This is a genomic window from Pseudomonas sp. CFBP 13719 (assembly GCF_014842095.1).
Lineage (GTDB): Bacteria > Pseudomonadota > Gammaproteobacteria > Pseudomonadales > Pseudomonadaceae > Aquipseudomonas.
Window position 1 is genome coordinate 1 of the sequence record NZ_JACYVB010000003.1, and the last position, 115,343, is coordinate 115,343.

Below are 115,343 nucleotides of genomic sequence, written 5' to 3' on the forward strand. Positions count from 1 at the left end.
TTCTTCGTAGGAGCGGTCCGTGGCCGCGAAGGGCGCGCTGCGGTGCATCAGGCACTCAGCAATGTCATTCAAACGGCCTTGGGGCAGGGCGGCTGAGGCGGTTGCCCCAGTGGCATAGCCACTGCGCATACACCAGGGCCATCGGGATCCAGATCAGGAACCAGTGTTCCTTGGGGCGCGACATGAAGGCGCTGCCTTCGGTCAGTCCCGAGGCAAACCCGAACACCAGCCAGGTTGCAGCCAACACCACCTGCGGTTCCCGCCGATTCATCCAGCAGAAGCGCATGGCCAGACCATACAGCACCATCCACAGACTCAACCCTGCCACGCCGCCGATGTACAGCACGCCCAGTTCGATATTGTGCGGGTCGGCCAAGGTGTACGGCAGACCTGGGATGACGATGGTCATTTCCGAATCATATCCGCGCCCCAACCACGGGTTCTCGCCGATCTGACGCAACGATTCCATCCAGATTTCCGGCCGGTACGACGCCCCGCGCGAGGTCAGGACGTCGGGCATCACTACGTACAGCGCTGCGATCCCCAGCAGTGCAATGGCAATCGCCAGCCCGCCGCGTTTCTTGTTTCCCGCCGCCATCAGCCACAGCAATGCCGCCGCCATGCCGATGATCGGCGTCCGCGAACCCGTGGCTATCAAGGTCACGCCCAGCACCGCCAGGCACCCCAGCGCCAACGGATTCCACGGATTGCGTCCGATGTACCAGGTGGCCAGCCAGACACTGGCAAAAGCGCCGAACACATGGGCGCTGAGCAGAGGGTTGTAGAGCGCACCATACCCATCCAGACGGCTGCCCAGAGACGCGCCCTGCACCCCGTAGAAGTAGATCAACGACAAACCCGCCGCAGCCGTCGCAATCAACGCCGCAGCGCGAGTGAGTTGCGCCAGCCGTGCCGGCACTTTCAATGCGATCAGGCCGGCCGAGAGCAGCACCATGGCGATGTAGAGCGGCCGCTTGAACAGCGAGCCGAAGTCTTCGCCGTCTGCGGCCCAACTGACACTGATCAGGATGTAGGCGCTGAACGCCACGAAGGCAAGGAACATCGGGTTGCGCACCAGCGCCTTGAACGGACCTGGCTGCAACGCCAGGGCGAGCAGAGTGGGCACCGCCAGGAAGATGTAGAACAGCTTGTGATACAGAGAACGATCCCACGCCCAGAACATGCCGGTCATGATGACCAGCCAGCCGATGGGGAGCACATAGGCGTTCAGCACGTGCACCGTACGCTCGCGCACGGAAATACTCTGGGATTGCATGAGAGGTTGTCTGTCCATAGGCCTTGGCAGTGAAGTGTTGGGGGCGGGTGGATTGTACGTGGATGTGACTTTGCATCAACACAGAAGGTCCGAACGCCGAAAAATCCTGCGGCTTGGTGCAGCTCACACACGTCCTTACACATGCCGTCGACTCTCCGAACGCCCGCACAGGCCTGCGCAAGGTCGGCGCGACACGTAGTGCAACAGGGTGACACTGGAACATATTCCAGGCCGGTCTAGGGTTGGCAGGCGGCTCGGGAATGCCGCACTTCCCTTTCAAGTCATGGAGCAAAAGCAATGCGCAAGATCCTCTTTCCTGCACTGGCGCTGGCATTCTTCGCCAGCACCGCGGTGCCCATACTGAGCCCGCCGGCCATGGCGGCGCCTGCCGCGTCGTCATCGGTCGTCCATCCAGGGCTGCCGGGCAGGGTCAACCTCAATACGGCCGACGCCGAAACGCTCAAGAGGGAACTCTCCGGAGTAGGCCTGACCAAGGCGACTGCCATCGTCAAGCACCGACAGACCTACGGGCCATTCGACTCGGTCGAAGAGCTGCTGGAGGTCACGGGTATCGGCAAGGCCTTGCTGGATCGCAACCGCGACAAGCTTGTGGTCAATTGACGATGCGCCGCGCAGGGTTCAGTTGGAACTGACCAGACGCAGTTTGAACCGGTCGGGAATCACCGCCTCGACGATGTCGGCAGCCCGCTGGGTGCCGCCCATCAGGTGAATGGCATCGGCCAGATTCTCCAGGTCGGGCCATTGGTTCTCCAGCAAATGACGCATGTGTTCCGCCAACGCCCGGCTGCTGCTGTGCCGGCTGGCGTGCACGCCGGAACCGCTGTAGGCCACCCGCGCCGCAACGCCTGGCTGGTCGGCGGCGATGGGCAAGGCCAGTATCGGCGTTTCTGCCACGACGGCCTCGAGCACGATGTCGAGGTCGCCGTGGGTCACCAGCACGTCGGCGTACTGCAACAACATGGGCTGGTCCGCGAAATCCGTGACCCAAGTCGCGCCGTGCCGGAGCAGCTGGTCGCTTTGCCGATGGGTCAGCCCGCCGCAATGCATTACCAGCAACTGGGCATCGATTGATTTGCACGCCTGGGCAATGCGTTTGAACAGGCTCATCCGGTTCCCATGCAGTCGGCCGAGAGTCGCGAAAACGAAAGGTCGAGTGTTGTCCAGCGTGTAGGGCAGGTGGTTTGTCTCATCCGAGACCCGGCGCAAGGGGCCGACCTCGTGGAACCAGGGTGGCAGGTTGGGCCGCGGAAAATCGAACTCCAGCACGGTCTGGCTGATTTGTGCCAGAGGCGACAGGCACTGGTGCAGGCCCTCGCGCACGCTCAGCCCGAGTGCCACGGACTGGCGGGCGATGGCTCTGCGCAATGGCTTCATGACCCAGTCATGCCGACGCTCGGCGCGCGCATACCGCTCGACAGCGTCTTCGCCGCGCTCGTACGGGTAGGGCAACACGGCCAGGGGTACGGTTACGTCCTCGCGGTTGACCGGCAGTGCGCAGGCAACGGACACGAACGGCAGGCCAAGCGATTCTGCCACCAGCCCGCCCGCCGCCTCCATCTGGTCGCAGAGCACTGCGTCGATGCGTTCTTCGCGCAGGGCGTCGGGCAACTCTTCACAAAGCATCTGTGTGACTTGCGCCATATCGGCATAGGTACGTCGCTGGCCAAGTAAAGTGTCGAAATTGGCCGCCAGTGAAAGGCTTTTTGCCAGGCTTCCGGCAGGGAAGCGTTCCTGGCCGACAATGCGGAATTTGACTCGGTTGGAATGCAACAGATGACGCGCGTCGGGTTGGTGGAAGAACGTCACGCTGTGCCCGCGCTCGATCAACTCGATTGCCAGGTTTTCAAGCGGTTGGAAGTGGCTTGGCAGGGGGGGAGCAATAATGGCAAAGCGGATCATTGTCGACTCCCGCGCGGTCAGCTGCACACAATGCGTCAAGTCCTCTCTCTACGGCAAGCAGGGCCTGCTGTACGCTGATGCAGCTACCGTGAATCAGGGGAGGATTTGAAGCTATGAGCGCAGGTCCCTACAGCTCGTTCCGTATTGACTGTGGAAATGTATCTCGACAAGGCGCTCGCCGTCGGAAAAGAGCTTGGTATACTTTCAGTAATAAAGAAATAAAACATTGAAAAACATCGGCTTGCAGTCAAACTCAAATGTAGTTTGTGATTTATCGTCAAATGCTCGACGTTTTCCGTTCCGAACTCCCGTTTGGGAGAGTAAGCTTGCCGGCGGGCCACCCCCTGGGGGTGATAATCATTGGAAGCCGCGGGTTGGATTGCACCCGCTGTAGTGGCTTGGCGAGGCGGGTAAGGGATCGTCCTGCGCCGACGCCTGGGAAGTGGATGATGGCTGACAAGAGATTGCGGATTCTGATTGCCGACGAGTTGGATCAGCAGGCGGTGCAGATCGAACGAACGCTCAATAACCTGGGCTACTTCAGGGTAGTGCCGGTGGGTTCGCTCGACGAATTGCTGACCATGGTGCAAAGCGCTTACGAGCCCTTCGATCTGTTGATTGCCAACACTGACATGGCTGTGCGCTCGGGTGTCGATCTGCCTCGGTTCTGCAAGAACAGTGAGCACGTCCGCCATGCATTGCTGTATGAAAGCCAGAAGCGCGTCGAAACCGAACTGGCCGACCCGGGTGGTGAACGTTTGAGCACCAGCGTAACGCAGTTGCCAGACCGCGACGCCCTGCAGACCTTCATGGCCATCGTCGAGTCGCCCAAGGCACCGCCGGAACACCGTGTGCGTGTGATCGGCGATGGTCTGCGCGCACGCAAGTCGCTCAGCTCGCCGCCTCTGTAGGAGCGGTCGTCGGCCGCGAATCGGGCATTGCGGTGTATCAGACCATCGGCGGCGTTCTTTTCGCGGCCGCTGACCGCTCCTACGGGATACGTGATTGTCAGCAGATGCCTTGTAGGAGCGGTCTTTGGCCGCGAACCGGGCATTGCGGTGTATCAGGCCATCGGCGGCGTTCCTTTCACGGTCGCTGACCGCTCCTACGGGATAGGCACCTCATAGCGCCTGCCACGCCTGACGGTTTTTGCTATCCTGCGCGCCTTTGACAGGCGCGAGGATACGCGCCGTCGGCCACCAGCGGACTTGCCCATGCCTGCCGATAGCTCTGCCCAGCCATTGCTGCTCAACCGCAGCGACCACAAGACCCTCGGTCTGGCGGCCCTTGGCGGCGCGCTGGAAATCTACGATTTCATCATCTTCGTATTTTTCGCCCTGACCCTCAGCCAGCTGTTCTTCCCGCCGCAGATGCCCGAGTGGCTGCGCCTGCTGCAGAGCTTCGGCATCTTCGTGACCGGTTATCTGGCCCGCCCGCTGGGCGGCATCCTGATGGCGCATTTCGCCGATCGGTTGGGACGCAAGCGAGTGTTCAGCCTGAGCATTCTGATGATGGCGGTGCCCTGCCTGTTGATCGGCATGATGCCCACCTATGCGCAGATCGGTTACTTCGCGCCGCTGCTGCTTTTGGCCCTGCGCATTCTGCAAGGCGCTGCCGTGGGCGGCGAGGTGCCCAGTGCCTGGGTGTTCGTGGCCGAGCACGTGCCGCTGAGAAGACGCGGCTATGCCTTGGGCTTTCTCCAGGCGGGGCTGACCTTTGGCTATCTGCTCGGCGCATTGACCGCTACCGTGTTGGCACGGGTATACACACCGCAGGAAATTCTCGACTGGGCATGGCGTTTGCCGTTCCTGTTGGGCGGCGTATTCGGCGTGGTGGGTGTGTGGCTGCGCCGACTGCTCAGCGAGACACCGGTGTTTCTGGCCATGCGTGCGCGCAGTGAGCAAGTCAGCGAATTCTCCTTGCGCACCGTGCTGCGCGAACACCGCGCCTCGCTGATCCCGGCGGTGCTACTGACGTGTGTGCTGACCTCGGCCGTGGTGGTGCTGGTAGTGATTACGCCCACAGTGATGCAGCAGCGCTTTGGTCTGGATGCGCGGCATACCTTCGCGCTGAGCAGCCTGGGTATCGTATTTCTCAACGTTGGCTGCGTGTTGGCTGGCCTGCTGGTCGATCGTATCGGCGCCTGGCGTGCGCTGGTCCTTTACAGTGTGCTGCTGCCATTGGGCATCACTGCGCTTTATGCCAGCCTGGTTGCCGGGGTCGGCAGTCTGGCCGTGGCCTACGCACTGGCCGGTCTGGGGTGTGGGGTAGTCGGGGTAGTGCCGTCGCTGATGGTCGGCCTGTTCCCGGCCAAGGTGCGTGTATCGGGCATTTCGTTTACCTACAACATTGCGTATGCGCTGTGGGCAAGTACCACGCCGCTGCTGCTGATCGCCCTGATGCCTTGGAGCCCATGGGTGTGCGTGGGCTATTGCGTGGTGATGGGTGCGGTCGGTGTCGGTACCGCCTGGCTCTTCGGCAGACGCCGACCTCTTCAGGCCTACGCCTGACCCCAAACGAACCGGCCACCAGGCCGGTTTTTTTATGCCTAGATCCCGGTTCCCATGTGGGAGCGGGCTCTGCCCGCGAATGAGGCGCTGCGGTTTGACTGATACACCGCGGGGCATCCTTCGCGGGCAGAGCCCGCTCGCACAGGAATGATGTGGCTTATTCCCTATATATGGGATCGACAATTATATATTGAGATTTCCATTCAAATAGATTTATAGTCGGCCATCACACACCGCCACTCACTACCAAAAACAAACAAGGTGAAGCGATGCAGCCGCAACTCGTTGCACTCGATTGGGGAACCAGTTCCCTACGAGCCTATCTGCTCGGCCATGATGGCCACGTACTCGACCAGCGCTCGCTGGATCGCGGCATCATGCAGTTGTCCAACACCCCTCGTACCATTTCAGGCGAATCGACCAGTGATGGCTTCGAGCTGACCTTCGACGAAGCCTGCGGCGACTGGCTCGACGCTTTTCCTGACGTTGCCGTGATCGCCTGCGGCATGGTCGGCAGCGCCCAGGGTTGGCACGAAGTGCCGTATTGCCAGAGCCCGGCGCAGGCCGCCGATGTGGCCGCCGGGATGGCTCGCGTACGTACCCTCAGGGGTATCGATGTGCACCTGGTGCCCGGCGTTCTGCAACGTTCGGCGCTGCCCAACGTCATGCGCGGCGAGGAAACCCAGATTTTCGGTCTGCTGCAGTCGCTGCCTGCGGCCGAGCGCGACCAGACGTTGCTGGTCGGCCTGCCCGGCAGCCATTCGAAGTGGGCGAGGGTGGTCGAGCAGCGCATCGAGCATTTCGACACCTTCATGACCGGCGAATTGTTCGCCGCAGCCAGTGCCCACACCATTCTCGGTCGCACGCAGAAGCGCAGCGCGTCGTTCGACAGCGCCGCGTTCGAGCGCGGTGTAGCGGTGGCGACGTCGCGCGAGGGCAGCATCGGCGTGCTCTCGACGATGTTCAGTGCGCGCAGCCTGGGCCTCACCGGCCAGTTGGCGAGCAGCGAGCAGGCTGACTATCTGTCCGGCCTGATGATTGGCCATGAACTGCGCGCGCTGGCTGAAATGCTGCGCCAGCGCAGCGGGCAGGAGTCGCTGCCGGCCGTGGTCCTGATCGGCAGCAGTGCGTTGTGCCAGCGCTATCGGCAAGCGTTGGCCCTGTGTGGCTTCAACAGCGTCAGCCTGGCCGAACAGGCCACCGAACGCGGTCTCTGGAGCCTGGCGCTGGCCGCCGGGCTCGTCGTTCAACAGCTCCAAGAGGTTTGACATGCTCAAGCAAGCAATGGCCCAGAACGGGCTGATCGCCATTTTGCGCGGCCTGCGCCCCGAAGAGTCGGTGGCCATCGGCGAGGTGCTGTACAGCGCCGGGTTTCGCATCATCGAGGTACCGCTCAACTCTCCGCAGCCTTTCGACAGCATTCGGCTGTTGCGCAACAGTTTGCCTGCCGATTGCCTGATCGGAGCCGGAACGGTGCTGTCGGCCGAACACGTGCAACAGGTCAAGGCGGCGGGAGGGCAGTTGATCGTCATGCCGCACAGCGATCCTGCAGTGCTCAAGGCCGCCAAGGAGGCCGGCATGTTCCTCGCGCCGGGGGTGATGACGCCGACCGAAGCCTTCGCCGCGCTGGCCGCCGGTGCCGACGTGTTGAAACTGTTCCCGGCCGAGTCGCTGACGCCGGCCGTGGTCAAGGCGCTGTTGGCGGTGCTGCCCAAAGGGACGGCGTTAGTGCCGGTGGGTGGCATCAGCCCGGACAACATGCAGCCGTTTCTAGATGCCGGCGTGGCCGGGTTTGGCCTGGGCTCGGGCCTGTTCAAGCCAGGCATGACGGTGCAGCAGGTGGCCGAAAACGCCAAGGCGTACGCCCAGGCCTGGCAATCATTGAAAGGCTGACACGTTGTATGCCCTGTAGGAGCGGTCATCGGCCGCGAAGAGGGCGCCGCGCAGTGACTGGTGCACCGCGTCGCCCGGTTCGCGGCCACGGACCGCTCCTACAGAGATCGCATTCCCCGGTGGGAGCGGTCATCGGCCGCGAAGAGGGCGCCGCGCAGTGACTGATGCACCGCGTCGCCTAGTTCGCGGCCACGGACCGCTCCTACAGAGATCGCATTCCCCGGTGGGAGCGGTCATCGGCCGCGAAGAGGGCGCCGCGCAGTGACTGGTGCACCGCGTCGCCCGGTTCGCGGCCACGGACCGCTCCTACAGAGATCCATACGGGCGGTAACGGCAAAATTTCCAGACGCTCAAGCGTCCATCGAACAAGAGAGACAACAGATGAAAATTACCAAACTCACCACGTTCATCGTTCCACCGCGCTGGTGCTTCCTCAAGGTCGAAACCGACGAGGGTGTGGTCGGCTGGGGCGAGCCGGTGGTCGAAGGTCGCGCACACACCGTGGCGGCCGCCGTCGACGAATTGTCCGACTACCTGATCGGCAAGGACCCACGCAATATCGAAGACATCTGGACCGTGCTGTACCGCGGCGGCTTCTACCGTGGCGGCGCCATCCACATGAGCGCCTTGGCCGGTATCGATCAGGCGTTGTGGGATATCAAGGGCAAGGCGCTGGGCGTATCGGTCAGCGACCTGCTCGGCGGCCAGGTGCGCGATCGCATTCGGGTGTACTCGTGGATCGGTGGCGACCGGCCGGCCGACACGGCGCGGGCGGCAAGTGAAGCCGTCGCGCGCGGTTTCACCGCGGTGAAGATGAACGGCACCGAAGAGCTGCAGTTTCTCGACACGTTCGACAAGGTCGATCGCGCCCTGGCCAGCGTTGCAGCGGTGCGTGATGCGGTAGGGCCGAACGTGGGCATCGGCGTCGACTTCCATGGCCGGGTGCACAAGCCCATGGCCAAGGTGCTGATGAAGGAGCTGGACCAGTTCAAGCTGATGTTCATCGAAGAGCCGGTGTTGAGCGAGAACTACGAGGCGCTCAAGGAGTTGGCGCCGTTGACCAGCACGCCGATCGCGCTCGGTGAGCGTTTGTACTCGCGTTGGGACTTCAAGCGGATTCTCAGTGAAGGCTATGTGGACATCATCCAGCCCGATGCCTCGCATGCCGGCGGGATCACCGAGACCCGCAAGATCGCCAACATGGCCGAGGCCTACGATGTAGCGCTGGCCTTGCATTGCCCGCTTGGGCCGATTGCACTGGCGGCGTGCCTGCAGCTGGATGCGGTCTGCTACAACGCCTTCATCCAGGAGCAGAGCCTGGGCATCCACTACAACGAAAGCAATGATCTGCTCGACTATGTCACCCACCCTGAGGTGTTCGACTACGACAATGGTTTCGTCAAGATCCCCAATGGTCCGGGCCTTGGCATCGAGATCAACGAGGAGTACGTGCGCGAGCGCGCCGAGATCGGCCATCGCTGGCGCAATCCGATCTGGCGCCACGCCGACGGCAGCTTCGCCGAGTGGTGATGCGTGCAAGGAGCGTGCGGTGCGCCTGATGTACCGCACGGCACCCTTCGCGGCCACGGACCGCTCCCACCGGGATTTCAGCCCCCCGTGGGAGCGGTCATCGGCCGCGAAAAGGCCAAACCGGTGCCCCTGACTCACTGACCTGCCCCTTGGCTCAGCTACAAATACAATAAAAGGTATGACTCATGCACACGCAAACCGCATCCACCGCTGCGGCGCTGGCGACGCCCAGCCGCAAGCGTTTCTTCATCATGGTCCTGCTGTTCATCACCGTGGTGATCAACTACCTGGACCGCAGCAACCTGTCCATCGCCGCGCCGGCGCTGACCAGCGACTTGGGCATCGACCCGGTCCACGTCGGCCTGATCTTTTCCGCATTCGGCTGGACCTACGCGGCCATGCAGATTCCCGGCGGCTGGCTGGTCGACCGAGTCCCGCCACGTATCCTCTACAGCGTGGCCCTGGCGTTGTGGTCCATTGCCACCGTCATGCTCGGCTTTGCCGGCAGCTTCATCGCCCTGTTCGTGCTGCGCATGGCCGTGGGCGCGCTGGAGGCGCCGGCGTACCCGATCAACAGCCGCGTGGTCACCACCTGGTTCCCCGAACGCGAACGCGCCACCGCCATTGGCTTTTACACCTCGGGCCAGTTCGTCGGTCTGGCCTTCCTGACCCCCGTACTGGCCTGGCTGCAACACGAATTCGGCTGGCACATGGTGTTCGTCAGCACCGGTCTGGTGGGCATTGTCTGGGCGGTGATCTGGTACGCGGTGTATCGCGAACCGCGTGATTTCAAGGGCGCCAACGCGGCCGAAATCCAGCTCATCAGCGACGGCGGCGGCTTGGTCGACATGCAGAAGTCGGCGCGCCAGGCCAAGGCCGGTTTCAGCTGGACCGACCTGGGCATCGTGCTCAGCAAGCGCAAGCTGTGGGGTATCTATCTGGGCCAGTATTGCCTGAACTCGACCTTGTGGTTCTTCCTGACCTGGTTTCCAACCTACCTGGTCAAATACCGCGGCATGGACTTCATCAAATCGGGCATGCTCGCCTCGCTGCCGTTCCTGGCTGCCTTCGTTGGCGTGCTGTGCTCGGGGTTCTTTTCCGATTGGCTGATCCGTCGCGGCGCCAGCATCGGCATGGCGCGCAAGCTGCCGATCATTGGTGGCCTGTTGATCTCGACTTGCATCATTGGCGCCAACTACGTCGATTCCACCCCGCTGGTGATCGCTTGCCTGGCGCTGGCCTTCTTCGGCAACGGCCTGGCGTCGATCACCTGGTCGCTGGTCTCGACCCTGGCACCTGCGCGCCTGCTCGGGCTGACCGGTGGGGTATTCAACTTCATCGGCAACCTGTCGGCGATCACCACGCCGATCGCCATCGGTTTCCTGGCGACCGGCGATTCGTTCGCACCCGCGATCACCTACATTGCGGTCACGGCGCTGGTCGGGGCACTGTCCTACATCCTGCTGGTGGGCAAGGTCGAGCGGATCGAGCTTTGACCCCGTTGCGAGCAGGCGAACATAATGCGCCTGCTTTTACCTGACACGAAGGTTGACCATGCAGGACGACATGCCCCCCGCCGCACCGACCGGTACTCAGACCCTGCTCCGCGGGCTGGCAGTGATTCAGGCCGTGGCCGACGGTGCTCGTGATCTGAAAGAGATCGCTCGACGCATCGGCACTACCCGCAGCACCACGCATCGGCTGGCCAGCTGCCTGGTGGACGAGCGCTACTTGCGGGTGCTGCCTCAGGTGGGGTACCTGCTCGGACCGCGGCTGATAGAGCTGGGCTTCCAGGCACGGGACGAGGTGCCGCTGGTGATGTTGGCCACACCTTGGCTGGATGAACTGTCGGCGCTGACCGGCGATACCATTCACCTGGCGATTCGCGACGGCGACGAGGTGCTGTACCTGCACAAGACGCCGGGCCGCAATGGCCCGGAGATGCGGTCGCGGGTGGGGCATCGCATGCCGCTGGCGCGCACTGGCATCGGCAAGGCCTTGATGCTCGATGCCGAAGCGGCCGAATGGCAGAGGTTGTTCGAACGCGGTGAGGCCGTTGCGGCGGCATCTGCGCTTTGGCCCGACCACCCGCAACTTACCTGGCCGCAGTTCCAGGCCCGTATGCAGACCTATGTGACGGGCCGCTATGCGTTCGACCTTGAAGACAACGAACCGTCGATCCGCTGCGTGGCTGCACCCATCCGCGACGCCAGCGGACAAATCGTCGCCGCGATCAGTGTGGCCAGCACGCTGCCGTACATGCCTCTGGAGAAGATGGAATCCCTGGTTCCTGTGGTCCAGAAAGCCGCCCACGCCATCTCCGCTGAACTCGGCGCTAGGGTGTAACTCTAGACATCACAGCGCTCTTTGCGCGGCCACGGACCGCTCCTACGAGGGTTTTGAGGGTGCCGTAGGAGCGGTCATCGGCCGCGAAGGGGGCGCCGCGGTGTGTCTGAGAGACCGTAGCGCCTTTTCGCGGCCACGGACCGCTCCTACGCAGGGTTCGAGTCCGCCGTAGGAGCGGTCATCGGCCGCGAAGGGGGCGCCGCGGTGTGTCTGAGAGACCGTAGCGCTCAGTTCGCGGCCACGGACCGCTCCTACGGGTGTGGGGTTGAGCTGGATGCCTGGTACCCCTGCAACCAGATCGCATCCCATAACGGGTAATCCCCGACCCTCTTTACCAATCCTGCGCGCAGTGGGTTGGCCACAATGTATCTGGCACTGGCGAGTAAATCTTCCTCCTTGCGTAGCGCTCGGTCGTGGAAGCCTGCCTGCCACAGTTGACCTGTTCTTGCGCACCGTTCATTGATTGCCTTGCTCGAGCGCGATTTGACTTGCCGCATCAGGCTTTCCAGCGATGCGTCCTCAAGTTGCATCAGCCAATGGAGATGATCAGGCATGACAACCCACGCCAATGATTGTGCTTGGTTCCAGCGTTGAGCATTCATCATCTCCGCAACTACGCACCGGCCCAGTTCGAAATTCCTGAACAGGGGCGTTCTATGTTTAACAACGGCAGTCAAAAGATAGATGCCGCCGCGCTGAGAAAAGCGGCCCGTGCGTAACCTGCAATTTTTGTAGAGTGGCATGAGAGCCTCCATCCATGGCGGAGGTTTGAATGTAGCGGGCAGTGACCAGGTGGGTGGGGCGGATTGATAACTGTGTGTGTCCGTCTCAGAGATCGAAATGACCGGTGAGTGCCAGGTTTGCACAGTGCCAGAAGCTTGTAGGAGCGGCGTGTGGCCGCGAATGAGATGCTGCGGGGGATCAGGGGTATTGCGTCGTTTTTTTCGCGGCCACGGACCGCTCCTACGGGGCGGATTATTACGGGATGTCTTTGGCTCGTCATCGGCCGCAAAGGGGGCGACGCGTTGTATCTGCGAGACTGCAGCGCTGTGTTCGCGGCCACGGACCGCTCCTACGAGGGTTTTGAGGGCGCCTTAGGAGCGGTCATCGGCCGCGAAGGGGCCTTGCGGTGTTTCTGATGTACGGGGGGCGGGCTTCGCGGGCAGAGCCTGCTCCCACAAAACAGCCCTACAAAAAAGGGCCCTTGGAAGGGCCCCTAGCACCTGCAGATAGATCAGTTCAGGCCGAGTTTGCCGCGCAGGGTGGAGAGGTCTTCGGCGAGGGTGTTGACCGGGCCGATCAGTGCCTTGCGGTCGTTTTCCTTGACCTTGTCGTAAGTCTGGAAACCACCGTCCTGAGTGCGGTACTTGGCCAGGATCTTGTCGACGGTGGCGAAGTTCTTGTCTACCTTGGCTGCGAACGCCTTGTCCTGGCCTTCGATCTGCGGACGGAACAGGTCGACGATCTTCTTCGCGCCGTCGATGTTGCCCTGGAAGTCGTACAGGTCGGTATGGCTGTAACGGTCTTCCTCACCGGACACCTTGGTCGCGGCCACCTCTTCTAGCAGCGCGGCGGCGCCGCCGACCACTTTCTCCGGCGGAAAGGTTAGCTCGGCGATACGGTTCTGCAGGTCCTTCACATCCTTGAGCAGGCCGTCGGCCAATGCATCCAGACCCTTGGTGGTATTTTCCGAGTACAGGCTGTATTCCAGGCGATGGAATCCAGTGAAATCTTCCGCTTTCACACCGGCTTCATGGTCATCGACACGCGAATCGATCGACGCATCCAGGTCGCTGAACAGCTCGGCGATCGGCTCGATGGCCTCGTAGTGCACACGAGTCGGCGCGTACAGCTTCTTGGCAGTGGCCAGGTCGCCTTTCTTGATTGCGTCGGTAAATTTGGCGGTTTCCACGGCCAGTTGGTCGACCTTCTCGGTCACGTAGATCTTGTAGTCCGACACCGGACCCACCAGGTCCAACGGCGACTGGGTCGCGGCGAAGGCCGACAGCGGCGCGTTCAACAGGCCTAGGGTCAGCAGCAGAGCGAGTGGCGTCTTGGTCATGAGTGGTTCCCCGGTTGTATCAAGTGGTCATGCGTTGGTCGTGGTGGTTTGCGTTGCGTCGAGCAGGCTGCGGCCGATGAAATCCTGGGCGTTGGTCACCCCTGGCAGGGTGAAGAAATAGCCCCCGCCCACCGGCTTGAGGTATTCCTCTAGCGGTTCGCCGTTGAGGCGCGTCTGCACGGTGATGAAGCCTTTTTCAAGGTCCGCCTGGTAACAGATGAACAGCAGGCCCATGTCCAGCTGGCCGTTCTTGTTCACCCCGTTCGAATAGTTGAATGGCCGACGCAGGATGAGGTTCTGCTGCGACTCGGCGGTGCGCGGATTGGCCAGGCGAATGTGCGCGTCCAGCTTGGTCAGTTTGCCTTCGGGATCTTTGCCGTAGTCCGGCACATCGCTTTCAAGTTGGCCGTCCATAGGCGCCCCGGTGGTTTTCACCCGTCCGAAGATGTTTTCCTGTTCTTGCAGCGGGGTGCGGTCCCAGCGTTCGACGAAGTTGCGGATGATGCGCACCGCCTGGTAGCTGCCATGGGTAGCCCAGGCTGGCTCGTCGCTGCCAGGTTGTACCCAAACCAGTGCATCCATCAGCCGGGTGTCGTTGGAATCCGGATTGGCCGAGCCGTCACGAAAGCCAAGGAAGTTGCGCGCGCTCTGTTCAGGTTCGCCAGGTTTGGCGGGCGCCTGCGGCGGCACCGTGCCTTCCTGCTTCCAGCGCACGAACAGCAGGTCCGGCAGGTTCTTGACGATGTCGCGCAGGGCGTGGATGTTGCTGTCCGGCGTGTTGGCGCAGAACTGCAGGGTCAGGTCGCCGTGGCATTGATCCGCCTCCAGCGCATCGTTGGGAAAACCGACCATCCGCGACAGGCGCTTGGGCTTGGCATCGGCAAGGCCAAAGCGCTCGTCAAACAAGGACTCGCCCACCGCCACGGTGATGGTCAGGTTGTCCGGCACCACCACGGGGCCAAGAATGCCTGAATCCACTGGAGGCAACTTGGGGTCGACCTGGGCTACGGGGCCGCCGGTCATCAGAAAGCGGATGCGCTCGTCCAGGGTGCGGAACAGACGCTCCAGGTCTTCGCGGTCACTGGCCAGTACATCGAAGGCCACCATCATGCCCGCAGCCGGACGCGGCGTGACGATACCGGCCTGGTGCACGCCCTGGTAGTCATGGCGGTCCTGGGTCTTTTCGCTTTTTGGTGCTTCGGTGACCTTGGCAGCAGGGGCCGCCATCACCGGGCAGCTCAGGCCGGCGCCGGCCAATGCCGCACCGGCGGCGCCCAGGCCCAGCAGCACGCGACGACGCTGGGCGTCGATGGTCGGATTCGGTTTGTCGGCGTTGCTCATGATCGTTGACCTCGTATCTTCTTCATTCACCTGAACCCTGTAGCAGCGGCGCAAGCCGCGTCGACGGTATCGGTGGTGTATCAGGTCGACCGCAGCGGAGCCGGACGCGTCTCGAGCCGCTGCTACAGGGGGCGACGCCGCGTCCGGGGTTAGCGCAGGGTGGAGAGGCCCAGGGCTGGGTCGATGCCGTCCAGGGCATCGGCCAGGGCCTTGGCCTGGGTGGCTATCTGCTCGCGCTGCTCGGTGCTGACCGTCTCGTAGCTCTGATAGCCGTCGCCGCTGCGCAGACTCGCCAACTGCATGGCCAACTCATCCGCCGCGTCATCGATGCGCGGCAGCAACTCGGCCGCGGACTTGATCAACAGTGGACGCAGCAGGTCGACCACCTTGCGCGCACCCTCCAGATTGGCAGCGAAGCCGTTGAGATCCGTGTGGCTGTAGCGCTCTTCCTCACCGTTGGTACGAATGTCCGCCAGCGCGTGCAGGTTGCGCGCAACGATGCCCACCAGTTGTTCGGGAGGCAATGGCTGCGCCAGCAGCTGGCGCCTCAATTCGGCGACATCGGTTGCCAGTTTCTGCGCCACCGGCACCAAACCGTTCACACTGTTCTGCTGGAACAGGCCGTACTCCAAGCGGTGGAAGCCACTGAAGGCCGTGTCCTGTTCGCGCTTCTCGTAGTAGTCGGCGCGAGCATTGATGGCATTGTCCAGTTCGGCCAGGCGTTGCGCGGCAGGCGCGATACGTTGATAGGCGGCTCGTGCCGGGGCGTACAAGCTGCGTGCCTGCGCCAGATCACCGGCGACAATGGCCTGGTTCAAGGCGTCCACGGCGCGGATCAGGCCACTGCCCTGGGTCGCCAGATACACCCGGTATTCCGAAAGAGGGCCGACGAAGGCCACCATCGAGGGCCGCGCCTTGGCTGCAGCGTCGGACTCGGCAGTGGGGGTGACCTTCAAGGTGCCGCGCGGGTTGCTGAGCAGGCCGCAAGTGATCTGATAGTCCCCGGGCTGCAGATTGGCGTTGATCACCTGGCTCAAGCCGGGCGCGATGTTCTCGCGCTCTTCGACCACCAGCACGCCATCGAGGATTTCCCATTCCACCGCGCGTTCGGAGCGATTGACGATGCGAAAGCTGTTGCGCCCGGCAGCCACGGTGAGCGCTGCCGGCTCGCAATTGTGCGGATGGATGTTCACCACGATTTCGTTCTGCGCACTGGCCTGACGTTTGCTCGAAGCGACTTGCGATGCGTAATAGAACAGGCCGCCAGCGGCGATCATCACCACCACCGAGGCGGCGAGCGCCAGACGCATCAGGCGCGGCGGCGCGCCATTGACTGGGTTGGACATGGAAGCCTTACTGATGAGTGGCAGGGGAGGAGTTGACCGGCCTCGGCGCGGCATGGGGCATGAAGAACGCCACCAATGCCACCACCAGGTAGATCAGGTAGGCGCCCAGGGTGCTGACCGTCGGTGCGTCCTGATAGCCGAACATGCCGGCCAGTACCGATCCGATCGGACCGTCCATGGGCAGTGTGGCGCTGATGTCGAAAACCACCGTCTGCAAACGGTTCCAGACACCGGCCTCGTGCAGGGCCATCACCGAGTTGGCGAGAATGCCTGCCGCTACCACCAGAATGAGCAATCCGGTCCAGCGAAAGAACAGCGACAGGTTCAGGCGCATGCTGCCCGAATAGATCGCGAAGCCGATGGCCACCGCCAGCAGCAGGCCGAGCAGGGCGCCGATGGGCGCACCGGGGCCTTCGCTCTGCTGGAACACGGCGAGCAGGAAAAACACCGTTTCCAGACCTTCACGGGCAACAGCGAAGAACACCATGGCGATCAGTGCGGCGACCTGGTGGCGCGAGCCGGTGAGGGCTTGATCCAGGGCCGCCTGCAGCGAGTGCTTCACGGAGCGCGCAACCTTGCGCATCCAGAACACCATGGAGGTGAGGATGACCACGGCCACCAGCCCGATCAGCGCTTCGAACAATTCCTGCTGTTTCTGCGGAAATTCCGCGCTCATCAACTCAAGGCCGCCGCCCACCAGCAGGGCCAAGGCCGCTGCCAGGAACACGCCGATCCAGACCGCTGGCATCCATTGACCACGACCAGTCTGTTTCAGGTAGCTGGCAATGATGCCAACGATGAGCGCGGCTTCAATCCCTTCGCGCAGCATGATCAAGAATGGAACCAGCACTTCGCACCGTTCAACGAGTAAATAGGATGCTAACTTGTAACATAATGATACTCATTATTAAACAGAGCGCTTGATCTTTGCGCCTAATGGAACCTGAAAATATCTTCAGGAAGATGACGACGTGAACACCTCCTGCCCCAGGCGGAAAACCAGCAGCGTGACTGAATCGGCATTGGCCATGATCAGCTTCGAGCGCACGTCGGGGTCGGTCCGGAAGGACACGCGGGCGTCGGCCAGGTTGGTCTTGCCCGTCAGTCGCAGAATCGTTTTGTGCTGACGTCCGTCGCTGGGGCGAAAATCGCGTCGACCATTGGAACCCATGCGAGTGAACAGCTTGGCAACCGGCGTACTCAATGACAGCGCATCCTGGCGGATCTTGAGCAGGCTGCGCGCATACACCTGCGACTGCCCATGCGTGCCGCCAAGGTCATCAAAATGCTGGTGCAGCGGCTGGAAGGTGTCGAGGTAAGCCAGGTCCACGGTCCTGAGCACCTGATGGCTGAGTTCGTGCAGCAGCGATGCGGCCTGATGGTGCGCATAGAGCTGCGCTGGAGTGCGTTCTCGACGGGAATACATCAGGGTCTCGATCGGCAGGTCGAAAAATTTCTCGGTCAGGAATATGCGTTTTCGCGGATCGCCTTCCCAGACGAAAGCGTGGTTGCCCTGATGGCCCACCTCGTTGAGCCCGTCCCAATAGCGCGGGGATGAGTGTGGATCCAGGGCATCGCTGGTCAGTGCGTCCAGCAACTGCACACAGCCACTGCGCAGGCGTTGCAGCATGGCCGGCGTGACGTCCACCTCGAACACGTCGGTCAGAATGTCCAGGGTCTGCGCCGGCAGGGGTATGTAGGGATATTTCTGGTTGAGATTTTTCAGCGCAATGCGCAAGCACTCGATTGCATGGGCATGGGCGCGTACGATCATCTGGTGATGACGAGGGTAGAGCTGGCGGATCTGCTCGCTGCCCTCCGCCAGAGTGATGTATACGTCGGGTATGTTGATGTCGGTGATCCAGGTGTCGTAGCTGTCCATCAAGGAATACCCGGCGCCCATTCGCGCAATCTCGAGATCGGCGTGCCACTTCTGCTGGTCATCCAGGGTGATGGTTGGCCCTTCACGGCCTTTGCTGACGATGTACCAACCTTGCTCGGCGCGCTTGACCTCCATGACCCTGCCATCGACGATGGCATAGCGATGCAGGGTGTCGGCGCTTTCATACATGTTGAGCAGGGCGTCATGCTTGAGCCTGTTCAACGCCACGTCGGTGACTTCCAGGGTGGCCAGTTCAGCACTTAGGCCGCGGTAGGACCGGTCCCCCACCAGCGCCCTGGGTACGTTGTCGGTGCTTTCGGCATCCTCGATTTCGCGCTTGAAATGCTCGGCGCTGCGGCGCGCACCGACGATGGAAGCCAGGGCGGCGACGAAGTCGGCCAGCGCCTCGCCCCAGTTTCTGCGACCGATCGCCTTGACCGAGTCGTTGAGCAACTGCTGAGATTGGTAAAGCGCCACCAGGGACCCGACGGCGCTGGGCAGGATCATCGCGCCTTGCTCGATTCCCAGCTTGACGATGTGACAGAACGCATTCCAGCTCGCTTCTCCCGAAGACATGGTCTGCTGGCGAGCCAGCAGTTGGATGAGCTGGAGATTGTCTTCGAACAGGTAGTACAAGGCGTTGCCTTGCTCTGGCTGATCGAGCAGGGTAATGGTCGGCGGTTTGCCCAGTCTCTGGCCGTCGTTGACTTCGGTGGTCCACGGGATATGAGGCTCGCTGAAGCCGGAATGCTCATAGCGTGAATGCACCTCTTCAGGCAGCCGGCTGAGGATCTGCGCCTGAAGCGTGGCGTTGGTCTTGACCTGCTCGAGCAACTGGGCCCGCGAAGCGTACTCGCGCAGAGTATCCGACTCGCCATAGCAGGTGTAGAGCACCACCGGACCGCTGTCGGGTTGCACCGGAGCGATCAAGTACATGCCACAGGCGATATCGGCTGGCATGCCCACGTCCGGGATCAACCCCAGCGGGCCAAGGGTGATCCTCTGGCCATTCAAAGGCTCGCGGGCCACGCCATCTGGCATCTCCACCACCTGGGCGATCATGTCGGTTGCCGCCGGGCTGATCTTGCCCTGCATTTCTCGTTCCATTGCGTTGCGCAGCATCTGCGCCGGCAGGGCCTTGGCGAACAGAAGACGGCGCAAGGCATAGTCACCGGAAGTCGTGGAAAGCCTGGCAGCCAGCAGCTTGCGGTATTCGCCGCCAACATCTGCGTCATCGACCACTTTGCGGACCTGGTGCGTGGTCGGCACATCCATGATCAGCGAGGGTGGGTCCAGGCTGATGTGCATTTCGCTGGACAAAGATCCGGAGAATTGGGTTATCGCCCACTCGGTCAGGGTTTTGGTGCGACTGTCCAGCGTACCTGTGCCCATCATGCCGCCACTGCTGATACCGCCGCCGCTGGTATCGGTCAGCTTGATCACTACCCGGTCCGGATTGTGCGGCCCTGCTGGCCAGAGCTTGGCCATGGACGTGCGCAAACGCGCGCGCGAGAAATCGCCGATGAATGGAATCTGCGCCAGGTAGCTGCTTTTCGTGTTGGCAGTGGCCAGGCAGCGTCCGAGGATGGCGGTGTAGCGGGAGAGCTGAACCGCGCTGGCGCGCTTGATCCAGGGCGGCAGCAGCTCGGCGAGCTGCACGTTGGCTGCATCGACGGCCAATCGGTCCAGACCGATGGTGAGCATGTCTTCACCCCGGCTGTAGTCGGCGTTGCGCTGAAACAGCTTGGCCGAGAAACCGCATTCGATGGCCAGCGCCATGTCGACGCCGATAGCGGTGAGCTGGCGATGACACTCGATCGCATCGAGCTCGGTGATGAAGTCGCCGGCAACCGCGCGGGTTTCCACTTGCACGCCTGACACCGTAGCGGCCTGAAAGTGTTCCAGCAATCTCGTCATCACGGCGGGGTCCAGGCCCCTGAGCCAGGGTGCGCGGGCATCGGGGTGGTTGATGGCGGCAGCGATGGTTTTTTTCATCTGCTGCAATGAGTCGAAGGCATACAGCCCATGGTGGCCGGACCACATCAGCACCGGGCCGCTCGGTTCGGAGTGGCGATGCAGCACGAACATGTCGATCAGCGGGACGGTGTTCGTTTCCGAAGGCGTTTTCAAATAGATGGCATGCACGTCGGTGTCGGTGGCATTGCGCAGGCGGGCCGTAGGGTAATCGACCACCGTGGCAAGCAGCTCCAGCAGCGCCTTGTCGATGGTGCCTTCGCGACGGGCGATGGCCAGGTTGGTACGCAGGCCGATTTCCCGCAGGGCCCGCCGCTGGCCTGGCAAGTCATAGGCACCCAGATAGGGCGGTTGCGCTGCCGACATCCGTCGGCGGACCAGGCGGCGGTAGGTTTGTGTCAGCGCCGGGCTGCAGGCCCGCACGAGCTGCTCTATCTGTTCGACGTCTGGCCAACTGACTTCCACGCCGGCCTGGTCCAGCACCCGATCTGCCGAGGTCAGCGAGGTCAAGATGGCGCCGCTGGTCCGCTCCAGAAAGTAGTCGGTCAGACCAACCGCGGCCAACTCCGGTGCGCCGGCAATGTGCAGGTGCAGCTCCTTGGCCGACAACGGCGACTGCATGGCCAGCAGGCCAGGTGCAAGCAGGACACGCACGCCGTCTTTGACGGCCAGGCTGCGTTGCACGATTGATCGTTGTCGAGTGCGCAGGGTTTCGATCTGCAGCAGCCAGTTGCTCTCACCCTGATCCTTGGCCTGTTCCACGGCCTGCACGACGGAGCCTTCGATTGGGTGGTCGGCATCGAGCCAGTGCAGACGAGGATGGACCAGATTGCGCAGATCCAGCGCCTGAGCGACGGCCAGAAGAGGCGAGGGGCGCAGCTCGGCCTTGTTGCCGAGCACTTCCGACACGCGACGGCGTTGCAGGTCGATCAGCCCATCTGCCAAGGCATCGAAGCCTGGCCCGGTCACGGCCAGGCGCTCGGGTACAGGCAGGATTGTCGTGTTGAACAGCCTTTGATCGCGCTCGACGACCCTCAGGCTGTCGCCTGCCTGGGAGGCCAGGCCCTGCAGATAGCTGTTCAACGCTTCCAGGTCGGCACAATGCGTCAGCCCCTGATCCGTGCTGAACAGGTGATACCCGAGGCTGCGCCGGTCGGCGTCGCTGATGATCAACAGACCGGGCCAGGCCACGGGCTTGTCGCCCGGTGCTCCGGGGGTATTGAACTGCAGGGTTTCCAGGCGCAGGCCGGCAGGCGGCTGCAGGGTCGCCACCGACTTGAGCAGCCCCAGTTGAGCAGTGCTGACGCGCAAATGGCTTTGTGCTTCGAGCACGGCGCTGAGGTAGGCCGTTTGCAGGCTGTCGCTCAGTCCATCTCGCAGGCTCACACGCTCGTTCGTGGGCGTGGCTTTCCAGAAATCGGCCAACGCGGCGGCATAGTGTGTAGGCAGTTGTGTCGTGGTCTCTTTCAGGGTCGTGCCGTAGCACCGCGCATCGGCCTCGCTCAATGTCTGCCCGTAGACGCCCAGGAATCGATGCTCACAATCGGGTTGCGGCAAGTCGGCCAGCACGTCCACAGCGGCATCGAGCAGGCGCTGCACATTGGTCACCGCCTGGGTCTGCCGGTCGATGCGGTGCACCTTGTGAGTGCGCGGGACGATAGGATCGCTGGCGGGCATCGCGGTACGCAGCGCTGCGGTCAGGCGTTGGTCGAGGATGTCGATCAGCCGCGGCAGTTGCTGCCAGGTGCGGTCAATCGCTTTGAGGCGCCGTGCCTGCGCCAGGATGATCGATTTCATCCAGCGCTTGAAGGGCGCCTGCGTCAGCGACAGCCATTTAGGCTCGCGCGTCTTGTCCCAGCGCCTGCTGACCTCGAGTTGCGAGCGGGCGACGAGTGCTGCGCGCAAGGCGGTGCCACTGTCGAACGGGAGGATGCCGGTCTGTGGCGAGTAATAGTACGCTGCCGGTTTGTCCGCATCGGCATGGGTGATGCGCAGCCCGCAAAAGACCCCAGGGTCGGCGTTGTCCAGCAGGCAGACCTGCATGTCGTCCGGGATGCTCGGTTGATCCGGCAGGCGACGCAGCCAGTCGTATTCGACGACGCTGATTTGCTCCGTGTCCAGGGCCTGAGTAAGTTGGCGAGACATGCACTGGGCAAGTTGACGCGAATGAAACCAGGGGAGGGTGTTGGCCATGATGCGCTCCATCGACGGTTCAGGCGGCGGGTGCCGGCCTGGGAGCGGTCAAGGCTAGAGCGATGCGATGGCGCGACAGCTGTACATATGTGACGGGGAGCGGGGTGAAAGACTCGGCGAACATGCCCCGAGTCGTGGTCGGGGCATGTCGTCGGTGCTGCGAGGCGGTGGTCAGACCGGAAACAGTTCACTCAGCTTCATGGCCAGCATCATGTCGCCTTCGGCGCGCAGCTTGCCGCCCATGAATGCCTGCATGCCGTCGGTTTCGCCGCTGACGATGCCTTTCAGGGTTTCGCTGTCCATGACCAGGGTCACGTTGGCGTCCGGGTTTTCGCCTTCCTGCAACTCGCAGGTGCCGTCCTTCACGAGCAGCGCGTACTGCTTGTCTTCGTCGGTGATGTTGAAACCGAATACCAGGTCCAGGCCTTTGGCGGCTTCCGGATTGAACTTGGCTTTCATGGCGTGTACGGCGTCAGCTACGGAGGTCATGGTGCGGTCCTTTTGTTGGAGGTATGCAACGATCGCGAGGGCTTGGGCGGCCTGACTCGATAGGGCAGGGAAAGTCCTGCGAGGTTAGGGGGGGTATCAACGCCTGTCAACGAATAATCATACGTGCGTTTGAATGGCTCGTTTGATGGCGATCGTTTCACGGCTGGCCCAAGGCTTTGCCCCCCGGTATGCTGGGCTCATTCCATCGCCCGCCTGGCTTGGCGGGCGTCATGCATGTAAGGAGTCACCGTGGAGTTTTTCGCCGATTACGCCGGATTTCTGATCCGCACCGTCACCGTGGTCGCTGCCATCCTGGTGGTGTTGGCCGCCATCGCGTCGCTGCGCGCCAAGGGTCGGCGCAAGCCGGCCGGCCAGTTGCAGGTCAGCAAGCTCAATGACTTCTACAAGGGCCTGCGCGAGCGGCTCGAGGGTGGGCTGTACGACAAGGACAAGCTCAAGGCCTTGCGCAAGGAACAGGCGAAAAACGAGAAGAAAGCCAAGAAGAAAAAGCCTGACAGCAAGCATCGGGTCTTCGTCCTCGACTTCGACGGCGACATCAAGGCTTCCGCCACCGAGAACCTGCGTCATGAAATCACCGCACTGCTGACCTTGGCCACCCCCAACGACGAAGTCGTGCTGCGCCTTGAAAGTGGCGGTGGCATGGTCCACAGCTATGGTCTGGCTTCCTCGCAACTGGCACGTATCCGCCAGGCCGGCGTGCCGTTGACCGTGTGCATCGACAAGGTAGCCGCCAGCGGCGGCTACATGATGGCCTGCATTGGCGAGAAGATCATCAGTGCGCCGTTCGCCATCCTTGGCTCCATCGGCGTGGTCGCGCAGTTGCCCAACGTCAACAAGCTGCTGAAGAAGCACGACATCGATTTCGAGGTGCTCACCGCCGGCGAATACAAGCGCACGCTGACCGTGTTCGGCGAAAACACCGAGAAGGGTCGGGAGAAGTTCCAGGAAGACCTCGACGTCACCCACAAGCTGTTCAAGAGTTTCGTCGCCCATTACCGCCCGCAGCTGTCGATCGACGATGTGGCCACTGGCGAGGTCTGGCTGGGCGTGGCGGCGCTCGACAAGCAGCTGGTCGACGAACTCAAGACCAGCGACGAGTACCTGGCCGAACGGGCTCGGCAGGCCGAGGTGTTCCACCTTCATTACGCCAAGGCCAAGAGCCTGCAAGAGCGTGTAGGCCTGGCGGCCAGCGGTTCGATCGAGCACCTGGCCGGCAAGGCCTGGGAGAAGCTCAGCCAGCAGCGTTTCTGGTAACGTCCAGCGTTATGTAGCACCGGGCGCTTCGGGCGCCTTGCTCCACTGGGCAATCTGCGGCATGTCGCCGTGGATTGCCTGGATTGGAGCGTACTTTTGGTTACCCCAGCACTCTTCCCACATGTCAGCGACACCCCCGCCCATTTCGCCGTCATCGCCAGCCATGTCCCCGACTGGTTGCAGGCGGCCGATCCCCCGGCTATCCGTGCCTACCAAGAGGCCTTGCGCCGCAGCCGCGCCAGCCAGGCGACGGCGCAGTACCTGGCCAGTGACTTTGTCGCCCCGGCCGATTTTGCCCGCTCCCGTCTGCAACAGGCATTCGACGCCGCGTTCGGTTCTGCGCAGGGTATTGATGTCACACGCGCCGAATGGGTCGAGTTCGACCGCGGCTCGGCCATCCTGGGCCGACCGCTCAACGTGCGTAGGCGCACCTTGCTGGAGGCCGCCATGGCCAATTTCAGCGAAGAGGAAGCGACCCCGGGCCACTTCACCAGCGACACGCTGCTCCTGCAGCCCGACGCCTTGCAGTTGAAGGTGAACGAGCAGGGACTGCGCTGGGGCTACAGCTGGCACTATCAGGTCAAGGATACAATCGCGGTGCAACCCCACCAATTCGCCAAGCTGTGCCGCGAACTTGATCTGGGCCAGGCTTACCAGCAACGCTTCAATGAAGTGTTCAGGCCCACGGCGATCCGCAGCCAGTGGGTCAAGGGTGCATTTCGCAGCAATATCCGCAGCGAGCTGGCCGTGCAGGCGCAACAGGCGTTGTTGCAAGGTCGTCTCGATGCACAGGCCTGCAAAGTGGTGCAGCAACTGATTGCGGACACGCCTGGCGTGGTGAAATGGGCTGGTCAGCCAGTGATGCTGTGCGATCTGCGGGGGCTGGTCACCTGGGTGCACGGCGGCACGGCGCTGCACGGGTTGATGTCTATCCAGACCAGCACCCAGTCAAGCGCGCCTTGTATCGTCTACATGCCCGGCGCTGCCGACGGTGCACTCAAACAGTATGAAAGCTTCGATGCGTTCAGCTCCGAATTGCGCCTGCGGTTGCGTGACGGTGAGTTCCAGAGCTATTTCGCCTCATTCGTGGCCGAGCCCGAGCGGCGTGAGTTCTTCCTGCGGCTGAACAACACCTTGCGTCCGCAACGGCTGAGTTGGGGCGTTGCCCAAGGGCCAGTGGACGATCCGGATGCCGATATCGGTTTACGCAGAACGGTCAACGCCGGGCCTCTGGTACCGATGCTGAACGAGGCGATGCTGGCCATACGCGAGGCGGCGGCTCGCTACTCAATAGTTCCGACTGCCGATATCGACACGGCCGAGCGGCAGGCGCGGTGGATGCACTACCTGCAGCAAGGGGTGACGCTACTCAACGTTGCGGCATTGTCCGTACCGGCTCTGGGCGTGCTGATGGCGGCCGCAGGCACCGTTCAGTTGCTCGGTGAGCTGTTCGTCGGTATGGACGACTGGACGCACGGGCAAACCGAAGAAGCGGCAGCGCACTTCTTCGATGTGGCCGCCAACCTCGCTTTGGTCGGGGCGACGGCTGCGGCCGGCGTAGCGTTGGCGCGCAGTCCGTTCGTGGCCGGCATGCTGCCGGTCGTCGATCGGGCCGGACGTACCTGCTTGTGGCCAACGACCCTGGAAGCCTTCGCGGCCCGCGAACCGTTGCCGGAGACGGTCGTGCCGAATGCGCAATGGCAATATGCGCATGGCGGCAGTAATTATATCAAGCATGAGGGGTTGTTCTACCGACAGAGCTACGACGTCAAGACCGCCTCTTGGTACATCGAACACCCTGCAGCCGACGTCGATTATCGGCTGGCCCTGACTCACAACGGCGAGGGCGCCTGGCGCGCCGACCACGAAGACCCGGGGCGGTGGACGGCCATCCAGGCGTTGCGCCGGTTCGGACCCGCGCTCGAGGGGCTCGACGATGCCGCGCTGCAACGGGTCCGTCAGGTCAGCGGGATCAGCGGGCGCCAGTTGCGCCAGCTGCATCGCTCCGGGGGCAAATTACCGGCGCTGATCAGGGCGTGCGTCGATGACCTGCGCGCCGAACAAACAGTGCTGGCGCTGCCGGCGAACGAGCGTGTGGCTGCGCTGGCAGGTCTGCGCAAGGTTGCGCCGGTACTGGCTGCCGATCACCCGGCGGCGCCGTTGCTCAGGGACTTTCCCGGCCTGCCGCAGGTGGTCGCCGAGGAACTCGCCGCTAGCGCCAATGACCGCGAGCGAACGCAGCTCGTTAGCGCGTCCCAGGTCCCGCTGCGCTTGGCCAGCCAGGCACGCTCGAGCCTGTGGGAGGTGCAGCTCAATCGCGCGATCCTCGGCTTGACCGGCGCGGGCAATGGACAAACCGCGACACTGCGAAAAGGCCTGATGGCGGGCATGACCGAGCAGCAGCAGCGAACCCTCTTGCCTCACAAGCTCTTGGCCATGGCAGTCAGGGATCGACCACGGGCCGCTCGGCTCATTGGCCAGCGCCGCCCCAGAGCCTTCCTGGCGCCCGAGCGCATGGCAGGAGACCGCTGGGGATATCGTCTGAGCGGCCGCGGCGGTCGTGGCGACGAGGGCCGGAATGAAATGGCGCAACCCACGCAGCCCCTCAGCGCTGTGCGGCAACAGGCACGCGTCGACGAAGGACGACGACTGGATGCCTTGCTTGGCCGCTGGGCACAGGAAACCACCACCACACCCGGTGCCGACGGGCAAGCCATTGCGGTCGCCAGCGCAGATCGCGAACTGGCGCGCCAGCGCATCATGGCCGCCTGGCGGGGCGAGGCACCCCTGGCGCAGGACGACGCCGGAGAACTGTCTCAGGTGCTCGACCTCTCGGAGTTGCGCATCGGCGCACTGCCCGTGCTGGAGGGAGACTTTTCCCGGGTTCGCTATCTGTCGTTGGAGCAATGTGGGCTGACGGAGTTGACGCCTGGGTTTCTGGAAATGTTTCCCCATCTGGAGCATCTGGAATTACAGAGCAATTACCTGACCCGCATCCCGCCGGGTATCACGGCGTTGAGCGAACTGCAGATGATCGCGCTCGACGATAACCGTCTGCAGGCCTCGCCGACGATGTTCGATGAGGTGGCGTCGTTGCCCAGCCTGCAAGCACTGGTGCTGCGTGACAACCCGATGCAGCTGCCCGAGCCCGCGGTGCAGCGCCTGGCCAACCTGTCCTCGCTGCGTTACCTGGCCCTGGACAACACGGATGGCCAGGCCATGGCCGAGCACTTGCCCATCCTGGCCAGGCTGCCGAACCTGGAAAGCCTCTGGCTGGGGCGCAATGGCATGACCTTGACCCCTCAAGCCATGCAGGCCCTGGGCAGCCTGCGCAGCCTGGACTATCTTAACTTGTCGGGCAACCCGCTGGGTCCGCACCTGGACCTGAGCCTGCTGGAGGACATTGGCGCCTTGGGCCTGCGCGACTGTCAGTTGCAGCAGTGGCCCAGTGGCTTGACGGCCTTGATGGATCGTCAGCCGATGCGCCTGCGCTGGGTCGAGTTGGACGACAACCCTATCGTCGAAATACCACCGCTGCATGCGCTGGCTTTTTTTCGCGGCGAACCTCGAGTGCCTCGCCCCTTGAGTCTGTCTTTCACACACTTGAACGCCGTTGCAGTCAGCCGCTTGCAGGCCGTAGGCGTGGTGTTCGACTACCTGCAGATTCTCACCCAATCGGCCGACGTCGAAGCTGCCGCACGGCTTGCCGGCCTGCGCGCGATGCCGGGCAGCGAGCGCTTCGTGCAGATTCTGGGCAGGCTCAGCGATACGGCGGACTACCGCACGGTCCCGGTCAGTCTGGCCGAACGTGCCTGGAGGGTCATCGACGCGGCAGCGGCGTCACCCTCCCTGCGCGAGCAACTGTTCGCCATCGCCCAGCGCCCGGAAACCTGCGGCGATCAGGTGATGGCCCTGTTTGCCGACCTGGAACGGCAACAGATGTATCACCAAGCCGCCGACCCCGCCCTCGACGGCCCGCAGCGCAGTGGCCAATTGCTCGGATTGTCACGCAGCCTGTACCGCCTGGACCGCGTCGACAGCCTGGCGCTGGCCGATGTGCGGGCCCGTGCTGCTGCGCGCGATATCGACGTGGACGAAATGGAAGAGGTTGAGGTGTTGCTGGCCTACCGGATTGGCCTGAGCGCACGGCTGGGTTTGTTGAACCAGCCCCATGGCCTGCTGTTCGGGGCTATCGAGCCGGTGACGCCGGCGCAGCTCGACACGGTGGCCAGCCAGGTGCTGCAGCAGGAAAGCGATGCAACGCTGCTGGAGTGGCACATGAGCCAGGAGTACTGGCTCGATTACCTGCGCCGTGAACACCGGGTTCGGCTCGACGCCGCACGCGCACCCTGGCTCGCGCGGAAAGCGCAGCTGCAGGCGCGCGACTACGACAGCACCTATGACGAAACGCTGGTCAGCCTGCAGGTCGAGCTTCAAGCCGCCGAAATGACGGTTCTGCGTGCCCTGACCCAGGAGGCCATGGCGCAGTAGACACCCCGGGGCGACTGCGGTGCATGATTACCGCAGCCGCCTTGGGCATTGCTGGTTTTCTGGACGTTTCATGAAGCCAGGAAATCCAAGCATGTCTACCACCGATACTGCATTGCCGGGGCGCCACGATGCGTTCATTCGCGAGCGCATCCCTGCGTGGGTCACGGCCATCGGCACGACGCAACTGAATCAGTTGCAGCGAACGCTGGTGTCCGAACAATTCACCGTCGACGGCCCACAGCCCTGGTTCACCGCCGCGTCCAGCGAGCTTCGCGAGGCCTTGCTGTCGGCACAGGCCCTGCGCCAGCGCTGTCGTACCGATCTGGGCCAGGCGCTGGCCGGGTTCAAGAGTGTGATCGCTTTCGCCGAACCGATCCTGGCCGAAGCCATTCGGATGCGTTTCGGTACCCCGTTGAATGTCCATGCCACCGATTTCGTTCGTATCCAGACGCGCGAGCACTTGCTGGGTCTGGAAAACGATTACGTGCCGCAGCCTGAACAGCTGCTGATGGCCGCCCTGGGCAATTTCGTCGCCGATCCGGATTTTCATCCGCGCACAGTATTGGCGCCGTCAGGCAGCGTCAAAAAGACCGGACCGTTCCCGCGAGGACCTTTCACCAGCCGCTTCGAGTACCGCATCGACAACCCGTTGCCGATCGAAGCTGGCCGGTTCGCAAGCCTGGTCCGCCAGCTGGATCTGGGTCGTCTTTACCAAACACACCTGAGCGAGGTATTCGAGACCACGGCCACCCGGGCTGCGGTGGCAAGCGCGGTGGACGCTGCTCGCAGGGCCCAGCTGCGTGTGCTGGCCCATGTCGCACGGATGAAGCAGCAGATCGACGAGCAGGGCTTCAGGGTGGTCGAAGGCGTGCTCGCAGGGCGCGCCGAGCGCTGGGCTGGGGGCCTGGTGCAGTGCTCGCGGCTGACCCTGCTTGGCTCGGCTCTGCACGATGTGGTCGTAATCGGCCCGGCACGCGGTACGGGACAGGCCACGGCGGCCTCGCCGTGTCTGGTCTGGCTGCCCGGCGATCCGCACGCACCGCTCAAGCAGTACGCTTCATCGGCCGAGTTCGTCCAGGCGCTGGCCGCGGACTTGATCAAGCCCGACTATGCCCGCAGCTTCCTGGCGCGCATCGCCCAGAGTGAGCGCGCCGAGTTCCAGGCGCGCCTGGAGCGACGGCTGTGGCGCAGCGAGAACGTCGACCGCGGGCGCAAGATAGCCGTGGTCAATGGCCGCCCCAATCTGGACATCGTCGAGGTCCTGGTGAAGGGCGAGCTGTTCGCCCACCTGCACGATCGCCACGTGGACTGGCTCAAGGCCGAAGCGAAGGGGCTGGCGGTACCCACCGATCGGATCGACGCCGATCAACGTCAGGCGCGCTGGAGCGAATGGCTGGAGGAGGGCGTTTCGCTGATGAATCTGGCAGCGCTGTTCGTTCCGGCACTTGGCGAGGTGATGGCGCCCGTCATTGCCCAGCAGTTGATCAGCGAGGTCTATCACGGTGTCGAGGCATGGGAAGATGGCCGCACCCATGAAGCCTTCGAACACTTCAAGGGCATCGTCGGCAACCTGGCGTTGGCCGTGGTTGCCCACGGCGTTGCCGCCGATTTCGGCACGACCTACCGCAGTGACGGGGTGGTCGAAGAGATGCAGCCGGTGAGGTTGCCCGACAGCAGCCAACGTCTGCTGCACCCGGATCTGCAGGGCTACCGGGCAGCGGACCTGCCCCCTGCTGTCGAGGCTGATGGCAACGGCGTCTACCGGTACCTGGGCAAGACGTTCATCAAGCTCGACGATCACATTCATGAGGTGCAACTGAACGCCGAACAGACCGAGGGCCATCTGCTTCACCCCAGCTCATCCACCGCCTATCGCCCAAGCGTTCGGCACAATGGCGCCGGCGCGTGGCAGCACGAGTTCGAGCAGCCGTTGCAATGGCAAGGCGCCAGATTGATGCGGCGGTTCGGCGCCATGACCGAGCGGCTCAGCGACCAGGACTTGCTGACCCTGGCGGAGATTCATGCGGTGCCCGAGGATCGATTGCGACGCCTGCACGTCGAGCAGCAACCCATGCCAGCAGCCCTGCACGAGGGTGTCGTTCGTTACCGCGCCCATCAGGACGTTGCGTCTCGCGTACCCCAGCAGGGTGCACAGGGGGCTGCAGATGAAGAAGATGCGCGCCTGTGGGCCTCTTTGGTCGAGCGCCAGCAACCCGCTGCCAGCGACGAGGCTCGGGTCCTGTGTCGTGATTTTCCAGCACTGCCAGTGCGAATCGCCAATGAAATCGGCGCACAGGTGAGTGACGCCGAGCGCTCCCGCATACTCGACGCGCAACGCTTACCTCTGCGTGTGGCCGAGCAGGCCCGCGCCCGGTTGGCACAGTGGCGTGCGAGTCAGGCCTGTAGCGCGCTCTTTCTCGAAACCGGCGGCTCTGCGGACCGCGACACGCTGGTGCTTGGCCTGTTGCCCAGCCTGCCGGGATGGACAGGCAGGGTACGCATCGAACTGCGCAGCGGTGGCGTGGCCGGAGGAGTGACGGCGGCGGCGGGCGCTGAACTTGACAGCGAACTCAAATACATTGTTGCCCGCGACGGGCGTTACCGGGCCTTCGATGCGCACGACCAGGAGCTTGGCGGCTGGATGGATCTGTACAGCGCCATCTGCCGCGCATTGCCGGATACCGAACGCGCGGCACTGGATCTCACTACCAGCGCCGGTGAGGCCCTGCAGCAGCGAATGATCGGCCTGGTCAAGGCTGATCGCCCGCGCGTGTCGCGACTGCTGAAGCAGCGCCAGGTGCAGCCATGGTTCAAGTCGCCGCAACGCCACGCTGCGGGCATCGGCTACGCGCTCAGCGGGCGGGGCCAGCCAAGCTTCTGGCAGAACCGGCGGTTGCGCAACCTCTACCCAAGTTTGTCGAAGACGAGTCTGCAGCTGTTGCGGGACTCCCTGGTACGGCCTGACGAATCGTTTGAAATTGCACTCCAGCGCCTGGAGCAGGAACTGCAGGTATTGCAGCGCGAACTCAAGGCCTGGCGGCGCCGCGAGCCTGCGCAGGTGCGCCGGGAACAAGTGGCTCGGGATATCATCAGTGCCTGGCGACGCGAGACCACCACGCTGGATCTCAGCGGGCAGCCGGTGGGCGAGTTGCCTTTGATTGTCGCCGACTTCAGCCATGTGCGGCACCTGCGCATGGGCTTGATGGGGTTGCAAAGCGATCCGTCCTTCTTCCTGTCGGTCTTTCCCAATCTCCTGAGCCTGGATCTGACCAACAACTGGCTGACCAGCATTCCCACGCAGGTGCGCGCGTTGACCAAGCTCATGACGCTGGAACTCGACGAGAACCGCCTGTCTCTCGCGCCCGACATGTTCGATGCATTGATCAGCCACCCGACCCAGACGGCACTGCGCTACCTGGGCCTGAAGCGCAGTTTCGTGACCCGAGTGGTCGCGGGGGAGGCAGTGGATAACGTGCTGCCTGCCGCGGCGATGCAAACGCTCGCTCGAATCCCTCACTTGCGAGCCTTGGATCTGGCGAGCAACGCGCTGACCCTGGACGACGCTGCCTGCGTGGCGTTGGGGCAATTGCGCGAACTGGAAACCTTGCGCCTGCAGCGCAATCACATTCACCTGACCGAGGCAGGACGCAGCGCGCTGGCAGGCCTGACCCGCCTGCAGACCCTTGATTTGAACGGCAACCCGCTGGGACTACCGCCGGTGGTCGAAGGGATGCTGTCGCTGCGCAATCTGGGTTTGAGCGGGACCGGTATCGATACCTGGCCGCCGGGCCTGACGCAGGTCTTCAATCGTCTACCCCAGGTGATCAGGATCGCCAACCTCAGCAGCAACGAGATCGTTCGCGTGCCCGTTCTGGAGCACAGCGCCATGGCGCAGATCAATCTGAACCTGCTCAACCCGGGTCGTCCGGTGCTCAACCTGGACAACAATCCATTGTCGGAGCGCAGTCGCCAGCGGCTACGTCGAGCGGGGCTGTTTCCGCGTCGGCGTTGGACCGGCGGGGCGGGCGCGCCGGCTCCGGCTGTGGCCGATCAGCGCTGGCTCGAAGGCTGTGATCCAGCGCTTGCGGCGCGCATTGCGGACGACCGCCGCAGTGAGGGGGCGGCTGCTTTCTATCGAATCATGGATCAGGTCACCCGCACGGCGGGATATACCCGCCATGCCCGGCTGTACAAACGACGCATGTGGGCGATCATGGAGGCGCTGGTCCCGCCGACAGTGCTGGCCGAAGGCGACGGGCTGGGCGTGGTGGACCTGCGCCAGCAGCTCTTCGATCAGGCAACCTTGATCGAGAACACCTGCGGCGATGGTATCAGTGTGGTGGTAGACGACTTCGAAACCCGAGTATTGGCATGGCAGGCTGCATCCACCGCCATCGACGGTGGGCCGGCGATGCTCAAGCCGTTGTCGAGGTTGAGTCGCCAGCTGTACAAGACTGCGCTGGTGGATGAATACGCCGTGCGCATCACCCAGGCGCGTCTGGATCGGCGCGAGGCGCTACTGGCCGGCAATCCTGCCCCTTCCCTGTTGCCGTACGACCAGCTCGGCGACCCGGTGTTGCGCGCCATCGCGCCGGACGAGGTAGAGATTCGCCTGCGATTGCGTGAGTTGTTGCAAAAACGTCTGGGCCTGCGGCAGCAACCCGAGACACTGTACACCGAGCAGATCGGCTCAGCCGCCGTGGAGCATGTCGCCCGCGCCGTGCTGGAACGCGCCACGGACGCCGGGCTGACCCATTGGCTGGTGGATCAGCCGTTCTGGCAGTTGTACCTGCACAAAGTGTACTCGGCGCGCCTGAACACGCTTTCGGAGTTTTGGGCCGAGGTTATCAATCACTTCGAGGAAGCCCTGGATACGCACGGCGAATTCACCGACGAGGCGGCGCGGCTGACGCGTGTATTGCAGGAGCTGAAGACGTTGGCGCCCGATGTGGTGTGGCAGACCGAGCAGGGCAGTGCTGCGAAGGTGGTGCTGACCGAAAAGGCCACGCTTGACCTCTACGCAGTCATCGATCAGGCCCGTCGAAAGGCGTTGGACGTGCTCTACCGAGAGCTGACCGAGGCAGTGCTGGTCGGTTCGTAGGCGGCAGCACGCCGCGTAATGCCGAGGTGCAACCGCCGCATGGGAACAGGCGCGGCGGTTACAGCCTGCAACGGCGACTCAGCGGCGACGGAACAGTGGCAGCGGTTCGTCGGTGGCGGCCTGGTAGCTCACGGAAAAGTCCTTGAGACTTTCCAGAGCTTCGTAGGGATCCTTGTCGGCGCGCAGCGCGAAGGCATCGAATCCGCAACGGTGCAGGTAGAACAGCTGGTCGCGCAGCACGTCGCCGATGGCGCGCAGCTCGCCTTTGAAGCCATAGCGGTCACGCAGCAGGCGGGCATTGGAGTAATTGCGCCCATCGGTGAAGGCCGGGAAGTTCAGGGCGATGACCTGGAACTCGTTGGCCACCTCACCGATTTCCTCGGCTTCTTCGTCGCTGTCCAGCCATACGCCCAGGCCGCCGTCACGGGCCTTGAGCGCCGAACCGTGCTCGCGCCACAGGGCGAGGGGCACGATCAGATCGTCGCAGTTGCTGATGCCGTCGAATGAGGTGTCCTTGGGCAGCAGGTGCCAGGTTTCGTCGACGACTTCGTTGTTCTTAATGATTCGCTGCATAGACGCGCTCCTTGAAAGGGTCGATGCCGATTCGCTGATAGGTATCGATGAAACGCTCGTCTTCGGTGCGTTTTTCCACGTACACGTCGATCAGCTTGGAAATGACATCCGGCATGGCGTCCTGGGCGAACGACGGGCCAAGGATCTTGCCCAGGCTGGCGTCGCGGCTGGCGCTGCCACCCAGGGACACCTGGTAGAACTCCTCGCCTTTCTTGTCCACGCCGAGGATTCCGATGTGGCCGACGTGGTGGTGACCGCAGGCGTTCATGCAACCGGAGATATTGAGGTCGAGCTCACCGATGTCGAACAGGTAGTCCAGGTCGTCGAAACGGCGCTGGATGGATTCGGCGATCGGGATCGACTTGGCATTGGCCAGTGAGCAGAAATCACCGCCTGGGCAGCAGATGATGTCGGTCAGCAAGCCGATGTTCGGCGTGGCGAAACCGCCTTCGCGCAGCTCGTTCCAGAGGCTGAACAGCTGCGCCTGTTCGACGTCGGCCAGAATGATGTTCTGCTCGTGAGAGGTGCGCAACTGGCCGAAACTGTACTTGTCGGCCAGATCGGCGACGGCGTCCAGCTGCTTGTCGGTCAGATCGCCTGGGGCCACTCCGGTGGGCTTGAGCGACAGGGTCACGGCCACGTAGCCCGGCTTCTTGTGGGCCAGGGTATTGCGCGAGCGCCAGCGGGCGAAACCCGGATGCTGGGTGTCCAGCTGGGCCAGGTTGGCGGCGAAGTCGGGCAGGGCCTTGTACTCAGGGTCGACGAAGTGCTTGGCCACGCGGTGCAGTTCGGCCTCGGTCAGCGTGGTGCTGCCGCCGCGCAAGTGCTGCATCTCGGCGTCGACTTTCTGTGCGAAGACTTCCGGCGTCAGGGCCTTGACCAGAATCTTGATGCGGGCCTTGTACTTGTTGTCGCGACGGCCATAGCGGTTGTACACGCGCAGGATGGCATCGAGGTAGCTGAGCAGGTCCTGCCAGGGCAGGAACTCGTTGATGAACGCGCCTACGACCGGGGTGCGGCCCAGGCCGCCACCGACCAGTACGCGGAAGCCCAGTTCGCCGGCGTCGTTGTGCACCGGCTCCAGGCCAATGTCGTGCACTTCGATGGCTGCGCGGTCGGTGCTGGCACCATTGACGGCAATCTTGAACTTGCGCGGCAGGTAGGCAAATTCGGGGTGGAACGTGGTCCACTGGCGGACGATCTCGCACCACGGACGCGGGTCGATCACTTCATCGGCGGCGACGCCGGCGAATTGGTCGGTGGTGACGTTGCGCAGGCAGTTGCCGCTGGTCTGGATCGCGTGCATCTGCACGGTGGCCAGCTCGGCCAGAATATCGGGAATGTCTTCCACGGCCGGCCAGTTGAACTGCACGTTCTGTCGCGTGCTGATGTGCGCGTAGCCTTTGTCGAAGTCGCGAGCGATCTTGGCCATCATGCGCGTCTGTCGCGATGTCAGCTGGCCATAGGGCACGGCGACGCGCAGCATCGGGGCAAAACGCTGGATGTAGAGGCCGTTCTGCAGGCGGAGCGGGCGAAATTCTTCTTCGCTCAGTTCGCCAGCCAGGTAGCGGCGGGTCTGATCTCGGAACTGCTTGACGCGGTCCTCGATGATCCGTTGATCGTACTCGTCATAAACGTACATGGTGATCCTGTTCTCAGGCTGTCTTGTCGCATCATCAGAAAAGCACGCGCACGGTCGCGGGCTCTCGACAGAGCCGACGGAAGATAACAGTTTGTAAATAGACGTAAAAGTGATGTTTGAGTATATGCACAGAACCAGAATGCATATGCCCAAGGTACCTGTCACCCCGTAGGAGCGGTCATCGGCCGCGAAGGGCGCACCGCGGAGTGCCTGCGGGACCGCAGTGACCTTTTCGCGGGCAGAGCCCGCTCCCACAGGTATCGCAATCACCCCGTAGAAGCGGTCATCGGCCGCGAAGGGCGCATCGCAGAGTGCCTGCGGGACCGCAGTGAGCTTTTCGCGGGCAGAGCCCGCTCCCACAGGTATCGCAATCACCCCGTAGGAGCGGTCATCGGCCGCGAAGGGCGCACCGCGGAGTGCCTGCGGGACCGCAGTGACCTTTTCGCGGCCACTGACCGCTCCTACGGGTATCGCAATCACCCTTGTCGCGAAGGCCGCAATGCGGATCCAGGTGGATCAAAGGGCCTTGCTGACGTGAATGTCGCTGATATTCGCCGCATCTTCGCCATGCAAGGCAGCGAGCGCAGCATGTGCTTCTTCCAGCGAGCCGGTGGCCAGGTGGGCGAAGTCCCAACGGCGCTGGCCGTCGAGGTTGTAGCGGATCACATACTTGATCATGGGCGCGCCTGCATCAGGTGAATTTCGAAGCCGTGCGGCGCACGATCTTGATCTTGTGGGTGAAACTGCTCTTGCGTGCCACGCTGGACAGCTTGGTGCCCGCAGTGTCGATGGTGATGTTCCAGAAACCGGTGCTCGGTGCGCTGATCTTGGCCGGGAAGGTATCGAACGCGCCGCCGTGGTAGGTATGTCGACCACCGTTCTTGAAGCTGCGGAAATTGGCATCGCTCATCAGGCGGATGTTGCAGAGCTGGGAGCACTCGATGACGACCAGGTCATCTTCATTGAGGTGCTCGCGCTGGTGAACGAATTTCATGGGCTCTCCACTGTTGCAGGTGCGCGAATTACAGATGCGCGCAAAAGCGCAACGATATCATGCGCGTCGCGAGACGGATAAATTCTACCGATGCATGGAGCAAATTCATGACCTTGCGGTCACAGGGTATTTAATGACGGAGATGCATCATGAAGTGGGCCTGGTTGACGGCAGTGGTATTGCTCGGTGGTTGTGCCACCGTGACGGACATCGAGAAAAGCCCCGAGACCATGAGCGTGATTTCCGGCAAGACCCCCAAGGAGTATTCAACCTGCGTGGTCGCCCAACTGAGCGACAGCCGTGGGCCGTCGCTGATCGAGCAGAAGCATGACGGCTATCGGATCATCGTTCCGCAGAAACTCTCCAAGGATCCAGCCGCCGTGCTGATCGTCGACGATCGTTCCGGCGGCAGCAGCATCAAGGTGCACGAACGTCTGTCGAACGTACCGCTGCGCCCGGCCGATGTGCGTCAGGCGGCCGAGAAATGCATTTCCGGCTGAGCCGTTTCTACTTGCACACCACCACAAGGCTGCGGGTCTGGTAATTGCCAAGGTCGGCATCCGCCAGCCCGACCTCGCCGGTGCGCCGCGGTACACCCTGCGTCGCGACCGTCTGATAGCCGGCAGGGCACTCCAGGCGGGCTTGTTCGTCGCACTTGTCCCAGGACATGGCTTGGCCCGAGCAATCGATGTTCAGGCCCTGTTGGCCGTTCTTGAGAATGGTGGGCGAGGTGCTGGCGCATGCCGAAACGGCAAGCACGGCAAGGGAGGCCAGGGTAGTGCGCAGGAGGGTGCTCATCGGGCGGGATTCTTCAGGTAGACAAGGGGGCCGCTATGCGGTGGCGCAATGCTATACACTGGCAGGCGGCAAGGGTAGTTGTGCAAGGAAATTTTCCGTTGCTCGACCGGTGTAGCAATATTTACCTTGCAGTGGAACTATCTGCATCAGGATTTCTCTATCAACCAATCGGTTGGCCAGCGGCAGGCATTGTTAGGTAGTCGACGCCTGAACCCGACTGTGCCGTAACTCGTCAGCATTGCTCTTCTGTAAGGACTCACATGATCAAGAAATGCTTGTTTCCAGCGGCCGGCTACGGTACTCGCTTCCTGCCAGCGACCAAAGCAATGCCCAAGGAAATGCTGCCGATCGTCAACAAGCCACTGATCCAGTACGGCGTTGAAGAGGCCCTGGAAGCTGGCCTGAGCCAGATTTCCATCGTGACCGGTCGCGGCAAGCGCGCGATCGAAGACCACTTCGACATCAGCTACGAGCTGGAAACCCAGATCAAGGGCACCGAGAAGGAAAAGTACCTGGTCGGCATTCGCAAGCTGATCGACCAGTGCACCTTCTCCTACACCCGTCAGGTGCAGATGAAAGGCCTGGGCCACGCCATCCTCAGCGGTCGCCCGCTGATCGGCGACGAGGCGTTCGCCGTGGTGCTGGCGGACGACATGTGCGTGAATCTGGACGGCGACGGTGTGCTGCAGCAGATGGTCAAGCTGTACAACCAGTTCCGCTGCTCGATCGTCGCCATCCAGGAAGTCGATCCCCAGGAAACCCACAAGTACGGTGTGATCGCCGGCGACATGATCCGTGAAGATATCTTTCGCGTGACCAGCATGGTTGAAAAGCCACAGCCTGAAGATGCGCCGTCGAACCTGGCCATCATCGGCCGCTACATCCTGACCCCGGACATCTTCGACCTCATCGAACAGACCGAGCCAGGCAAGAGTGGCGAGATCCAGATCACCGATGCCCTGATGAAGCAGGCCCAGAACGGTTGCGTGCTGGCCTACAAGTTCAAAGGCGAGCGTTTCGACTGCGGCGGCGCCGAAGGCTACATCGACGCCACCAACTTCTGCTTCGAAAACTTCTACAAGACCGGCAAAGCGTTCATCTGACGCCCAATCGGTTAGCATGATCGACGCCGCTGCCCTCTGGACAGCGGCGTTCTTGTTTATGGCTACGGCCCGCGTGCGGGCCGTGCAGGTGCCAGGAGAGCAACATGAGCTATGACTTCGATTTATTCGTGATTGGCGCCGGTTCCGGCGGCGTGCGTGCGGCGCGTTTCGCCGCAGGGCTCGGCGCGAAAGTGGCAGTGGCTGAAAGCCGCTACCTAGGCGGCACCTGCGTCAATGTTGGCTGCGTACCCAAGAAGTTGCTGGTCTATGGCGCCCACTTCGCCGACGACTTCGAGCATGCCAGCGGCTTTGGCTGGAGCCTGGAGAAACCTTCGTTCGATTGGCCGACGCTGATTGCCAACAAGAACAAGGAGATCGAACGGCTCAACGGAATCTATCGCAACCTGCTGGTGAACAGCGGTGTGAAGCTGCTGGAAGGCCACGCACGCCTGCTGGATGGGCACACGGTCGAAGTGGATGGCCAGCGTTTCAGCGCCGAGCACATTCTGATAGCCACCGGTGGCTGGCCGCAGATTCCCGATGTGCCGGGTCGTGAGCATGCCATCACCTCGAACGAAGCGTTTTTCCTCGAGCAATTGCCCAAGCGGGTCATCGTAGTCGGCGGCGGCTACATTGCCGTCGAGTTCGCCGGGATCTTCAATGGCCTGGGCAGCGAAACCACCTTGCTCTATCGCGGCGAGATGTTCCTGCGTGGCTTCGACGGTGCGGTGCGCAAGCACTTGAGCGAAGAGCTGACCAAGCGGGGCATGAACCTGCAATTCAATTCCGATATTGCCCGCATCGACAAGCTTGACGACGGCAGCCTCAAGGTGACCCTCAAGGACGGCCGCGAGCTGGCGGCGGACTGCGTGTTCTACGCTACCGGGCGCCGGCCGATGCTGGATAACCTGGGGCTGGAAAATACCGGCGTGCAGCTGGACGACAAGGGTTTCATCCAGGTCGACGAGCAGTTCCAGACCACCGAGCCGTCGATTCTTGCGCTGGGCGACGTGATTGGCCGGGTGCAGCTGACCCCGGTGGCGCTTGCCGAAGGCATGGCCGTGGCACGTCGCCTGTTCAAGCCCGAGCAGTATCGCCCGGTGGACTACAAGCATATTCCGACGGCGGTGTTCAGCCTGCCGAACATCGGCACCGTGGGCCTGACCGAAGAAGAGGCGCGGGACCAAGGGCATTCGGTACAGATTTTCGAGAGCCGTTTCCGCCCCATGCAGTTCAGCCTGACCCACAGCCAGGAGCGCACCCTGATGAAGCTGGTGGTCGATGCAGATACCGACAAGGTGCTGGGTTGCCACATGGTTGGCCCCGATGCGGGCGAGATCGTTCAGGGCCTGGCAATTGCGCTCAAGGCAGGTGCGACCAAGCAGGTGTTCGACGAAACCATCGGCGTGCATCCTACCGCTGCCGAAGAGTTCGTGACCATGCGTACCCCGGTCGACGCCTGAGCCTGCGGCCTGCCGGTCAGTCAGGCAGGCCTACCACGGCAGCGTATTCCTGCAGCGCGGCGTCATGGCTGATACCCAGTTTTTCCATGGCGCAGCGTTTCTGCCGGCTTATGGTTTTTTCGCTGCGCTGCAAACGCGCAGCCACGTCGCGTCCGCTCATGCCTCCCACCAGCAACTTCAGCACTTCCAGCTCACGCGTCGACAGCCGTTCGTGGGCGCCTCGGTGTTCCACCTCATGCTCCGCCAGGCGCCGGGTGAAGCGTGCGCTGAGGTAGTGGTTGCCGCGCATCAGGCTGTAGGCAGCGGTGCTCAGATGGCTCAGGCACTCCTGCTTGTCGTACAGACCCCGCGCGCCGCTATCGAGAATGGCGCGCAGCACCATGGGATTGTCCAACGTGGTCAGCACCAACACCGGCAGGCGTGGGTAGCGAAGACGCACCTGGCGCAGCAGGGCCAGGCCGTCGCCACCCTCGAGTTGGGGCATGCGGTAATCGGTAATCAACAGATCGCACGCCTGTTGCTGCAGTGATTCAAGCACTCGGTTGGCGTTTTCGGCCTCGCCGACCACGCTGAAGCGCGCACGCGGTGCGCGCTCGAGGGCAATGCGCAGCCCGAGTCGAACGGCCGAGTGGTCGTCGGCCACGATGGTTTTTATAGTCACCTGGTTGGTCTCATCTGCGGAAGCGGGCCTCATGCTATCCGGCGGTCCCAGGCGTGGCTGTAGGTAGGTCGTGGGCACGACTGTGCGAAAAGTCGACAAAAATCGGTGTCATTGCCCTGTGTTCATATTTCTTCTTTATTATGGGTAGCTTCGATAGGCAAAACCAATCGACAGCATCCAGTTTGCCAATGAGCTATCAATCGCACATCTGGTTAGGATGCTGCCTATCGAATTCAAACACGATTTCAACCCCCTGAAGGAGAGTCACCGATGCCGATCATCAACAGCCAAGTCAAGCCGTTCAACGCTACCGCTTACCACAATGGCGCTTTCGTGCCGGTCAGCGACGCCGATCTGAAAGGCAAGTGGTCTGTCGTATTCTTCTACCCGGCCGACTTCACTTTCGTCTGCCCAACCGAACTGGGCGACCTGGCCGACAACTACGAAGCCTTCAAGCAACTGGGCGTGGAAATCTATGGCGTGTCGACCGACACCCACTTCACCCACAAAGCCTGGCACGACACTTCCGACACCATCGGCAAGATCCAGTACCCGTTGATCGGTGACCCGACTCACACCATCTCGAAGAATTTCGACGTGCTGATCGAGGCCGACGGCATCGCTGACCGTGGCACTTTCGTGATCAACCCGGAAGGCCAGATCAAGATCGTCGAACTGAACGACGGCGGTGTAGGCCGCGATGCATCCGAGCTGCTGCGCAAGGTTAAAGCGGCTCAGTATGTCGCTGCCCACCCAGGCGAAGTCTGCCCAGCCAAGTGGAAAGAAGGCGAAGCCACCCTGGCTCCATCGCTGGACCTGGTCGGCAAGATCTAAGCAGCCTCCCAAGCTGTTTCCCGCGGGCCGCTGCTCGTGGGATTGCATCACCCCCGTAGGGGCGATCATCGGCCGCGAAAATCCGCCGCGTTTTGCCTGTCGGAACGCAACGCCAGATTCGCGGCCACCGACTGCTCCTACGGTTGTTGCCTTCTCTAAAAGCATCATCGCTCACTCGGGGTCGATTACCCCGGCGGGCAACTGTCGTCTTCGAAACACTCAAAACGGAAATCGCCCTCATGTTGGACGCCAATCTTAAAGCCCAGTTGAAAGCCTATCTGGAACGGGTCACCCAACCGATCGAGATCGTCGCGTCCCTTGATGACGGCGCGAAATCCGAGGAATTGCTTGGCCTGCTGCGCGACATCGACGCGCTGTCGGACAAGATCACGCTGCTCGACAACGGCAGCGATGCACGTCGACCCTCGTTTTCCATCAATCGTCCTGGAGCGGACATCGGCCTGCGTTTTGCCGGTATCCCCATGGGTCACGAATTCACCTCGCTGGTACTGGCGCTGCTGCAGGTTGGCGGCCACCCCTCCAAGGCCAGTGCCGAGGTCATCGAACAGATCGCTGCGTTGAAAGGCGAGTTTCTGTTCGAAAGCTATTTTTCCCTGTCATGCCAGAACTGCCCGGACGTGGTCCAGGCGCTGAACCTGATGGCGGTGCTCAACCCCAATATTCGTCACGTCGCCATTGACGGCGCGCTGTTCCAGGCTGAAGTGGAAGAGCGGCAGGTCATGGCCGTGCCGAGCGTCTACCTCAACGGCAAGAACTTCGGTCAGGGCCGCATGGGCCTGGAAGAAATCCTGGCGAAAATCGACACCAGCGCCAGTGATCGCCAGGCTGAAAAGCTCAACGCCAAGCAGGCTTTCGACATGCTGGTCATCGGCGGCGGACCTGCCGGTGCGGCAGCTGCCATCTACGCTGCCCGCAAAGGCATCCGTACCGGTGTTGCCGCCGAGCGCTTCGGCGGCCAGGTGCTGGACACTATGGCCATCGAGAACTTCATTTCCGTGCAGGAAACCGAAGGTCCCAAGTTGGCCGTGGCGCTGGAAGAGCACGTCAAGCAGTACGAAGTGGACGTCATGAACCTGCAGCGCGCCGAGAAACTGGTTCCTGGCAAGGACGGTGCGCCGCACGAAGTGATATTTGCCAGCGGTGCGTCCCTCAAGGCCAAGACGCTGATTCTGGCGACGGGTGCGCGCTGGCGTGAAATGAACGTGCCGGGTGAGCAGGAGTACCGCAACCGCGGCGTGGCCTACTGCCCGCACTGCGACGGCCCGTTGTTCAAAGGCAAGCGCGTGGCGGTGATCGGTGGTGGTAACTCTGGGGTGGAAGCCGCCATCGATCTGGCCGGTATCGTCGCCCACGTGACGCTGATCGAGTTCGATACTCAACTGCGCGCCGACGCCGTGCTGCAGCGCAAGCTGCACAGCCTGCCCAACGTCAAGGTGATCACCAGCGCTCTGACCACCGAAGTGACCGGCGACGGCCAGCGCGTCAACGGCCTGCGCTACAAGGATCGCCAGAGCAGCGAGCATCACGAAATCGCTCTGGAAGGCATCTTCGTGCAGATCGGTCTGCTGCCCAACACCGATTGGCTCAAAGGCACCATCGAGCTGTCGAACCGTGGCGAGATCATGGTCGATGCACGCGGCGAGACCGATCTGCCAGGCATCTTTGCCGCCGGTGACGTGACCACAGTGCCGTTCAAGCAGATCGTGATCGCGGTCGGTGAGGGTGCCAAGGCTTCGCTGGCAGCCTTCGATCACTTGATCCGCACTTCTGCTCCGGCTTGATGCGATGACCGACGCGGCTTGCGCCGCTGCTACAGGAGGGCGCTTGACTGACGCGGCTTGCGCCGCTGCTACAGGATGGCGCTTGACTGACGCGGCTTGCGCCGCTGCTACAGGATGGCGCTTGACTGACGCGGCTTGCGCCGCTGCTACAGGATAGCGCTTGACTGACGCGGCTTGCGCCGCTGCTACAGGATAGCGCTTGACTGACGCGGCTTGCGCCGCTGCTACAGGTATTCCCCTGTAGCAGCGGCGCAAGCCGCGTCGCTTTTGACAATATCAAACCCTCTGCTTGTACTTCCGCTGCGCGCCCAATCTTCCAGACAAACTTCAAGTAACTAAAGAAGTTGCCGTCGGCACTGTTGCGTCATTTACGTCTCTGCGAAGTTGCACTATCGTGTGCAAGCAAACGAGGCATCTGCAAGAGAGCCCGGCTCGAAAAAGGGCAGGGCGCCATCAGGTTCTGTCCGGAGTAGAGACATTGTCAAGACTCGCTGAATACCGTGCCGCCGAAAAGGCATTGCAAGAACAACTCGCCCAGCTCGAAACAATGAAGAACGACGCGGGGTTGAAGAAGGAAATCGAGTTCGAAAAAAAGCTCCTGGGTTTGATGAAAACCTATGAAAAGGGCCTGCGCGACATCGTCGCCATTCTCGATCCACACACCGCTTCCGCCAGGGCGCCAGCCCCCGCCAGGCCCAAGCAGCAACGGCGGGCACGGGTAGTCAAGGTGTACGAGAACCCGCACACCGGCGAGCGCATCGAAACCAAGGGTGGCAATCACCACGGGCTCAAAGCCTGGAAACAGGAACACGGCGCCAGCACCGTAGACGGCTGGTTGCTTCGCTGACTGAATTCGATGAAAAACGCTGAGTGAGCGCTCAGATTTTCACATCCTTTTCACAGCCACTGTTCCATTATGAAATCCGCTGATGGAACAGCGCCCCAAATGCCCGCTTCGGCGGGCTTCTTATTGCCTGAATTTCAAGATTATCTTCCGCGTTACACTCTCCGCGTCTCATTGTCGCGCATTCAACGCGTCGTCGCGTTTGGCATCCTCCATTGCGTTCCGTATCATGACTCGCAGTTACTGCCCATTCATTCAAGGGAGCTTTCATGAGCCTCGATCATTTGAACAGTGTGCCCGGTGTTACCGCGCAACCTGAAGCCGCCACATCCCGGTTCGTTTTCAACCACACTATGTTGCGAGTCAAGAACATCGAGCGGTCGCTGGATTTCTATACCCGTGTATTGGGTTTCAGCCTGGTGGAGAAGCGCGATTTCGCCGAGGCGCAATTCAGTTTGTATTTCCTGGCGCTGGTAGACAAGTCGACGATTCCTGCGGACGACAAAGCGCGCACCACCTGGATGAAGTCGATGCCCGGGGTTCTCGAGTTGACCCATAACCATGGCACCGAGAACGATGCCGACTTCGCTTACCACGATGGCAACAGCGACCCACGTGGCTTCGGTCACATCTGTGTGTCGGTGCCGGATATCCACGCGGCCTGCGAGCGTTTCGAAACGCTGGGCGTGGACTTCCAGAAGCGTTTGACCGATGGTCGCATGAAGAGCATCGCTTTCATCAAGGACCCTGACGGTTACTGGGTCGAAATCATCCAGCCGGACCTCTAACCTTCCGCCCCGCACACCGCGGTGCTTTCTTCGCGGCCGCTGACCGCTCCTACGGGGTGATCCCATTCCCTGTGGGAGCGGTCTGTGGCCGCGAAGGGGCGATGCGGTCCGGCAGTTAGACCGCGGTGCTTTCTTCGCGGCCACAGACCGCTCCTACAGAGAGGGTGTGGCACCGGGGCTAAGCAGGGATGTGCTGGCGGTAACGCTGGTAGGCATTCTGATAGGCCGAGACGTTGGCGGGTATGGGCTGGGTGTGACTGGTTTCATCCAGGCGCACGCAGCGTTTGCACAACGCGGCCAGGCCCTGTGGATCCTGGCTGGCGCACCACGCCGCCTGGATCGCCGCGCCTAATGCCGCGGCTTCCGGCTGCTCGGTGCAGACCACCGGTGCGTCCATGATGTCCGCTACTATCTGTCGCCACACCGCGCTCTTCGAGCCGCCCCCGATCAGACGTATCACGTGGGTTTGCAGGCCGCCTGCGCGCAGCAGGTCCAGGCCATAGCGCAGGCCGAAGGTGGTGCCTTCCACCACCGCGCGGCACAGGTTTGCCGCGCTCAGATTGTCACTGGTGAGCCCCAGCACCGAGCCGGTGGCGTGCGGCAGCGCGGGTACCCGTTCGCCATTGAGGAACGGCAACATCACGATTCCCCCGGCGCCAATCGGTGCCTGTGCCATGGCCTTGTTGAATCCGCCGATGTCCAGTTGCAGCAGATCGCGCACCGCAGTGGTGACGTTGGTCAGGTTCATGGTACAGATCAGCGGCAACCACCCTCCCGACGACGAACAGAACGTCGCCACCGCCGGTTCGTCCAGCACGGTCGGCTGATCGCTGCAGGCGTACACCGTGCCGGAAGACCCCAGGCTCATGGTGATGACCCCAGGGTGGGTGTTATCGGTGCCGATGGCGCCCATCATATTGTCGCCGCCACCGCTGGCCACCACGGCCAGCGGGTTGATGCCCAGCCGCGCGGCAATGCCCGGACGAATCGTGCCCACCGGCTGGTGCGACTCGATCAGCGGCGGCACTGCCGCTTCCAGCCGCCCGCTTGGGTCGATCTGGCGCAGCAGGGCAAGGTCCCACTGACGCTCGCGCACGTTGAAGTAACCGGTGCCGGAAGCGTCACCGTATTCGGCGCGCGCCAGCCCGGTCAGCCAGAAGTTCAGGTAGTCGTGGGGCAACAGCACGTGGGCGATGCGCTCGAATATCTGCGGGTGATGCTCGCGGGTCCAGAGCAGCTTCGACACGGTGTACCCCGGGGCAATGACCAGCCCCAGGCGTTCGAGCGAACTTTGTTCACCCCCCAGCTCGGCCAGCAGGCGCTCGTTCTGCGGCGTGCTTTCAGTGTCGCACCATAGCTTGGCCGGGCGTAACGGTTGCCCGTCTGCGTCCAGCAGCACCAGTCCATGCTGCTGGCCGGACACGCCGACGCCCAGAATCTGCTGGCCATCGATGCCGGCCTGGGCCAGCGCCTGCGCGGTGGCCTGTTCGAACGCCGTGAGCCAGTCACTGGTGTCCTGCTCGCGACGGCCGTTTTCGCCGCTGATCATGTGGTGCGCGGCCGAGCCCTGGCCCAGTACCTGACCGCTGTCAGCGTCAAGGATCAGCGCCTTGGTCCCTTGCGTGCCGCAGTCGATCCCGAGGAACATGGCAGGTTACTCCTTGTCGTCCAGCAGCTGTTCGAGTGTGGCATGCACACCCTGGGTACGCAGGCTGGCGAGTTGCTGTTCGAAGGCTGCAACGAACTCGACCGAGCGTGGGATCTGCGTGCCGAAGATTTCCTCGACCCCCAGCAGCCGTTGCGTGAGCAACGCCTCGTCGGCAACCAGCCTCTGGCAGAACTCAGCGCGTGGATCTGGAATGGTGTAGTGCGTGCCGTTCTCGTCGACGCCGCCCAGGTACAGCGCCCAGGCCGCCACTACCAGCGCCGCGCGCCGGGTGTCTTGCTGATCGAGGATGAGTCGGTTGATGGTCGGCACGGTGAACTTGGGAAACTTCGAGGAACCGTCCGAACAGACCCGTTCCAACTGGTCGGCGATGGCCTGGTTGGAAAAACGCTCGATCAGCGTGTCCTTGTAGCCTTCCAGGTCGATGCCTGGCACGGAAGCCAGTTGTGGCGTAACGTCCTGGTCCATGTAGGCGCGGATATAGCGCACGAATAGCGGATCGTTCATGGTCTCGTGAACGAAGCGGTAACCCTTCAAGAAGCCCAGGTAGGTCAAGGCCAGGTGGCTGCCGTTGAGCAGTTTGATCTTCATTTCTTCATAGGGCGTGACATCGTCGGTGAACTGCACGCCGACTTTTTCCCAGGCGGGTCGGCCCGCGCCGAACTTGTCCTCTACCACCCATTGCACGAACGGTTCGCAGACCACCGGCCAGCTGTCCTCGACGCCATGCCGGTCGCGCAGCTGAGCGCGATGGGCTGCGCTGGTCATCGGCGTGATGCGGTCGACCATGGCGTTGGGAAACTGCACATGGCCAGCGATCCAGTCGTGCAGCGCCGGGTCCCGCAGGGCGGCGAACGCCAGCAGCGCCTTGCGCGCAACTGCGCCGTTGTGGGGCAGGTTGTCGCACGACATTACGGTGAACGCTTCGATGCCGGCGTCGCGTCGTTGCTGCAACGCTGCACAGAGAAAACCGAATACCGTGGTGGGCGCCAGCGGGTGAGCCAGGTCGTGCCGAATTTGCGGCAAGTGGGCCATGAATTCGCCGTTGCTGTCGTCGATGCAATAACCCCCTTCGGTGATGGTCAGCGAAACGATGCGCACCGAGGGCTCGGCCAGCTTGCCAATCAAGGTTTCGGCGCCATCTTCGGCCAGGAGCATGTCGGTGATCGCGCCGATCACCCGCACTTCGGTGTCCGGCGTGTCGCCCAGTTCCATCAGGGTGTAGTAGAAATCCTGCTCGGCCAGGGCGTCGCGGACCTTGCGGTCTTCGCTGCGCAGGCCGGCGCCGCAGATGGCCCACTGCCGGGCGTCACCCTGGTTCATCAGGGCATCGGTGTAGAACGCCTGGTGCGCGCGGTGGAACCCACCGACACCGATGTGGACGATGCCATGCGCAAGCGTCGTCGGATCGTAGGCGGGCAACTGGATGTGCTCGGCGAGCTGGTGCAGATTCTGTCGATTGAGTTTCATCATCGGTCCTGTATCAGGCAGCGGCCTGCAGCGGCTTGGCCACGGCAATACCCTGGGCATCGAAAAGGTGGCAATACTCGGCGTTCAGCAGCAGGTTCAGGCGTTCGCCGTACTGGCTGCGCAGATCGCCGCGGATTCGCAGGGTCAGCGGTTCCTGCGAGTCGGTAACGACGTGGCAGAAGGTATCGCTGCCCAGGCGCTCACTGACATCGGCGGTCACCGCCAGTTGGCATTGTCCCGGCTGCGCCAGGTCGAGGTGCTCGGGGCGGATGCCCAGGGTCACCGCATCGCCGACGTTCAGCGTCTGGCTGACGCGGGGCAGGTAGATCCGGGTACCGGCGTCGAGGGCAACTTCGCAGCCCTGACCATCGACACGGCTGAGCGTGCCTTTGAGGAAACCCATCTTCGGCGTCCCGAGAAAACCGGCGACGAACAGGTTGGCCGGATGGTGGTACAGCTCCAGGGGCGCCCCCACCTGTTCGACGCGGCCGCCGTTGAGCACCACGACCTTGTCAGCCAGGGTCATGGCTTCGACCTGATCGTGGGTGACATAGATCATGGTGGCCTGCAGCTCCTTGTGCAGGCGCGACAGCTCCAGGCGAGTCTGCACCCGCAGGGCAGCGTCGAGGTTGGACAGCGGCTCGTCGAACAGGAAGATCTTGGGGTGACGGACGATGGCGCGCCCGATCGCCACGCGCTGACGCTGGCCGCCCGACAATTGCTTGGGCTTGCGGTCGAGCAGGGCGCCCAGTTCGAGAATGCGCGCCGCTTCCGCTACCTTGCTCTCGACTTCGGCCTTGGGCTTGCCGGCCAGGTCGAGTGCGAACGACAAGTTCTTGCGCACCGTCATGTGCGGGTACAGGGCATAGGTCTGGAACACCATGGCCAGGTCGCGCTTGGCCGGGGTCACTTCGGTAATGTCGCGACCGTCCAGCTCGATGGTGCCACTGCTGACTTCCTCGAGCCCGGCGATCAGGCGCAGCAGGGTCGACTTGCCGCAGCCCGACGGGCCGACGAACACCACGAATTCGCGGTCGTGCACTTCCAGGTCGATGCCCTTGATGATCTGCAGGCCTTCGAAGCCCTTTTTCAGGTTTTTTATTTTCAATGTGGCCATGGGATGGGTCCTGATGTAAGTACGTTGTTGGCGGTGCCGGCCTCTTCGCGGCCACTGGCCGCTCCTACAAGGATTGTGCAGTACCTGTAGGAGCGGCCAGTGGCCGCGAAGGCGTGCATCAAGTCGCCACCTGTCATTTGACTGCCCCGAAGGACAGCCCGCGCACCAGCTGCTTCTGGCTGATCCAGCCGAAGATCAGGATCGGCGCGCAGGCCAGGGTCGAAACGGCCGACAGCTTGGCCCAGAACAACCCTTCCGGACTTGAGTACGAGGCGATCAGCGCGGTCAACGGCGCGGCGCCGGAACTGGTCAGGTTCAACGACCAGAAGGCCTCATTCCAGCACAGGATCAACGACAGCAGCACGGTAGACGCCAAACCGCCCTTGCTGATCGGCAATAGCACCCGCAGCATTTCCTGACCCAGCGTCGCACCGTCCAGGCGCGCCGCTTCGAGGATTTCCCGGGGGATGTCCTTGAAGTAGGTGTACACCATCCAGACCACGATCGGCAGGTTGATCAGGGTGTAGATGACGATCAGCGCGATGCGCGAATCCAGCAGCCCGGCGCCCTTGGCCAGCAGGTAGATGGGCATCAGCACGCCCACCGGCGGCAGCATCTTGGTGGAGAGCATCCACAGCAGGGTCTGCTTGGTGCGCTTGGTTTCGTAGAACGCCATCGAGTAGGCGGCGGGAACGGCAATCAACATGCACAGGGCGGTAGCGCTGAAGGAAATCAGCACCGAGTTCCAGGCGAAGTGCAGGTAGTCGCTGCGCTCCTGAATGTGCAGGTAGTTTTCCAGGGTCGGGGTGAAAATGAACTGCGGCGGTGTGGCGAAGGCGTCGATCTCGGTCTTGAAGCTGGTCAGCACCATCCAGAAGATCGGGAAGAACACCAGGATCGCCACGGCCCAGGCCAGGCAGCCCAGAATCAGACTTTGCAGGCGACGCGATTGTTGAAGTGTCATGGTGCAGGCCCTCAATTCTTGTCGGTGAGGTTTTTGCCGATCATCCGCACCAGGATGATGGCGGCTATGTTGGCGATGACCACGGCGATCAAACCACCGGCGGAGGCCATGCCCACGTCGAACTGCACCAGCGCCTGGTTGTAGATCAAATAGGCGAGGTTGGTGGAGGCGAAACCCGGACCGCCGTTGGTGGTGGTGAAGATTTCCGCGAACACCGAGAGCAGGAAGATCGTTTCGATCATCACCACCACGGCGATGGGTCGCGCCAGGTGCGGCAGCGTCAGGTGCCAGAAGATCGCCAAGGCGCCAGCGCCGTCGAGCCGTGCGGCTTCCTTCTGTTCCTGGTCCAGCGATTGCATGGCGGTCATCAGCAGCAGGATGGCGAATGGCAGCCATTGCCAACTGACAATGACGATGATGGAGAACAGCGGATAGTGGGCAAGCCAGTCGACCGGTTCGGCGCCGAAGAACTTCCACACGGCCGCGAGAATCCCCGACACCGGATGGAAAATCAGGTTCTTGAAGATCAGCGCGCCTACCGTGGGCATGATGAAGAACGGCGAGATGAGCATCACCCGCACGATACCTCGGCCCAGAAACTCGCTGGCTTCCAGCAGTGCGGCGATGAGTACGCCGAACACTACGCTGATCAACAGCACGCTGCCGACCAGCAGCAAGGTGTTGGTGGCGCCCGGCATGAAGCCGGCGTCGGTGAGAAAGAAACTGAAATTCTCCAGCCCGACGAACTCGTTTTCGCCGGGGTACAGCAGGTTGTAGCGGATCAGCGAGAAATAGACGGTCATGCCCAGTGGCACGATCATCCACAGCAGCAGCAAGGCCACCGACGGTGTGACCAGAAACCAGCCGGGGTTGGACAAGCGGCGCTTGCCCGTCACCTCAGCGGCGTCGGGCTGGGGCTTGGCAGTCGTAGTATTCATGAGTGCGCACCTGGTGAGCAGGGCTGCCCGCCATGGTCGGCGGGCAGCAGGGCGGACGTGTTACTTCTTGGGGTAGCCGGCGCGCTTCATGGCACGCTCGGTGGCCGTCTGCGCGACGACCAACGCCTGGTCCGCAGTGGTCTGACCGGTCAGTGCGGCAGCGAATGCCTTGCCGACTTCGGTACCGATGGCCTGGAACTCGGGAATCGTCACCAACTGGATACCGACGTAGGGTTTGGCATCGGTTTGCTTGGGGTCAGCGACCTTCAGCGATTCCAGGGTGATATGGGCGAACGGCGCCGCCTTCAGGTACTCGTCGGTGTAGGTCGACTTGCGCGTGCCGGGCGGCACGTTGGCCACGCCGTCGGTCTTGGCGACCAGCGCTGCATATTCCTTGGAGGTTGCCCAGGCCGAAAACTGCTGCGCGGCCTGCTGGTTCTTCGAGCTGGCCGGGATGGCCAGGGCCCACGAGTACAGCCACGCCGAGCCCTTGTCGGTGGTTTCGTGGGGGGCGAAGGTGAAGCCGACACTGTCGGCGACCTTGCTTTGGGTCTTGTCCATGGTAAACGAGCCGGCAACGCTGGCGTCGACCCAGATGGCGCATTTGCCGCTGTTGAACAGTGCCAGGTTCTCGTTGAAGCCATTGCTCGAAGCGCCGGGAGGGCCGGACTTCTTCATGTTGTCGACATAGAAGTTGAGCGCTTTCTTCCAGGCTTCGCTGTCGAACTGCGGTTTCCACTGGCTATCGAACCAACTGCCGCCGAAGCTGTTGGCGACGGTGGTGATCAACGCCATGTTCTCGCCCCAGCCAGCCTTGCCGCGCAGGCACAGGCCGTATTGGTCCTTGCTCTTGTCGGTGAGTTTTCCGGCGAATTCGGCGATCTGGGTCCAGGTCGGTTTTTCCGGCATATCGAGACCGGCCGCCTTGAACAGGTCGGTGCGGTAGTAGGTCATCGAGCTTTCGGCGTAGAACGGCAGGGCGTACAGCTGGCCCTTGACCGACAGGCCGTCGCGCACCGAAGGGAAGACATCGTCTATGTCGTAGCTGGCAGGCAGGTCTTTCATCGGTGACAGCCAGCCCTTGGCGCCCCACAGCGAGGCTTCGTACATGCCGATGGTCAACACGTCGAACTGGCCGCCCTGAGTGGCGATATCGGTGGTCAGGCGCTGGCGCAGCACGTTTTCTTCCAGCACCACCCAGTTGAGCTTGATGTCTGGATGCTCGGACTCGAAGGTCTTGGCCAAGCGCTGCATGCGGATCATGTCGCTGTTGTTGACGGTGGCGATGGTCAGGGTGGTGTCGGCGTAGCTGTAGCCACTGATGGCCAGTGCGCCACACAGGCCGCTGGCAACGAGCAGGCGTTTGTAGTCTATCGTCATCTCGCATTCCTCTTCGGCACGCGGTGAGGCGGCCTTGGTTATTATTCTTGTGTCTTCGTAGAGGTGAAGCACTGCCTGTGATTACAGACCCCCGCAGGCATTCTGACAAATCCCTGAGTACACCCACGCTGATACTTATTTGCACTGCACTGGCATCCGCTGCCACGCGCCAGAGGGATGCACGCGGCCACTGTGAGGTTTCGTACAGGTTTCAGGAGCTCGAGCGCTGCACGGCCAGACGACGATAGTGCGACGGCGTCATGCCCTTGAGCTGCTGGAAGCGGCGGTTGAAGTTGGAAATATTGTTGAAGCCCGACTCGAAGCAGACGTCCGTCACCGGTCGGTCGCCGTCGGCCAGCAGCTCGCAGGACTTGCTGATGCGCAGGCGATTGACAAACTCGACGAAGCAACGGCCGGTGGCTTGTTTGAACACCCGGGAGAAATAGGTGGGCTTCATGCCCAGGTAAGCGGCGACTTCTTCCAGGGACAGCTCGCGCGCGTAGTGGGCGAAGATGTAGTCGACCGCGCGGTTGGTGCGCTCCACGGCGTGCTCGTCGGCGTCCTGAGCCGCAGCGGTGCCCGAGAGCAGTTGGTAATCTTCGCAGGCCGCCAGCGATTCCATGAGTATGAGGAAGTGCCCGAGGCGGCTGATGCCCTGGCTTTCGGCAATGCGCTGCATCGAAGCACCGGCCTGGGCGATGGTCCGGGCACAGCGGAACTCGATGCCGTAACGGGCTCGTTCGAGCAGTGGCGCAAGGCTTTTGAGTTCGCTGAACACCTGGTGGCCATGGTCGAACAGCTCGTCGGTGAAATTGACCAACATGTCGCGCTTGCTCACCGACTCGTCGTTCTGCAACTGGCTGATCCAGTTATGCGGCAGATTGGGCCCGGTGAGAAACAGGCTGCCCGGATTGAAGTTGCCGATGTAGTCGCCGACGAACACTTTGCCCGAGGTGGCGACCAGCAGGTGCAATTCGTATTCCTTGTGGAAGTGCCAGCGCACCAGTGGGCATGGGAAGCCGTGCTGGCGATAGATGATCGAGCGACCTTCGTGGTCGTCCATCAACTCGTAGGAAGGGTCGGTTATTCGCGTTGGTCGGGTCATGCCGTGGCTGCTTTTGGAGTTATGCCGATCGGAAATGCGCGCCCCAGCATAGCGGTGGACGGGCCTGTACGTCCAAGGCTGAAACGCCGGACGTCGATAAGGCCAATATTGAAGCCCCCCGGCTCAGCGCAAGTCGTCGTTCCTGCGCGGCCCGTCCGAGCGCGGCAGACCTGGCAACGAAGGGGGCAGGCTGTCACGGTCCGGCTCCCAGTCGGGAAACGCTGGCCGGGCGCCGTTCGCCGCCGGTTTGAGCAACTGCACCTGAGCCAGCAACGCTTCCATGGCCGCCATCAAGCCGACCTTTGAATTGGGCAGCACGGGATGATGGGGGGGAATGAACAGGCTCAGTGTGGACACTTGCACCAGGGGCGAGGCAGGGCAGTCGGTCACGCTCAGCACACAGGCCTCGCGGGACTTGGCGTATTCGGCCAGGCGAATGGTGTCGCGGGTGTAGGCGGGCAGGGCGATGGCCAGCAGGGTGTCATTGCGGGTTATACCGGACAGTCGATAGGCCGACCCTTCAAGGCCGCCGTCCAGGGTTACGCAGTGCGCGCCGGCGCAGAATGGGCTGAGCCCGGCCGCTGCCATGGCCGCGATGTGAAAGCTGTTGCCGAAACCGACCACGAACACATTCTGCGAGCGGGCCAACTGCCGGGCCATCTCCTCGAAGGTCTGGTTGTCGTTCATGCGTGTGACGTTGTCCAGATGGTGCTTGCTCAGGCTGATCTGCTGTTCCAGATCAAACCCCGTCTCCGGTGCCTGCTTGAGCCTGCCTTGGATGACGTCGGCCGCAGACACCACCGCCAGCAGGTTTTCCATCAGGGCGAAGCGCAGGCCGGTGAAACCGTTGAGCCCGATCGCATTGGCCAGGCGATTGACAGCGGCGGTGGAGGTGCCGGTGGCGCCCGCCAGTTCTTCTATATTAAGTGTTGCGCTGCGGTAGGGATTGGCCTGGAGGAAGGTCGACACCTTTTTCAAGGCTGGACGCAAATCGGTATGTTTGCTGCGCAGCATACGCATCAGTTCTGAGTCGTAGACTTTAGTGCTGTCGATAGGCGCCATCGTCGTTCGTCCTGAAAGGGCAATAGGAACTACCTTGGACACCAGAGATTAGCTCGCCAGCCGCAGCGTGCCAGCGCCCGCTTAGACCGATTGGTTCTTGGATTGGATCCATTGCGAGAAATATTTTGTGCTCTTGTGCAGATGATGCCGGAGCATGGTCCCGGTGAAATTTGCCCGGCGATGCTGCGCGAGGCTCTGGCTCAACCGTTCCAGGCGCAGCACCAGCGCCTGCGCGTGCAGCTCCATTGCGTACTGAGCGCACAGGTGCTCATGACACTGCGCATGGGCGGCCTGCCAGTGATCCGCGTTTTCGTACAGCTCGACGGCCGCCTGCGCCAGCTCGTCTGCGCTTCGCGCTATCCGGCCCGGCCAGCGCTCGCCGGTACGCATCCCCTCGACACCCACTGGGGTCGTCACGCTGGGCGTACCGCAGAGCATGGCATCGAGCAATTTGCCTTTGATGCCCGCGCCGAAACGCAGCGGCGCCAGCGCCACCCGAGCCTGACCCACCACCTGCAACGCATCCGCCGCCCAGCCCTTGACCAGAAAACCTTGCGCAGGGTTGTGCAGGGCCGTGGCCTTGGGCGGCGTATAGGCGCCATGTACATGCAATTGCGCGCGCGGCAGCTGCTTGCGAATGCGCGGCCAGACCTGCTGCTTCAGCCACAGCACGGCGTCCCAATTGGGCGCGTGGCGAAAATTGCCGATGCAGACGAAGTGGGCCCGTTGCTCGAAGGTCAAGGCTGCGCTGGGCAGCGGCTCGACCATCAGCGGACAATCGTGCAGCAGGCTGGCTGGCACGCCGAAGCGTTCGATCAGCAGGTGCGTTTCGAACGGCGAAATCATCAGGCTCAAGTCGCAACGAAAGATGGCGGCCACTTCCCGCTGGGTGATATCGGCGTCGCTCATGTGTGCGTAGAGCGTGTCAGGCGATTCGGCGAACAACGCGGTGAAGTCGTTTTCGTCGTCACTTGCGTGCAGGCGTTGCTTGAGCAAAGCCTGACGCGCGTCGCGCAGGCTTTGCAGGTCGCAGGTTTCCAGGACGCGCACGGCGTGCGGGCAGTGCTGCTCGACCCGCCAACCGAATTGCTCTTCCATCATGAAGCGATCGAACAGCACCATGTCCGGCTGCAATGCAGCGACGAAGCGGTCGAAGCTGTCGTCATTGAGTTCGATGGCTCGTTCGGCGATGCCCAGCGCTGCCAGGTCGGCCTTGTGCTCGCCGACCCTGGCCGGGCTGGCGAAGGTCACGTGCCAGCCCTGGGCGGTGAAGCACTGCAGCAACTGCATCATGTGCCCGCCGGCGGCTGAAGAGGTGGGCTCGGGCCAGACATAGCCGATGACCAGGACGCGCTGAAAAGACATGGGGCAGACTCGGGGGCAAAAACCGGGCGCGCATTAGGCCATGATTACGCGCCGGGGTGTAGCGACAGGCGCGGCCTCAGGCCACCAGCATGCTCTTGACCTTGTCGCGCAACTGGTCGATGGAGAACGGCTTGCCGATCATGGCCATGCCCGCCGGCACGTCCAGTGCTTCGGCGTAGCCGCTGGCGAACAGCACCGGCAACTCGGGACGCAAGGCGCGCGCCTCGACGGCCAGCTCCTTGCCATCCATGCCGGGCAGGCCCATGTCGGTCATCATCAGGTCGATGGTCTTGGCCGAATCGTTGAGGAAGGTCAGCGCCTGAGGACCGTCCTCGGCTTCCAGTACCTTGAACTCGAATTCCTCCAGCACGTCCACGATCAGCATGCGGACGATCGCATCGTCTTCGACGACAAGAATGGTTTTGGCGGTATCGGACATCGTTCGGATCCTGGTCGGCAAGGGGCGCAGACGGCGCCGAGCCGTCATGTCGCAGATAACGTTACGCCCCGAAGGCAACGAGCACCCGGGAAGCAGGGCGCCAATCATAAAGCATGGGTCGGGGTCAGGCCATGCTTGTGGAGGCATTAAACGAGACCATTCCCACGTTTAGGTATGAAAATTCTTATGAGACATGCGGAAAAAACCTAACAAATTGACTGAATTGCGGCAAAATCCCCGACCTCGATTACAGGATCCGGGCCCAAGGACATGAACAAACCCTCTTCGATCGACGAGCAGAGCTTCCGTCGCCTGCTCAGTCGCAACGTCGGCTTGCCGCTGGGCGTGGGCGTGCTCAGCGTGGCCGTGTTCATTGCGATCATCGTTTACCTGCTGTCGGTGATCGATTGGGTCGAGCACACCGACCGGGTCATCAACAACGCCAACGAAGCGACCAAGCTGTCGATCGACATGGAAACCGGGATGCGTGGGTATCTGCTCTCGGGTGCCGAGGGCTATCTGGATCCCTATGAACTGGCCAAGCCGCGCCTGGCCGCCGAGTTGCCAGCCTTGCAGGCCCTGGTGGCCGACAACCCGCGCCAGGTCGATCGGCTGACCCGCATCATGGCGCTGCAGAAGGACTGGCTCGACTATGGCGGCGAGCTGATTGCGCTCAAGCGCGCCACCGGCGACTATTCCAGCGTGGTCCAGACCGGTCGCGGCAAGCGTCTGACCGACGCGATCCGCAAGGAATACGAGGGCTTCATTGCCATGGAGCAGCAGCTGCGGGTGGAACGCAGCGAAAACGTGTCACGCACCATCTGGGCATCGGTCAGCCTTTATGTGCTGTTCGTTCTGGTGGTCAGCGCCTTGCTGGCGTATTTCGGCCGACGCGACATGACCGAGCTCTCGACCTCCTATGGCGGCAACCTGGCTGCCCTGCAGAAGGGTGCCAAGCGCTTGCAGGACCAGGCCTGGCTGCGCACCGGCCAGACTCAGCTGGCCGAGCAGTTGCTGGGCCAGCAGACCCTGCAGATGCTGGGTCGCAACATGCTGCAATTCTTCGCCCAATACCTGGGTTCAGTAGTCGCGGCGGTGTACATCCGCGAAGAGCACGGCAACCTGCGCCGTATCGCCTCGTACGGATTCTCCCGCGAGCGTGAAGTGACGGACCAGTTGCTGATCAATGGCGAAGGCATTGCCGGTCAGGCCGTGCAGCGCAACCGGGTCATCCGCCTGGACGACGTGCCGGCCGATTACCTGCGTTTGAGCTCGGGCCTGGGCGAGGGCGCGGCGCGCAGCGTGCTGGTCATCCCGACCAGCGACAACGACCAGATCAACGCCGTGGTCGAACTGGGCTTCCTGCGCCCCTTGACCGACCGCGACCTGGAAATCGTCGAACTGCTGGCCGACAACATCGGCACCGCCATCGAAGCGGCTCGCTACCGCCAGCGGCTGCAGGAAGTGCTCGCCGAAACCCAGCAGCTCAACGAAGAACTGCAGGTGCAGCAGGAAGAGTTGAAGACGGCCAACGAAGAGCTCGAAGAGCAGTCGCGAGTGCTCAAGGAGTCCCAGGCATACCTGGAAACCCAGCAGGCGGAACTCGAGCAGACCAACGAGCAGTTGGCCGAGCGCACCGATGCCTTGGGCCAGCAGCGCGATGCGCTGGATCGCAAGAACCTGGAGCTCAACCAGGCTCAGGTACAGCTCGAAGAACGCGCCGACGAGCTGCAGCGTTCCAGCCGCTACAAGTCCGAATTCCTCGCCAACATGTCCCACGAGCTGCGCACGCCACTCAACAGTTCGTTGATCCTGGCCAAGCTGCTGGCGGAAAATCCCCAGGAAAACCTCACTGCCGATCAGGTCAAGTTCGCCGAGTCGATCTACTCCGCAGGCAACGATCTGCTCAACCTGATCAACGACATCCTCGATATCTCCAAGGTCGAGGCGGGCAAGCTCGACCTGCGACCGGAGAACAGCAGCGTGCCGCGGCTGGTCGACAGCCTGCGCATGACCTTCGAGCCGCTGGCCGGTCAGAAGCACCTGGAACTGTCGGTGCAGATTCTTCCTGACGCACCGGCGATGCTCTACACCGATCGCCAGCGCGTGGAGCAGATTCTCAAGAACCTGTTGGCCAACGCGCTGAAATTCACCGAGCAGGGCAGTGTCGAGCTGTTGGTGTCCGGCCATGCCAACCAAGGCATCGCCTTCCAGATTCGCGACACCGGCATCGGTATTGCCGTCGACCAGCAGCAGGCCATCTTCGAGGCCTTCCGCCAGGCGGACGGCACCACCAATCGCCGCTATGGCGGCACTGGCCTGGGCCTGTCGATTTCCCGCGACCTGGCCAACATGCTCGGCGGCTACATCACCGTCAGCAGCGAGCTGGGCAAGGGCAGCACGTTTACCCTGGTGCTGCCGCAGCGCTATGAAGAAATCATCGAGGCACCGCGACACGCGCCCCAGCCCATGGTGATCGCCGCCCAGCCGGTGTCCAACACCCCAGCCGTGCTCGAGGCGCCGCTGACCGTGGCACGCTTCGCCGACGACCGTGATAAAGGCCCGTTCACCAGGCGCTGCATTCTGGTGGTCGAGGATGAGCCGAACTTCGCGCGTATCCTCTACGACCTGGCGCACGAGCTGGACTACCACTGCCTGGTGGCCCACGGCGCCGACGAGGGCTTTGACTTGGCGGCGACCTTCGTGCCCGATGCGATCCTGCTCGACATGCGCCTGCCCGATCATTCCGGCCTGACCGTGCTGCAGCGCCTCAAGGAACTGGCCACCACCCGGCACATTCCCGTACACGTGATTTCGGTCGAGGACCGCGTCGAGGCGGCCATGCACATGGGCGCGATCGGCTATGCCGTCAAGCCAACCACGCGGGACGAACTCAAGGAGGTTTTCGGCCGCCTGGAAGCCAAGCTGACGCAAAAGCTCAAGCGCATTCTGCTGGTGGAAGACGATGACCTGCAGCGCGAGAGCATTTCCCTGCTGATCGGCGATGACGACATCGAGATCACTGCCGTGGGCTTTGCCCAGGAGGCGCTCGACCTGCTGCGCGACAACGTCTACGACTGCATGATCATCGACCTCAAACTGCCTGACATGCTCGGCGGTGACCTGCTCAAGCGCATGTCCAACGAGGAGATCCGTGCGTTCCCGCCGGTGATCGTCTACACCGGGCGCAACCTGACCCGCGACGAAGAAGCCGAGCTGCTCAAGTACTCCCGCTCGATCATCATCAAGGGCGCGCGCTCGCCCGAGCGTCTGCTCGACGAAGTCACGCTGTTTCTGCATAAAGTCGAATCGCAGTTGTCCCACGAGCGGCAGAAGATGTTGAAAACCGCCCGCAGCCGCGACAAGGTTTTCGAAGGCCGCAAGATCCTCGTGGTGGACGACGACGTGCGCAATATCTTCGCCCTGACCAGTGCCCTGGAGCACAAGGGCGCTATCGTTGAAGTAGGCCGTAATGGTCGTGAGGCGATCGACAAGTTGAATCAGGTCGAGGACATCGATCTGGTGTTGATGGATGTGATGATGCCCGAGATGGATGGCTACGAAGCCACCCGCGAGATCCGCAAGGACCCGCGCTGGCGCAAGCTGCCGATCATCGCGGTCACTGCCAAGGCCATGAAGGACGATCAGGAACGCTGCCTGCAGGCCGGTTCCAACGATTATCTGGCCAAGCCCATCGACCTGGACCGTCTGTTTTCGCTGATCCGCGTCTGGTTGCCGCAACTGGAGCGCATGTAGTGAGTGATTCCCTAGCCGGCGAGCCGTCACAGCCAGCTTCCGAGCGCAATATCGACATCGAGATCCGTTTGCTGATCGAGGCGATCTACCTCACCTACAGCTACGATTTCCGCGATTACTCGGGTGCGTCGGTGAAACGCCGCATCCTGCACGCGCTGCGCCAGATGGAGTGCAGCAGCGTATCGTCGCTGCAGGCTCGAGTGCTGCACGAGCCTACGGCGTTCATGGAGCTGCTGCAGTACCTGACGATTCCGGTGAGCGAGATGTTTCGTGACCCCGAGCACTTTCTGGCACTGCGCCGTGAAGTGGTGCCGCTGCTCAAGACCTACCCATCGCTCAAGGTCTGGATTGCAGGGTGCAGCACGGGCGAAGAGGTCTACTCCATGGCCATTCTGCTGCGCGAAGAAGGTCTGCTCGAACGCACCATCATCTATGCCACCGATATCAACCCGACGTCCCTGGAAAAGGCCAAGCAAGGCATCTATTCCATGGAGAGCGTGCGCGCCTACACCCAGAGCTACCAACGAGCCGGTGGTACCCGCTCGTTCGCCGACTACTACACTGCGGCCTACGGCAACGCCATTTTCGACAGCAGCCTGCGCGAGAACGTGACATTCGCCGACCACAGCCTGGCCACCGACAGCGTGTTCTCCGAGACCCAGCTGGTGTCTTGCCGCAATGTGCTCATCTACTTCAACAAGGGCCTGCAGGACCGTGCCTTCGGGCTGTTCCACGAGTCCCTGAGCCATCGCGGTTTTCTCATGCTCGGCAGCAAGGAAACCCTGGATTTCTCGGCCTACAGTTCGCGCTTCGAGACCTTGACGCGCCCCGAACGGATCTATCGCAAGTCATGAGTCGTTTCCGAGCGGTGGTGGTGGGCGCATCGGCCGGTGGCGTCGAGGCATTGCTGGGGGTGTACGGGCAGTTGCCGATTGATTTCAAGCTGCCGGTATTGACCGTGCTGCACCTGCCGGACGAACGTCACAGCCAGCTGGCGGAAGTGTTCGAACGGCGCTTGAATCGACCGGTGCGCCAGGCGCGCGACAAGGAGCCGATCGAACCCGGTATGTTCTACTTTGCCGGGCCCAGCTATCACCTGTCGGTGGAGCGCGATTTCAGCTTGTCGCTGAGCCAGGAGGAACGGGTGCATTACTCGCGTCCCGCCATCGATTTTCTGTTCGATTCGGCCGCCGATGCCTATGGCAGCGGGTTGATCGGGGTCTTGCTGACGGGTGCCAACGAAGATGGCGCACGAGGTCTGGCCAGCATCAAACACAAAGGTGGCTTGACCATCGTCCAGGACCCCGCCGAGGCGCGGGTCGCGGTCATGCCGCAGGCAGCCATTCGCCTGCAGGCGCCTGATCACATTCTTTCACTCCACGGCATTGGCTGTCTGCTTGCCGAGCTGGAACGAAGCACATGCTAAGCAACGTCCAAGCAAAACTGTTGATCGTCGATGACTTGCCGGAGAACCTGCTGGCTCTGGAGGCGTTGATCGCCAGCCCCGGCCGTGAGGTGCACAAGGCACTGTCGGCCGACGAGGCCCTGTCGCTGCTGTTGCAGCACGAATTCGCCATGGCCATTCTCGATGTGCAGATGCCGGGCATGAACGGCTTCGAGCTGGCCGAACTCATGCGCAGCACCGAGAAAACCAAGAACATCCCGATCGTGTTCGTCAGCGCCGCCGGGCGTGAACTCAACTATGCCTTCAAGGGCTACGAAAGCGGCGCGGTGGATTTCCTGCACAAGCCGCTGGACATGCAGGCGGTGAAGAGCAAGGTCAGCGTGTTCGTCGACCTGTACCGTCAGCGCAAGACCCTCAAGGAACAGCTCGATGCGCTGGAGCGCTCGCGCCAGGAACAGGAGGTGCTGCTAAAGCGCCTGCAAGTGACCCAGAGCGAACTGGAGCACGCCGTGCGCATGCGCGACGACTTCATGTCGATCGTTTCCCACGAGGTGCGCACCCCGCTCAATGGGTTGATCCTGGAAACGCAACTGCGAAAGCTGCACCTGGCGCGCGATAACGCCGACGCCTTCACCCTCGACAAGATGCGCGCCATGGTCGAGCGCGACGAGCGGCAGATCAAGAGCCTGATCCGCTTGATCGAGGACATGCTCGATGTGTCGCGCATCCGTACCGGCAAGCTGTCCATTCGTCCTGCCCAGTTCGACCTGGCGCAACTGGTGCGCAATCTGGTCGACAGTTTCGCGCCTCAGGTGGCGGCGGCCGATTGCACCATCAGCCTGCGGGCGGATGAACCGGTGCTGGGCATCTGGGACGAGTTCCGTATCGAGCAGGTGGTCAGCAACCTGCTCTCCAATGCCTTGCGCTATGGCGGCAAAGGTCCGGTGGAGGTCACGGTGTACGGGCACAACGGCTGGGCGCGCGTGGAAGTGCGGGACCACGGCATCGGCATCAGCAAGGAAAACCAGCTGCGCATCTTTCAGCAGTTCGAGCGGGTCTCGGGCAGCAACGTGGTAGCGGGACTGGGCTTGGGGTTGTTCATTTCCGAGCAGATCGTGGCGGCCCATGGCGGGCGCATCGAAGTCGAAAGCGCCCTGGGCGACGGCGCGACGTTCCGGGTCAGCCTTCCGCTTTAGGAATAAGCGCAATCACACGCAACCTCTGTCGCAGGTCATGGTCGTAATGGCAGCGAAACATATAAGCACATAGGCTTCCCCATGAGTGTAGATGCACAAGATGTCGTTCTCATCGTAGAGGACGAACCGTTGATATTGATGGTACTGGCAGACTACCTGTCTGGGCTGGGCTACCGCGTTCTGCAGGCCGAGAACGGCGAGCAGGCGTTGGAGATTCTAGCGACCAAGCCGCACCTGGATCTTATGGTTACGGACTTTCGTTTGCCCGGCGGCATTTCCGGGGTGAAGATCGCCGAGCCCGCAGTGCTGTTGCGACCGGATCTCAAAGTCATCTTCATCAGTGGCTATCCGGCAGAGATAGAGGAAACCAACAGCCCGATCGCTCGCAAGGCGCCTATCCTGGCCAAGCCATTTGACCTGGACACGCTGCACCAACAGATCGAGAAATTGCTGGCGTGAGAGAGCAGGGTGCCTGGCCCGACGGTCAGGCGCCCTGTTTTTCGAGGCGCCATCGGGTTCAGGGCGTTGGCAGCGCTGCACCTTTGGGCCACAGCAACCACACCTGGCCTTCTTGCTTCATGTTTCCGGCCAGTTCGCCGGCTTCCGCTCCCGTACCCCAGAACAGATCGGCACGCACTTCGCCGGCGATGGCGCCACCGGTGTCCTGCGCGGCGACCGGGCGCACGACCGGGCTGCCGTCCGGGCGCGTGGTCGAGAGCCACAACAGGCTGCCCAGCGGGATCACCTTGCGATCGATGGCCACGCTGTAGCCTGCCGTCAGCGGCACGTTCAGCGAGCCCCGCGGCCCCTCGGTGCTGTCCGGACGCAGGCTGAAGAACACGTAGCTCGGATTGCTGGCGAGCAATTCCGGGACGCGTTGGGGGTTGGCCACGGCCCAGTCACGGATGCGGCCCATGCTCACTTCTTCTTTTTTCAGCAGGCCTTGCTCCACCAGCCAGCGGCCGACCGGGCGGTAGGGGTGGCCGTTCTGATCGGCATAACCGACGCGCAGTTGCCGACCATTGTCCAGTTGCAAGCGGCCTGAACCTTGGATCTGCAGGAACTGCAGGTCCATGGGGTCGCGCATCCACGCTACCACGGGCGCGCTGTTGATGCCTTGACGCTGGATGGTGGCCGCATCGTCATAGGGGCGCAGCACCTGGCCGTCGAGTCGCCCGCGCAGGCGCTTGCCTTTGAGTTCGGGGTAAAGGCTGTCCAATTGAACGCTGATCATGTCTGCCGGCACGCCGTACACAGGCACCGGATGCCCTGCGTCGGCCTTGAGACTGCCGGGATAGACGGGCTCGTAGTAGCCAGTGATCAGACCGTGCTCGCCTTTTTCTGCAGAGCGCAGGCCGAAGACCTGCAGTTGTGCCTGGAGGAAGGTTCGGATCGCTGCAGGGGAGGTTTCCACCGATTGCGCCGCGGCGCAGGTTGGGCCCCAGGTTGCGTCCTTGGCCAGGCGCTGGCAGGCCGAGCGCCAGGCAATGAAGCCGGCCTGCAGGTCACTGTCGCTGACCTTGGGCAAGTCGTCCCAGGTGGCGGGTGCGTAGGTGGCGACGGGTGGTGTGGGTTGCACGGGCGTTTTGTCGTTGTCGCAGGCCGACAACAGCGCCAACGCTGGCACGACGCCGATGAGCAGGCGTCGCCAGGGGAAACGGAAATGGGTCACGCAACGTATCCTGATAGCGAGAGGAGGCGGCTACTTTGGATAAACCCGCCCCCAACGTCAAATCCTCGGTCGGAGCGGTCATTGGCCGCGAACGGGGCACCGCGGTGCCTCAGGCAATGTGCGGTGTCTGTTTCGCGGCCACAGACCGCTCCTACGGGCATACGGATATCAGCTGTAGGAGCGGTCATTGGCTGCGAACGGGCACCGCGGCGCGCCAGGTAATGCGCGGTGTCTGTTTCGCGGCCACAGACCGCTCCAACGGGCATACGGAGATCACCTGTGGGAGCGGTCATCGGCCGCGAACGGGGCACCGCGGTGCGTCAGGTAATGCGCGGTGTCTGTTTCGCGGCCACAGACCGCTCCTACGGGCATACGGATATCAGCTGTAGGAGCGGTCATTGCCCGCGAACGGGGCACCGCGGTGCGTCAGGTAATGTGCGGTGTCTGTTTCGCGGCCACAGACCGCTCCTACGGGCATACGGATATCAGCTGTAGGAGCGGTCATTGGCCGCGAATGGGGCACCGCGGTGCGTCAGGTAATGCGCGGTGTCTGTTTCGCGGCCACATACCGCTCCTACGGGGTGCAACTAGGGCAATCAGCAATAGCTGGCAATGCGACGTACCTGACCCTGACCCTGGCCCAGGGTCCATTCGCGATTGAGGGTCTGGAACACATCGTTGACGAACTGCCGATCGGCCGCCGCTTTCTTGCCGACATAGCCTTTGCCACGCCGGTAGATCGGCATGCGCGCGCGCAGTTCGGGGTGGTTGCGCTCGAAATCCTCGCCGTCGGCGTCATTGGCCAAGGCGTCGATGTGCACATCGCCACGCTGGCAGACCCAAAGAATGTGGTCATCGAGGCTGTCACGGCCGGCTGCCAGGATACGGGCGAGTTGGTCAACGGTGGGTTGGTGGTTCAGGTTCATGTGTACGCTCCTTGAGCTCTGTTTGATCTGTCAGGTTGTCGTCCTCAACACGCGTTGGCAGGTACGCTTCACGTGTTGTCCGTCTAGGTCAGTACTGGCTCGAGCTCGATGTGTAGTGCTGCAAACCGTTACTACATGAAAGCCATGCCGTTCAGGTTTCAGCGGCCCGCCGGGTACGCGGATGTCATCGGAGTGGCTCGATGGCTCATCGAGCAGAGTCAGTTTCGACTCCGCTCTGTTCCCGATCAGGGAGACGGCCTCATCATGCAAGTCTCAGGTTGTTGCGTCAATGGATATGTAGTGCTTTTTTGGCAGCACTACATATTTTAATTATGACCTGCGAGTCACGTATTCCGGACCGTCGAGGCGTACGTGCATCCCGTTGACGGGTCCCTGGAAAAAAGCCAGACAGCACCCTCGGCTTATTCATGATCACGAAAGCCCCGGCAAGGCTTGATTGTTCAGGCGTCTCCCCTAATCATGCTCGGCCCGAGCGCAGCCGGTGCGAGCTGTGCGAGTAGCCAATGGAGCCGTATGGAGTTCAAGCAAAGTCTGAGTCGACGTATCGTCATCGTGTTTGCCTTGATGAGCGCTTTCGTCGCCGGCGTGTTTGCGGTCGGCATCGTTGCCACCGTGCATTTGGTGGAGCGCAAACTGACGACCATGAGTTTGAGCGGCAACCTGCATCGCCTGCTGTTGGTCGACAACGCGGACGACTGGCGCCATCGCCCCGAAAAAGACGAGCTGTTCTACATCGAAGGCGGCGACGGCGACCTGAGCATGCCCAACGAGCTCAAGAACTTGCCGGTCGGATTCCAGGAGCTCACGCTCGGGCCACGCACCTACTACGCCATGGTCGCCCAGGTCGACAATCGCCAATACGTACTGCTGCGCGATCAGGAGGGCATGGAGCAGCGTGCCCATGTGCTGTTCATCGTGGTGGGCGCCGGCTTTCTGTTGAGCATCGCCCTGGCGATCATGCTGGGTGGATTGCTGGCCCGCCGGGTCATGGCGCCGGTTGTGCGACTGGCCCGTCAGGTCCGCCATCGCGACAAGATGCTTGGCATGGCGCCGCCGCTGTCGCCCGATTACACCGACGATGAAGTCGGCGAGTTGGCGCGCTCTTTCGATGAAACGCTGAGCAAGCTGCGCGCGGCGCTCAATCGCGAGCAGATGTTCACCAGCGACGTCAGCCATGAGCTGCGAACGCCGTTGATGATCCTCGCCAGTTCCTGTGACCTGCTGTTGGCCACCGAACTGGATGAGCGCTCGCACCGTCAAGTTGCGCGGATTGCCCGGGCCACCGACGGCATGAGCCAACTGGTCGAAACGTTCCTGCTGCTGGCACGCGACCGCGATGCGGCCAGCCATGGCAACCCCTCCGCCACCTTGCGCCGGACCGCCGACGAACTGGTCGAGATCTGGGGTCGCCAGATCGAGGCCAAGGGTCTTGAATTCATCTACGTCGTCGACAACCAGTCGAGCGAGATCTACAACCACGCGTTCCTGCATTCGGTAATGGGCAACCTGCTGCGCAACGCCTGGCACTACACCGACACCGGCTTCGTGCGCTTGACCCTGACCAAAAAGGGATTCCATGTCGAAGACAGCGGCATTGGCATCCCGGAAGAAAAGCGCAACGCCATGTTTCAGCCATTCGTGCGTGGCGATGAGCAGCGCGGCGAGGGCCTGGGTCTGGGCTTGTCGCTGGTGCAGCGCATTTGTGTCAACCAGGGCTGGAGCGTCAGCTTGAGCAGTCGCGAGCCCCATGGCTGCTTTTTTGCCGTGCAATTGGGCGAGGCATAGCACTAGTACACGCTCGAGGCGTGCGCCTAGTCACAGTCTTTTTGTGAACCTTGCCACCTTTTTGTGGTCTTTCAGCTGGCGGCTTGGGCCGACGGCATGCCGGGCAATAGGCCCAGGGGAGCTTTTCATCGCCTTCCTTCGCAAGTAGTAGCCACCCGTAGCGGTAGTAGCGACAGGCACCACCGGTGCAGGCCCAGCCCACGGGACATTGTTGTCCCGCTATCGAATGGTCCGTTCATCGGGGCCTTTTTTCTTATTTATGTGAAGATCGCCATGCCCTCATCTCAACGTCTTTCTACCGCATTCAGCCGCACCCGCCTGGTAGCCACCGGCTTGTTCGCCGGTCTCCTGTTCACCGTCGGCCCTGCGCATGGCGAAGAAGCCCCTGGCACCAGTCGCTGGGTCAGTGACAACCTGAGTACCTTCGTGCGCAGTGGCCCTACCGATGGCTATCGCATCGTCGGCAGTTTGAAGTCCGGTCAGAAGGTCGAATTGCTTTCCACCCAGGGCGACTACAGCCAGGTACGCGGCGAAGGCGGTTCCAGTGTCTGGATCCCCAGCAGCGACCTGCAACCCACCCCCGGTCCCGCCGAACACGTTCCGCTGCTGACCCAGCAGGTGGCCGATCTGAGCGGCAAGCTGCAATCCATCGACGACAGCTGGAAGAACCGAGTGCAAGGCATGCAGGAAACCCTCGATGCGCGCAAGAAGCTGATCGACGAGCTGGAGGCGCGCAGCAAGGCCCTGAATGCCGAACTCGGCGATGCCCAGTCCGAGCTGCGCAGTACCCAGGCGAAATTGGGAGATGAAAACAAGCACGTCATGATGAGCTACATGATCTATGGCGGCAGCATTGCCGGTGCTGGCCTCTTGGCTGGGCTGATCCTGCCGATGATGACGCGCGGTCGCAAGCGTAACGATCGCTGGTTCTGAAGGCGCCGCCTACAGGTTGCGCTGAACCCGCCCGGCCGCTCGATGATCTATGGTAGTGCACTCCACATCGCCACACAGAGAGAGCCTTTCCATGAACACCAGTGATCTACTTGAACAACTGCTGCGCGGTCGCAGCGGGCAATCCTCGACCGGCCAGCCTGGCGCCACGAAAGGGCAGGGTGGTCTGGGTGATCTGCTGGGCGGCCTGCTCGGTGGCGGCCGCGGCACATCGGGCGGCGCCGGGCTGGGTGGACTCGGCGGTTTGTTGGGTGGCTTGGGCGGTTTGCTGGGCGGACGTGGCGGCAGTCGCTCCGGCTCGGGCAAGTACGCGGCCCTGGCGTCGCTGGGAATGATGGCTTTCAAGGCTTATCAGGCCTGGCAGCAACAGCAGGCTGCTGCACCCCAGCAAGCGTTGCGCACTGTCGATCAGTTGTCCGATTCCGAAGTGGAAGGCCACAGCCATGCGATCCTGCGTGCGTTGATTGCCGCGGCCAAGGCCGATGGCCGGGTGGATGCACAGGAGGAAGCCGCGATTCGCGCCGAATTGACCGAGCATGCCGAGGACGCGCAGTTGCAGCAGTGGCTGGACGCGGAATTGGCGCGGCCGCTGGATGCGCAAGAGCTGGCCAGTGCCGCCGATGGCCCGGCGATGGCGGCAGAGATGTACCTGGCCAGCGTGATGCTCATGGGGCAGCAGGATGCCGGCGAACGTGCCTGGCTCGACCAATTGGCAGCCGCCCTGAACCTGGCCCCGGAGCTTCGCGCCCAGCTCGATCAGCAGGCCAAGGCGCAATAACCCTTACCTCAAAAGCCGTACGGCGATGCTGCAGGCCAACCCCACGCACCGCCGACGCGGCTCGCGCCGCTGCTACAGAACCCCCCCACCTGTGTACCGACAGCCTCTGTAGCAGCGGCGCAAGCCGCGTCCGGGTGCACCGCCAATTCTGCGTGCTGGTTACATACCCTCCAACTCCAACCAGATCGGCGCATGGTCGGAAGGTTTTTCCATGGCGCGCAGGTCGTAGTCGATCCCGGCGGCCCGAACCTGTGGCAGCAATCCACGGGAAGCCAGGATCACATCGATGCGCAGGCCGCGCTTAGGCTGGTCTTCGAAGCCGCGGCTGCGGTAATCGAACCAGCTGAACCGGTCGGCGACCTCCGGGTGCAGGTGACGGAAGCTGTCGACCAGGCCCCAGTCCAGCAACCGTTGCATCCATTCGCGTTCTTCGGGCAAGAAGCTGCACTTGCCCGTCTTGAGCCAGCGCTTGGCGTTGTCCGCCCCGATACCAATATCGCAATCCTGGGGCGAAATATTCACATCGCCCATCACGATCAATGGCTGATCATTGCTGAATCCGGTTTCCAGCAAGCCCTGCAGGTCGCTGTAGAAGCGTTGCTTGGCAGGAAATTTGGTCGGGTGATCGCGGCTTTCACCCTGGGGGAAGTAGCCGTTCATCACCGTGATGACCTGGCCCTGAGCAGTGGCGAAAGTGCCACGGATGAAGCGACGTTGAGCGTCGTCTTCGTCGCCGGCAAAGCCCTTGTCGATACTCAGCGGCGCGGCGCGTGACAGCAGTGCTACGCCGTAATGTCCCTTCTGCCCATGAAAGTGCACGTGATAGCCCAGCGCCTCGATTTCGGCCTGCGGAAACTGCTCATCCGACACCTTGGTTTCCTGCAGGCCGATCACATCCGGCTGGTGCTTGTCGATCAACGCCGCCAGCTGATGGGGGCGGGCGCGCAAGCCGTTGATGTTGAACGAGACGATTTTCATGGTCGCGGATCCTGGCAAATGCGCGATGCTAACGGAGTGTGGCGCGAGCGACCAGCGCGGCGGCTGACATTCCAGCGTGATTTGCCTGCCCCAGGCACGGAACCCCTGCCGCCGCGCATCGTCCATTGACTACTCGTTGCACTCGCCAAGGACAGACCCCCATGCTCCAGACCTCGACCACCGCTGCAGAAGTACGTCAGCTCGATGGTGGTTACGCGCGGGAAACCCGTGCGCTGCTCTACCAGACCTACCTGCTGGACCCAACCTTTGCCTACCTGTTCGAAGCCGATCGCCCCGGGTTCGAGCGCCGCGTGCGGTCCACGGTGCGGCAGCTGGTCAATCAGCATTTCCTCCAGGACCTTCCGGCCCTGGGCCTGTTCTTCGATGACCGCCTGGCCGGTGTCGCCTTGGTCGCGCCGCCCCAGCGTCGCCTGGGCATTACCGAGAGCTGGGCCTGGCAATGGCGGATGATGCTCGGCACCGGTGTGGAAGGCACCCGTCGCTACCTTGAATACCATCATGCCGTACAGCACTGCCTGCCTTCGGATGCGGTGCATGTGTTGCCGCTGATGGGTCTGCACCCGGATTACCAGGGCCCTGAACTGGCCGAGCAACTGCTGACGGCGGTACACAATTGGTGCGCCCAGGACCCGACGTCCGAGGGCGTCGTGTTGGACACTGGCAACCCGCGTTATCTGGCGTTCTTCGAGCGCCAGGGCTATACGCAGATTGGGGAAGTACCGCTGGGTCCGGTGGTCGAACACGTGTTCTTCCATCCCAGCCCCGAAACTGTCCGCCACTCTGAAACAGTCGGTTACGCACAGAGCTGATCTCGGATCATCCACGACGCCTGGCAGCGTCCAAATCGACGTACGGGTCGTGATAGCATTCGCCTATGAACTATTCAGGACGATTGGCCAGCAGCCTGGCGCTGTTGGTCGCAAGTATGGCGGCTCAGGCCCAAAGCGTACTCGATGTGCGCGTCAACCCTGCCAACCCGGCGCTCAAAAGCAATGTCGAAGGCTATATCGGCAGCTTGGGTGATCGTGACGGTGAGGCGCTGTTGCGTTTCAGTCGCGGCGCCGAGGAGCAGGCGCAGAAGGCAGCGCAGGCGCTCGGCTACTATCAGGCGCATGTGACCAGCGAAGTGCAACCGGGCGAAAATCCCCGTCTGCTGCTGCACATCGAGCCGGGTGAGCCTATTCATCTGCGCAACGTCACCGTACGTGTCGAAGGTCCGGCGGCTCAGCTGAAAGCCTTCCGCGTGCCGCACAGCCGGGAGCTGGCACCCGGCGCGGTGCTCAACCACGGTCAGTACGAAAACGCCAAGCAGTTGATCCAGAACCAGGCCTCGCGCTATGGATTCTTCAGTGGCACTTTCAGCAAGCAGCGTCTGGCCGTCGACCCCCGGGCAGGGCTGGCTGACATCGAGCTGGTATACAGCAGCGGTCCGCGTTTCAAGCTGGGCAAGGTGAGCTTCCAGGGCGATACACCGTTCGACGACGAACTGCTGCGGCGCATGGTGCCCTTCAAGGAAGACACCGCCTACGATTCCGAACTGATTGCCGAGCTCAACCAGGCGCTGCAATCGAGTGGCTATTTCGAAGGCGTGCGCGTCGACGCGGCGCCAACGGCAGCCACCGAGCGGGTCATTCCTGTGGACGTGCAACTGACCACGCGCAAGCCTCGGACCATGGGCTTGGGCCTGGGTTATTCGACCGATGTGGGGCCGCGTGGCAAAGCCAATTGGACCCGCCACTGGGTCAATCCCCAGGGTCACAGCTATGGTGCGGAAATGGAGCTCTCCGCGCCTCGGCAGAACGTCGGGCTGTGGTATGACATCCCCCTGGATCCACCCCTCACCGATAAACTGCGTTGGGCCGGCGGCTATCAATACGAAGAGCTGGCCAATACCGACAGTCTGAGCAAGCTGCTGACGTTCGGGCCGGAATGGCACAGCAAATTGCCCAGCGGCTGGCAGCGTGTCATCTCCCTGAAGTGGCAGCGCGAAGAATACCGATTGGGCGACGACTCCGGCCTCAGTACCTTGCTGATGCCAGGCATCAGCTACACCTACCTCAAGAGCGACAACAAGGTCGATCCGCACAACGGCTACCGCGTGCAGTTCGATGCGCAAGTGGCCAAGGAAGGGCTGCTGTCGGACACCAACCTGTTGCATGGCAACGTAATGCTCAAGGGCTTGACCACCGTGGCACAGAACCACCGCCTGCTTGGCCGGGTACAACTGGGTGGCAATGCCACCAACGGCTACAAGTCGGTTCCACCTTCCTTGCGCTTCTTCGCCGGTGGCGACCAGAGCGTGCGCGGCTACGACTATCAGACCCTGACCCCGGAGAACTCCGATGGCGACCGCATCGGCGGACGCTATATGGTGGCCGGCAGTGTGGAATACCAGTACTCGATTGCCGAGAAATGGCGCCTGGCAACCTTTATCGACAAAGGCAACTCGTTCAACGACCTGAAATTCGCCGACCTCAAGACGGGCATCGGCGTGGGCGTGCGCTGGGTATCGCCGGTAGGCCCGATTCGTCTCGATCTCGCCCATGCCATGGATGACGATGGTGGCGTGCGCCTGCACTTTTCCATGGGGCCGGAACTATGAAGCCCGCAGTGAAACGAGGTTTGCTGATTTCCCTGGCCGCGGTCGTTGGCGTGGTGCTGACTGTGATCGTGGCCGTATCGCTGGTATTGGGCACGCAAGCCGGCAGCCGCTGGGCGCTGGCTCGCGTGCCCGGACTGACCCTGGAAAATTTCAGTGGCAGGTTGGGCGGGCATTGGCAGGCCGACAAGCTGGTATGGCAGCAGCAGGCGACCCGAGTCGAGGTGCAGGCGCTCGAGCTGGCCTGGTCACCCGCTTGCCTGTGGCGCATGACCCTGTGCATCGACACCTTGCACACTGGTGCCATTCTTGCGCAGTTGCCTGCCAGCCAAGAGCCGGCCAGCAGCGGGCCGATCGTACTGCCCGATCTGCAACTGCCCGTGGCGATAGAACTTGGCGATGTGCGTATCGGTAGCCTGGAACTGGACGGCGTGCAACAGCTGAGCGGTCTGGAGTTGGCGGCGCACTGGAGCGCCGATGGCCTGAAGATCGACCGGGCCCACCTGCAGCGGGAAGAAATGGTGCTGGATGCGAACGGCACCCTGCGCCCAGGCGGCCAATGGCCGCTCGATCTCAACGTCCAGGTGCAATTGCCTGCGGTGGACGACAAGCCCTGGCAGGTCACCCTCACCGCCACGGGCGATCTGCTGGACACACTGACCCTGGACGGGGAGAGCAGCGGCTACTTGCCGGCACTGATCACCGGCACGGTACAGCCGCTGGCCGAGCATTTGCCTGCCCAGTTGCGCATTCAGAGCGAGGCATTCAAGCCCAGCGCCGGGTTGCCCGACACCTTGGCTTTCAATCAGCTGGAATTACTCGCCAAGGGTGACCTGCAGGGCGGCTACGCCATCGATGGCCGAGCCAGCCTGCCGGCCGAGCAATCACCCATGACCTTGTTGCTTGGCGCGCGGGTGGATGCCAAGGGCGCGGTGGTGCAGGCGCTGGATATCTCGTCCAGCGCTCAACAGCACGTGCGTCTGTCTGGCACTCTGGATTGGCAGCAAGGTCTGGCGGCAAAGGCCAGGATCGACTGGCTGGATTTCCCCTGGCACCGCCTGTATCCGGTCATTGCCGAGCCAGCCGTGAAGGTGCGGCGTTTCAACGGCGAGATCGACTACAGCGACGGCAAGTACCTGGGCAACCTGAAGGGTGCCTTCGATGGCCCGGCCGGTGCATTCACTCTGGTAACCCCATTCAGTGGCGACCTGCAGCAGGTGTTCCTGCCCCAGTTGGAACTGGTGGCCGGGCAGGGCAAGGCGGCAGGGCATCTGAACCTCAAGTTTGCCGACGGGATTGCGTGGGACACGGCGCTGGCGCTGAGTGCCATCGACCCGGCCTACTGGGTCGCGCAGATGCCCGGCAGCCTTGCTGGCCCTTTGCGCAGTACCGGTGAGTTCAAGAACGAGCAACTCTCGCTCGATGCCGACCTGGACCTCAAGGGCCGCCTGCGCGGGCAACCGGCAGTGTTTCAGGCCAAGGCCCAAGGCGCTGGCGAACGCTGGACGCTAGGCAACCTCGACGTTCGCCTGGGTGATAACCGCATCAAGGGCCAAGGCAGCCTGCAACAACAAGTGCAGGGTCGCCTGGACATTGACCTGGCCCGCCTCGGGCAGTTGTGGCCCGGGCTTCAAGGCCAGTTGAAAGGGCAGCTCGATGCCGCAGGTACCCTGCAGGCACCGCAAGGCAAGCTCAAGTTGCTGGGCCAACAGTTGGCGATGGACAGCAATCGTCTGCAGAACCTGAACGTGAACGCTGGACTCGATGGGGCCCAGAACGGCACCCTCGACGTGAGCGCCGCAGGCATTCGCGTCGGTGAAACCGATCTGGGCACCCTGAGCGCCAAGGCCTCGGGCGATATCAAGCGACAGCAAGTGCAACTGGCTCTCAAGGGGCCTCAGCTGGCCCTGGCGACCAGTCTGGACGGTACGCTGGACAAAGGCTTCAGCGCGCAAAGCAGCTGGCGCGGACGCTTGGCCAGCGGTTCGGTCCAGGCGGGCGGCCAGGACTGGCGTCTGCAGGCGCCAGCCCGGCTGGAATACCTGGCCGGTGGCCGTGTCAACTTCGGTGCCCACTGCTGGCGTTCCGGAGCGGCCAGCCTGTGCAGCGAGGACCAGCGTCTGGCACCCGAACCACGCCTGCGCTACCACCTCAAGCAGTTCCCGCTGGACAGCCTCGCGCAGTGGTTGCCAAAGGATTTCGCCTGGCAGGGCATGCTCAATGCCGACGTGGCGGTAGATGTGCCCGCCAGTGGCCCGGCCGGTGAGATCACGGTCGATGCCGGCAACGGCACCTTGCGGGTGCGCAACGACCAGCAGTGGGTCGACTTCCCCTATCAAACCCTGCGGCTGACCAGCCGTCTGAACCCCAAGCGCATCGATACCGAGCTCAATTTCCGCGGTGATCGGCTCGGGCAACTGCAGGTGATTGCGCAGATCGATCCGATTCCGGACAGCAAGCCCGTCACCGGCAGCTTCCGCCTGGCCGGGCTCGACCTTTCCATCGCCCGTCCCTTCGTGCCCATGGTCGAAACCCTGAAGGGCCAGCTCGATGGCAGCGGACAGATCACAGGCTCGCTGATGGCACCGCAAATCAACGGCAACGTCCGTCTCAGCGGTGGCGAAATAGCCGGCCCGGAACTGCCGACTACTCTCGAAGACCTGCAGTTGCAGGCGCAGATCGCCGGCGAAAGCGTGCGCTTGCAAGGCAGCTGGAAAAGCGGCAAGACCGGCCAGGGCACTCTGGGCGGCACCGTTGCCTGGGCCGATGCCCTGGATGTGGACGTGCAGCTCAAGGGCTCGCGGTTGCCGATCAATGTCGAACCCTATGCGACCTTGGAAGCGGCGCCGGACTTGCGCATCCAGATGAATGGCGAGCGCCTTGCGGTGGTCGGCAAGGTGGTCATTCCCAAGGGTGCCATCGTGGTTCGGCAACTGCCGCCTTCCACCGTGAAGCTGTCCGATGACGTGGTCATCGTCGGCAACCAGACCGAGCAGGGCAAGACGCCGTTACCCATGGCGATCGATATCGATGTGGAAGTGGGGCAGGAAAAACTCACCTTCAACGGCTTCGGCCTGAGCGCCAACCTGGCAGGTCATGTTCACATTGGCGACAACCTGGACACGCGCGGTGAGCTGGCCCTCAATGACGGACGCTACAACGCCTATGGTCAGCGCCTGACCATACGCCGCGCGCGTCTGTTGTTCGCCGGGCCAATCAGCCAGCCGTACCTGGACATCGAGGCGATCCGCACCACAGGGGATGTGATCGCCGGGATCCGCTTGACCGGCAACGCCGAGCAACCCACCAGCGAGGTGTTCTCGGAACCGACCATGAGCCAGGAGCAGGCCCTCTCCTACCTGGTGTTGGGCCGCCCGTTGGGCAACAGCGGCGAGGACAACAACATGCTTGCCCAGGCGGCGCTGGGTTTGGGGTTGATGGGCAGCTCGGGGGTCACCAGCAAACTGGCCACCGACCTGGGCATCGAAGATTTCCAGCTCGACACCCAGGGCAGCGGCGATGCCACCAGTGTGGTCGCCAGCGGCAACATTTCCGAGAAGCTCAGCCTGCGCTACGGCGTGGGGGTTTTCGAGCCGGCCAATACCATCGCCTTGCGCTACTTGTTGAGCAAGCGTCTGTATCTGGAAGTGGCCAGCGGCGTCGCCAGTTCGCTGGACCTGTTCTACAAGCGTGATTTCTGAGGCTCGATCCCAAGTCCGCTAGTCGGGCTTGGGTAGGACTCAGAGCGCCAGGGTGCGGCGGATATTGCCGATCTGCCGCTGGCTCAGGCCGTACTTGTGGGCGAGGACGCTGCGTGATGTGCCGTTGCGCGTCTCGTGGTGAATCTGCTGGTTGCGCCATTGGCGCAGGAAATGGTCGGCCTTGGGAATTTCCAGGGCCATGCCGGCGAAGCGCTGGATCAACGCCACCACCGTTTCTGCTTCGAAATGTTCCGCCAGGGCGGTGCGTTGCGGGTGCTTGGGGATGTAGCGCGGGCGTCCGCCGTAGAGCTGGGTGAGGCGATAGGCCTGTTCGACGCCGATGCATTCGATCAGTACCTGCAGCGAATGGGGAAGTTGCTCGACGTCGATCTGCTGGAGCTGTTGGGTGTTCATGGTGACTTCCTTGTGGCAGCACTTGGCCAATCCGGCCGGAAGTCATTCTTGTCCAGGTGTCCCTGAGGCTCTAGGAGTCAAGAGGTCTCTGGCTGTGGGCAGGTTCCGGCAACTGCGTAGGAAATCCATACCGTCATTGGCATGACATTGGCCGTGGTGATGTGCTCGAACACTGTGCCTCGGTTGTCCCTGGCGATGTAACATGGCACGCAAACAGATACATCCCGGCAACAGAATCCGGGCCAACACGACTGTCAGGACCTCTACATGACTCAAGCTCAACGTATCAAATATTCCTTGCTGATTGCCCTGGTGGTATTGCTGATCATGCTCGGGCTGTCCTATCTCCAGACCCAAGGCGTCATCACCGAGAAACTCTTTCAATACATTGCCATGGGTATTGCCGTGCTGGTGGTGGTGATCAATGGTGTGATGCGTCGCAAGGTCAAGCGACCGTGAGGGCGCGGCCTTTGAACTAATTTTTCGGGGTGACGCTCCAAGACAGTGCAGCACAAACCTATCACTGTTATGGAGTGCCCCATGTTCAAGAAGACTTTGACTGCCGTCGTTGCAACTTCCGCCCTGATGACCGCTGGCCTGGCGCTGGCCGACAAGCCCGGCGCTGGTTGGATCACCATCGAGAAAGCCATCGAGACCGCCAAGTCCAAGGGTTACACGGAAGTGTGGAAAATCGAAGCTGACGACAACGGCTACTGGGAAGGTGAAGGCAAGAAGGCCGACGGCGTGGCTTATGAGTTCCGCATCGACGGCCAGTCGGGCAACGTGTTGCGCGATCAGAAGGACTGATTCCGGCGGGCTTGTCCTGAGGCGGGTGGGTGTGGCGTACTAGGGCCTTGCTCCGTTCACGCCAGGAAATCCCCGATGCCTGCCAGCGACGCCACCGTTCAATCGCTTTCCTTCGCCGATCTGACGCACCTGCTGCGTCAGATCTTCCTGCGTCATGGCACCTCTGCCGAGGTAGCCGATATCCTTGCCCACAACTGTGCGACCGCCCAACGCGACGGGGCCCACAGTCACGGCACATTCCGCATTCCCGGTTACCTGTCTACCCTGGCCAGCGGCTGGGTGGACGGCAAGGCCCGTCCGCAGGTCGAAGATGTCGCCAGTGGTTATGTCGCGGTCGATGCCGCCGGTGGCTTTGCCCAACCAGCATTGGCAGCGGCACGTAGCCTGCTGGTGAGCAAGGCGCGCGAGGCAGGTATCGCCGTGCTGGCCATCCGCAATTCCCATCACTTTGCCGCGCTCTGGCCGGATGTCGAACCGTTCGCCGCCGAAGGCCTGGTGGCCTTGAGCGTGGTCAACAGCATGACCTGCGTCGTTCCCCATGGCGGCACCAAGCCGTTGTTCGGCACCAACCCGATTGCCTTCGCAGCGCCCTGCGCCGGCAAGGATCCGCTGGTCTTCGACATGGCGACCAGCGCACTCGCTCACGGCGACGTGCAGATCGCAGCGCGAGGCGGCCAGCCGGTGCCTGAGGGCGCCGGTGTCGACCGGCACGGGCAACCGACTACCGATGCGGCGGCAATTCTCGATGGTGGGGCGCTGCTGCCCTTTGGTGGCCACAAAGGCTCGGCATTGTCGATGATGGTGGAGCTGCTTTCAGCGGCGCTCACCGGTGGAAACTTTTCCTTCGAGTTCGATTGGACACGCCATCCCGGTGCGCAGACGCCTTGGACCGGGCAGTTGATCATCATCATCGACCCCAGCAAGAGTGCTGGCCAGAACTTTGCCGAACGGAGCCGCGAGTTGGTCGAGCGCATGCATGAAGCCGGGCAATCGCGCCTCTCGGGCGACAGGCGCTATCGCCAGCGCGCACTGTCACAGACCCAAGGCATTTCGATGCCTGTGGAAGAGTTGGAAAGATTGCGGGCTTTGGCTGGAGAATGATGCAAGAAGGGCCGCTGCGATCGACGGCCCGGAACAACAATGGAAAAACGCGGGTGAAAACAGTGGATGCACAATGCTCGAATCAGTCGCGACGGCCCAGCAGCAGACCCAACAACAGCCCGCAGGTGGCCGAAGCCGCGACGGTCTGCCAAGGATGGCCACCGATGTAGGTTTGCGTGGCTTCGACCACAGGCTTGGCGCGTTCGCGTAGCCCGGCCAGCGAATAGGACACGTGTTCCAGCTTGGAATTGACTTGCGCGCGCAGGCTATTGGCGTCGTCACCCACCAGGGAAGCGCCGTCCCTGAGCATTTTTTCCGATTCTTCGATCAACGCCAGCAGCTCGCTGAAAACTTGATCCTTGATTTGATCCTCGGCCGATTCAGCACTTGATCTACGGGCCATTTCACTCACTCCTGGTGTTTATTAAGGCAGTGCAAGATTGAGTCCCGGCGCCCTGGAAAGTTGCATGCAGGGCGCAGGAGCGGCGTTTGCTCCTACAGTTTTTCATATCCAGACGTGTAAGATGTCGCCTGTTTTTTCTGCTGACAGGTACTCGCAATGAGCTTCAATCTCGCTAATCGTTCGCTGGCCGAGCGCGCCATGATCGAGGATGAAAAGGCCCGTCTCTACGAGCTGTGGCAGGCCAACCTGGGCAAGGCCAAGGCCGACGCTGCCCGACTCATCGGGGAAAAGGCCAAGCGCAAGGGGCGCTGGGCCGAGTGGGTACGGGCTGAGCTTGATGGCATGTCTCCCCCTGAATACGCCAACATGGTGCGTGCCGAAGTGAACAAGCTGATGGCGGCGGCTCGCTGAGCAGAGCAGCCGTAGGATCAATCCGCGCGAGCGTCTGTTTTCAATAGCCTGCGGCCGTCGGCAGGCTCAAGGTACCGCTGTCGCTGAAGCGCACCGTCCCGAACAGTCCGCCAGCAAGCTTGCCATGCAATCGGTAGGGCATGCCGTTCAGGCTCTGGGCGGGGTTCAGGCCCACGGCCTGACGCAACGCCGTGAACGCCGACACACTCACCGGCACAGCCAGCACTTCTTCCGAATACCGTTCGATACGACCGTGCTGGCTGCTGACGCCACTGGCCAGCGGCTGTCCATTCACCTCCAGGTTTACTGCTACCCCGTCATACTCGATGGCGGTTTCGTTGGGGTTCTGCAGCCGCAGCTTGATGGCGAAGCGCAGCTCCAGCTCTTGCGCAGGCAGGGGCTCGATGCCCACCACGCTGATGGAAACCGGATCTCTGGAGGGCAACAGCGAACATCCAGCCACGCCGGCCAGAAGTGCCAGGGTCAAGCAACTGCGTAATAAGCCAAACATGGGTCTGTAGCTCCCGAGCCGAGCACGACGCTCCCTGAGTGCGACCGTAAGTCTAGCGCTGGGTTCGCCGATCGGCCTGGATGTACAAAACGGATATGCCCCACCAAGGCTTGGACTGGCTTGATGTGTGCAGATGTTTCAAGCAAACGGCGTTCCTGCGTGGGCAGCCCTGCGCTGACGTGGAGGTACAGGCGTCGGTGCGTTGGATCGGGGCGATGAATCGCGGCAAGCCCCAGACTGGCGCACTGGCTGGACCAACGAGGGTGGAGCATCTTTTTCCCTCAAGGCGCCAAGTGGTTATTTGGCGCCTATGGTTACCCTTCAGGAACGCTCCTTTGCGCACATCCGTCTTCGAGGGCACACCCCATGACCGTTTCGAAACTCAAACCCACGCTGGGCACTCTGCACTTGTGGGGCATAGCCGTAGGCCTGGTGATCTCCGGTGAATACTTTGGCTGGAGCTATGGCTGGGGCAGCGCCGGCACCTTGGGTTTTCTGTGCACGACGCTAATGGTCGCGGTGATGTACACCTGCTTCATTTTCAGCTTCACCGAACTGACCACGGCCATTCCCAATGCGGGTGGTCCATTTGCCTACAGCCTGCGCGCATTCGGCCCTGCAGGCGGCATGATCGCCGGGCTGGCGACCCTGATCGAATTCGTTTTCGCCCCGCCGGCCATCGCCATGGCCATCGGCGCCTACCTCAACGTGCAGTTTCCCGGGCTCGATCCCAAGTGGGCGGCGGTCGGTGCCTATGCTGTGTTCATGAGCCTGAATATCGTCGGTGTAAGCATTGCCGCCACTTTCGAACTGGTGGTCACCATCCTCGCTGTTTTCGAACTGCTGGTGTTCATGGGCGTGGTGGCGCCGGCGTTCAGTTTCAGCAACTTCGCCCTGGGGGGTTGGGCTGGGTCCGACACATTCAGTCTCGGTGCATTGAGCGGCATGTTCGCGGCGATTCCTTTCGCCATCTGGTTCTTCCTGGCCATCGAAGGTGCCGCCATGGCAGCCGAGGAAGCCAAGGACCCCAAGCGGACCATTCCCCGCGCCTACATCGCCGGGATCCTGACCTTGGTCACCTTGGCTATCAGCGTGATGATCTTCGCCGGTGGCGTGGGTGACTGGCGCGCCCTGGCGAACATCAACGACCCGCTGCCGCAGGCCATGAAAGGCGTGGTGGGCGAGAATTCCAACTGGATGCACATGCTTGTATGGATCGGTCTGTTCGGGCTCGTCGCCAGTTTCCACGGCATCATCCTGGGCTATTCACGGCAGTTCTTCGCGCTGGCACGGGCGGGTTTCCTGCCCAGAGGCCTGGCCAAGCTGTCGCGCTTCCAGACACCGCACCGGGCCATTCTCGCCGGTGGGGTGGTGGGTATCGCAGCGATCTTCAGCGATGGCCTGGTGAACCTGCAGGGCCTCAGCCTGACCGCAGCGATGATCACCATGGCCGTATTCGGGGCCATCGTCATGTACATCATGAGCATGCTCAGCCTGTTCAAGCTGCGCCACAGCGAACCTCAGCTCGAGCGGTCCTTCCGTGTGCCCGGCTATCCGCTGGTGCCGGCCATTGCGCTGCTGCTGGCGCTGGTGTGTCTGGTCGCCATGGTGTGGTTCAATGCAATGATCTGCGGGATCTTCATCGGTCTGATGTGCCTCGGCTCGCTGTTCTGCGTGTTCGTGCGCAGCCGCGGCGACAGCCACCCCGTACTGGCCAGCGAGTGAGGAGGGCAGCATGAGTTTCGTGCACAGCGTCGCCGGGCAGACCTGGCGCTTCGACAGTCTCCGGCAGTTGATGGCCAAGGCCAGTCCGGCGCGATCGGGGGACTATTTGGCCGAGATCGCCGCCGGCAGCGATGCCGAGCGGGCGGCGGCGCAGATGGCCCTGGCGGACGTGCCGCTCGAGCGTTTCCTGCACGAGGCGCTGATCCCCTATGAGGACGATGAAGTCACCCGCCTGATCGTCGATACCCACGATGCCCAGGCCTTTGCTGCGGTCAGCCATCTGACCGTGGGCGGCTTTCGTGACTGGCTGCTCGGCGACGACGCCACCGAAACCAGCCTGCGTGCTCTTGCGCCCGGTATCACGCCGGAGATGGCCGCCGCCGTGTCGAAGATCATGCGTGTGCAGGACCTGGTCCTGGTGGCGCAGAAGATTCGCGTGGTCACACGCTTTCGCAACACGGTAGGGCTGCGTGGGCGGATGTCGACCCGGCTGCAGCCCAACCATCCCACGGACGATCCGGCCGGCATCGCCGCCAGTGTTCTGGATGGCCTGCTGTATGGCAACGGCGACGCCATGATCGGCATCAACCCGGCCAGCGACAGCCTGAGCGCCATCAGCGAGCTGCTGAAGATGCTCGATGGCGTGATCCAGCATTACGGCATACCGACCCAATCGTGCGTGCTGACCCATGTGACCTCTTCGATAGCTGCCATCGAGCGCGGCGTGCCGCTGGACCTGGTGTTCCAGTCCATCGCCGGCACCGAGGCGGCCAACAGCAGCTTTGGCGTCAGCCTGGCAGTGCTGCAGGAAGGCTATGAAGCGGGCCTGAGCCTGAAGCGCGGCACCCAGGGCAACAACCTGATGTACTTCGAGACGGGGCAAGGCAGTGCGTTGTCTGCCAACGCCCACCATGGGGTCGACCAGCAGACCTGCGAGGCGCGGGCCTATGCGGTAGCACGCCGCTTCGACCCATTCCTGGTCAATACCGTGGTCGGGTTCATCGGTCCCGAATACCTGTACAACGGCAAGCAGATCATCCGTGCCGGGCTCGAGGATCACTTCTGCGGCAAGCTGATGGGCGTGCCCATGGGCTGTGACATCTGCTACACCAACCATGCCGAGGCCGACCAGGATGACATGGACATGCTGCTGACCCTGCTGGGCGTGGCCGGGATCAATTTCATCATGGGCATCCCCGGGTCGGACGACGTCATGCTCAATTACCAGACCACCTCTTTTCACGATGCCTTGTATGCGCGCAAGACCCTGGGCCTGCGGCCGGCACCGGAGTTCGAAGAATGGCTGGCGCGCATGGACATTCTGCAACAGAAGGACGGCCAGCTACGGCTGGGGAGCGGCGTGCCACAGTTGTTCGGCAAAGCACTGGGGCGTCTGGGTTGAGGGGCCAGTCTCCTCTGGTCAAAGCTGAGGGGTGGAAAGGAACACATGAACGATAAGACGTTGACACAAGCTGACCCTTGGCATGCATTGCGCGCACTGACACCCGCGCGCATAGCCTTGGGCCGGGCCGGCACCAGCTTGCCCAGCAGCGCCCAGCTGGACTTCCAGTACGCCCATGCGCAAGCCCGCGATGCCGTGCACCTGCCGTTCGACCAGGCGGCCCTCGCCGAGGCGTGCCCCGGCAGCCTGAGCCTGCACAGCGCAGCGTCTGACCGGCATGTCTATCTGCAGCGTCCGGATCTGGGTCGGCGCCTGGACGAGGCTTCGCTGCAGCAACTGCGCACTCGCGTCGGCGAGCGTTCGGCAGGGTTCGACCTGGCGCTGGTGATCGCCGACGGTCTTTCTGCGCTGGCTGTGCACCGGCATGCGCTGCCCATGCTGCAACGCATCGAGCAGATCGCGGGTGATGAGGGTTGGAGCGTTGCGCCGGTGTGCCTGGTCGAGCAAGGGCGGGTGGCGGTAGCCGATGAGGTGGCCCAGGCACTGGGCGCGCGCATGGTGGTACTGCTGATCGGTGAGCGGCCGGGCCTGAGTTCGCCCGACAGCCTCGGGCTGTATTTCACCTATGCACCGCGAGTGGGGTTGAACGATGCCGCGCGCAATTGCATTTCCAATGTTCGCCAGCAGGGCCTGAGTTACGCGACCGCTGCGCACAAGTTGCAATACCTTATGCGCGAGGCCTGGCAACGCAAGCTTTCGGGCGTTCATCTGAAGGATGAAGCGCTGCTGCCCGAAATCGAAAACGACGCCCCGCCGCGACCGGGAAATTTCTTGCTCGACAACCCTTCGTAGCAGCGGCGCAAGCCGCGTCGGCGGTATCCGCGGTGCATCTGGCCCACCGCGGTAAGCCCAGACGCGGCTTGCGCCGCTGCTACGGGGGATGGCGAGCCGCGTCGGAGATTTCGCGGTTACAGGGAATCGCGCATCTTCTCGATGTGAATCCAGAGGTTTTCATCCTCGAAGGATTCGATCACCAGGTTAGCCCCGGCAGACCGCAGGGTCTGCGCCGATTGACTGGTCGACAGCGCCACGGTGAACAGGCCAGCCGCGACTGCAGCCGTCACTCCAGGCACCGAATCTTCGAAGGCGATGCCGGCTTCGGCCCGCGCGCCCAGGCGTTGCAGGCCGGTCAGGTAGGGCAGCGGATCGGGTTTGGCGCGCGCCAGCTCCTCTGCCACCACCACGGTTGGCAGGCGCTCGGCCAGCCCCAATGCATCGAGCATGTGTTCGGCATTGGCGCGCGGGGCGTTGGTCACCACCACCATGCCCAGTTGCGCCTGCTCGGCATAGTCGAGCAAACGCAACAGCCCGGCAATTGGCGCCAGTTGCGGTGCAAGCTCGCGAAAGCGCGCTTCCTTGCGATCGGCGAAGGCTTCGTGCTGTGCCACCGAGCGGTCCGGAAACAAGTACTGGCACATGTCGGCATTGGCCCGGCCACTGGCGTGCAACTGAAACTCATCATGGGTGAATTCGCGACCTTCCTCGGCCAGCAATTGCTGCACGGCAAGCAGGTGCAGGGCGTCGGTTTCAGTCAATGTGCCATCGAGGTCGAACAGCAGAGCTTCGAGCATGAATCGTCCATTCCATCCCAGGGTTTGCCGCAGTGTAGCAGTGTCGGCCGGCGGTTCCGATGCTCGCGAACCGGCTACCGGACAGATGAAGCTTGGCAACTATTTAGTGTGATGTTATTTTGCCATCAATTGAATAGCTCCTCTCTTAAATTGCCCGGTCTCTCGCAGGAAGCTCGAGCCTGACATCTGCAGGAAAGTGTCATGTCCGATCCCGTTCATGCTTCTGCTCAGGCTTCCGTGTCCTGTGATCGGCTTACCCTGTTGCCCGATCGACGACAATTTCTCACCGATCTTGGCCACCTGTTGCTGCAGCATCCGGGAGCGTCGCGTCACCTGGTGCTGATCGATGCCGTAGACACCGCCTGGGCCCATGACATGACGCTGGCCCTGGGCATGATCCCGTTCGAGAACCTGCTGTGCTGCATAGCGCGTCGGCTGAAACGCCTGCGCGCGGGGCAGGGGCCGGTCTATCACATCGGGCGCAAGCGTTTTGCCTTCGTGCTGGACGCCGAGCAAGCCGACGTCGGCAACTATCTCGACATGCTCGTACACGCCTTGCGCTGTCCCACCCAGATAGAAGGCATGCCGGTTCGACCCACCGTGCGCGCTGGCGTCACGCCCTTTCTGCTCAGCTTCGAAGCGGTCCGCGATGCACTGCGCAAAGCCATGTACGCGGCCGAACTGGCGCTGCTCGCCGGCCAGGCGTGGGCGTGGTACGACCCCGTGCGCGACAACGCTTATCGCAGGTCCTTCCGGTTGGCTGCCGATGTGACCCAGGCGCTGCGCGATGGACAGCTGCGATTGGTGTTCCAGCCACGGTTCGCCCTGCCCGAGGGTGATCAGGTCAGTGCCGAAGCACTGCTGCGCTGGGAGCATCCACGGCTGGGCCCGGTTTCGCCCGCCGAGTTCATTCCGGTGCTGGAAAAGAGTGCGTTGATCCACAGCGTGACGCGCTGGGTCATCGACGCAGCCTTGGCCAAGCTGGCCCAATGGCCCGCAACGGTACTCACCAAGCTGTCGCTGAATCTTTCGGCGCTGGATTTCGATGGCCACGACATTACCCAGGTGATCAGCGGGGCCTGTCGCACCCACGGCATCCACCCCGAGCGCCTCGAGGTCGAGATCACCGAAGGCGAGTGGCTGCGTTCCAATCCCCAGGTGCTGACGCAGCTGGCCGCCATCCGCGAATTGGGCGTGGATGTAGCGATCGATGACTTCGGCACCGGCTACAGCAATTTCTCCTACCTGCACGAGATACCTGCCAATGTGGTGAAACTGGACAAGTCGATGATCACCGGCATGGAGCACAGCCCGCGGCATCAGCTGATCGTGCAGACGGTACTGGAACTGGCGCGCAAACTGGGCTATCGCACGGTGGCCGAAGGCGTCGAAACCTTCAAGTGCATGCAGATGATCCGCGCCCTGGGCTGCGATGAAGCCCAAGGCTACTTTTTCGCCCGGCCCATGCCCGAACAGGAATTTCTCGGCTGGAGCGGGGCATCGCGTTTCCCGTTGCGCAAATTGCTGGTGGCCACGCCGGCCTGATCGGTACCGTTGGCACCCTTGGTGGCGAGAACTGAAAATAGACGCTTTACTGTTCATGCATACAGTAGTAAAAATGCAGCCATGAACAGATCACTCCCACCCACCGACATTTATCTTCCGCGCAGCCTGGCCTTGAGGGCAGCTCAGTGATGGGCGCCGTGGTCAGCCTGGACGGCCTGATCGATCAACGCCGCATCTGGCGTGGACGTCAGGAAACCACCCCCAGTGCCTTGCAGCCGACCGGGCATGCTGCCCTCGATGCCGTGCTCCCCAGCGGGGGTTGGCCACCGGCGGCGCTCAGTGAAATCCTGCTTGCCGCCAACGGCAGTGGCGAATTGCAGTTGCTCTGGCCGACCCTCGCACGCTTGAGCCAGGCCGGCGAACGAATCGTATTGATAGCACCGCCGTTCATCCCCTATCCCCATGCCTGGATGGCAGCGGGAGTACGTTTGCAGCACCTTTGCGTGCTCAAGGCCCAAGGCAAGGACGCCTTGTGGGCTGCCGAGCAGTGCCTGCGTTCCGGCAGCTGCGCAGCGGTACTCTGCTGGCCGCAGAACCCCGATGACAAAGCCTTGCGACGCCTGCAGGTGGCGGCCGAAACCGGCGAAACCCTGGGCTTTGCCTTGCGCGAACAACGTGCGGCGCTCAACCCGTCACCGGCAGCGCTGCGGCTGTCGCTGCAAGGGCCTGCCGGGCAGGTGCAGGTACTCAAATGTCGCGGCGGAATGCCCCCTGCGATGCCCGTTACCTTCGTCAGTCACGTTTGAGATTGCCATGCTTTGGGCCTGCATTCTGCTGCCGCAACTGGCGCTCGACGCCGTGCTGCGCCAGCGCGAAGATCCGCAGCAACCGCTTGCCCTGGTAACCGGCCCGCTGCAGCGACGCGTGCTGCAAGCGGTCAATCCGGCAGCACGTGAACTGGGCCTTAAGCCGGGACAGTCACTCACCGCCGCCTACATGCTCAGCCGTGATTTCGCCACCGCACCCTACGACCCGGCACAGATCGAACACTGGCAGCGGTTCCTTGCGGCATGGGCCTATCGGTTCAGCTCCCAGGTCAGCGTGCATTACCCCCGGGTTTTGTTGCTCGAAGTGCAGTCGACCCTCGGACTGTTCGGGCCATGGCCTCAGTTCGAGGCGAGGTTGCGCAGCGAACTCGATGCACTGGGCTTCCGCCATCGCATCACCCTGGCGCCCAATCCGGCCGCGGCACGCATGCTGGCCAACGCCTATGACGGTTTCGGCGTCGAGGATCAATCGACGCTGGCCGATGCTCTCCAGCGCCTGCCGGTGGAGCGGGTCGGCCTAGCCGCCGCCGATGCCATCGCACTCAAACGCATGGGCATGCGCCATCTGGGCCAGGTGTTGGCGCTGCCCAGGGCGCAATTGGCCAGACGTTTTCCTGCCCAGGTGCTCAGTCACCTGGATACCCTGCTCGGGTACCGGCCTCTGACCCTCGAATTCTTCATGCCGGCGGATGTATTTGACCAACACATCGAACTCAACTTCGATGTGGAATCCCATCAGGCGCTGTTGTTTCCCTTGCGGCGTCTGATCAATGACCTGGCGGTGTATCTGGCCGGGCGGGATGTGGGGGTGCAGCGTTTCACCCTTCATCTCAAGCATGCCGAGGGCGAAGACACCCTGGTCGAAGTTGGCTTGCTCGCTGCCGAGCGGGACGCCGCCCTGTTGTTCGAACTGGCCCGCGGGCGCTTCGAGCATCTGCAGGTGCCCCGGCCTGTGCAGGTGGTACGGTTGAGCGCGCTCGATCTGCCGCGTTTCGTACCCGCCTGCAAAGAGCTGTTCGACCAGCGCCCGCAACAGACCCAACCCTGGGAGCAATTGCGTGAACGCCTGCGGGCACGCCTGGGCGACGATGCCCTGCAGGATCTGCGCGCCCACGCGGACCATCGCCCCGAGCGAGCCTGGCGCAACGATGGCGCTTGGGTGCCGGCCTCTCCGGAGCTGGGCGCGGCCCGTCCAGGCTGGTTGCTGGAGCAGGCCGAGCCTTTGCCCGCGCAGGGCCTGCGTGTGCTGGCAGGGCCTGAGCGCATTGAATCGGGTTGGTGGGACGGCGGCGATGTGCGCCGCGACTACTATCTGGTCGAAACTTCGGCAGGGCGACGGGGCTGGGCCTACCGCGCAGTGGGCGAAGACCCTCAGTTGCTGTTGCAGGGCTGGTTCGCATGAGCCAGGGCTACGCCGAGCTGCATTGCCTTTCCAACTTCAGTTTTCAGCGCGGGGCGTCCAGTGCGCAGGAGCTGTTCGCCAAGGCTGCGGCGCTGGGCTATCAAGCGTTGGCGATCACCGATGAATGCACCATGGCCGGTATCGTGCGCGCCTGGCAGGCCGCTCAGGCCCATTCGATGACGTTGATCGTCGGCAGTGAAATGCGCATCGAACAGGGCCCCAAGCTGGTGCTGCTGGCGCAGAACCTCGACGGCTACCAGTCCCTGTGCCGCTTGATCACCCTGGCTCGACGACGCGCGAGCAAGGGCCAGTACCGCTTGCTGCGTGATGACCTCGACGAAGTCGACCGCGAAGGCTTGCTGGCACTGTGGATAGCCGATGAACCCCACGATCTGGCCCACGGCCATTGGCTCAAGGGGCGTTTTGCCGAGCGCTTGTGGGTGGCCGTGCAGTTGCACCGCGGTGCCGATGACGCGCGGCGCCTGCAAGGTCTGCTTGGCCTGGCCAAGACCCTCGGCCTGCCGGCAGTGGCGTGTGGCGACGTGCACATGCATGCCCGTGGCCGGCGGGCCCTGCAGGACACCATCACTGCCATACGCCATCACGTGCCGGTAGCCGAAGCGGGGCACGTGCTGTTTGCCAACGGCGAGCGCCATCTGCGCGGGCTGTCTCAACTGGCCGACATCTATCCCGTCGCGCTGCTGCAGGAAACCTTGCACATCGCGCAGCGTTGCAGCTTCGATCTGGGCCAGTTGCGCTATCAATATCCGCGCGAGCTTGTGCCCCAAGGTTACGAGGCCGGTTCCTGGCTGCGCCACTTGAGTGCCCAGGGTGCGCGCCGGCGCTGGCCGTCGGGGGTGGACGCCGAGGTGCAAGCGTTGCTCGACAAGGAACTGCAGCTGATCATTGAGCTGGGCTATGAAAGTTATTTCCTCACCGTCCACGACATCGTCCGCTTTGCTCGTGAACGGCACATCCTCTGCCAGGGACGCGGCTCGGCCGCCAACTCGGTGGTCTGTTTCGCCCTGGGCATCACCGAGCTCGACCCGCGTGAAACGCACATGCTGTTCGAGCGCTTCATCTCCAGGGAACGCAACGAGCCGCCGGACATCGACGTGGATTTCGAGCACGAGCGGCGCGAAGAAGTCCTGCAATACGTGTTCCGTCGCTACGGCCGCGACCGCGCTGCCCTGACCGCTGTCGCCAGCAGCTATCGAGGGACGGGCGCGGTGCGTGATGTGGCACGTGCACTGGGCCTGCCAGCGGACCAGATCACTGCCCTGGCCGATTGTTTCGGGCGCTGGAGCGACCACCTGCCACCGCTCGAGCGTTTGCTGGAAGCCGGCTTCGAAACCCAAAGCCCGGTGCTCAAGCGGGTTCTGGCGCTGACCGAGCAGTTGATCGGTTTCCCCCGTCACCTGTCCCAGCATCCGGGAGGCTTCGTCATTTCCGAGCACCCGTTGCACACGCTGGTCCCGGTCGAAAACGCCGCCATGGCCGAGCGCACGGTGATTCAATGGGACAAGGATGACCTGGATGCTGTGGGTCTGTTGAAAGTCGACATCCTGGCGCTGGGCATGCTCAGCGCGATCCGCCGCTGTTTCGATCTGGTACGCGGCTACCGTGGCCGCGAACTGACCCTCGCGACGTTGCCCAAGGAGTGCCCGCAGACTTACGCCATGATCAGTCGCGCCGATACCATCGGCGTGTTCCAGATCGAATCGCGGGCGCAGATGGCAATGCTTCCGCGGCTCAAACCCAAGACGTTCTACGATCTGGTGATCGAAGTCGCCATCGTCCGGCCAGGGCCCATCGTCGGTGACATGGTTCACCCGTATCTGCGCCGGCGCAACGGCGAGGAAGCTGTGAGCTATCCCTCCGAGGCACTCAAGAAAGTCTTCGAGCGCACGCTGGGCGTGCCGCTGTTTCAGGAGCAGGTGATGGAACTGGCCATCGTCGCCGCTGGCTACACGCCAGGGGAGGCGGACCAGCTGCGTCGCTCGATGGCCGCCTGGAAGCGTCACGGCGGTCTGGAACCGCATCAGCTCCGCCTCACCGAGGGCATGCTCAAGAACGGCTACACCCGTGAGTTCGCCGAACGCATCTTCGAGCAGATCAAGGGCTTCGGCAGCTACGGTTTTCCCGAGTCCCATGCGGCCAGCTTCGCCTTGTTGACCTACGCCAGTTGCTGGCTCAAGTGCCATGAGCCGGCAGCCTTCGCCTGCGCGCTGATCAACAGCTGGCCCATGGGCTTCTACAGTCCCGACCAGATCCTCCAGGATGCACGTCGCCATCATCTGCAGATCCTCGCCGTCGACGTGTGCCACAGCGACTGGGACTGCAGCCTTGAGCCCGGAGGCGGCAGACAACCGGCCCTGCGTTTGGGGCTGCGAATGGTCAAGGGCCTGCGCGAGGAAGCCGGGCGCGCGGTAGAGCAGGGCCGCCTGGGCGGACCGTTCCGCGACGTCACCGACCTGGCCCGCCGCTGTGGGCTGGACAACCGCAGCCTGGAACAGCTGGCCGATGCCAATGCCCTGGTCGGCCTGGTAGGGCATCGCCATCAGGCGCGCTGGGATGTGGCCAGCGTCGAGCAACAGATGCCGTTGTTCGCCGAAGCGCCCGCCCTGCGCGAAGAATCCGTGGCCTTGCCGGTACCCACTGTCGGCGAAGACCTCTACGCCGACTATGCCAGCCTGGGTACCACGCTGGGTCCGCACCCGCTGGCCATGCTGCGCGAGCGCCTTCAGGCGCTGCGCTGCCGCAGCTCCCATGACCTGCAGAGCCTGGCCCACGGTCGTCCGGTCACTGTGGCCGGGTTGGTGACGGGCCGGCAGCGGCCGTCGACCGCCAGCGGGGTGACCTTCGTTACTCTGGAAGACGAGTTCGGCATGATCAACGTGGTGGTCTGGCGGGATCTGGCCGAGCGCCAGCGGCGGGTGCTGGTGGGGTCGCAGATGATGCAGGTCAAGGGCCGGTTCGAGCACAAGGACGGCGTGCGCCACGTCATCGCCGGGCATATGGCCGATGTCAGCGCCATGCTCCATGGGCTGGATGTGCGCAGCCGCGATTTCCACTAGCCAGGCTGCGCGGGCCAGGCAAATGCAGTATTGTTGTGTCCATTCGTAAAAGCCTGTGCTGTTCAGGCGATCGCCAAAGGGTAGAGGGTGTCATGGGTCACGAAAGCATCAACTGGGACAAATTGGGTTTCGACTACATCAAGACCGACCTGCGCTACCTGTCGCACTGGCGCGACGGTGAATGGGATCAGGGCAACCTGACCGAAGACAACGTGCTGCACATCAGTGAAGGCTCCACCGCGCTTCACTATGGACAGCAGTGCTTCGAGGGCCTCAAGGCCTACCGTTGCAAGGATGGTTCGATCAATCTGTTTCGCCCTGACCAGAACGCCCTGCGCATGCAGCGCAGCTGTGGTCGCCTGTTGATGCCGCAAGTCCCCACCGAGGTGTTCATCGACGCCTGCCGCCAGGTGGTCGCCGCCAACGAGCGCTTCATTCCGCCCTATGGTTCAGGCGGCGCCCTGTACCTGCGTCCGTTCGTGATCGGCGTAGGTGACAACATCGGCGTGCGCACTGCGCCCGAGTTCATCTTCTCGATTTTCTGCATTCCGGTCGGCCCTTACTTCAAAGGTGGCATGAAACCGCACAACTTCGTCATTTCCGGCTACGACCGCGCCGCGCCCAACGGCACCGGTGCCGCCAAGGTGGGCGGCAACTACGCCGCCAGCCTGATGCCGGGTTCCAATGCCAAGAAGGCAAACTTTGCCGATTGTATCTACCTGGACCCCCAGACCCACACCAAAATCGAAGAAGTGGGCTCGGCGAACTTTTTCGCGATCACCCGCAACGATGAATTCGTGACCCCGAAATCACCGTCCGTGCTGCCTGGCATCACCCGTCTGTCGTTGATTGAACTGGCGCAATCACGCCTGGGCTTGAAAGTGATCGAAGGTGATGTGCTGATCGATCAGCTCGACCAGTTCAAGGAAGCGGGCGCCTGCGGCACCGCGGCAGTGATTACCCCGATCGGAGGAATCGAATACCAGGACAAGCTGCACGTGTTCTTCAGCCAGGAAGAAGTGGGCCCATTCACGCAACGCCTCTACAAGGAGTTGACCGGTATCCAGTCCGGTGACGTGGAAGCTCCACAGGGTTGGATCGTCAAGGTCTGATCTTAGGGGCAGGCCGGCACCTGGCGGCCTGCTTGCCCTGCATCCCTTAGCCGCTCGTTCGAGCGGCATCTTCATCAGTGTCGAGCCTTGCGCGTCGACTCTGCGTGCCTCAGGTCAAGCCTTGCGATTTCAGCTCGCCAGATGCGTCTGAAAAGAAATGCGTTGGAACTGCGTGCGCGCATTTTCCATGGCCTGTACTTCTCGTCGCTTGTCTGCCCGTATCAGCCCCACGAAAACGAAGGTCCCGAGTACGGAAAGTGCGCACCAGCCCAGCAGAAAGGTAATCATGGGTCTCTCCTGTTGATCGCCCGCGCAGGGATGATCCCCTGCCAATTGCTGTATCGGCCTGATGGCACAATGCTTTATACCGTTCATCGGATCAGATCAGCGTGGCGCCTTCAGGGAAATCCTCGACGGATGCAACGATAACCCTCCGTCGTACTCTTACTGTAGGACACTTTTCGAGGGCAAGTAACGATGACGACGCCGGACAAGGACTACATCCAATGGCTGGTCGACCAGTCCATGCTGCATACGGCCAAACAGCGCGCCAAGCTGTATGCCGGACAGGCTCGGCTGTGGCAACGACCCTACGCCCAGGCCCGACCTCGGGATGCATCAGCCATTGCTTCGGTCTGGTTCACGGCCTACCCAGCTTCCATCGTCACCCGCGAGGAAGGCTCGGTATTGCAGGCCTTGGGTGATGAAACCCTGTGGCACGCGTTGTCCGAGATCGGCATCCAAGGTATTCACAACGGCCCGTTGAAACTGTCCGGCGGCCTGCGTGGACGTGATCGCACGCCCAGCGTCGATGGCAACTTCGACCGCATGAGCTTCGACATCGACCCCGAGCTGGGTACCGAAGCGGACATGATCCAGCTCAGCCGCATGGCTGCAGCGCACAACGCCGTGGTCATCGACGACGCGATCCCTTCGCACACCGGCAAAGGCGCGGATTTCCGCCTGGCCGAAATGGCCCATGCCGACTATCCAGGTCTCTACCACATGGTCGAGATCAAGGAAGAAGACTGGGGCCTGTTGCCTGAAGTGCCGGCTGGGCGCGACGCGATCAACCTGACCCCGGAAGTCTGCGACATCCTCAAGGAAAAGCACTACATCGTTGGTCAGTTGCAACGTGTGATTTTCTTCGAACCCGGCGTCAAGGAAACCGACTGGAGTGCGACCCCGGTGGTGGTTGGCGTGGACGGCAAGGCGCGGCGCTGGGTCTACCTGCACTACTTCAAGGAAGGCCAGCCATCGCTGAACTGGCTGGACCCGACCTTTGCCGCGCAGCAGATGATCATCGGTGATGCCCTGCATTCCATCGACGTCATGGGCGCGCGCATCCTGCGTCTGGACGCCAACGGTTTCCTCGGCGTCGAGCGTCGTGCCGAAGGTCCGGCCTGGTCGGAAAGCCACCCGTTGTCGGTGAACGGCAACCAGCTGCTAGGTGGCGCCATTCGCAAGGCCGGTGGTTTCAGCTTCCAGGAACTGAACCTCACTATTGACGATATCGCCTCGATGTCCCATGGCGGCGCGGACCTGTCCTACGATTTCATCACGCGCCCCGCCTACCAACACGCGCTGCTGTTGGGCAATACCGAGTTCCTGCGCCTCATGCTGCGTCAGGTGCATGCCTTCGGTATCGATCCGGCCTCGTTGATTCACGCCTTGCAGAACCACGACGAGCTGACCCTCGAACTGGTGCACTTCTGGACGCTGCATGCCCACGATACCTATCTGTACCAAGGGCAGACTTTCCCCGGCAATATTCTGCGCGAGCACATCCGCGAGGAAATGTACGAGCGTCTGGCCGGCGAGCATGCACCCTACAACCTGAAATTCGTCACCAACGGGGTGTCCTGCACCACTGCCAGTATCATCACGGCGGCGCTGGGCATCCGCGATCTTGAGGCGATCACCGATCAGGACATCAAGCAGATCCAGCACATTCATTTGCTGCTGGTGATGTACAACGCCATGCAACCCGGCGTGTTCGCGCTGTCGGGCTGGGATTTGGTCGGTGCGCTGACCTTGCCGGCCGAGCAGGTCGCTCACTTGATGGAAGACGGTGACACGCGCTGGATCCATCGCGGCGCCTACGACCTCGTAGGGCTCGACCCTGAGGCTGAATTTTCTGCGGGCAACATGCCCTGTCCGAAAACCCTCTATGGCAACCTGGTCGACCAACTGCAGCGTCCAGACAGCTTCGCTTCGCAGCTGAAAAAGATTCTGGCTGTGCGCCGTGCCTATGACATCGCCGCGAGCAAGCAAATCCTGATCCCGGATGTGCAACACCCTGGCCTGTTGCTGATGGTGCACGAGTTGCCTGCCGGCAAGGGTACGCAGATCACCGCGTTGAACTTCAGCAATGAACCGATTGTGGAGACGTTGCATCTGCCCGGTATCGCTGCGGGCCCAGTGGTAGACATCATCAACGAGCGGGTGGAGGGCGATTTGACCGAAGCCGGCGAATTCACCATTACCCTGGATCCGTACGAGGGTCTGGCCCTGCGTGTGGTGAGTGCCTCGCCGATCTGACCGCTTGCAAGCCCGGGTGTGTGATACACGCCAGGGCTTGCACAGCCAGATCGCGGAAAGCACTGAGGGGAGCCTGGGCTCCCCTCAAGGGTGTGTTGCATGCTCTTTTTTATTATTGAGGGGCGACCTGTTGTTGTATTTGTCAGTCGTGGCCCTTGTCGCTTGTTGTGCGACCCCCAAGCGGGGTCAAGAGCAAACGTATTTTTTTGAGCGCTGATCTGCCTTTATCATCGATCCAACCAGTGGGTAGCTACTGAGCGTAGTTTTGTTGTTCTCTACCTGGCTGCGGGGCAAGCCCCTGAAAAGCATTTCCTCTCCAAAAAAATCTGTTAGCTACGTCTCTGTCGCGTTTGTTCTTGTTATGTCAGAGTCGTTTCATCTTGTTGTTATTGGTTTATCGCGTTGTTGTTATTGTTGTACGTATGACATAGCAGGGTGCGTGCCAACTTTTACAACTCGTTTATAATCAATGATTTGCATTTATTGAGAGGGCTGTGTGCGACAGAGTGACGCAGATTTGTTCCCTTGTTACCCGAATCTGCCCCCGCTCTCGCATCACCGGTAACACTTTGTGTCTGCCATCGGCCACGGCATCGTGCCTTTAGTCATGGGCTAACCCAGACCTCCACCCGACGGTTCTTGATCCGCCCTTCGTCGACCTCGTTGGTCGCCACCGGCAGTTGCGCTCCGAAGCCCTGGATATCGCGGAACACCACGTCCGCCTTGGCCAGCTCCCGGCGTACCGCCATGGCGCGTAGCCGCGACAACAGCACCGCACGGGCGGAATCATCCTTGGCATCACCGAACCCCACCAGTGTGGTCTTGTTCTGCAGCAGGTGATGGCGGCGCAGGTAATCCTGCACCCTTACCACGTCGGCCAAAGCCTTGTTATCCAAGGTCGCGCTGCCTTCGGCAAAACGGAAACTCACCGACAGGCGCCGGCCCTCACGGGCCAATTGCCGGTACAGCGCAGGCATGTCGGGCGAGACAGGGACAGTCATGGCTTGCACCGTTTGCGCCACGAAGCCTTGCTGGGCAACGATTGCCTGCCCCGGTTCGCTCTGCGCGAAAGCAATCAATGCGTCGGCCCATGGCGATGGGCGCATTGGCGGGCTGTACATGTACAGCCTTCGGCTCAAGGGGTAGTCCTGGGTTGCGATCAGGCTGATGGTAGGTGCCATGAACCGACTGTCGCCATCGGCAATGGCCAGCGCGCGGGCATTGCGCACCGAAGCCAAGCCGATGAAGCCAATGGCGTAACGATCGGCGCTGACCCGATCCGACAGCTGCTCGCTGGATTCGAGCCTGACCGCATCGGCCGTCAGGCGCTTGGCATGCGGGGTCAGTACCTGGGCGCGAAACGTTTCCCATGTGCCCGAGCGGTCATCGCGGGCCAGAACATGGATCGGGCCACGGCCACCTAATACGTTCCAGTCGTGGATTTCGCCGCTGAATACCTGGGCAAGCTGGCGGGTGGTCAGCTGCCGCAGGGGGTTGTCGGGATGGACGATCACGGCCACGCCGTCGATGGCGATCACATGTTCGGCGCCGAAGCTGGCCAGGTCGCCCAGGGATGCCAGTCGGCTGCGCTCTTGGTCATTGATGGGTCTGGAGGAGGCGGCCAGATCGGCTTGCCCGGCCAAGAGGCTGTCGAAGCCTGTGCGGGAGCCGTGGGCGCCGACTTCGAAACGCAGCGAAGTGCCGTCCTGGGTCTGGGCGATAACGAGTTGTTCGCCGGGCGATGGGCTGCGCGTCTGGATATCATGCAAGCCGCGGGCTTCGAGCAGGCCGCGTATGAGTGCCGGAACCAGCACCGCCCCCATGGTGTTGGAGCCCTGGATGCGCAAGGTGACCGAATCGGCATGGGCGCCCGCACTCAGGTTCATGCCCAGGCTCAGGATGCACAGAATGAGAAGCAGACGGCGCATGGCGGCTCACCGGGTCGGGAAGCCTCGCAGATTAAGACAGTGATGTTGCAGGGGGATGACGGTGTGAAACATGAAAAACATCGCAGTGGATCATTGCCGCAGCGAGATCAACGCCAACCAGCTGTTTCTATGGCCAAGTTATATCAGGACGGAATCCTGTCGTTGGTCAGTGTAGGAAATTGCACATCACATGACGACCTGTTGGCATCGACGGTTGGCTACATGAGTGGTGCACTAGTGCAGCAGAATATCCACCGACTCCTGATGGAGCGATACAACTGGCGGCGACCGCATCAATTCAATGAAGGGCTAGCGCCTGCTCAAGCAGATCCGCGAATTGCAGCCGATGCTGGGTAAGAAGATGATGGAAGCGAAGTCCCTTAAACCGGGGCGTGCCATCTTCCTCATATGCACCGGCTGGCTGGATCACCCAGGAATGCTCTTTTCCATTCGCTCAGCACTACAGTCTCTCGGAAACCAGCCATTCGGGTCGGAACTACCTCATCTTCTCTGCAAGTGGCATTATCATCACCGGAAATTTTGACGAGGGATGCCTGTGCGGGCGTCCAGGAAGGTCGATGGAGCCCCGGGCGCTAGAGCGTTTGCGACTACTGACCAACAGTCCTAATCGGAAAAGCGTGTCGGAAATGGCTGATAGTGAAAACAGTACGTTTGCAGTCGAGTGGCTCCTGACACTGGCTCAGGATGACGGTTTGTTCTTCAACCCCAGATCAGACGAAACGAACATCAAGGCGATCATGGAGCGTTTCATGCCAGGATCGATCCTCGATGGCGTCTACGCTGTAGATGACAGGCCGGATACTCACAGATTCGATTTCGCTTACACAACCTCCAAACGAGATATCTTCTTTAACGTTTACGTGAATGCCATGGAGGTTTGGCTTGATGTCTCTGAAAGCAGCCCAGGTCTCGGTGGATCTGCGATCTACGCAGGGGTCGCAACCTTTGCCTTTAACACAGGCCACACCTTTGTAGGGGATCCCGACGGGTTGTCCGACCTCGCGCTCCGTAGACGGCTCGACAACATGTTATGCTCTGCTATCAAGTACGGCAGTACAGATCACATTGCTCCTCACCCTGATCAGATCAGCGGTAATGAGAGATTGGGCGTTCCTCCTCTGACCTGGGTCAGGGGACAGACGCTAGACAACATCCAGTCCATGATTGACACTGTAATCGTGTCCTTAGAAAACGTTGTACCGGAGGTGGCTCATGCCCATTACGACTTCCACGCGAAAACCTTCCGACATTTTGAAGGCAGACAGCTATTGGAGCCAGTTCTTGGAAGCTGGGGTCATAACCTTGCAGGAAGCGGAAAGGCGAGCGCAGGGATCACTACGTTTAAAAGATGCATACTGCTCCGATCCCTTGTACGCCAAGAAAGCATCTCGCGACCCGTCCTTTTGGAGCAAGTTCTACGCGACTCGGGTCAATTCGTAGACCGAGGCGAGCTCTTGGGCATTTTCTACTGATATCTTCGCTGCCTGTTTCTGTAGGCCCCTCATGGGGCATTTTCTATAGGAATCCTTTGGTAAGCGGAACAAGACCGGCGCACTGCCAGTGCCAATCAGGCCAGGAAGCTCCAAATTGCGGCCGCGAACGGCACGATGCCGTCTTCGATTGAAACTCAAACCTTGCGCTTGACCGAAATAGACGACGCCGCGCTGATTACCAGGTCTGCATAGCGTTTGCTGTCGCGCTCCGGCACCCAGCGTGAGCGGGATACCGCAAGGTTCACCGCACCGATGCCCCGGCCATTGCCATCGACGATGGCCGCCGCCGTCGACACGTCGCCATAGAAAAACTGGTCTTCGGTATGCGCATAGCGGCGCTGGCGAATCTGCTCGATGCTGGCCCAGATCTGCCCGCGGTCGGTGATGGTGGCCGGGGTGTGCTGGACGAACTGGCTGCGGTCGAAGATATCGTTTACCTCGTCGTCGCTGTAGGTCGCCAGCAGCGCCTGGCCCGGCGCGGTGCACCAGGCCGGCAAGCGGGTGCCGATGATGACGCTGGCATTGAACACGTGCCGGCTGACGATTCGCTGTACGTAAACGATGTCGGTACCGTCGAGCACCGTCAGGTTGGTTGCCTCTTCGGTGTCCGCGCTCAACTGCTGCAGGTAGGGCGCGGCACGGGTGACCAGTTCGCTGGACGTCAGGTAATGGTAGGTGAAGTCCAGCAGTCGCGGCGATAGCTCGTACTTCTTGCTGCTGTCCTTGTTCAGGTAGCCCAGGGTTGCCAGCGTATGAGTGAAGCGCTGTGCGGCACTGAGGTCCATGCCGGTCAACCCGGCGATGTCGGACAGCGACAACTGACGCTGGCTGCCGTCGAAGGCCATGAGCACTTTCATGGCCTTGTCGACGGACTGCACGTAGAGCGAGGAGGCCGTTGGGTCGGCAGGGGGTTTCTTCGGAGTACTGGCCATGAACGCAACACATTGGTGAAAAAACCGATTATCCGGCAGTTACCCGGCACTTTCTATCGCTATTCACTAAACCGTTACCGCACAGGCCGCTTATAGCCAGTCGTTCAACCGTGACTGTCCCAGGCGTTACCGACGTCCCTGGACAACAGATGCTTCTTGATGCGCTCGCTGGGCGTCAGCTCGAATTGCTCGACTTGCCGATAGTAGCGCGGCAGTTGATAGGACGCGCAGCGCAGCGCAGCCCATTCGCGCAAAGCCGGCCACTGCGCAACTGTGCCGGCCTCCAGTTGCACGTACAGCAGAATCTCCTGCTCGCCCACCGCCGATTCGACGCCCAGCGCTGCGCAGGCTTTCACCGCAGGATGGGCGCTGAACACCCGTTCGACTTCCCAGGCCGAAACGTTTTCGCCACGCACGCGCATGCTGTCGGTGCGGCGGCCGACGAAGAACAGATCGCCTTCGGCATCCCTGCGTGCCATGTCACCGGTGAACAGCCGGCCCTTGCGCAAGGCGCCCGCCGTGGCTTCGGGATTGTCCAGATAGCCGGGCAGGAAAACGCCCTCGACTTCACTGGACAGCACGATTTCGCCCAGTTGCCCCGCTTCGACCGGTGTACCGTCGCTATCCAGCAGTTCCACGCTCAGCCAGGGCAACGCGCGACCGATCGATCCCGGCTTGCCGGTACGGTTCAAGGTGGCGAAACTGGAACACTCGGTCATGCCGTAGCACTCGCGCAGAGGACAACCGAAACGTTGCTCGATCGCCGCCCAATTGGTCAGGCTCACACCCGCACCCCAAAGGGTACGCAGGCTATGCCGGGCAGGCCACTGCTCGGCGGGCTGCTGCATGAGGATATCGATGATCCCGCCCAGGTAATGCAACTGGGTCGCCTGCACTTGCACGCACTGCGCCCAGAATTTGCTGGCGGAAAAGCGTCGAACCACGTTCAGGCTGACTTCGGCCAGAAACGGCATCAGCAGCATCTGCGCGCCGCCGATGTGGCACAGCGGCTCCCACAACAGCAGCCGGTCACCTGCCTTGACATCGGCCACCTGCAGAACCGCCTCGCTGGCAATGCGCAGCATGCGGTGGGTGAACACCACACCCTTGGGCGCGCCGGTGGTGCCGGAGGTGTAGATCACGCAGAGCGTGGCATCGGCCGCGCTGTCCTCGAGCCGCAGCTTCGCTGCCGGGTAGGCCAGGGCCTGCTCGTGCAGCACGTCGATGCCGACATAGGTCAACTGCGCGGCGGCGCTGTCCGCCAGACGCTCGGCAAATTCGGCGTCGCCGACCACCAGGTCCGGACGCGCGTGCTCGAACGGGTAGTCCAGGCCAGGGCCGCGCAGCTTGGTGTTGATCGGAATCCACACCAGCCCGCTGAGGATCAATGCGTAGATCAGCACGATCTGGTCGTCGCTGTTGCCCAGCATGACCGCAACCCTGTGTCCGGCGCGCAAGCCCCGGTCAGCCAATACCTGCTGCAAGGCTGCGACCCGTTGGCGCAACTCCAGGGTAGCGAGCGATCGGCCCTCGAAGGTGACGCGCACGGCGTGGTCGTCGATCAGCAGGCCGGCATGGATCAACGGCGCGGTGGTGAGCTGATCGTGGCTGATGCGATGCGGGAAGAAGCGAGTGTATGGATGCATCGTTCAGAGCCCTTGACGTTTGGAAGTGGAACGCCGCGATACCCATTGGGCAATCACGGCAAACAGCACGATGAACACCAGTAAGGTGGTGGAAACCGCAGCCAGGGTGGGGGTAAGTGCCAGTTGGATGCTGTCCCACATCTGTTTGGGCAAGGTGGTATTGATGCCGCCACTGACGAAGATGGCGATGGTCAGATCGTCGAACGAAGTGATGAAGGCCAGCAGGAACGCGGAGACCAGGCTCGCCGACATCAGCGGCAGGGTCACGGTGCGCAGTCGCGTGAACGCACCGGCGCCGAGAATCCGCGCGGCATCGTCCAGGCGCCAGTCGTACTGCTTGAACGCAGCCGACAGGGTGACTACCACATAGGGCAGGGCCAGTACCGTGTGGCCCAGCACCAGGCCGATGTCCTTGCCCGCCAGGCCGAGCCTGGAAAACAGGTACAGCAAGCCCAGGGCAATCACGATGCGCGGCACGATCAGCGGGGCGATGAACAGTGCGAACAGGCCCTTGCGCCAACCCGCGCTTACCCGGGTCAAGGCCAGGGTCGCACCGAAGCCCAACACCAGCGCCAGCAGTGCGGTGGCCACCCCGACGCCCAGCGAGCGGAACAGGGCCGCCTGCCATACGGCGGACGTGAAGAACTCCTCGAACCATTTCAAGCTGAACAGCTTGGGCGGGAAGGCAATGAACGGGCTGCTGGTGAATGCCAGCGGAACGACCACCAGCACGGGCAGAATCAGCAGCATGACCAGCAGCACGCTGTAACCGGTCAACAGTGCTCCATCGCCACTGCGCCGCGGCGCTTTGCCCCGGCCCGAAAAGCGATGCCCCAGCCAGATCAGAATCTGCAGGCCCATTCCGGACTGACGTTCCTTGGGCGCCTCGCCGCCGAGCGACGACAGCCCGGCGATGCGGTCGTAGATCACGAACACCACCAGCGAGCAGGCCAGCAGGACCACCGACAGGGCACCGGCGAAGTTCATGTCGAACAGGTCGAGCACCGAGGAAATCACCAACTGCGCCACCATCATTTCCCGTGGCGAACCCAGCAGCGCAGGCACGATGAAAAACCCCAGGCTGGTAATGAACACCAGCAGACCCGCAGCGGCGATGCCGGGGGCCGACAGGGGCAGGAAGATGCTGAAGAAGCTCATCGAACCGCTGGCGCCCAGTGTCTGTGCGGCCGGCGCGAGGCGCTGGTCGATGCTGCGCATGATTGGCAGCAGGGTGATCACCGCCAGCGGCAGCATCGAGTGGACCATGCCGATCAGCACCCCCGAAAGTGCGGGCACCAGGCCGGACGGGTTGTCCAGCACGTCGGCGGCGAGCGTGGTCAGCAGGCCCTTGCGTGACAGCAGCAGCATCCAGGCATAGGTCTTGACCAGGTAGCTGGTCCAGAACGGCAGCATGATCCACAACAGCCAACGCTCGCGACCCATGGGCGAGAGCCGAGTGAGCAAGTAGGCCACGGGGTACGCGAGCAGCACCGACAGCACGGCCGTCAGCGCCGAGATCCAGAAGGTAATGCCCAGCACGCGGGCGTACACCGGGGTCGAGGCGATCCGTTCGAAATTGCCCAGGCTCAGCTCGCCGCTGGCGTTCTGGAAACTGCCCATGAGCATTTCCGCCACCGGCAGCAGAAAGAACAGTGCCAGGAAAAGCAGGGCGGGGATGGCCGGAATCAGGCCTTTGCGCCAGCTCATGAGGTGGCCTGCGCGGGCAGCAGGGTGGCCCGTGCGGGATTCCAGGTGATGCCAACCCGATCGCCGACGCGCGGACTGAGCTCGCGGGAACAGCGCACACTGAAGCGGTTGCCCGAAGGCAGCCGGACCAGAGCACGGGTGTCGCTGCCCAGGAATACGCATTCATCGACGATGCCCTGCAGCAAGCCGGCAGTGGGTTCGGTCAGGCGCGCGGCTTCGGGCCGGATGAGCAGGAACGCTTCGGTCCCGGCACTCGGCGCCTGGTGCCCGGCGCAGCCAGCCAGGTCCAGCCGTTGGCCTTCGACCTGCAGGTGGCCGGTGCCGTCGCGCTGGCCCTGGAGCAGATTGGAGTGGCCGATGAACTCGGCGGCGAAGCGGGTCGCCGGGCGATCGTAGAGTTCTTCTGGCGTGGCCAGCTGTTCGATGCGCGCGCGGTTCATCAGGCAGATGCGATCGGACAGGGTCAACGCCTCTTCCTGGTCGTGGGTGACATAGATGAACGTAGCCCCCAGCTCCTTGTGCATGCGGCGGATTTCCAGCTGCATGTGCTCGCGCAGGTTCTTGTCCAGGGCGCCCAATGGCTCATCGAGCAGGATGATCGAGGGACGGTAGGCGAAGCAGCGGGCCAGGGCGATCCGTTGTTGCTGGCCACCGGACAGTTCGTTCGGGTAGCGATGGGCGAAATCCTCCATGCGCACCATGCCCAAGGCGGCGTCGACCGCCTGGTTGACCTCGGCCTTGGGGTATTTGCGCATGCGCAGCCCGTACGCCACGTTGTCGCGCACGCTCATGTGCGGGAACAACGCATAGCTCTGGAATACCAGGCCGATGCCGCGCTTTCCTGGAGCGATGTGGGTCGCGTCCTGGCCATCGATCAGCAATTGCCCGCTGTCCGGTGGAACCAACCCGGAGATCATCTGCAGCAGGGTGGTCTTGCCTGAGCCCGAAGGCCCGAGCAGGGTCAGGAACTCGCCTTCGCGCACCTGGATATCGGTGGGTTGCAGGGCGACGAACTGACCATAGGTCTTGCCCAGGCCACGGGTTTCAAGTTTCACGCTCATGCATCGACTCCCTTACGACAAGATCCAGGCGTTGAACCGCTCGGTCACGGCAGTGCGGTTCTCTGCCCACCAGGCAGGGCTGGGCAGACGCATGTTTTCCAGGTTCTGCGGGGCGGTCGGCAGCAGCGCCGCGCGCTCCGCAGGGATGAACTCGAAGGATTTGCGGTTGGTCGGTCCGTAGGCCAGGGTGTCGGTGAAGTCGGCCTGGCGCTTGGCATCGGCGCAGAAGCGCACGAACTGTTTGGCCATGTCGGCGTGCGGCGTCCCCTTGGGGATGGCCCAGCCTTCGATCGAATAGAGCCCCTGGTTCCAGACGATCTGCACCGGTGCGCCGTTGTCGATGGCGGCCTGGGCGCGGCCGTTCCAGGCCGAGATCATGTCGACTTCGCCGCTCTGGATGGCCTGCATGGCTTGCGCGCCGGAGGTCCACCACAGGTCGATGTGCGGTTTGATCTTGTCCAGGCTCTTGAACGCGCGGTCGACGTCCAGCGGGTACAGCGCGTCGAGGCTGACACCGTCCGCCAACAGGGCCTGTTCCAGTGTGTCCAGCGGGCTGCGGCGCAGGCAGCGGCGGCCGGGGAATTTATCGACGTTCCAGAAATCCGCCCAGCTCTGCGGGCCCTTGCCGTCCTTGAAGGTGTCGGTGCGGTAGGCCAGCACCGTGGAGTAGACGTCGACACCCAGGAAGTTGGCGGTGATGGCTTCGGGAAGCAGGTCGGGGTATTCGCTCGCCGACAAGCCGATGGGTTCGAGGAAACCCTGGGCTTCGAGGTAGGGGATGTCGGCGGAAATGGTCAGGGTGGTGACGTCCCACACGTAATTGCGGGTTTTCACCATGGCCGAGAATTGCGCCACTGGCTGGGATTCCCGTGCCACGCTGATGACTTTGATGCCGGTGGCTTTTTCGAAGGGGTCGTAGAAAGCCTTGCGGTACGCCACGGTGTAGGGACCGCCGGGGTCGGAGACGATGATCTGTTTATCGGCGGCGCGGACCACGCTGGGCAGGCCGCAGACCAGTGCGACCGTGGCGCCGGCCTTGAGCAGCCGACGGCGCCCGGGGTTGGAAGGTGTGTGCATGACAGTCTCCTACAGAAAACGAATGGATCGTTGGGTAGTCAGGACGTCGGCAGTCAAAGTGTTGCAATAGCCGGGGTAGGTACATGGCCGCCGCCGTGCGGTGTGTCAGGTGCTGCGCGGTGTTGCGTTCGCGGCCGATGACCGCTCCTACTTGGCGCGGGCCTTGAAGAAGGCTTCCATCATTCGCTGCGGCTCGCCGGAGTCGTATGCTTCTTTCTGCAGGCGTCGGCCGGCTGCGATGCAATCCTTGAAGCCGGGCTCGCTCATTTCACGGAAGCGCTGCTTGTCCAGACGCATGGCGATCGGGGGCTTGGCGGCCAGCTCTTGGGCGATTTCCAGGGCTTTGCTCATGACCTGATCAGCCGGCACCAGATGATGGATCAAACCGATCTGCTTGCATTCATCGGCATTCATCAAACGACCAGTCAGTGTCAGCTCGATGGTGCGCGACATGCCCAGCATGCTGTTCATGATCCACGGACCCGTAGTGCTGGGGATGCCCGAGTTGATCTCTGGCTGGCCCATGCGCACCCCTGGGTGACCGACGCGGATGTCGCCCAGCAGCGCGACCTGAAACGCCGAACCGGCCGCTGTGCCATTCAGGGCGATGATCAGTGGCTTGGACAGCCCGCGCAAGGTGGCGTAGTAGCGCTCCCACTCGCCGACCCATTCCACGGCGCGGTCACCGTCGAAATCATGGGCCTCGGAGAGGTCTTGGCCTGCGGAAAAAGCGCGGTCACCAGCGCCGGTCATGATCACGGCCTTGATCGCCGGATCGGTGTCGTAGCCGTTCAAGGCTTCGATGATTTCGTTACGCATCGGCGTGGTCCAGGCATTCAGCACGGCCGGACGATTGAGGGTGATGACAGCGACAGGCCCTTTTATTTCTAGCACGATGTCTGACATGTTTATCTCAATGCGATAGTTGATGTGGAATAACGATAGAATCATCTCGCAGGATGCGCAACAGGTTTGTGTGGAAATCTTGGGCTTGAGTAAACGGCTGAAAGATTCGCGGCGGGGTGTCAGGTATTGCGCGGTGGTGGTTTCGCGGCCGATGACCGCTCCTACAGGGTTCAAATCGTAGGAGCGGTCCGTGGCCGCGAAGGGCGCGGCGGGGTGTCAGGTCTTGCGCGGTGGAAGTTTCGCGGCCGATGACCGCTCCTACAGGGTGCAAATCGTAGGAGCGGTCCGTGGCCGCGAAGGGCGCGGCGGGGTATCAAGTATTGCGCGGTGGAAGTTTCGCGGCCGATGACCGCTCCTACAGGGTGCAAATCGTAGGAGCGGCCCGTGGCCGCGAAGGGCGCGGCGGGGTGTCAGGTCTTGCGCGGTGGAAGTTTCGCGGCCGATGACCGCTCCTACAGGGTGCAAATCGTAGGAGCGGTCCGTGGCCGCGAAGGGCGCGGCGGGGTATCAGGTATTGCGCGGTGGAAGTTTCGCGGCCGATGACCGCTCCCGCCGTGCGGGGGCGGGTCAGGTCACTACGCGGTAGCACGGCACGTAGGCTGCGCCACCTGGCAGTTTCATGCGGTTCTGCTCGACGAACGCCTGCAGCAGTTTGTCCAGCGGTTCCATGATCGCGGCATCACCGCGGATCTGGTACGGGCCATGCTCTTCGATCAGACGGATGCCCTTGTCCTTCACGTTGCCCGCCACGATCCCGGAAAACGCCCGGCGCAAATTCGCCGCCAATTGATGCGGGGGCAGGGCGCGGCTGAGTTCAAGGTTAGCCATGTTGGCGTGGGTCGGGTCGAACGGCCGCTGAAAGCTTTCCTCGATCTTCAACAGCCAGTTGAAGTGAAAGGCGTCGTTGCGTTCGCGGCGAAACAGCTTCACCTGCTTCAACGACTCGGTCATCTCCCGAGCCACGTCGGCCGGGTTGTCGATGATGATCTGGTAATGCTGCCGAGCCGCCTCGCCCAGGGTCGCCACGACGAACTGGTCCAACTGCTGCAGGTACGCCTGCGCGCTCTTCGGGCCGGTCAGGATTACCGGAAACGGCAAGCCCTGGTTGTCCGGATGCATCAGAATGCCCAGCAGGTACAGAAACTCTTCGGCCGTACCTGCGCCGCCAGGGAAGATGATGATCCCATGACCCACGCGCACGAACGCTTCCAGACGCTTCTCGATATCCGGAAGAATGACCAGCTCATTGACGATCGGGTTCGGCGCTTCCGCCGCGATGATGCCCGGTTCGGTCAGGCCCAGGTAACGCCCGCCGCTCATGCGCTGCTTGGCATGGGCAATGGTGGCGCCTTTCATTGGCCCCTTCATCACGCCAGGGCCGCAACCGGTACAGATGTCCAGCCGGCGCAGACCCAGTTCATGGCCGACTTTCTTGGTGTACTTGTATTCGTCCGAGTTGATCGAATGCCCACCCCAGCACACCACCATCTTCGGCTCGAGGCCGGCACGCAGGGTGCGGGCGTTGCGCAATAGATGAAAGACGTAGTCGGTGATGCCCTGGGAATCGCTCAGGTCGATGCGCTGGCTGTCCAGTTCGCTTTCGGTATAGACAATGTCGCGCAGTGCGCTGAAGAGCATCTCGCGGGTGCTGGCGATCATCTCGCCATCGACGAAGGCATCCGCCGGCGCGTTCAACAGCTCCAGGCGCACGCCACGGTCCTGTTGATGGATGCGTACTTCGAAATCCCGATAGGCGTCGAGGATGGTCTTGGCGTTGTCGACATGGGCGCCGGTATTGAGAATGGCCAGGGCGCACTGGCGAAAGAGGGTATAGGTGCTGCCTGAACCGGCGGCACTGAGTTGCTGCACTTCACGCTGGGAGAGGGTTTCCAGGCTGCCCTTGGGGCTGACCGACGCATTGATCACATTTCTTGGGGCCATTCTATATTCCCTTAACGCTACGCAGCGCGGCCACATGGGCCGCGCTATCCGGATAATGAGCGACTTCACCGGCGCCGGGCTGTCTGGCCCGGGCGCTGGGTCTGCTGGTCCTGCGGGTGAAAAACCGGTTCTTCCCCAGTCCTGGGGCAGTTGGACACCGGCTTCATCTTACTCCGCGGTGCCGCGCGGCGGTCAACGTCCGTCGCCACAAAAACTTCAATGCAGTGAATCGCTTGGCAGCGCACCGGGTTACCTGTGACACTTACGCTGACCGAGTCGTGAACCTTACACCCACACGCCCGGTCGATAGCTGCGGCCCATTGGTTTACTTGTGCCGCTTTCGGGTCAATGCTGTGGATACCTGCCAGCGGTTGTCATGGCCCGTCTACTTCCTGGAGAACACCCCGTGATACTGATCAGACCCTCGGCCACGCTCAAAGCATGGGGCGCCCACGGCTTCACCGCCACCGGCGTGGTGCTGGCCTTTCTTGCCACATTGGCGCTGTTCGACGGCCAGCCGAAAATCTGCCTGCTGTGGCTGGGCCTGGCGCTGGTGGTCGACGGCGTCGACGGTGCACTGGCACGCAAGCTCAATACCCAGTCGTTGCTGCCGCACTTCGACGGCTCGACACTCGATCTGGTGATCGACTACCTGACTTACGTGTTCATTCCGGCACTGTTCATTTACCGTTACATTCCGCTGCCTGAATTCACCTTGCTGATCACCGTCAGCATCATTCTGGTGTCGTCGTTGTTCTGTTTCTGCAACGTCAACATGAAAAGCAAGGACAACTACTTCGTCGGCTTTCCCGCGGCCTGGAACGTTGTGGCGCTGTGCATGTACATCATCTCGCCGTCGCCGTGGATCGCGCTGCTCACCGTCATCGGGCTGGCGCTGCTGACCGTCACCAAGATGAAGTTCCTGCACCCGTTCCGAGTTCGTCGCTTCATGGCGGTCAACATCGCGGTGACGTCGATCTGGCTGCTGTGCACCTTCGTGCTGATCCTCAATCACCCCGCCAGCAACCCGGTTGCCATGGGTCTGTGGAGCTTGATGTCGGCGTACTTCCTGGGTGTCTGCTTCTGGCGCACGGCGGTCGAATGGATCGGCCGCACGCGCGCCTAGCAGGCGATCAAGCAGTAGCCGGTCAAGCGCCCGGCAGGTTCAACATCTCGATCCACAATGCGCCTTTGCCAGAAGGCGCTTCTGCCGTACGGGTCAGCGCACCCGCTGCGCCCACGGCGTAGCTGCCCACCTTGTCGGCCTTTTCCCCGGTCACCAGCAACCAGCGTCCGCTGGGCGAGAAGGCGATGTTGCGCGGCTGCTTCTCCTGCAGTGGGTAGTTGCCCTGGAAGCTCAGCGTCCCGCTGGCGGGATCGGCCTTGAACGCCGAGACCGAACTGGTGGTGCGTTCGGTGATGTAGATCAGTTGGCCGTCAGGCGATACGCGAATGTCCGCAGCCCAGATACGTGGCGTCGGATCATCCTTGAGGTCGTTGTTGCCAGCATTGCGAATCTCGCCATGCACCAGGTTCAGCGACTTGGGCACGCCTTCGACATGGGCGACCTTGGTCAGGGCGCCGGTCTGCGCGTCGATGGAAAAGCTGTCGACCGTGCCGCTCAGTTCGCCCACCACATAGAGAAACTTCCCACTTGGCGCGAATGCGATATGCCGCGGCCCGCTGCCGGCAGTCACCGAGGCATGGCCGTTACCGATGGGATCCAGGGCACCGCTGCTTTCATCCAGTGTGAACTGCAGCACCTGGTCCACGCCCAGATTGCCTGCATAGACGAAGCGGTTGCTGGGGTCGCTGCGTACTGAGTGGGCGTAGGGGCCGGTCGGGTAGACCTTGATGTCTTCGCTTGGGCGGTGCTCGGCATCTATGGGTTGTACGGTCAGCACATTGCCGCCATAGGAGGCCCCCATCAGGTAGCGGCCGCTGCGATCGGTGCTCAGGTAGGCCAGGCTGGCCGCCAACGGGGCCTCGACGGCGGCGTCCAGTTTGCCGCTGGCCGGGTCGATACGATAGGCCATGACGCGGAACGGCTTGACCCGAAGGGCGGCGTACAAGGTCGATCCGTCGGGGCTCAGGGCCATGGGGTTGACCTGGTCGCCCGCGTGAGTCTGGTGCACCAGCGTCAGCGATCCGGTGTTCTCGTCCAGGCGGTACTGGGAAATCATGCCGTCCTCGGGGCTCGAGATGTAGGCAAAGGTACTGGCCTGGGCCAGGCCGCCGGCGCAGCCGATGGCGGCGGCAAGAAGCAAATGTTTACGCATGGAAGAACCTCGGCTTTGTTGTTGTAGTCAGTCATCCTATGAGTGCGTAGTGACGAAGTAAAGCGCCCCGGTTGGGTACGCTTGGCCGATGGCCAGCGTACCCAGGCAGGTGCCGCCTACAGGGTGTAGTGGACGAAGTGCGGTGCCAACGGAATGCGCGCCATACCTTCATCCAGCAGCAGTGGTTGACCGTCCAGCAGGCAGCCACGACCACCGTCTTCGCTGCGCTCCACACTGATGTGCACATGTCCTCCCGGCACGCGAACCTGCACGCTGAACCCTGCCCACCGGGCCGCGATGCGCGGGTCGAGCAGCAGCCATTGTCCCTCGCGGCGCACACCGAGAATGCCCTCGATGCCGGCGCGGTACATCCAGCTGGCCGAGCCGGTGTACCAGGTCCAACCGCCGCGCCCGACATGTGGGGCAACCGAGTACACATCCGCGGCGATCACGTACGGCTCGACCTTGTAGCGTTGCAGGCCGGCGGCGTCCAACGCATGGTTGATGGGATTGAGCAGGTCGATCAAGGCCAGTGCTTCATCACCGCGGTGCTGCCTGGCGAAGGCCAGGATCGCCCACATGGCCGCATGGCTGTATTGCCCGCCGTTTTCGCGCAGGCCGGGTGGATACGCCATCAAGTAGCCGGGATCGTGCGGCGAGTGCTCGAACGGCGGAGTGAACAGCAGCGCGATGCCGTCTGCCGGTCGCACCAGATGCTCATTGACTGCGCTCATGGCCTGCAGGGCACGTTCGGGCTGCGCGGCGCCGGACAGCACGGCCCAGCTCTGGGCGATCGAGTCGATGTGACATTCCCGATTGCCGTCTGCACCCAGCCACGTGCCGTCGTCGAACGTTGCGCGGCGATACCACTGGCCATCCCAGGCGTGGGTTTCCAGGGCGCTCTGCAACTGCAGGTAGGCTTGCTGCCAGCGTCGTGCTCGCGGGCAGTTGCGTCGGGCGGCCAGCGCGATGAAGCGCTCCAGGCTGGCCAGCAGCATCCAGCCCAGCCAGACACTCTGGCCGCGACCCTGCTCACCGACGCGGTTCATGCCATCGTTCCAATCGCCGCTGCCGATCAGCGGCAACCCCATGTCGCCCATCTGCTCCAGGCTGCAGTCCAGCGCCAGGGCGCAATGCTCGTACAAGGAAGCGGATGAGGTACTGGTTTGCGGCAGGAAGAAGCGATCGGTTTCGCCGCTTGCCAGGGGTTCGCCTTCAAGGAAGGTCACAGGGGCGTCGAGCACGCCTTCGTCGCCGCTGCTGCGGACGTACTCTGCCGTGCAGTAGGCCAACCAGGCCCGGTCATCGCTGATGCGGGTGCGCACCCCTTGACCCGAATGAGGCAGCCACCAGTGCTGCAGGTCGCCTTCGATGAACTGCCGAGCGGCCGCGCGCAGCAGATGTTCGCGGGTCAGGTGCGGTGCTGCCAGGCTCAAGGCCAGGCCATCCTGCAGCTGATCGCGCAAGCCGTAGGCGCCACTGGCCTGGTAGAACGCTGAACGTGCCCACAGGCGGCAGACGATGGTCTGGTACAGCAACCAGCCGTTGAGCATGATGTCCAGTGCCCGGTCCGGGGTGCGCACCTGCACGGCTTCGAGCTTGTCGGCCCAGCTGTCGCGGACGCGTTGCAGCACACCGTCCAGGTGTTCATGGCGGTACTTGAGCACCAGACGCTGGGCTTGCTCCAGCGACGGTGCCTGGCCGACCAGCCATACCAGCTCGATCTGCTGCCCGGCTGCCAACAGCACCTCATGCTGCTGGGCGGCACAGGGATCGAGTCCTGCAGCGCTGGCGCCGCTCAGCGGCGTCGAAGAGGCTAGCGCAGCCGGGGCAGCGTAGCGGCCGTGGCGGCCAAGAAACTCGGTGCGGTCGGCCGTCCAATGGCCGATACCACCGGCGAGGTCGGAAAAGGCCACGCGTCCGGCAAAGGCGATGGCGCACGGGTTGCGTGCCAGCAGGGCACCGGTACGGGCATCCACTTCGCTGATGAGTCCCGCCGCGGTTGCTGCGCGCGACGCGCCCAGCACCCATTCCAGGTAGCTGAACACACTGAGCCGGCGCGGTTTGTCGCTGAGGTTGCGCACGCTCAGACGGGTGATCTTGACGGCATCGTCCAGCGGCACGTATTGCAGCAGTCCCATGTGCAACTGGTTGGCGGTGTGCTCGAAGCGGCTGTAGCCGAAGCCGTGCCGCGCGCTGTAGCGCCCGTTGTCACGCACGGGCCACGCACAGGGCCCGGTGACGACGCCGTTGGCGTTGTCGCGCACGTACAGCGCTTCGCCACTGGGGTCGCCTACCGGGTCGTTGCACCAAGGGGTGAGCTGGTTTTCCCGACTGTTCTGCGCCCACGTGTATCCGGCGCCCTGGGTCGAGACCTGGAAGCCGAAGTTCTGATTGGCGATGACGTTCAGCCAGGGTGCCGGGGTACGCGCGCCTCGCTCGAGCACGGTAACGTATTCTCGGCCTTCATCGGCAAAACCGCCCAGGCCGTTGAAGCACTCCAGCACTTCCTCGGCCACCTCGGGGGCGCCTGCAGTACTCGCAGCGCTGGTCGCCTGCTGTGGCCACTGCGCTTCGCCTTCAGGTAAGACATGAGGCGGACGCAGTCCGATTTGCGCGTGGATGTCGCCGCTGTGGGCGCGCAGCACCAGCCGCGCGGTGGCCAGCAACAGGCTGCGCGCATCGCCCGGCAACAGGTCGGCCCGCAGCGTGTAAACCGCGCCGCGGCTCAATACCGCGCTGGGTCCGGGTCGCGATTGACTGCTGCGTACCGCCGTTTCCACGGCAATCTGCAGGTCCTGCTGATAGCTGGCGTCACGCTCGTTGAGGATCACCAGGTCCACGCTCAGGCGCTTCATCCGCCAGTATTCGTGGGCCAGCAGCAATTCGCGCACTTGCGGCAAGTCCTCGGTGTCGTCGATCTGCAGCAGTACGATGGGCAGGTCACCCGAGATGCCCATTGGCCACAGGCCGGCCTGGCTGCCTGCACCGCGCAGGATGCTCAGCGCGGGTGCGCGCCATCGAGCGTCAGCGTACAACAGGGGCGCGCTGAGGCGTTGGAAGTCCGCTGCCGCCTCGGCGTCGATATCCAGATGGCGCAGTTGCACTTGCGCCTGAGTCCAGGCCAGGGTCTTGGCACGCTCGTAGGCACTGTGCTCATGGTGCTTGTCGATCAGGCCCAGCAGGGCTTCGCGGCTGTCAGCCACCACGGTCCAGAAAGCGATGTCGACGCTCTGGCCTGGCGCGATGCTGAGGCGGTGACGCAAGGCGAACAGCGGGTCGAGCACCGTGCCGACGCTGTTGGACAGTGTTGCGCCGGACTCCAGAGCCGTGGCCTGCAACAGGGTGTGCTCGCGACCGAGAAAGGCGGCGCGGTCACTTTCGTATTGCACCGGGCTGTCCAGTGGCGTGTCGAGCACCGCGAAGTGCGCGGCCCAGATCTGCGGCTCTTCGCTGCTGCGAGGTCGACGAGTCGCCACCAATGCGGCGTATTCGGGCAGGTACTCGGTCACCACGAACAGCTTGGCAAAGGCCGGGTGAGCGCTGTCGGCTGCAGCGACGCCCAGTACCAGCTCGCTGTAAGTGGTCAGCTCCACGGGCCGGATGCGCTGGCTGCGGTTGGTCAAGGTCAGAGAGCGCACTTCGCTGTCGTCCTCGCCGGACACCAGCACGGTCAGGGTACTGGTCAAACCGTCGCGGTGGCTGATGAACTGGGCATGGTCCTCGGCGAACGTGACCTCACCCAGGCAGCCCTGCGCGCGGGTGTCGGCGGCGGACCACAGGGTGCCCCGATCCAGATCACGGACGAACACGAACGAGCCCCACGGGTCCAGTACCGGATCCTCGCGCCAGCGCGTCACGGCAAAATCGCGCCAGCGGCTGTAGCCAGTACCAAGGCCGGTCAACATCACGCAATAGCGCCCGTTGGAGAGCAGATGCGTGATGGGCGCTGCCACCGGCAGGCCGTCGAGGGCGCGTTGGGTGCGACCTTCCGCCGTCTCTGCAGCGAGGTTGTGGCCATGTTCGGCGGCCGCCTGCAGGGCCGCGACGTTGGCGGGCATGCGTTCCTGCAACAGCAGCTCGCTGGCCTGGATCATCGGTTCGCGGTGAAAGCGCTCGCGCATCGCTCCGTCGAGCAGCACGTTGGCGATGGCCACCACCGTCATGCCCTGGTGGTGAGCCATGTAGTTGCACACGATTGCCTGCGAAGTGTCTTCGGGCAAGCGTGTCGGGGTGTAGTCGACCGCTTCGTAGAAGCCGTATTGGCCGAGCGCGCCCAAGCCCCGCAGCGTGGCGAAATTGGCCCAGGCGCCGGGAGCGTCGACCATCGCTGCCAAAGCGGTGGCATAGGGCGCGATGACCTGGTCATCGCCCAGTCCGCGCTTGAGCCCAAGGCCGGGCACGCCGAAGTTGGAGTATTGATAGGTGAATTCCAGATCGCGCGCGTTGTAAGCCGATTCGGAAATCCCCCACGGGATGCCCAGCGACTTGCCGTAGGCCTGTTGACGCTCCACCACCAGGCGCTGCGTCTGGGTCAGCAGGCTGCCAGCGGGGGCGCGCATCACCAAAGACGGCATCAGATACTCGAACATCGACCCGGACCAGGAGATCAAGGCCGAGCCATTGCCCAACGGTGTCGCGCTGCGGCCCAGGCGGAACCAGTGCCGCGTGGCGACATCGCCTTTGGCGATGGCGAACAGGCTGGCCAGGCGTGCTTCGGAAGCCAGCATGTCATAGCAGTTGCTGTCCAGCTGCTGCTCGGCGACGCGGTAACCGATCGACAGCAATTGGCGTTTGCGGTTGAGCAGAAAGCCGAACTCCATTTCCATGGCCATGCGCCGCGCGGCGTCGGCCAGCGCCCGCAGGCGCGCCGAGGTATCGCTGTGCAGTTGACGATCATCCAGATGAGCAGCGAAAGCCTGTTTCAATGCTGGCAGCCAGACGCCCTCGGCAGGGCTGGCCGGAATATCCTCCAGCAGCCTGGCGACTGCCTGCTGAGCGAGATCGAACGGGGCCTGCAGGTGCGCTTGTAGCTGGGTCAGTGGCAGGCTGCGGC

88 protein-coding genes (1 of these 88 running past the window's edge) are annotated in these 115,343 nt (G+C 62.5%); 45 read left to right on the forward strand and 43 right to left on the reverse strand.

All coding sequences use genetic code 11. The features are described 5' to 3' along the window. Nucleotides 1–64 precede the first annotated feature (64 nt). Nucleotides 65–1,276, reverse strand: a complete 1,212-nt coding sequence (locus IFT57_RS10400; protein WP_192151320.1) for an O-antigen ligase family protein — start codon at nucleotides 1,274–1,276, stop codon at nucleotides 65–67. A 297-nt stretch (nucleotides 1,277–1,573) separates the two neighbouring features. Here IFT57_RS10400 and IFT57_RS10405 point away from each other — a divergent pair, with 297 nt between their 5' ends. Then, complete coding sequence (locus IFT57_RS10405; RefSeq protein ID WP_192151321.1) at nucleotides 1,574–1,897, forward strand: ComEA family DNA-binding protein; 324 nt, start codon at nucleotides 1,574–1,576, stop codon at nucleotides 1,895–1,897. A gap of 18 nt (nucleotides 1,898–1,915) precedes the next feature. Here IFT57_RS10405 and IFT57_RS10410 read toward each other — a convergent pair whose 3' ends face one another. Then, nucleotides 1,916–3,196 (reverse strand): glycosyltransferase, encoded by a 1,281-nt coding sequence (locus IFT57_RS10410; protein ID WP_192151322.1) that lies wholly within the window; start codon nucleotides 3,194–3,196, stop codon nucleotides 1,916–1,918. Between the two features lie 449 nt (nucleotides 3,197–3,645). On the opposite strand from IFT57_RS10410, the gene IFT57_RS10415 reads away from it, so the two are divergent. From IFT57_RS10415 to IFT57_RS10445, 7 genes are all read left to right on the forward strand, one after another. Continuing rightward, nucleotides 3,646–4,107: a histidine kinase gene (locus IFT57_RS10415; RefSeq protein WP_122714143.1), complete on the forward strand. Its 462-nt coding sequence runs from the start codon at nucleotides 3,646–3,648 to the stop codon at nucleotides 4,105–4,107. A gap of 303 nt (nucleotides 4,108–4,410) precedes the next feature. Then, entirely contained in the window at nucleotides 4,411–5,706 is a 1,296-nt protein-coding gene (locus tag IFT57_RS10420) for an MFS transporter (RefSeq protein WP_122478330.1), read from the forward strand. Between the two features lie 269 nt (nucleotides 5,707–5,975). After that, nucleotides 5,976–6,974, forward strand: a complete 999-nt coding sequence (locus tag IFT57_RS10425) for a 2-dehydro-3-deoxygalactonokinase (RefSeq protein WP_192151323.1) — start codon at nucleotides 5,976–5,978, stop codon at nucleotides 6,972–6,974. A 1-nt stretch (nucleotide 6,975) separates the two neighbouring features. Further along, entirely contained in the window at nucleotides 6,976–7,599 is a 624-nt protein-coding gene (locus IFT57_RS10430; protein WP_192047211.1) for a 2-dehydro-3-deoxy-6-phosphogalactonate aldolase, read from the forward strand. Between the two features lie 381 nt (nucleotides 7,600–7,980). Continuing rightward, on the forward strand, nucleotides 7,981–9,129 hold the full coding sequence (gene dgoD, locus IFT57_RS10435; protein WP_122478323.1) for a galactonate dehydratase: 1,149 nt from the start codon (nucleotides 7,981–7,983) through the stop codon (nucleotides 9,127–9,129). A gap of 185 nt (nucleotides 9,130–9,314) precedes the next feature. After that, the gene (locus IFT57_RS10440; RefSeq protein WP_192151324.1) at nucleotides 9,315–10,625 is read left to right on the forward strand and encodes an MFS transporter; all 1,311 of its coding nucleotides are present in this window, start codon (nucleotides 9,315–9,317) and stop codon (nucleotides 10,623–10,625) included. A gap of 58 nt (nucleotides 10,626–10,683) precedes the next feature. Beyond that, nucleotides 10,684–11,475 carry an IclR family transcriptional regulator gene (locus IFT57_RS10445; protein WP_192151325.1) on the forward strand — a complete coding sequence of 264 codons (792 nt, stop codon included), beginning with the start codon at nucleotides 10,684–10,686 and terminating at the stop codon, nucleotides 11,473–11,475. Nucleotides 11,476–11,726: 251 nt separating this feature from the next. Here IFT57_RS10445 and IFT57_RS10450 read toward each other — a convergent pair whose 3' ends face one another. The 7 genes from IFT57_RS10450 to IFT57_RS10480 all read right to left on the reverse strand — a co-directional run bounded on the left by IFT57_RS10450 (nucleotide 11,727) and on the right by IFT57_RS10480 (nucleotide 22,762). Next, nucleotides 11,727–12,218, reverse strand: a complete 492-nt coding sequence (locus tag IFT57_RS10450; RefSeq protein ID WP_192151326.1) for an REP-associated tyrosine transposase — start codon at nucleotides 12,216–12,218, stop codon at nucleotides 11,727–11,729. A gap of 491 nt (nucleotides 12,219–12,709) precedes the next feature. Then, nucleotides 12,710–13,537, reverse strand: a complete 828-nt coding sequence (efeO, locus tag IFT57_RS10455) for an iron uptake system protein EfeO (RefSeq protein ID WP_122800053.1) — start codon at nucleotides 13,535–13,537, stop codon at nucleotides 12,710–12,712. A gap of 27 nt (nucleotides 13,538–13,564) precedes the next feature. Continuing rightward, nucleotides 13,565–14,878 (reverse strand): iron uptake transporter deferrochelatase/peroxidase subunit, encoded by a 1,314-nt coding sequence (efeB, locus tag IFT57_RS10460; RefSeq protein WP_192151327.1) that lies wholly within the window; start codon nucleotides 14,876–14,878, stop codon nucleotides 13,565–13,567. A gap of 149 nt (nucleotides 14,879–15,027) precedes the next feature. Beyond that, a complete protein-coding gene (efeO, locus tag IFT57_RS10465) occupies nucleotides 15,028–16,224 on the reverse strand; it encodes an iron uptake system protein EfeO (protein ID WP_192151328.1) in 1,197 nt (398 codons plus the stop codon). A 7-nt stretch (nucleotides 16,225–16,231) separates the two neighbouring features. Beyond that, nucleotides 16,232–17,074: an iron uptake transporter permease EfeU gene (gene efeU / locus IFT57_RS10470; RefSeq protein WP_192151329.1), complete on the reverse strand. Its 843-nt coding sequence runs from the start codon at nucleotides 17,072–17,074 to the stop codon at nucleotides 16,232–16,234. Nucleotides 17,075–17,179: 105 nt separating this feature from the next. Continuing rightward, nucleotides 17,180–22,273 carry a dermonecrotic toxin domain-containing protein gene (locus IFT57_RS10475; RefSeq protein ID WP_192151330.1) on the reverse strand — a complete coding sequence of 1,698 codons (5,094 nt, stop codon included), beginning with the start codon at nucleotides 22,271–22,273 and terminating at the stop codon, nucleotides 17,180–17,182. 171 nt (nucleotides 22,274–22,444) lie between these two features. After that, complete coding sequence (locus tag IFT57_RS10480; RefSeq protein WP_185793470.1) at nucleotides 22,445–22,762, reverse strand: SCP2 sterol-binding domain-containing protein; 318 nt, start codon at nucleotides 22,760–22,762, stop codon at nucleotides 22,445–22,447. A 249-nt stretch (nucleotides 22,763–23,011) separates the two neighbouring features. Here IFT57_RS10480 and sohB point away from each other — a divergent pair, with 249 nt between their 5' ends. The 3 genes from sohB to IFT57_RS10495 all read left to right on the forward strand — a co-directional run bounded on the left by sohB (nucleotide 23,012) and on the right by IFT57_RS10495 (nucleotide 33,629). Beyond that, entirely contained in the window at nucleotides 23,012–24,037 is a 1,026-nt protein-coding gene (sohB, locus tag IFT57_RS10485; RefSeq protein ID WP_122795740.1) for a protease SohB, read from the forward strand. Between the two features lie 96 nt (nucleotides 24,038–24,133). After that, nucleotides 24,134–28,528: an NEL-type E3 ubiquitin ligase domain-containing protein gene (locus IFT57_RS10490; RefSeq protein ID WP_192151331.1), complete on the forward strand. Its 4,395-nt coding sequence runs from the start codon at nucleotides 24,134–24,136 to the stop codon at nucleotides 28,526–28,528. A gap of 91 nt (nucleotides 28,529–28,619) precedes the next feature. Continuing rightward, nucleotides 28,620–33,629, forward strand: a complete 5,010-nt coding sequence (locus IFT57_RS10495; RefSeq protein WP_192151332.1) for a dermonecrotic toxin domain-containing protein — start codon at nucleotides 28,620–28,622, stop codon at nucleotides 33,627–33,629. Between the two features lie 78 nt (nucleotides 33,630–33,707). On the opposite strand, the gene IFT57_RS10500 is transcribed toward IFT57_RS10495, so the two are convergent. The 4 genes from IFT57_RS10500 to IFT57_RS10515 form a co-directional block, all read right to left on the reverse strand. Beyond that, entirely contained in the window at nucleotides 33,708–34,202 is a 495-nt protein-coding gene (locus IFT57_RS10500; protein ID WP_122714129.1) for a DUF934 domain-containing protein, read from the reverse strand. Beyond that, nucleotides 34,186–35,844, reverse strand: coding sequence for a nitrite/sulfite reductase (locus IFT57_RS10505; protein WP_192151333.1), 1,659 nt, complete (start codon nucleotides 35,842–35,844; stop codon nucleotides 34,186–34,188). Before IFT57_RS10505 ends, IFT57_RS10500 begins: the two co-directional genes overlap by 17 nt. Nucleotides 35,845–36,360: 516 nt before the next feature. Continuing rightward, the gene (locus IFT57_RS10510; RefSeq protein WP_192151334.1) at nucleotides 36,361–36,522 is read right to left on the reverse strand and encodes a hypothetical protein; all 162 of its coding nucleotides are present in this window, start codon (nucleotides 36,520–36,522) and stop codon (nucleotides 36,361–36,363) included. Between the two features lie 13 nt (nucleotides 36,523–36,535). Next, nucleotides 36,536–36,838, reverse strand: a complete 303-nt coding sequence (locus IFT57_RS10515; protein ID WP_122476881.1) for a DUF1883 domain-containing protein — start codon at nucleotides 36,836–36,838, stop codon at nucleotides 36,536–36,538. 149 nt (nucleotides 36,839–36,987) lie between these two features. On the opposite strand from IFT57_RS10515, the gene IFT57_RS10520 reads away from it, so the two are divergent. Next, a complete protein-coding gene (locus IFT57_RS10520; protein ID WP_192047198.1) occupies nucleotides 36,988–37,338 on the forward strand; it encodes a hypothetical protein in 351 nt (116 codons plus the stop codon). A gap of 7 nt (nucleotides 37,339–37,345) precedes the next feature. On the opposite strand, the gene IFT57_RS10525 is transcribed toward IFT57_RS10520, so the two are convergent. Next, nucleotides 37,346–37,636 (reverse strand): hypothetical protein, encoded by a 291-nt coding sequence (locus IFT57_RS10525; protein WP_240998717.1) that lies wholly within the window; start codon nucleotides 37,634–37,636, stop codon nucleotides 37,346–37,348. Between the two features lie 260 nt (nucleotides 37,637–37,896). On the opposite strand from IFT57_RS10525, the gene galU reads away from it, so the two are divergent. Then, nucleotides 37,897–38,739 (forward strand): UTP--glucose-1-phosphate uridylyltransferase GalU, encoded by an 843-nt coding sequence (gene galU / locus IFT57_RS10530; RefSeq protein ID WP_192151335.1) that lies wholly within the window; start codon nucleotides 37,897–37,899, stop codon nucleotides 38,737–38,739. 104 nt (nucleotides 38,740–38,843) lie between these two features. Continuing rightward, nucleotides 38,844–40,202, forward strand: a complete 1,359-nt coding sequence (gorA, locus tag IFT57_RS10535) for a glutathione-disulfide reductase (protein ID WP_192151336.1) — start codon at nucleotides 38,844–38,846, stop codon at nucleotides 40,200–40,202. A 16-nt stretch (nucleotides 40,203–40,218) separates the two neighbouring features. On the opposite strand, the gene IFT57_RS10540 is transcribed toward gorA, so the two are convergent. After that, nucleotides 40,219–40,896 carry a response regulator gene (locus IFT57_RS10540; protein ID WP_122795746.1) on the reverse strand — a complete coding sequence of 226 codons (678 nt, stop codon included), beginning with the start codon at nucleotides 40,894–40,896 and terminating at the stop codon, nucleotides 40,219–40,221. Between the two features lie 237 nt (nucleotides 40,897–41,133). Between IFT57_RS10540 and ahpC the strand changes: the two genes are divergently transcribed. The 4 genes from ahpC to gloA all read left to right on the forward strand — a co-directional run bounded on the left by ahpC (nucleotide 41,134) and on the right by gloA (nucleotide 45,131). Then, nucleotides 41,134–41,697, forward strand: a complete 564-nt coding sequence (gene ahpC / locus IFT57_RS10545) for an alkyl hydroperoxide reductase subunit C (RefSeq protein ID WP_122476891.1) — start codon at nucleotides 41,134–41,136, stop codon at nucleotides 41,695–41,697. Nucleotides 41,698–41,936: 239 nt separating this feature from the next. Then, nucleotides 41,937–43,499 carry an alkyl hydroperoxide reductase subunit F gene (gene ahpF, locus IFT57_RS10550; RefSeq protein ID WP_192151337.1) on the forward strand — a complete coding sequence of 521 codons (1,563 nt, stop codon included), beginning with the start codon at nucleotides 41,937–41,939 and terminating at the stop codon, nucleotides 43,497–43,499. Nucleotides 43,500–43,977: 478 nt separating this feature from the next. Continuing rightward, nucleotides 43,978–44,346 carry a histone-like nucleoid-structuring protein, MvaT/MvaU family gene (locus IFT57_RS10555; protein WP_122715216.1) on the forward strand — a complete coding sequence of 123 codons (369 nt, stop codon included), beginning with the start codon at nucleotides 43,978–43,980 and terminating at the stop codon, nucleotides 44,344–44,346. Nucleotides 44,347–44,612: 266 nt separating this feature from the next. After that, complete coding sequence (gloA, locus tag IFT57_RS10560; RefSeq protein ID WP_192151338.1) at nucleotides 44,613–45,131, forward strand: lactoylglutathione lyase; 519 nt, start codon at nucleotides 44,613–44,615, stop codon at nucleotides 45,129–45,131. Between the two features lie 178 nt (nucleotides 45,132–45,309). On the opposite strand, the gene xylB is transcribed toward gloA, so the two are convergent. The 10 genes from xylB to IFT57_RS10610 all read right to left on the reverse strand — a co-directional run bounded on the left by xylB (nucleotide 45,310) and on the right by IFT57_RS10610 (nucleotide 56,637). Then, the gene (xylB, locus tag IFT57_RS10565) at nucleotides 45,310–46,779 is read right to left on the reverse strand and encodes a xylulokinase (RefSeq protein ID WP_192151339.1); all 1,470 of its coding nucleotides are present in this window, start codon (nucleotides 46,777–46,779) and stop codon (nucleotides 45,310–45,312) included. Nucleotides 46,780–46,785: 6 nt separating this feature from the next. Beyond that, nucleotides 46,786–48,267: a mannitol dehydrogenase family protein gene (locus tag IFT57_RS10570; RefSeq protein WP_192151340.1), complete on the reverse strand. Its 1,482-nt coding sequence runs from the start codon at nucleotides 48,265–48,267 to the stop codon at nucleotides 46,786–46,788. 13 nt (nucleotides 48,268–48,280) lie between these two features. Next, nucleotides 48,281–49,384 (reverse strand): ABC transporter ATP-binding protein, encoded by a 1,104-nt coding sequence (locus tag IFT57_RS10575; protein WP_122715220.1) that lies wholly within the window; start codon nucleotides 49,382–49,384, stop codon nucleotides 48,281–48,283. A 133-nt stretch (nucleotides 49,385–49,517) separates the two neighbouring features. Then, a complete protein-coding gene (locus tag IFT57_RS10580) occupies nucleotides 49,518–50,348 on the reverse strand; it encodes a carbohydrate ABC transporter permease (RefSeq protein WP_192151341.1) in 831 nt (276 codons plus the stop codon). Nucleotides 50,349–50,359: 11 nt separating this feature from the next. After that, entirely contained in the window at nucleotides 50,360–51,286 is a 927-nt protein-coding gene (locus tag IFT57_RS10585; RefSeq protein WP_122476905.1) for a carbohydrate ABC transporter permease, read from the reverse strand. Between the two features lie 60 nt (nucleotides 51,287–51,346). After that, entirely contained in the window at nucleotides 51,347–52,666 is a 1,320-nt protein-coding gene (locus IFT57_RS10590; protein WP_192151342.1) for an ABC transporter substrate-binding protein, read from the reverse strand. Nucleotides 52,667–52,877: 211 nt separating this feature from the next. Continuing rightward, nucleotides 52,878–53,771, reverse strand: a complete 894-nt coding sequence (locus IFT57_RS10595; RefSeq protein ID WP_122715223.1) for an AraC family transcriptional regulator — start codon at nucleotides 53,769–53,771, stop codon at nucleotides 52,878–52,880. Between the two features lie 123 nt (nucleotides 53,772–53,894). Further along, nucleotides 53,895–54,833 carry a MurR/RpiR family transcriptional regulator gene (locus IFT57_RS10600; RefSeq protein WP_192151343.1) on the reverse strand — a complete coding sequence of 313 codons (939 nt, stop codon included), beginning with the start codon at nucleotides 54,831–54,833 and terminating at the stop codon, nucleotides 53,895–53,897. Nucleotides 54,834–54,914: 81 nt separating this feature from the next. Further along, nucleotides 54,915–56,198 (reverse strand): glycosyltransferase, encoded by a 1,284-nt coding sequence (locus IFT57_RS10605; RefSeq protein ID WP_192151344.1) that lies wholly within the window; start codon nucleotides 56,196–56,198, stop codon nucleotides 54,915–54,917. 76 nt (nucleotides 56,199–56,274) lie between these two features. Next, nucleotides 56,275–56,637 carry a response regulator gene (locus tag IFT57_RS10610; protein WP_122715227.1) on the reverse strand — a complete coding sequence of 121 codons (363 nt, stop codon included), beginning with the start codon at nucleotides 56,635–56,637 and terminating at the stop codon, nucleotides 56,275–56,277. Nucleotides 56,638–56,907: 270 nt separating this feature from the next. On the opposite strand from IFT57_RS10610, the gene IFT57_RS10615 reads away from it, so the two are divergent. From IFT57_RS10615 to IFT57_RS10635, 5 genes are all read left to right on the forward strand, one after another. Next, the gene (locus IFT57_RS10615; RefSeq protein ID WP_192151345.1) at nucleotides 56,908–60,393 is read left to right on the forward strand and encodes a response regulator; all 3,486 of its coding nucleotides are present in this window, start codon (nucleotides 56,908–56,910) and stop codon (nucleotides 60,391–60,393) included. Then, nucleotides 60,393–61,247 carry a protein-glutamate O-methyltransferase CheR gene (locus tag IFT57_RS10620; RefSeq protein WP_192151346.1) on the forward strand — a complete coding sequence of 285 codons (855 nt, stop codon included), beginning with the start codon at nucleotides 60,393–60,395 and terminating at the stop codon, nucleotides 61,245–61,247. Before IFT57_RS10615 ends, IFT57_RS10620 begins: the two co-directional genes overlap by 1 nt. Further along, nucleotides 61,244–61,819 carry a chemotaxis protein CheB gene (locus IFT57_RS10625; protein ID WP_122795754.1) on the forward strand — a complete coding sequence of 192 codons (576 nt, stop codon included), beginning with the start codon at nucleotides 61,244–61,246 and terminating at the stop codon, nucleotides 61,817–61,819. Before IFT57_RS10620 ends, IFT57_RS10625 begins: the two co-directional genes overlap by 4 nt. Then, on the forward strand, nucleotides 61,813–62,994 hold the full coding sequence (locus tag IFT57_RS10630; protein ID WP_122795755.1) for a hybrid sensor histidine kinase/response regulator: 1,182 nt from the start codon (nucleotides 61,813–61,815) through the stop codon (nucleotides 62,992–62,994). Before IFT57_RS10625 ends, IFT57_RS10630 begins: the two co-directional genes overlap by 7 nt. Before the next feature lie 81 nt (nucleotides 62,995–63,075). Then, nucleotides 63,076–63,453 carry a response regulator gene (locus IFT57_RS10635; RefSeq protein ID WP_122795756.1) on the forward strand — a complete coding sequence of 126 codons (378 nt, stop codon included), beginning with the start codon at nucleotides 63,076–63,078 and terminating at the stop codon, nucleotides 63,451–63,453. Nucleotides 63,454–63,511: 58 nt separating this feature from the next. On the opposite strand, the gene mltA is transcribed toward IFT57_RS10635, so the two are convergent. Continuing rightward, nucleotides 63,512–64,666, reverse strand: a complete 1,155-nt coding sequence (gene mltA, locus IFT57_RS10640) for a murein transglycosylase A (protein ID WP_446731186.1) — start codon at nucleotides 64,664–64,666, stop codon at nucleotides 63,512–63,514. Between the two features lie 596 nt (nucleotides 64,667–65,262). Then, on the reverse strand, nucleotides 65,263–65,592 hold the full coding sequence (locus IFT57_RS10645) for a hypothetical protein (protein ID WP_122715233.1): 330 nt from the start codon (nucleotides 65,590–65,592) through the stop codon (nucleotides 65,263–65,265). 534 nt (nucleotides 65,593–66,126) lie between these two features. On the opposite strand from IFT57_RS10645, the gene IFT57_RS10650 reads away from it, so the two are divergent. The 3 genes from IFT57_RS10650 (at nucleotide 66,127) to IFT57_RS10660 (ending at nucleotide 69,127) form a co-directional block, all read left to right on the forward strand. Then, nucleotides 66,127–67,398: a sensor histidine kinase gene (locus IFT57_RS10650; protein ID WP_192151347.1), complete on the forward strand. Its 1,272-nt coding sequence runs from the start codon at nucleotides 66,127–66,129 to the stop codon at nucleotides 67,396–67,398. 273 nt (nucleotides 67,399–67,671) lie between these two features. Continuing rightward, nucleotides 67,672–68,331 carry a TIGR04211 family SH3 domain-containing protein gene (locus IFT57_RS10655; protein ID WP_192151348.1) on the forward strand — a complete coding sequence of 220 codons (660 nt, stop codon included), beginning with the start codon at nucleotides 67,672–67,674 and terminating at the stop codon, nucleotides 68,329–68,331. 91 nt (nucleotides 68,332–68,422) lie between these two features. Beyond that, nucleotides 68,423–69,127 carry a DUF533 domain-containing protein gene (locus tag IFT57_RS10660; protein WP_192151349.1) on the forward strand — a complete coding sequence of 235 codons (705 nt, stop codon included), beginning with the start codon at nucleotides 68,423–68,425 and terminating at the stop codon, nucleotides 69,125–69,127. Between the two features lie 159 nt (nucleotides 69,128–69,286). On the opposite strand, the gene xthA is transcribed toward IFT57_RS10660, so the two are convergent. Further along, nucleotides 69,287–70,105, reverse strand: coding sequence for an exodeoxyribonuclease III (gene xthA / locus IFT57_RS10665; RefSeq protein WP_192151350.1), 819 nt, complete (start codon nucleotides 70,103–70,105; stop codon nucleotides 69,287–69,289). 161 nt (nucleotides 70,106–70,266) lie between these two features. On the opposite strand from xthA, the gene IFT57_RS10670 reads away from it, so the two are divergent. The 3 genes from IFT57_RS10670 to IFT57_RS10680 all read left to right on the forward strand — a co-directional run bounded on the left by IFT57_RS10670 (nucleotide 70,267) and on the right by IFT57_RS10680 (nucleotide 76,426). Then, entirely contained in the window at nucleotides 70,267–70,935 is a 669-nt protein-coding gene (locus IFT57_RS10670) for a GNAT family N-acetyltransferase (protein WP_122797743.1), read from the forward strand. Between the two features lie 65 nt (nucleotides 70,936–71,000). After that, nucleotides 71,001–72,728: an autotransporter assembly complex protein TamA gene (locus tag IFT57_RS10675; protein WP_192151351.1), complete on the forward strand. Its 1,728-nt coding sequence runs from the start codon at nucleotides 71,001–71,003 to the stop codon at nucleotides 72,726–72,728. An 8-nt stretch (nucleotides 72,729–72,736) separates the two neighbouring features. Beyond that, nucleotides 72,737–76,426 (forward strand): translocation/assembly module TamB domain-containing protein, encoded by a 3,690-nt coding sequence (locus IFT57_RS10680; RefSeq protein WP_192151352.1) that lies wholly within the window; start codon nucleotides 72,737–72,739, stop codon nucleotides 76,424–76,426. 39 nt (nucleotides 76,427–76,465) lie between these two features. Here IFT57_RS10680 and IFT57_RS10685 read toward each other — a convergent pair whose 3' ends face one another. Next, nucleotides 76,466–76,840, reverse strand: coding sequence for a Mor transcription activator family protein (locus tag IFT57_RS10685; RefSeq protein WP_122797741.1), 375 nt, complete (start codon nucleotides 76,838–76,840; stop codon nucleotides 76,466–76,468). 267 nt (nucleotides 76,841–77,107) lie between these two features. Here IFT57_RS10685 and IFT57_RS10690 point away from each other — a divergent pair, with 267 nt between their 5' ends. The 3 genes from IFT57_RS10690 to IFT57_RS10700 all read left to right on the forward strand — a co-directional run bounded on the left by IFT57_RS10690 (nucleotide 77,108) and on the right by IFT57_RS10700 (nucleotide 78,748). Continuing rightward, nucleotides 77,108–77,299, forward strand: coding sequence for a hypothetical protein (locus tag IFT57_RS10690; protein WP_192151353.1), 192 nt, complete (start codon nucleotides 77,108–77,110; stop codon nucleotides 77,297–77,299). Nucleotides 77,300–77,380: 81 nt separating this feature from the next. Next, the gene (locus IFT57_RS10695) at nucleotides 77,381–77,647 is read left to right on the forward strand and encodes a PepSY domain-containing protein (protein ID WP_122476941.1); all 267 of its coding nucleotides are present in this window, start codon (nucleotides 77,381–77,383) and stop codon (nucleotides 77,645–77,647) included. 75 nt (nucleotides 77,648–77,722) lie between these two features. After that, nucleotides 77,723–78,748, forward strand: coding sequence for an Ldh family oxidoreductase (locus IFT57_RS10700; protein WP_192151354.1), 1,026 nt, complete (start codon nucleotides 77,723–77,725; stop codon nucleotides 78,746–78,748). Nucleotides 78,749–78,830: 82 nt separating this feature from the next. Here IFT57_RS10700 and IFT57_RS10705 read toward each other — a convergent pair whose 3' ends face one another. Beyond that, nucleotides 78,831–79,151, reverse strand: a complete 321-nt coding sequence (locus IFT57_RS10705) for a DUF883 family protein (RefSeq protein ID WP_122476944.1) — start codon at nucleotides 79,149–79,151, stop codon at nucleotides 78,831–78,833. Nucleotides 79,152–79,307: 156 nt separating this feature from the next. Here IFT57_RS10705 and IFT57_RS10710 point away from each other — a divergent pair, with 156 nt between their 5' ends. Then, entirely contained in the window at nucleotides 79,308–79,562 is a 255-nt protein-coding gene (locus tag IFT57_RS10710) for a hypothetical protein (RefSeq protein ID WP_122476946.1), read from the forward strand. Between the two features lie 40 nt (nucleotides 79,563–79,602). Here the strand turns inward: IFT57_RS10710 and IFT57_RS10715 are convergent, their stop codons facing one another. Next, the gene (locus tag IFT57_RS10715) at nucleotides 79,603–80,073 is read right to left on the reverse strand and encodes an LEA type 2 family protein (RefSeq protein ID WP_192151355.1); all 471 of its coding nucleotides are present in this window, start codon (nucleotides 80,071–80,073) and stop codon (nucleotides 79,603–79,605) included. Between the two features lie 366 nt (nucleotides 80,074–80,439). Here IFT57_RS10715 and eat point away from each other — a divergent pair, with 366 nt between their 5' ends. Genes eat through eutC form a run of 3 tightly spaced genes read left to right on the forward strand, consistent with a single transcriptional unit; the run spans nucleotide 80,440 to nucleotide 84,052 of the window. Next, a complete protein-coding gene (gene eat, locus IFT57_RS10720; protein ID WP_192151356.1) occupies nucleotides 80,440–81,798 on the forward strand; it encodes an ethanolamine permease in 1,359 nt (452 codons plus the stop codon). Nucleotides 81,799–81,808: 10 nt separating this feature from the next. Then, on the forward strand, nucleotides 81,809–83,200 hold the full coding sequence (locus IFT57_RS10725; protein ID WP_192151357.1) for an ethanolamine ammonia-lyase subunit EutB: 1,392 nt from the start codon (nucleotides 81,809–81,811) through the stop codon (nucleotides 83,198–83,200). A gap of 45 nt (nucleotides 83,201–83,245) precedes the next feature. Then, on the forward strand, nucleotides 83,246–84,052 hold the full coding sequence (gene eutC, locus IFT57_RS10730) for an ethanolamine ammonia-lyase subunit EutC (RefSeq protein WP_192151358.1): 807 nt from the start codon (nucleotides 83,246–83,248) through the stop codon (nucleotides 84,050–84,052). A 116-nt stretch (nucleotides 84,053–84,168) separates the two neighbouring features. On the opposite strand, the gene IFT57_RS10735 is transcribed toward eutC, so the two are convergent. Beyond that, the gene (locus tag IFT57_RS10735) at nucleotides 84,169–84,831 is read right to left on the reverse strand and encodes an HAD family hydrolase (protein WP_192151359.1); all 663 of its coding nucleotides are present in this window, start codon (nucleotides 84,829–84,831) and stop codon (nucleotides 84,169–84,171) included. A 201-nt stretch (nucleotides 84,832–85,032) separates the two neighbouring features. Here IFT57_RS10735 and IFT57_RS10740 point away from each other — a divergent pair, with 201 nt between their 5' ends. From IFT57_RS10740 to IFT57_RS10760, 5 genes are all read left to right on the forward strand, one after another. Next, nucleotides 85,033–86,376 (forward strand): putative bifunctional diguanylate cyclase/phosphodiesterase, encoded by a 1,344-nt coding sequence (locus IFT57_RS10740; RefSeq protein WP_192151360.1) that lies wholly within the window; start codon nucleotides 85,033–85,035, stop codon nucleotides 86,374–86,376. Between the two features lie 149 nt (nucleotides 86,377–86,525). Continuing rightward, on the forward strand, nucleotides 86,526–87,143 hold the full coding sequence (gene imuA, locus IFT57_RS10745; protein ID WP_192151361.1) for a translesion DNA synthesis-associated protein ImuA: 618 nt from the start codon (nucleotides 86,526–86,528) through the stop codon (nucleotides 87,141–87,143). Between the two features lie 7 nt (nucleotides 87,144–87,150). Continuing rightward, nucleotides 87,151–88,566 (forward strand): Y-family DNA polymerase, encoded by a 1,416-nt coding sequence (locus IFT57_RS10750; protein ID WP_192151362.1) that lies wholly within the window; start codon nucleotides 87,151–87,153, stop codon nucleotides 88,564–88,566. Next, nucleotides 88,563–91,643, forward strand: coding sequence for an error-prone DNA polymerase (locus IFT57_RS10755; protein ID WP_192151363.1), 3,081 nt, complete (start codon nucleotides 88,563–88,565; stop codon nucleotides 91,641–91,643). The genes IFT57_RS10750 and IFT57_RS10755 overlap by 4 nt, the downstream gene beginning before the upstream one ends. A gap of 92 nt (nucleotides 91,644–91,735) precedes the next feature. Further along, nucleotides 91,736–92,755, forward strand: a complete 1,020-nt coding sequence (locus tag IFT57_RS10760) for a branched-chain amino acid aminotransferase (protein ID WP_122715253.1) — start codon at nucleotides 91,736–91,738, stop codon at nucleotides 92,753–92,755. Between the two features lie 129 nt (nucleotides 92,756–92,884). Here the strand turns inward: IFT57_RS10760 and IFT57_RS10765 are convergent, their stop codons facing one another. Beyond that, complete coding sequence (locus tag IFT57_RS10765) at nucleotides 92,885–93,043, reverse strand: hypothetical protein (protein WP_192047161.1); 159 nt, start codon at nucleotides 93,041–93,043, stop codon at nucleotides 92,885–92,887. A gap of 189 nt (nucleotides 93,044–93,232) precedes the next feature. On the opposite strand from IFT57_RS10765, the gene treS reads away from it, so the two are divergent. Next, the gene (gene treS, locus IFT57_RS10770) at nucleotides 93,233–95,296 is read left to right on the forward strand and encodes a maltose alpha-D-glucosyltransferase (RefSeq protein WP_192151364.1); all 2,064 of its coding nucleotides are present in this window, start codon (nucleotides 93,233–93,235) and stop codon (nucleotides 95,294–95,296) included. Nucleotides 95,297–95,901: 605 nt separating this feature from the next. Here the strand turns inward: treS and IFT57_RS10775 are convergent. Then, a complete protein-coding gene (locus tag IFT57_RS10775; protein ID WP_244657319.1) occupies nucleotides 95,902–97,182 on the reverse strand; it encodes a substrate-binding domain-containing protein in 1,281 nt (426 codons plus the stop codon). A gap of 105 nt (nucleotides 97,183–97,287) precedes the next feature. On the opposite strand from IFT57_RS10775, the gene IFT57_RS27245 reads away from it, so the two are divergent. Together IFT57_RS27245 and IFT57_RS10785 are read left to right on the forward strand one after the other, a co-directional pair. Further along, nucleotides 97,288–97,581: a hypothetical protein gene (locus tag IFT57_RS27245; RefSeq protein ID WP_192151366.1), complete on the forward strand. Its 294-nt coding sequence runs from the start codon at nucleotides 97,288–97,290 to the stop codon at nucleotides 97,579–97,581. 290 nt (nucleotides 97,582–97,871) lie between these two features. Next, nucleotides 97,872–98,717: a hypothetical protein gene (locus tag IFT57_RS10785; RefSeq protein WP_192151367.1), complete on the forward strand. Its 846-nt coding sequence runs from the start codon at nucleotides 97,872–97,874 to the stop codon at nucleotides 98,715–98,717. Nucleotides 98,718–98,872: 155 nt separating this feature from the next. Here the strand turns inward: IFT57_RS10785 and IFT57_RS10790 are convergent, their stop codons facing one another. The 7 genes from IFT57_RS10790 to ppnN all read right to left on the reverse strand — a co-directional run bounded on the left by IFT57_RS10790 (nucleotide 98,873) and on the right by ppnN (nucleotide 108,008). Next, complete coding sequence (locus tag IFT57_RS10790) at nucleotides 98,873–99,670, reverse strand: IclR family transcriptional regulator (protein ID WP_199868828.1); 798 nt, start codon at nucleotides 99,668–99,670, stop codon at nucleotides 98,873–98,875. Nucleotides 99,671–99,774: 104 nt separating this feature from the next. Continuing rightward, nucleotides 99,775–101,316 carry an AMP-binding protein gene (locus tag IFT57_RS10795; RefSeq protein WP_192151368.1) on the reverse strand — a complete coding sequence of 514 codons (1,542 nt, stop codon included), beginning with the start codon at nucleotides 101,314–101,316 and terminating at the stop codon, nucleotides 99,775–99,777. A 3-nt stretch (nucleotides 101,317–101,319) separates the two neighbouring features. Next, nucleotides 101,320–103,023, reverse strand: coding sequence for an ABC transporter permease subunit (locus tag IFT57_RS10800; RefSeq protein ID WP_192151369.1), 1,704 nt, complete (start codon nucleotides 103,021–103,023; stop codon nucleotides 101,320–101,322). After that, a complete protein-coding gene (locus IFT57_RS10805; protein WP_192151370.1) occupies nucleotides 103,020–104,084 on the reverse strand; it encodes an ABC transporter ATP-binding protein in 1,065 nt (354 codons plus the stop codon). The genes IFT57_RS10800 and IFT57_RS10805 overlap by 4 nt, the downstream gene beginning before the upstream one ends. Nucleotides 104,085–104,096: 12 nt before the next feature. After that, nucleotides 104,097–105,161 (reverse strand): ABC transporter substrate-binding protein, encoded by a 1,065-nt coding sequence (locus tag IFT57_RS10810; RefSeq protein WP_192151371.1) that lies wholly within the window; start codon nucleotides 105,159–105,161, stop codon nucleotides 104,097–104,099. 147 nt (nucleotides 105,162–105,308) lie between these two features. Further along, nucleotides 105,309–106,067 (reverse strand): enoyl-CoA hydratase/isomerase family protein, encoded by a 759-nt coding sequence (locus tag IFT57_RS10815; RefSeq protein WP_192151372.1) that lies wholly within the window; start codon nucleotides 106,065–106,067, stop codon nucleotides 105,309–105,311. A gap of 567 nt (nucleotides 106,068–106,634) precedes the next feature. After that, entirely contained in the window at nucleotides 106,635–108,008 is a 1,374-nt protein-coding gene (gene ppnN, locus IFT57_RS10820; RefSeq protein WP_122715261.1) for a nucleotide 5'-monophosphate nucleosidase PpnN, read from the reverse strand. Between the two features lie 406 nt (nucleotides 108,009–108,414). Between ppnN and pcsA the strand changes: the two genes are divergently transcribed. Beyond that, nucleotides 108,415–109,134, forward strand: a complete 720-nt coding sequence (gene pcsA, locus IFT57_RS10825; protein WP_342030340.1) for a phosphatidylcholine synthase — start codon at nucleotides 108,415–108,417, stop codon at nucleotides 109,132–109,134. A 22-nt stretch (nucleotides 109,135–109,156) separates the two neighbouring features. Here the strand turns inward: pcsA and IFT57_RS10830 are convergent, their stop codons facing one another. Further along, nucleotides 109,157–110,287, reverse strand: a complete 1,131-nt coding sequence (locus tag IFT57_RS10830; RefSeq protein ID WP_192151374.1) for a lactonase family protein — start codon at nucleotides 110,285–110,287, stop codon at nucleotides 109,157–109,159. 116 nt (nucleotides 110,288–110,403) lie between these two features. Then, nucleotides 110,404–115,343, reverse strand: partial view of a GH36-type glycosyl hydrolase domain-containing protein gene (locus tag IFT57_RS10835; protein ID WP_192151375.1) — the 3' portion only. The gene runs 3,409 nt beyond the window's last position; the window shows 4,940 of its 8,349 coding nt (coding positions 3,410–8,349); its start codon lies off the right edge, out of view; the stop codon is at nucleotides 110,404–110,406.

Coding starts and splice junctions, on each gene's coding strand:
- IFT57_RS10400 (WP_192151320.1), bottom strand. CDS start 1,276: ATGCAATCCCAGAGTATTTCCGTGCGCGAGCGTACGGTGCACGTGCTG.
- IFT57_RS10405 (WP_192151321.1), top strand. CDS start 1,574: ATGCGCAAGATCCTCTTTCCTGCACTGGCGCTGGCATTCTTCGCCAGC.
- IFT57_RS10410 (WP_192151322.1), bottom strand. CDS start 3,196: ATGATCCGCTTTGCCATTATTGCTCCCCCCCTGCCAAGCCACTTCCAA.
- IFT57_RS10415 (WP_122714143.1), top strand. CDS start 3,646: ATGGCTGACAAGAGATTGCGGATTCTGATTGCCGACGAGTTGGATCAG.
- IFT57_RS10420 (WP_122478330.1), top strand. CDS start 4,411: ATGCCTGCCGATAGCTCTGCCCAGCCATTGCTGCTCAACCGCAGCGAC.
- IFT57_RS10425 (WP_192151323.1), top strand. CDS start 5,976: ATGCAGCCGCAACTCGTTGCACTCGATTGGGGAACCAGTTCCCTACGA.
- IFT57_RS10430 (WP_192047211.1), top strand. CDS start 6,976: ATGCTCAAGCAAGCAATGGCCCAGAACGGGCTGATCGCCATTTTGCGC.
- dgoD (WP_122478323.1), top strand. CDS start 7,981: ATGAAAATTACCAAACTCACCACGTTCATCGTTCCACCGCGCTGGTGC.
- IFT57_RS10440 (WP_192151324.1), top strand. CDS start 9,315: ATGCACACGCAAACCGCATCCACCGCTGCGGCGCTGGCGACGCCCAGC.
- IFT57_RS10445 (WP_192151325.1), top strand. CDS start 10,684: ATGCAGGACGACATGCCCCCCGCCGCACCGACCGGTACTCAGACCCTG.
- IFT57_RS10450 (WP_192151326.1), bottom strand. CDS start 12,218: ATGCCACTCTACAAAAATTGCAGGTTACGCACGGGCCGCTTTTCTCAG.
- efeO (WP_122800053.1), bottom strand. CDS start 13,537: ATGACCAAGACGCCACTCGCTCTGCTGCTGACCCTAGGCCTGTTGAAC.
- efeB (WP_192151327.1), bottom strand. CDS start 14,878: ATGAGCAACGCCGACAAACCGAATCCGACCATCGACGCCCAGCGTCGT.
- efeO (WP_192151328.1), bottom strand. CDS start 16,224: ATGTCCAACCCAGTCAATGGCGCGCCGCCGCGCCTGATGCGTCTGGCG.
- IFT57_RS10475 (WP_192151330.1), bottom strand. CDS start 22,273: ATGGCCAACACCCTCCCCTGGTTTCATTCGCGTCAACTTGCCCAGTGC.
- IFT57_RS10480 (WP_185793470.1), bottom strand. CDS start 22,762: ATGACCTCCGTAGCTGACGCCGTACACGCCATGAAAGCCAAGTTCAAT.
- IFT57_RS10495 (WP_192151332.1), top strand. CDS start 28,620: ATGTCTACCACCGATACTGCATTGCCGGGGCGCCACGATGCGTTCATT.
- IFT57_RS10500 (WP_122714129.1), bottom strand. CDS start 34,202: ATGCAGCGAATCATTAAGAACAACGAAGTCGTCGACGAAACCTGGCAC.
- IFT57_RS10505 (WP_192151333.1), bottom strand. CDS start 35,844: ATGTACGTTTATGACGAGTACGATCAACGGATCATCGAGGACCGCGTC.
- IFT57_RS10510 (WP_192151334.1), bottom strand. CDS start 36,522: ATGATCAAGTATGTGATCCGCTACAACCTCGACGGCCAGCGCCGTTGG.
- IFT57_RS10515 (WP_122476881.1), bottom strand. CDS start 36,838: ATGAAATTCGTTCACCAGCGCGAGCACCTCAATGAAGATGACCTGGTC.
- IFT57_RS10520 (WP_192047198.1), top strand. CDS start 36,988: ATGAAGTGGGCCTGGTTGACGGCAGTGGTATTGCTCGGTGGTTGTGCC.
- IFT57_RS10525 (WP_240998717.1), bottom strand. CDS start 37,636: ATGAGCACCCTCCTGCGCACTACCCTGGCCTCCCTTGCCGTGCTTGCC.
- galU (WP_192151335.1), top strand. CDS start 37,897: ATGATCAAGAAATGCTTGTTTCCAGCGGCCGGCTACGGTACTCGCTTC.
- gorA (WP_192151336.1), top strand. CDS start 38,844: ATGAGCTATGACTTCGATTTATTCGTGATTGGCGCCGGTTCCGGCGGC.
- IFT57_RS10540 (WP_122795746.1), bottom strand. CDS start 40,896: ATGAGGCCCGCTTCCGCAGATGAGACCAACCAGGTGACTATAAAAACC.
- ahpC (WP_122476891.1), top strand. CDS start 41,134: ATGCCGATCATCAACAGCCAAGTCAAGCCGTTCAACGCTACCGCTTAC.
- ahpF (WP_192151337.1), top strand. CDS start 41,937: ATGTTGGACGCCAATCTTAAAGCCCAGTTGAAAGCCTATCTGGAACGG.
- gloA (WP_192151338.1), top strand. CDS start 44,613: ATGAGCCTCGATCATTTGAACAGTGTGCCCGGTGTTACCGCGCAACCT.
- xylB (WP_192151339.1), bottom strand. CDS start 46,779: ATGTTCCTCGGGATCGACTGCGGCACGCAAGGGACCAAGGCGCTGATC.
- IFT57_RS10570 (WP_192151340.1), bottom strand. CDS start 48,267: ATGAAACTCAATCGACAGAATCTGCACCAGCTCGCCGAGCACATCCAG.
- IFT57_RS10575 (WP_122715220.1), bottom strand. CDS start 49,384: ATGGCCACATTGAAAATAAAAAACCTGAAAAAGGGCTTCGAAGGCCTG.
- IFT57_RS10580 (WP_192151341.1), bottom strand. CDS start 50,348: ATGACACTTCAACAATCGCGTCGCCTGCAAAGTCTGATTCTGGGCTGC.
- IFT57_RS10585 (WP_122476905.1), bottom strand. CDS start 51,286: ATGAATACTACGACTGCCAAGCCCCAGCCCGACGCCGCTGAGGTGACG.
- IFT57_RS10590 (WP_192151342.1), bottom strand. CDS start 52,666: ATGACGATAGACTACAAACGCCTGCTCGTTGCCAGCGGCCTGTGTGGC.
- IFT57_RS10595 (WP_122715223.1), bottom strand. CDS start 53,771: ATGACCCGACCAACGCGAATAACCGACCCTTCCTACGAGTTGATGGAC.
- IFT57_RS10600 (WP_192151343.1), bottom strand. CDS start 54,833: ATGGCGCCTATCGACAGCACTAAAGTCTACGACTCAGAACTGATGCGT.
- IFT57_RS10605 (WP_192151344.1), bottom strand. CDS start 56,198: ATGTCTTTTCAGCGCGTCCTGGTCATCGGCTATGTCTGGCCCGAGCCC.
- IFT57_RS10610 (WP_122715227.1), bottom strand. CDS start 56,637: ATGTCCGATACCGCCAAAACCATTCTTGTCGTCGAAGACGATGCGATC.
- IFT57_RS10615 (WP_192151345.1), top strand. CDS start 56,908: ATGAACAAACCCTCTTCGATCGACGAGCAGAGCTTCCGTCGCCTGCTC.
- IFT57_RS10625 (WP_122795754.1), top strand. CDS start 61,244: ATGAGTCGTTTCCGAGCGGTGGTGGTGGGCGCATCGGCCGGTGGCGTC.
- IFT57_RS10630 (WP_122795755.1), top strand. CDS start 61,813: ATGCTAAGCAACGTCCAAGCAAAACTGTTGATCGTCGATGACTTGCCG.
- IFT57_RS10635 (WP_122795756.1), top strand. CDS start 63,076: ATGAGTGTAGATGCACAAGATGTCGTTCTCATCGTAGAGGACGAACCG.
- IFT57_RS10645 (WP_122715233.1), bottom strand. CDS start 65,592: ATGAACCTGAACCACCAACCCACCGTTGACCAACTCGCCCGTATCCTG.
- IFT57_RS10650 (WP_192151347.1), top strand. CDS start 66,127: ATGGAGTTCAAGCAAAGTCTGAGTCGACGTATCGTCATCGTGTTTGCC.
- IFT57_RS10655 (WP_192151348.1), top strand. CDS start 67,672: ATGCCCTCATCTCAACGTCTTTCTACCGCATTCAGCCGCACCCGCCTG.
- IFT57_RS10660 (WP_192151349.1), top strand. CDS start 68,423: ATGAACACCAGTGATCTACTTGAACAACTGCTGCGCGGTCGCAGCGGG.
- xthA (WP_192151350.1), bottom strand. CDS start 70,105: ATGAAAATCGTCTCGTTCAACATCAACGGCTTGCGCGCCCGCCCCCAT.
- IFT57_RS10670 (WP_122797743.1), top strand. CDS start 70,267: ATGCTCCAGACCTCGACCACCGCTGCAGAAGTACGTCAGCTCGATGGT.
- IFT57_RS10675 (WP_192151351.1), top strand. CDS start 71,001: ATGAACTATTCAGGACGATTGGCCAGCAGCCTGGCGCTGTTGGTCGCA.
- IFT57_RS10685 (WP_122797741.1), bottom strand. CDS start 76,840: ATGAACACCCAACAGCTCCAGCAGATCGACGTCGAGCAACTTCCCCAT.
- IFT57_RS10690 (WP_192151353.1), top strand. CDS start 77,108: ATGACTCAAGCTCAACGTATCAAATATTCCTTGCTGATTGCCCTGGTG.
- IFT57_RS10695 (WP_122476941.1), top strand. CDS start 77,381: ATGTTCAAGAAGACTTTGACTGCCGTCGTTGCAACTTCCGCCCTGATG.
- IFT57_RS10700 (WP_192151354.1), top strand. CDS start 77,723: ATGCCTGCCAGCGACGCCACCGTTCAATCGCTTTCCTTCGCCGATCTG.
- IFT57_RS10705 (WP_122476944.1), bottom strand. CDS start 79,151: ATGGCCCGTAGATCAAGTGCTGAATCGGCCGAGGATCAAATCAAGGAT.
- IFT57_RS10710 (WP_122476946.1), top strand. CDS start 79,308: ATGAGCTTCAATCTCGCTAATCGTTCGCTGGCCGAGCGCGCCATGATC.
- IFT57_RS10715 (WP_192151355.1), bottom strand. CDS start 80,073: ATGTTTGGCTTATTACGCAGTTGCTTGACCCTGGCACTTCTGGCCGGC.
- eat (WP_192151356.1), top strand. CDS start 80,440: ATGACCGTTTCGAAACTCAAACCCACGCTGGGCACTCTGCACTTGTGG.
- IFT57_RS10725 (WP_192151357.1), top strand. CDS start 81,809: ATGAGTTTCGTGCACAGCGTCGCCGGGCAGACCTGGCGCTTCGACAGT.
- eutC (WP_192151358.1), top strand. CDS start 83,246: ATGAACGATAAGACGTTGACACAAGCTGACCCTTGGCATGCATTGCGC.
- IFT57_RS10735 (WP_192151359.1), bottom strand. CDS start 84,831: ATGCTCGAAGCTCTGCTGTTCGACCTCGATGGCACATTGACTGAAACC.
- IFT57_RS10740 (WP_192151360.1), top strand. CDS start 85,033: ATGTCCGATCCCGTTCATGCTTCTGCTCAGGCTTCCGTGTCCTGTGAT.
- imuA (WP_192151361.1), top strand. CDS start 86,526: ATGGGCGCCGTGGTCAGCCTGGACGGCCTGATCGATCAACGCCGCATC.
- IFT57_RS10750 (WP_192151362.1), top strand. CDS start 87,151: ATGCTTTGGGCCTGCATTCTGCTGCCGCAACTGGCGCTCGACGCCGTG.
- IFT57_RS10755 (WP_192151363.1), top strand. CDS start 88,563: ATGAGCCAGGGCTACGCCGAGCTGCATTGCCTTTCCAACTTCAGTTTT.
- IFT57_RS10760 (WP_122715253.1), top strand. CDS start 91,736: ATGGGTCACGAAAGCATCAACTGGGACAAATTGGGTTTCGACTACATC.
- IFT57_RS10765 (WP_192047161.1), bottom strand. CDS start 93,043: ATGATTACCTTTCTGCTGGGCTGGTGCGCACTTTCCGTACTCGGGACC.
- treS (WP_192151364.1), top strand. CDS start 93,233: ATGACGACGCCGGACAAGGACTACATCCAATGGCTGGTCGACCAGTCC.
- IFT57_RS10775 (WP_244657319.1), bottom strand. CDS start 97,182: ATGAACCTGAGTGCGGGCGCCCATGCCGATTCGGTCACCTTGCGCATC.
- IFT57_RS10785 (WP_192151367.1), top strand. CDS start 97,872: ATGGCTGATAGTGAAAACAGTACGTTTGCAGTCGAGTGGCTCCTGACA.
- IFT57_RS10790 (WP_199868828.1), bottom strand. CDS start 99,670: ATGGCCAGTACTCCGAAGAAACCCCCTGCCGACCCAACGGCCTCCTCG.
- IFT57_RS10795 (WP_192151368.1), bottom strand. CDS start 101,316: ATGCATCCATACACTCGCTTCTTCCCGCATCGCATCAGCCACGATCAG.
- IFT57_RS10800 (WP_192151369.1), bottom strand. CDS start 103,023: ATGAGCTGGCGCAAAGGCCTGATTCCGGCCATCCCCGCCCTGCTTTTC.
- IFT57_RS10805 (WP_192151370.1), bottom strand. CDS start 104,084: ATGAGCGTGAAACTTGAAACCCGTGGCCTGGGCAAGACCTATGGTCAG.
- IFT57_RS10810 (WP_192151371.1), bottom strand. CDS start 105,161: ATGCACACACCTTCCAACCCCGGGCGCCGTCGGCTGCTCAAGGCCGGC.
- IFT57_RS10815 (WP_192151372.1), bottom strand. CDS start 106,067: ATGTCAGACATCGTGCTAGAAATAAAAGGGCCTGTCGCTGTCATCACC.
- ppnN (WP_122715261.1), bottom strand. CDS start 108,008: ATGGCCCCAAGAAATGTGATCAATGCGTCGGTCAGCCCCAAGGGCAGC.
- IFT57_RS10830 (WP_192151374.1), bottom strand. CDS start 110,287: ATGCGTAAACATTTGCTTCTTGCCGCCGCCATCGGCTGCGCCGGCGGC.